Source organism: Streptomyces sp. ME02-8801-2C (assembly GCF_033793965.1).
Lineage (GTDB): Bacteria > Actinomycetota > Actinomycetes > Streptomycetales > Streptomycetaceae > Streptomyces.
The window spans coordinates 688552-791645 of record NZ_JARAXP010000002.1 but is presented as its reverse complement, the minus strand read 5'-3'; the positions used below and the strand labels follow the sequence as shown (position 1 = coordinate 791645).

Here is a 103094-nt window from a genome sequence, read left to right as displayed (position 1 = left end):
GGCCTGGCCGTCGTTACCTTGCCCGTTGTCGGCCTGGCCGTTACCCGCCTGACCGTAGTTGCCCTGCCCGCCGTCGGCCTGACCGTTACCCGCCTGACCGTTACCCGCCTGACCGTTGCCGCCCTGACCATTACCGGCCTGGTCGTCGTTGCCCTGGCCGTTGTCGGCCTGGCCGTCGCCCGCCTGACCGTTGTGGGCCTGGCCATTGCCCGCCTGGCCCTCGCCCCCCTGGCCGTCGTTGCCCTGCCCGTTGTCGTTGGCATTAGCACCAGCGTCTTTACCGCAGTTGTCGCCGTTGTTTCCATTCGCGTTGCCATTGTCCGCGCCGGCATTGTTGACAGCGCACGTGGCCAGGGCGTCGACTTGCAGATTCGCCGCGCTGTCGCCGGCGGCCTGGACTATGCGGTTGATGGTCGCGACGCGCTTGTCCTTCAGCGGGCCGAGGACGGCATTCTGAACGAAGTTGTCCCCGCCCTGACCAGCCGAATTGGCGAGGCGGTTGTTGGCGTCCTCGATCTGGGTGTTCAGGAGGCCAAGGTTGCGGTTGACCTCGGTCTGCGCGTCGGCGGGGACGGCAGGGAGCTGGGACGCAATGTCCGGACAGTTCACGGTGGACGCAGCAGAATTCTGCGCGGCATTGGAATCGTCGTTCTTCTTGGTCGTCTGCCCGGCCAGAGCGGAGCCGGTAATCACTGCCCCGGACAACACCACTGCGGCAGCGCTGCCGATCAACGCTACGCGGCGCTTATGGTACTTCGGAAGAGCCCTAGACATACTGATGCCTCACTCTGAATCAGGGGGGTGAAATCGGCCCTTGGGTCGACCGATGCTTTCCTCGACGCGGCGCCTGCGTTCACCGAAAAGTACGCGAACCCGCAGCCTCATGTTCAGCACATCGTGAGATTCTTGTGAATTTTCTTCCGAATGGCTCTCTAACAGCGTGTCCTATGTGGTAATAGCTTCTGACTGTAAAGTCAGCTCACACCCGGCCCTGCATGGAGGGCATCGGACGGTCACTCTCGCTGATAGGTCCATGTCCGTTGCGGGTGTCGCGAAAGTCCGCCTGCGCCTGGTATGCCCGTTGGAAAAGAAACGCCTACATCTGCACGTCATCCGAGGAATCCGGCACCATCCCAGCCCGACTGGCTATGAGGGCCGCCTCTACCCGGGTGCGGGCGTCGAGCTTGGTGAGCAGGTTCTGGACGTGATATTTGACGGTGCTCTCCTCTATGTGGAGGCGGTGCGCAATCTGCGTATTGCTCAGAGCGCGGCCGAGCAGCGCGAGGACATCCCGCTCCCGTCGTGTCACCTCGGCCGGCAGCTCGTAGGGAGTGTCTTCCGGAGCGGACACTCGCTCGATCAGCCTTCTGGTCGGGCCGGGCGAAACGAATCCCTCCCCCCGGGCCACTGCTCGGATGCCCTCGAGCAGGGTGGTGGCACTGTCGTGCTTGAGCACGAAGCCCGCGGCTCCCGCTCGTAGCGTGCCGAACAGGTACTCGTCGAGATCGAAGGTGGTGAGCGCGAGAACAGCCGGCGGGCTGCTCGCGCTCCTTATGCTTCGCGTTGCCGCCACTCCGTCCATCTTGGGCATGCGGATATCCATGACCACGACGTCCGGACAGAGCCGGGCAGCCATACCGATGGCCGCCTCTCCGTCGGCGGCTTCCCCGACCACTTTGAGGTCTTCCTCGACGTCGATCATGATGCGCATGCTGGAGCGCACCATGTCCTGGTCGTCAACCAGCAGTACGGAAACCGTCATGAGACTTCCTTCCTCAGGGGCAGAGACACGTTGACCGTTCGGCAGCCATCCGACAGAGGGCAGCGGCACAGATGGCGGGCTCACCGCCAGTCGTTGACCCACCTTCGCGTAGCCCGATGACCCCTATGACCCCATGGCCCGGAGAAGGGGCACGCAACAAGGCGTCCCGCACTCCGTAGTTGCTTACGCGCACGTGCAGACGATCGCCTCAACGTCCGGGCAAGTGGTTGCGCGCCCGGCGAGCGGGGGGCGTGCGCGAGACGGAACCTAGTCCTTCGGAGGGGGACGGCCGTACGCCTCCCGTGATGCGATGGATCGTCAAGTAGCCCACTCCACAACGACGTTCGCCACCGGCGTTCCGTCGTGGCAGGGGGACTCGACCGCAGACTCCGCAGTCATGGAGGACCATTCGTGCACCTCAACGCCTCACAAAGGCCTCGGCCGAGGCAGCGCCGACTACCGGGCACATCGCCTGGAAACCCTGTGTCTCTCCCGACGGCACGTCCGGCGTCGAGTGCGCCACCCTCGAGGTGCCCGTGGACTGGAGGAAGCCGCACGCCGCGACCATCGACCTGGCGCTCAACCGGCTCCCGGCCACCGACCGCGCCCACCGAATCGGCTCCCTGCTGATCAAATCCGGGGCCGGGCGCGTCCGGCGTCGACTTCGCACGAAAACACCCAACTGAAAGGTGGCACAAGGTGCGTTCACGCGTACGTAGGCGTATACACCCTGCCGGGCCGGTGGTCCTGGCTCTCGCCGCAGCGGGATCTGTGCTGGCGGGCCCCGCGCTCCCCGCCTCCGCCTCCGCCTCAGGTCCAGTCACCCACGCCGATCTGCGCGCGGACGTGAACCGCGACGGGCGGATCGACGTCACCGGCGACACCGACACGACGGGCGAGGACCGCTGGTCCGTCAGCCGCGGAGCAGTCCAACTGCCCAACCTCGACGACGACACCAAGCGATGCCCCGTCACCGGCCCCGGCGGCCGGCCACTGTCCAACGCCAAGCTGGCCGCGTGCAACGACGCCTCGGACACGAAGGTCAACGGCACCGCAGACGCCGCCGACCTCGCCAGGATCCGGTCCGTACCCATGCCCGGCCTTCCCGCCGACGCCGAAGGCAGCCTGAGGGTCACCACAGGGACCAAGTACACGCACGTCTTCCTCAAGCGCTCCGGGTCGTGGACCCTGGTGACCTCCAGGACCCGGCTGACCAGCGCCGAGCTGCGCTCCGGCGTGGAGTTCGGCGTCGAGGCCACCGACGTCATCCGCGACAGCGCCCGCTGGGACGGCAGGGCGGTGATCCACCTGACCGTGAAGTCGAGCGACGGGACGTCATCCGACTCCGTCACCCTGCGCACCGCACCCCTTCTGACTCAGCATCACCTCCAGAACACCCAGCAGGTGATGGTCACCAAGGTCCGCGGCGAGGGCCAGTACGGGCTCCGGCAGCGGAAGTTCGTCAAGGAACTGGCGAGGGAGGTCCAGGCGGCCGGCATCACCAAGCCACTGGTCACCTTCGAAAGGTACGGGGATGTCTGGGCCCAGGACTTCGTCGAACCGGCCTACGTCAGCATGACCGGGGCAGGTGGCCGCCCGCAGGCCATGCGCGTGATGCTGCGCTCCGCCCAGCTGGACCGGGTGGCGGGCCGGGAGCTCTTCGAGAAGATCCGCGGTCGGGACATCGGCGTCGTACAGGTCACCGACCCGGCCCCGCCGGCCGACTGGTCGCTCAACTCGATGGGAAACCTGGAGACCGTACCTCCCTACACTCACCACGGGCGCTCGTATCCGGCCGGGCGGATCATCATGGGCGAACGCAAGGGCAGCGGGGAACGCCCCTCCCAGGTGATGCGCACGATGCTGAAGTCCCAGGGACTCCAGAACCCCCTTCTGCTGGACACCTCCTGGCTTGGTGTCGGACACGTCGACGAGTTCGTGCAGTTCCTGCCCGCCGACACCCCGCGCGGCTGGCGGATCGGCCTCGCCGACCCGGGGGCCGGACTGAAGCTGCTGCGCGACGCCCGGCGTGACGGCCACGGCCGGACGAAGATGTTCTCCGTCCCCCGCATGGACGGCATGCCGGCCCCCACGGAGACCATCGACCAGGCGCTTCGCTCGCGGTACCTCGTGGCGGACAACGAGATGGCGGCCAAGCGCATCGCGGCCAACCTGGAGATCCTCCAGCGGGAGACAGGCGTCACCGACGACGAGATCGTACGGGTACCCGCTCTGTACACCCGAGATGTGATGGAGCGGACCGACAGCGGGCAGAGCATCCCCCTGCCTCGTCTGACGCGCATGGGTGGCGGTTCCGCCCTCGTGAACAGCCTCGAGGAGCACGGCCAGCAGAAGTGGCTCGCCGGGAAACCGTCAGCCTCGCGGGCGACGGCCGCGGCGACGGTCACGACCAGCGCGTACGTCCCAGGAGCTGTCAACGGCATACTCCTGGGCCGCGACCGTTATCTGGCCCCCCGCCAGTGGGGCCCCGTCATCGACGGCAAGGACATCTTCACGAAGGCGGTCACCGCGGTCTACACGCACGCCGGTCTGAAGGTGTCGTACATCGACGACTGGTCCACGTACCACCTCGGCCAGGGCGAGGTTCACTGCGGCACCAACACCCTGCGCGACGTGTCGGCCGCATGGTGGGCAGACCCGGCTCGATGAGCAGCAGTCACGACCTTGCCGTACGGCTCGGTACGCGGCGTGTCGGTCTCCGGCTCCCACTCCGCCGACGGCACCACCTGGACCACCGTCGACACCGCCACACCGACCGGGGCGAACAGCACCCTGGACGCGCGGCACGCTTCCTGACCAGGCCGTCCTTGAACGCCTCAGCCGCGAGGCGGGGCTGAGGGCACTTCGTACCGTACGAGTGACTTCGCGAAGGGCTCGCCGCTGCGGCGGGCGTACCTCATCCGCTGGTGTACCTCCCTCAGCGTGCGAGGGCGGTAACCGGGCCCGCCGCAGCAGCTTTTGTGGAAGCGGACGCCGGCATGCAGGAGCACGGACAGCGTCCGCCAGGCCGCGGTGTCCCGGCGACGCGGAGCGGCGAAGGCGGAACCCACGTGGATCAGCGGCTGCGCGCAGCGGGGACAGCTTCGCTGCCTGTCCGTGTCGTAGGGCTGCTTGTACGAGGCCCGACAGGGCAGGCAGACGAACGAGGTCTTCGCGTGGGACATGCCAGCAGGTTAGGCGGCGTCCAGGCGGAACTCGACGGGATTTCCGCACCGAGAGAGTCAGCAGGCCCGACTCGCCCTGTGAGGCGTGGTCCGCGCCGGGACGGTCGCATGCACCACCCCGGTCGAGCGGACCGGCGGTCATGCCTCCGAGTGCAGCAGGGCCGCCAGCTTTTCCGGCCACTCCAGTGCGATGAAGTGGTCCACTCCCGGCAGCTGGGTGAACTGGGCGTCGGGCAGCAGTCGCTTGTTGGCCGCCCGGTCGGAGGGGCGGGACCAGTCCTTCTCCCCGTAGACCAGGTGGATGGGGGCCTTGACCTCGGGGTAGCGCGAGCGGGCCGCGATCAGGCTGGGCATGTTGCGGTAGAGGCCCCGGGCGACGTTCGGGTAACCGGGTCGCCTGCCCACCTGGATGAGCTCGTCCACGTAGTCGTCCCGCAGCGCGGCCTTGTCGCCCACACCGCCCTGCAGGATTCTGCGAAGGACGGGCTTGGGCTCCTGCTGGGCGATCACCGCGCCCAGCCCCGGAGCCTGGATTCCGCCGATCACCGCCCGGGCAAGGAGGCTGGACCGGGCGATTCCGTCACGGTAGTCGTACGGGTTCACGGCCACGACGCGCCGTACCCGCTCCGGCAGATCGGCCGCGGTGGTCAGGGCGAGCACCGCACCCAGGGACTCCCCCACCAACGTCACGTCGTGGAGGTCGAGTTCGGTGAGGAGCCGTTCGACACCCGCGCGCAGCGCCGGTTCCTCGTACGACGCGCCGGGCACGATCTCGGAGTAGCCCATCCCCGGCAGGTCCAGGGCGTACACGGTGTACTGGTCGGAGATCAACGGGATGAGGAAGCGGAAGTGCTCGGCCTGCGTGCGCACCGTGTGCAGCAGGACCAGCGGAGCGCCCGTGCCCGCTTTCAGGTAGCGCAGGGTTCCCTCGCGGCTGTCACGGCCTCCACGCGGGGCAATGGTGTGACTGGTGGTCCCGGGGATGTGAATCGTCGGACGCGCCTCTTGGCTGGGCATGTCGTCGTCTCCTTGTGCGGTTGCGTGGATTGCGGACGGGTGTTGGGTGACGTACGACCCGACGACCGTGAAACCGATCGGTTTCGAGTACTGTAAACCGATCGGTTTCACACCCGCAAGTCCCAGGGAAGGTCGCCCCAGGCGCCGCAAGACCTTGATTCACGCAGGAACACGGCATACGCCCGAGGGGCTCGTCAGGTCGACGAGCCCCTCGGGCGGTAAGGAGCGACAGCTCAGCTCAGGTGTGCCACATCGAGCAGGGCGGTGACAGTCGGCGCGACAAGCCCCGTCAGTTTGTCGGCTTCGATTCCCGCACGGGCGCTGGCGCCGTCGAAGACCAGGATCAACTGCCGGGCCAGCAGGTCGGGGTCGCTCGCCCCACCCTGTTCGGCCTCGCCACGGAAGAAAGCCGTCAGCTTCGCCTTGATCCGGTGTGCCTCCTGGCTCGCAGGATGGCTCTGGTCCTTCAGTTCGATCTGAACAGCCAGGTACGGGCAGCCCCGGAAGTCGGGCGCGGCCGCCTGCGACTCCAGTCGCTCGAAGACGTGCATGATGCGCTCGCGGGGTGGGCGGCCGTCGTCCGCCGGGGGCACGAGTCCGGCCACGAACGCGGCGGCGCGCTCCTTCACGCTTGCCGCCAGCAGATCGTCCTTGCTCTCGAACAACTGGTACATGGAGCGCTTCGACACTCCCGCTGCCTTGCACAGCGCCTCGATGCCGATACCGACACCCTGCTGGTAGGTCAGCTTGCCCGCCGCCTCCAGTAGCCGCTCTCGGGAACTTGGCTTCACATCCGTGGTCATGCCATGAGAGTAACTCGATCCCGACGAAATGGACACCGATCGGTGTATGTGGGGGTGCACCTGGGCGGTCTTCCGCGCCGCCCTGTTCCGGGTGAGCAGTCGAGCCCGCTGCCCGCTACGCCGGGGCGGCGGTCTTCTCGGGCTCCGTCTCGGCGGGGATGCGGTGCAGCCCCTTGCGGTCGTACCAGCCCGTCACGCCGAAGCCGAACAGTGCGGCGGCCACCAGGGCGGCGGCCATCATGAGCCAGGCCCGGGTCAGACCGGCGTCGCCCTGGGCGTCGTAGTAGAGGATCGAGCGGATACCGCCGGTGAGCTGTCGCAACGGCTCGAACTCGGCGAGGAAGCGGTAGAAGGCGGGCAGCGCCTCGAGGGGGGTGGTGGCACCGGCCGTCGGTACCGCCATGCCGATGAAGACCAGCGTGACCACCAGCATGCCGGGAGTGCCGAACACGGCGAGGAGCGTGAGCGCGCCGATGCCGGAGACCGCGACGGCGCACACCGAGAACAGCCACAGCAGCGGCAGGTGTGAGGCGTCCATGCCCATGACGCCGACCGCGCCCGCCATGATCAGGCTCCCCATCAGCAGGGACAGTCCGGCCATGAGGGTGCTGCTCACGGCGAGGGTCTGCACGCGGGTGGCCCGGATCAGAGGGCGGTGGAGGCGCAGCGGGCCCATGTCGTTGTGGGTGTAGCCGAGGGCGTGGTCGACCTGGCCGCTGATGACGTTGGCGGAGAGCATGCCGACGACCACGAGGGCGAGCGAGTAGTAGAACGCCGTCAGGCCCAAGCCGCTGTGCGAGTCGAGCGGGTGGCCGTCCTTCACGGTGACGGCGGCGGGGTCGGCGAGCAGGAGCCGCGCCGCGGTGGGCAGTTTCGCCTGCTCGGCTCCGGCCCCCGCGATCAGTTCCTTGCCCACCTGGAGCGAGGCGCTCTCGGCTGCCTGTGTCGTGGCCGCGCGCGCCAGGCTGGAACCCACACTGCCGGCGGACTGGTTGGTCAGCACCGTCAGCGTCGGACGTACCGGGCTCTTGGCGCCTTCGGTCGTGGTGAGCGCGGTGATGGAGGAGGTGAAATCGGCGGGGACGACGAGCGCGCCGAACAGCTTGCCCTTTCCGATCTCCTCCTTCATCTCCTTCTCGTCCATCACCTTCCAGTCGATCTTGTCCCCGCCCGCGGTTGACTTCGCGATCGAGCCGGTGATCTGGCTGCCGAGGTTCACCTGGCTGCCGCCCGCCTCGGCCCCCTTGTCGGCGTTGACGACGGCGACCGGGAGGTTCTTCATGTGGTCGACCGGATCGATGTTGGCGCCGACGTAGAACACCGTGAACAGCACCGCGAGTACGCCCGTGATGACACCGTTGGCGATCCACAGGGGTTTCGCGCGCAGGACGCGGAAGGGGTGAATGTTCATCGGTTACTCCGGTTTCGGCGACGCGGCCATGTCGGGGACGTGAGCACTCGCGGCCAGAGGGGCGTGGACGCTTGGATCAGCTCTTGAACGTCACCCCCGTGGAAACCGGTCGGCTCCGGAGTATCGTAAACCGATCGGTTTCCAAATTCAAACCGTCGCGGCTGCGGATCAGGTGTGTGCGGCGACGTTGCCGACCGCGATGTGCAGATCGCCCTCTTCAGGCAGCAGCGGGGGCAGGGGCGTCGCGTTGGCCGGGTTGAGCGAGTCGAAGAGCAGGGCGATGAAGCGGGCCCGCAGGGAGGGCGCGGTGCCGGGGAGCCCCAGGCCGACGACGGCCATGACGAGGAAGCGGGGAATGTCCTCCGCCGTGAGGTCGGGGCGGATCTCGCCCTGCTGCTGCGCGCGCAGCAGTACGGGGTGGAGGGAGTCACTGAGACGCTGGAGCGCGTTCACGGCGACATCGGCGAAGTTGCTGGCGAAGGTGACCAGTCCCTGCTCCTGGACGACCAGGTCGAGCAGGTGCGTGGCGATGCTCTGGAGGGCCTGACGCGGGTGGGGCGCTTCGGCGGCATCGTCGATGAGGGGGAACAGGTCCGTTTCGAGGATGTCGTCCAGGACGGCCCGGACGATGGCTTCCCGGTTGGGGAAGTGGCGGTAGAGGGTGGCGATGCCCACGCCGGCCTCGGCCGCGATCTGTTCCAGAGAGGCCTCACCCGTACCGAGGACGATTCGTCCGGCTGCGGTGATGCGCTCCACGCTGGAGCGTGCGTCGACCCTGCGTTTGGGGGCGCGGTCCTTCGTGGTCGCCATCTGCGGCTCCTCCCTGCTCTGCGCTGAAGGCTATCGCCGCTGCGGTCCCCTCGATCGCCCACTCGATTGATAGTGTCCTATCGTTTTGATAGTAGCCTCTCACTTCGCATGTGGTGGCGCCCGTCCGAGGGCGCCCGGAGATGGGAGAGAACTGTGTCCGTCCTGCTCTACCGGCTGGGAAGGTTCGCCTACGGCAAACCCTGGTTCGTCATCGGGGGCTGGCTGGCCGTGGTGGTGGCCGTCGTGGCGCTTTTGGCGGTCAACCCCGTCAAGCTCAGCAACGAGGTGCGTATCGACGGCACCCCGGCCCAGGAGGTCATCGACGAACTGGCCGTCGACCTGCCGGGAGCCTCCGGAGGTCAGGGCATGCTGGTCTTCCAGGCCCCCTCGGGTGTCCGTATCGACGAGGAGAAGGTCCGGACCCCGCTGCTCACGGCAGTGGACGCCGTCTACCGCCACGACCACGTCATCGACGCGAGGAAGGTTCTGGCCCAGGAAGCCGCCAAGGGGCAGAGCAGCCCGCTGATGCGAGCCCAGGCAGCGGTGGCCGAGGCTGCCGGGGCGCCGTCCTCCGGGCGGACACCCGTCTCGTTCCAGGTGGATGGACGGCCGGTGCCGGGAGTCATCGTCTCAGCCGACGGGTCGTCCGCCCTGATGCAGTTCCAGTTCGACGAGCAGACCTACGAGCTTCCTTCCGGAACCATCGACGACATCGTCCGGGACGCTGAACGGCAGGCCGCGCACGGCCGTCTGAAGGTCCTGCCCTCCGCGTCGATGATGGAGATACCGGAGATCGCCGGGGTCGGGGAGATCGTCGGCGTCGTCGTCGCGGCCCTCGTCCTGCTGATCACTTTGGGCTCGGTCGTGGCAGCGGGCCTGCCCCTGGTCATCGCCCTGGTCGGTGTCACAGTGGGCGTGGGTGGAGCCTTCACCCTCTCCACCGTCTTCGAGATCCACTCCCTCACCGCGGTACTCGCGCTGATGCTGGGACTGGCCGTCGGCATCGACTACGCCCTGTTCATCGTCAACCGGGAACGCCGGCTGATCATGGACGACGGGCTGGACGCCCATGAAGCGACCGGTCGTGCCATCGGCACCGCCGGAAGCGCCGTCTTCTTCGCCGGCAGCACCGTCATCATCGCCCTGGCGGGTCTCCTGGTCATCGGGATCACCCTGCTCAGCGCCATGGCCGTCGTCGCCGCCGCCACGATCGCCATCGCCGTCGCGCTCGCCCTGACCCTGTTGCCGGCGCTGCTGGGCCTGGTCAAGGAACGCGTCTGCCCGAGTCGGACCCGGATCAGGGCGCAGCGGCAGGAAGGCGCCGCCGCGCCCACGCGGGCCACCCGTTGGGGAGCACGCCTGGTCCGCCACCGGTACCCCGCGCTCGCCGCCGCGTTCCTGGTTCCGCTGATCCTGGCAGTGCCCGCCGCCGACATGAAGATGGGCCTGCCCTCCGGGGCCAGCTACAACCCCGACACCGCGCAGCGCCAGAGCTACGAGCTGGTCAGCGACGCCTACGGGCCCGGCTACAACGGCCCGCTCATGGTCGCCGTCCGTTCCACCACCAAGGACCGGCCCATCAGTCCCGCGGCCCTCGCCGCGGTCACCTCCGACCTCCAGGGCATCAAGGGCGCGACCTCGGTCTCACTGGCCGGCATCAACAGCACCGGCACCACCGCCGTCCTCACCCTCGTTCCCGGCAGCGGCCCGAACGACGACGCCACCAAGGACCTCGTCACCGCCGTACGGGACGAGAGCGCGCAGATCAGCGAGACCCACGGTGCCGTCATCGGCATCACCGGCTTCACCGCGCTGGCGATCGACGTCTCCGACCGGCTCGCCGACGTCCTGCCCCTCTATGTGGCAACGGTGCTCGGGCTCTCCCTGCTCGTCCTGCTCCTGGTCTTCCGCTCCCTCATGGTCCCGGCGATGGCCACCCTCGGCTTCCTGCTGAGCATCGCCGCCACCTTCGGTCTCACCACGGCCGTGTTCCAGTGGGGCTGGCTGCAGGACCTGATCGGCCTCGACGCCACCGCCCCCGTGGTGAGTCTGCTCCCGATCATCATCACCGGCGTCCTCTACGGGCTCGCCATGGACTACCAGATGTTCCTGGTCACCTCCATGCGTGAGGCGCATGTGCACGGCGCCACCGCACGGGACGCCACCACGACCGGTTTCGCCCGTGCCAGTTCCGTCGTCGTCGCGGCCGCGACCATCATGGTCTCCGTCTTCGCCGGCTTCGTCTTCAACCCCCAGCCCATGATCAAGCAGGCCGGCTTCGCGCTGGCGGCGGGCATCCTCATCGACGCCTTCGTCATCCGCATGACACTCATCCCGGCCACCATGGCAATCGCGCGGGAGAAGGCCTGGTGGATCCCCGCCTGGCTGGACCGTCTGCTTCCCGATCTCGACGTCGAGGGCGACAAGCTGACGCAGAGGATCCCGCTGTCCCACCCTGCGGCTCCCCGGGCGGGCGCCGACCGGGAGGCGGAGACCAACGCCTGATCGTCGTCGCGGTCTCTTCCCGCCTCGCCCACAGGTACCCGAGCGGGACCGCGCGGGACGAGGCCGCGACGGCAGAGCCGGCCAACGGCAGCAACGAGCAGTACCTGAGCAGCAATTGGGCACGCGGTGAGCGGTTCCTCGATCCACTATGGTCTGGTGTGGTCTGTCCCCGGCGGCCACCGAGCGGCGCGAACCGTATCGCGTCGTGTGTCGGTCAAGAACCTCCTGTCATGCGGTTGCGAATCTCCTTCGAGAGGCTTCCCGCAGGTGAACGGGATCCCTTCAGAAAGAGGTAACCAGCTTGCGCGCGCCCCGACTTGCCATGGCCGCAGCCAGTTCCGCCGTTCTGGCCCTGGCTCTCACCGCCTGTGGTGGAAGTGACGCCGAGTCGGAGTCCGGCGCGTCGGCGACCCCGGAGCCAACCGACGTGACCGCTACGGCGCCCTCCACCACCGCGTCGCCATCGGCCTCGGCATCGGCCACCGTCACGGAGGAAGCCACGCCGGACGCGGGCTCCGAAGGGTCCGGCGAGGGTGACGGCGCCGGCGCGGAGGCCACCGAGTCCTCGTCCACCGGCAAGGGCATCAGCACCGTCAAGCCGGTGGACTGCACCACCGGTTCACTGAAGTTCGCGGTCAAGGCGGTGAAAAAGCCCGTCAACCACGTGCTCATCACGGCGACCAACAGCGGCTCGAAGGCCTGCCACCTCTACAGCTACCCGGCGCTGCGGATCAGCGAGAACTCGCAGTCCGTCACCGCCGTGATCGGCGAGAGCAAGCCGCAGGCGGTCGTCACCCTCGATCGTGGCGCCACCGCCTACGCGGGCCTGATCACCGCGTCCTCCGACCGCAACAGTGAGACCAAGGTCACCACCGCCTCGATCGGCCTGAGCCTGTTCGGCCCCGACGAGGGACCCACCGACGCCGGAGTGGAGGTCCCCGTCCCGGGCGGCTCCCTGTATGTCGAGGAGGACAACGCCCAGGTCACGTACTGGCAGGACAACCCGAACGACGCACTCACCTGGTGACCTGCGGCCGAGGTCCAACCGGCTTGCGCGGCAACGGCCTTGGCCTAAGCTGAGCCGCTGATCCACGTACGAAGAGGGTGTGACCGTCCATGCCGTTGCGAGATGGTGATCCTGAGTCCGTCGGGGGCTATGCCCTGCTCGACAGGATCGGCGCCGGCGGTATGGGCACCGTGTTCCTGGGCCGCTCGGCCGCCGGACGCAGGGTCGCGGTGAAGCTGGTGCACCCCCAGCTCTGCGAGGACGAGGAGTTCCGGGCCCGTTTCCGGCAGGAGATCGCGGCGGTCCGCCGGGTCAGCGGCGCGTTCACCGCACCCGTCGTGGACGCCGACCCGGACGCCGAGCAGCCGTGGATGGCCACGCTGTACGTACCGGGCCGGAGTCTGGCGGAGTGGGTGAACCGCGACGGCCCGCTGCCGGGGCCGGAGTTGCGGATCCTGGCCCTGGGGCTCATCGAGGCGCTGCGCGAGATCCACCGGGTCGGGGTGGTGCACCGCGACCTGAAGCCGGGCAACGTACTGATGGCCGAAGACGGCCCACGCGTCATCGACTTCGGCATCTCCCGCGCCGCCGACAACCAGCAACTGACCGTCACGGGGCGGGTGATCGGCACACCGCCGTTCATGTCGCCGGAGCAGCTGCGCTCGCCGCGCGATGTCACCTCGGCCTCGGACGTGTTCTCGCTGGGCTCGTTGCTGGCCTACGCGGCGACGGGGAACGGCCCGTTCGACGCGGACACGCCCTACATGGCCGGCTATCAGGTGATGTACGAGCCACCGGCGTTGGACGGGGTTCCGCGACCACTGCGGGACATCGCCGCCCGCTGTCTGGACAAGGACCCGGCGGCGCGCCCCGGGCTGACCGAACTGCACGACTGGTTCCGTGCGTTGCCCGAGACGGGGCCCGTCGGCGTCGGCACCGATCTCATCACCGCTGCCGAAGAACCCGGTCGCCCCCGCGATCCCGGACCCGCCGCCCCTGCCCCGCAAGGATTCCCCGACGTCACCACCGACGCCGACGCGGTTCTCACCGCCGGGAGCACAGCCCCTGGGGACGTCACCACTCCCGTTCGCGTCCCCGTCGCCGACCGGCGCCCGCGTGGGAAGGGTCGTGCCCGACGGCTCCGACTGCTTATTGCCGTCGCCACGGCGATCGCCGTCAGCGGGGTGGGTCTCGCGGCGGTCAACGCCTTCGACGGTGACGGACGAAGCGCCGGGCACACGGCTTCGTTGCCCGCGGGCTGGCGGCCCTGGCAGACGCCCCTGCGCTTCGGTTCCGCGTCCGACGCCACCATGGACTCCGGTCCGCCGGGATGCGTGCCCGCGGGCAACGTCCTCTACTGCGGGGGCAAGGGCTTCACCGTCGCCAAGGTCGACGCCGCCACCGGCCACGTCATCTGGCGCTCGGGTGACTCCGTACAGAACGCGACACCGTACGGCGTACGGGACGGGATCGTGTACGTGGCCGAGCAGAGCCAGGGTGAGTTCCGGACCGCTGCTGTGGACACCGCGACCGGGAAGCGGCGGTGGGCGCGGGAGACCCCGAACGACGACTCGGTGGTCTTCAGCGGCGGGCTGCTGACGTCGACGGGCGACATCCAGGGCTTCAGGGCGTACGACAGGTCGGGCAGGAAGCTGTGGCAGTCGCCGAAGGCGGCGTTCTGCGAACCCCTCGCCCTGGCCGGTGTTCCGTACGGCGAGTGCACGATCGCCGGCGAGCCCGGTCACGTCCCGGTGACCCTGTTGCGGCTCGACCCCGCCGACGGCACGGCACGCAGACTCGCGACCCTGCCGATCGGGGCGAAGAACCTCGGACTGTCCAGAGGTGAGCCGGTCTACGCGCAGCCCGCGGCGGCCGCGAACCAGGACGGGGAGATCGACAGCGAGCGTCAGTACACCACGCTGCTGCGGGTCGACCCGCGCACCGGCGCAGTCCGCCCTCTGCCGCTGCCCCGGACCCTGCGCGGCGCGCCTGCCCTGCTCGGCGACGACATCGTGGTCTTCGCCCAGACCAACGGGACGGTCACCGCGGTGTCCGCGACCGACGGCAAGCAGTTGTGGCAACGGGCCACGGGCATGGAGGGCCTCTCGCAGCCGGTCCTGTCGGCGGCGTACGGGCGGATCTACTTCACCAACCGGATCGGCCGCGTGCTGGCCCTGGAGCTGAGCACCGGCACAGAACTCTGGCGCACCTCCGCCGTCGACATCCTCGGGGACGCGTCCCAGGACTGGGTCCCGAGCCTGACCCTCGTCCGGGACGAGATCGTGGCGATGGCGGGCAACACCCTCTTCTCCGTCGGCCCACAGGGTCCCGAGAAGCGGACCGCCGAGAACTGACTGACGGCCAGGGGCCTACCCGTTCGGTTCATGACTCCACAGGATGTCCCTGACGTGCTGCACCGCGCCCGCCAGATGCCGGCGGTAGGTGCTGAAGGACATCCCCAGGCGCCGGGCCACCGCTTCCTGCGTGGGGGCCGCCTTGCTGTACGTGGCCGTGAGGACCTGGTGACGTGTCTGACCGCCCCGCTCCTCCAGCAGGGTGTCGACTGCGTGGAGCAGGACCTCGTGGAGGCCTGGGCCGTTCTCCGCGACCAGGTGGCTGCGGTTGAGGGGGTTGGCCGCGAGCTCGCCCGGCCACCACAGCACACGCAGGGCGTCCCGGACCGCGTCGTCGAACTCCGGCCGGGGCAGGGCGGGATGCGCCGCCGCCCGCGGCCGGGGAGCCGTTGTCGCGGAGGGAAGGACTCCCCCGGCCTCCCGCATCGCTTCGTGGCGTCTCACCAGCCACGCCGTGGCGGAGTGGGCGCGCCAGTCGTGGGCGAACAGACGGTACGCGTGGCCGCCGATGACGGGACGGACATCGGTCGGCGGCATGTCGCTGTCCGCGAGGTAGCCGTCCCAGAACCCGTCGTCGCGCATCACGACGAACTGCCAGGCGAGACGATCGGCGCGGATGATCTCGGCCATCGCCCGCCACATGACCAGGTTCATGGAGGCCGAAGGGCGCTGGTACGCCTGGGGGTCCACGTGGAACCGGGCGATGGCCAGGTGCTCGCCCGCTCCCAGCGGTCTGTTGGCTTCCGCGTGGGCCCAGGCGCCGGCCACCACCGGGTCGACGTCCTCCCCCTCGCGCCCGCTGAGCCGCAACCACGCGGAACAGGCGACTATGTCATCGGTGAGGCTGGAGCGCTGGACTCTGAACGCCTCCGGTTGCCGGTCCAGCCAGAAGCGGGCGATCGCCGCGGACTCGGCGCCCTCGGTCTCGAGGACCAGCTCCACGACACGGCTCGCGTCGTCGGGCGTGCAGGGCGTGTCCCGCGTCGTGCCGTCGGGGGACCACACGAGGGCGTCGGTGATGGAACCAGCCGCCCTTTCCACGTACACCAGGGACTTGATCGCCTGCAGCACCTGTGCGGCCGGCACCTCCCGGATCCGGCCGAGCAGATACCCGTGGATCCGCCGGCGCAGGTCGGCGAATCCCTCCGGGTCACGCCAGCGGAGGTCGGCAGCCAGCACCTCGCGCACCACATCGTGCGGAAAGAGCCCGCTCGCGGTGGACTCGACGAAGGGCTGGGTGCGCAGCCAGCCGAACAGTGCGGCCGCGTCGTCGCCCATCGTCGCCCGCAGCAGCGCCTCGGAGGTGACATCGGCCTGGGCGCACACCTCCAGAGCCGTGCGGTGCGCCGGACTCGGTGGGTCACCCACGAGTTCGGGCAGCAGCGTCGCGATCACGTCCCGTCCCGGCGACCAGTCCGCTTCGCGAGGGGTCCGATCCGCGTCCTGCCGGACGGCGACCGCGGCCGCCAGGGAAAGGGCCAGCGGATTGCCGCTGGTGAACGACAGCAGCGCGCCGTGCGCCGGCGCCGGCACGCCCCGTCCCCGCAGAAACGCGGCGGCGTCGTCCCGGGCCAGGTCCCGCAACGGCATCACGTGCAGCAGGTCCGCCCATCCCGGGTCGGCGACCCAGAGCGGATCGGGGGCGGAGCGTCCGGCGACCACCGCGACCGTGCCCAGCGGTAACCGTGGCAGGAACTGCTCCCACAGCCAGTGCTCCAGGCCCTGACACTGCTCGAAGGTGTCGACCAGAAGCACGGTTCCCGGCTCGCCGATCGCCTTCCCGGCGGCCGACTCGAAATCCTCCGGCGTCGCGGCGACCGTACGGCCGTCCACCTCGACCACCGGCCGTCCCGCCTGCCGTGCCTCGAGGGCGAACCGCCTGAGCAGTGCGGACTTGCCGACGCCACCGGGCCCGTGCAGAAAGAGCACGGGTGCGCCCCCGGGTCCCCCCGCCAGCGCGGACCGGAAGACCTCCCGCTCCGCCGCCCTCCCGACGAACGCCCGGTCCCGCGCGGCGACCACGAGGTCACCCAGGGAGCCACCGTTTCCCGTATCCATAACCCCTCGCCCATTGAACCCCGTATGGCCGAAGACCTTACGTCGCGGTTCTCGCCGGAGGGGCGGCGGGACGGTTCAGGCGCGCTGTGACGCCTCAGCGGAGAGTCGTCTCCAGAATGGAAAGGGGTGAAGAGGTCGTCACCACGCGGTCGAGGGTGAATCCGGCGTCGGAGAGAAGCCGCTCGTACTCCCGCCGCGTACGCTCCTTGCCGCTGAGCATGCCCAGCATGGTCAGGTCGACGCGCCATGTGCGGTGCGTCGCCCTCCGGCACGACGGCCTCGATCACCAGCAGGCGAGCGCCGGGCATGGCCGCCTTCTTGATGGCCGCGAGGATGCGGCCGCTCTCCTCGTCGCTCCAGTCGTGGAGGATGTAGGCCAGCACGTAGACGTCCGCGGTCGGCACCTCGTCGAAGAAGCTGCCCCCGACGACCTCGACGCGATCGGTCAGGCCGCGCGCCGCGAGCACGCCGTGCGCCGCCTGCACGACCTCCGGGAGGTCGAAGACGATCCCGGAGTGATCCGGGTTGCGGGTGAGCAGCTCGGCCAGGATGCTGCCGTCGGCGCCGCCGAGGTCCGCGACGGTCCTGCCGCCCGGTAGGACATAGTCGTCGAGCATGCCGGCCCGGACGCTGGCGACCACGCCCGCCATCGCGCTGTTCGTCAGTGCGACGCGTTCCGGGTCCTCGACCACCCAGTTGAAGAAGGGCTGTCCGTAATACGTCTCGGCGGCCGGCACTCCCGTTCTGACCGTGTCGAGCAGCCCCGAGAACGGGAGGTAGTGCGTCTCCATCCAGAACAGGGCCGCCGGCCGGAGCGACATCGGGTGCGTGGCGGACAGGAATTCACCGAGCGGTGTCACCGCTATCTTGTCCGTGCCCGAGACTTGGACGTGCTGGAACAGTCCGAGGGGAGCCAGTGTGCGGATGAGACGTCCCAGGGCTTCCTCGTGCGCACCTGTTTCACGTGCCAGGCTCCGCAGATCCCTGGGACCGTCGGCGAGTTCGGTCGCCACGTCCAGTTTCGCGATGACGTAAAGGGCCTGGCTGATCTGGAAGCCGGCCAGCATTTGGGTCATCTGCATCAGAGGCGGGACGGACGGCGGCACGGCGTGCATGGAATCGGTGTTCTCGGTGCGGTTCAACTCGTATTCACTTTCTGGGTTTTACGGATTGCGCTGTTCACGCCGCGCATACGGCGGGCACGTTCGCAATTGTTCTTCATTGTTGCGGTGAATACGCGTCAGGAACTGTTCAGGCGCTGCTCGGGCACTGCTCGCCACTGCTCACAGACTGGTCGTCCGCTGTCCGAGTGCTCAGCGGTGCGTGCTCTCGTCCGTGGACATGTCCTGGGTGCCGATGACCGAGAGCAGTTCCAGCTGGGCGGCGCCTTCCGTGCCGGGTGGGGCGCTGAACCACAGCAGGCGCTGGCGTCCGTCCTCGCTGAACAGGGTGTGGCAGTCGAGTTCGACGACGCCCAGCGTGGGATGGACGATGCGCTTGTGGTCTGTCCGCCGCAGGGCGACATCGCGCGTGTCCCACAGGGCGGCGAACTCCTCGCTGCGGCGCCGTAGTTCGGCCACCATCCCGGCCACCTCGGTGTCACGGCCGCGGCGGGCGGCGACGGCCTGGAGGTCGGCGACGAAGGCCCGGGAGTGCTGCGGATGGTCGTCGGCGGGATAGATCTCCCGGGCGGCGGGGTCGGTGAACCACCGGTACACGAAGCTCGCCGCGACACCGCGCCGCTCGGGGGCGCGGCCCACGAGTGCGGCGGCGAGTTCGTTCTGTACGAGGGTCTCGTGCAGGTCGGTGATGATCTGCGCGGGGGTCCTGGTGAGCCGGTCGAGCAGGCCGAGGAGGGCCGGCTGGGCGTGGGCGTTCGGGCTGTGTGCCGCCGAGGGAACCGGCCGGTCGGCCAGGTGGAACAGGTGGTCGCGTTCGTCGCCGCCCAGCCGTAGCGCCCGTGCCAGCGCGGCCAGCACCTGTGCCGAGGGCTGGACGTCACCTCCGCGTTCGAGCTCGGTGTAGTAGTCCGCCGACAGTCCGGCCAGCTGGGCGACCTCCTCGCGGCGCAGGCCCGGGACCCGGCGGCGGGGTCCGGTGGGCAGTCCGACGTCGGAGGGCCGCACACGGTCGCGCCGGGACCTCAGGAACGCGGCGAGCTCAGGAAGGTTCACCTTCCCATCATCACTCGCGCCGAGGAGGCGCAGCCAGGGGACGCCGACCCCAGGGTGGACGGAGCCCTGGCTGCGCCTCGCCCACCGGGCGACTGTGGTGTGCAGGGCGGCCCGAACCGACGGTTTCGGGTCCGCAGCCCCGCTCCACCCTCTCTTCGTACACCGGAGTTCTCCATGCCAAGTTCCCATGCCCTGGCCAGTGACACCGCGTCCGGCCTCGCCCCCGACCCCGACCGTCCGCGTGTCGCCGTCGTCACCGGCGGCTCGCGGGGAATCGGGCGCCGGACCGTGCACCGGCTGGCCGCCGACGGATTCGCGGTGGTGGTCGGCTACGCGGGCAGCAAGGACCTCGCCGAGTCCGCCGTCGAGGAGGTCATCGCCTCGGGCGGCCGGGCCGTCGCCGTACGCGCCGATGTCGCCGACGAGCAGGCGGTGGCCGCCCTGTTCGCCACCGCCGCGTCCGAGTACGGCGGTGTCGACGTCGTCGTCCACGCGGCCGGCCGCGCCCATACGGCGCTCATCGCCGATCTGGACCTGACGGAACTGGACGCGCTGCACCGCACCAACATCCGCGGCACCTTCGTCGTCGCCCAGCAGGCCGCCCGTACGGTGCGCCGGGGCGGGGCGATCGTCACGTTCTCCACGTCCGTGGTGGGCCTGGCCTTCCCCGGTTACGGCGCCTACAGCGCGAGCAAGGGCGCGGTGGAGGCCGTGACGCTGATCCTGGCGCGCGAACTGCGGGGCCGGGACGTGACCGTCAACGCCGTCGCGCCCGGTCCCACGGCCACCGACCTGTTCCTCGACGGCAAGGACGAGGAGACGGTGGCCCGGCTGGCCGCCCAGCCGCCGCTGGAACGGCTCGGCACCCCGGACGACATCGCCGGGACCGTCGCGTTCCTGGTGTCCCCGGCCGGTCACTGGATCAACGGCCAGGTCGTCCGCGCCAACGGCGGCATCGTCTGACCCGTCGGCCCCGTCCCTTCGGCAATCGCATCAGCAATCCCTTCGGCACCACACACAGAGAGAGAACCGAAATGCCGTTCGCGAATTTCAAGGTCCCCGCAGGCACCCTCACCGAGGAGCAGAAGGAACAGATCATCACCCGCGCCACCGAGCTCTACGTCGACGTCTACGGCGAACGCGCCCGCGCCACCACCCTCGTCCTGGTCGAGGAGGTCACGGACGGCGGCTGGGGCATCGGCGGCAACGTACTGACCCTCGCCAAACTCCAGCAGACGCCGGAAAGCTGACCGCGCCGCCGGTTCCGGGGGGCGCCGGCGAAAACCGGCCATGGTCACCCTGTTGACCATTGGACCGTATGGTCCAGTGGGCAACACCGGCCGCCATTGCCGGTGATGTCGCCCGGCCTACGGGATCCCCCCACCGAACGGAGACGAACATGTCCTTCGACCTCGCACGCCGCCGCGCCGCCGTGGTCGAACTGGGCGCCCGCGCCCGGCTGTTCACCCAGGGACTGGCAGGTCCGTACGCGGACCGGTTCGAGCCGGCCGGGTTCTGCGATGTCACTCGCACCGGATGGCGGTCCACAACACCTGGCTCGCGGACGCCGACCCGGCCGGGCACCCGTACCGGCGTATGCCGCAGAGGACTTCGACGAGATGCTGGGCCGCAAGCGGAGCGGCCTCGTCGTGGTCTGCTCGGTGGACCGTACCCACGACGACTACATCGTGCGTGCCCTGGAGGCGGGCTGCGACGTGGTCACCGAGAAGCCGATGACGACCGTACCCGGAGCCTGGTCAACGCGCTGCGTTGGCCAGGGCGTTCGGGTGCGCGCGTGTCGTGTTCAACGACGCGGTACGCGCTCGCCAGGACGCCCACGCCGCCGAGTTGCCCTACCCGAAGGCTGCCGTCCTGTCCCAGCAGTTGATCACCCGTGCCAAGAACACTCCCGAGCGTTCCTGGCTGGGTGAGGTCTCGGCGGTGGTTCAACAGCAGGCGTTGCGGGATGTGGAGGCCGCGTACCGGAACTTCTTCGCCTCGCTGAAGGGGGAGCACAAGGGCCGAAAGGTGGGTGCGCCGCGTTTCAGGTCGCGCAAGGACCGTCGGCAGGCGATCCGGTTCACCGCCAACGCCCGCTGGAAGATCACCGACGGCGGGCGGCTGGCGTTGCCGAAGATCGGTGAGGTGAAGGTGAGTGGTCGCGGGTCCTGCCGGTTGTGCCGTCGAGTGTGACGGTGATCGTGGATGCGGCGGGCCGTTACTTCGCGAGCTTCGTCATCGACACCGATGCTGAGGTGGAGCGGGCCCGCTGGACGGAGCCGGACGCCGGGGCCGCGATCGGAATCGACCTGGGCCTCACGCACTTTGCCGTCCTCTCCGACGGCACGAAGATCGACAGCCCACGTTTTCCGCGCCGGGCGGAAAAGAAGCTGAAGAGGCGCAGCGGGAGCTGTCCCGCAAGCGGAAGGGATCGAATAACCGGGAGAAGGCCCGCTCGAAGGTCGCCCGCGCGCACGCCGCTGTGGTGGACGCACGCAAAGAGTTCCACCACCAGCTCTCCACCCAGTTGATCCGCGAGAATCAAGCGGTCGCGGTGGAGGACCTGGCGGTATCCGGACTCGCACGCACGAGGCTGGCCAAGAGCGTGCACGACGCGGGCTGGGCCCAGTTCGTCGGCATGCTGCAGTACAAGGCGCAGCGGTACGGCCGGACGTTCGTCAAGATCGGCCGGTTCGAGCCCACCAGCCAGGTGTGCTCCACCTGCGGGCACCGGGACGGGTCCAAACCCTTGCACGTACGGGAATGGACCTGCCCCGCCTGCAACACCCTCCACGACCGCGACCACAATGCCGCAATCAACGTCGAACAGGCCGCCGGACTGGCGGCAGCAGCCTGCGGAGCGCCGGTAGGACCGGGACTTGCCCCGGCACAGCGCGAAGAAACAGGAAGCCACGGAATCCCCACCCGAACCTGTGCCGCGTAGCAGCACAGCAACCGGCAGGGACGGCCAGAATCCTCGGGCTTCACTTCAGCCCGAGGAGCATGTCAAAACCCGGTGCATTCGGCCGTACGAGAGTTCCCCCGCCGCCCGCGACGACCTCTTCGCCGTGCATCTCGAGGACTCGTCCGTGCTCGGCGCGCTGTACCTGGACGCGGAGTCGGAGGACGGCTATCACCGTGACCAGAACGTCTTCGGGCCCGGCGTGAGCATCGAGGACGACATGGCGGTCCTGGTGCGGTACGCGACCGGCGCGACACTGACGTATCACCTGACGGCTTACTCGCCCTGGGAGGGATACCGGATCGCCTTCAACGGCAGCGAAGGGCGGCTGGAGCTGCTGGTCGAGGAGTCGACGTGGACCCGCCCCCTGGTCCCGGGGGCCACCTCCGGTCCCGTGCCGCACGGCACGGAGGTGGCCGACACCGCCGGCCGTACCGAGCTGACGCTGCGCCGCTTCTGGGAGAAGCCGCGCGAGATCGAGGTCGCCACCGGCGAGGGCGGACACGGGGGCGGCGACGCACGCATGCTCGAGGACATCTTCGGCACCCGGGTGCCCGACCCGCTGCACCGCGCGGCGGGCGCCGTCGACGGCGCCAGCTCCCTGGTCACGGGCCTGGCCGCGAACCGCTCCTTCGAGACGGGCCTGCCGGTGCGGACGCGGGATCTGCTGGAGGTCTGAGAGGGCGATGTCGATGCCGGCCGCGAGGCTCGGCATCAACACGAGGGTGCCGGTGTTCGTGTACCACCTGCCGAAACGGCGGTACACAAGAGGCCGAGCACCGGCCTACCGCACCGGCAGTACGGCGCTCTCCGCCGCCTCCGTCTCCGACGCCTCTGCCTCCGCCGACTGGTCGCCGGACCGCTGGGCGAACTGGGTCCGGTACAGCTGTGCGTACCGCCCGTCCAGGGCCAGCAGTTCGTCGTGCGTGCCGCGTTCCAGGATCCGGCCCGCTTCCACCACGAGGATCAGGTCGGCCGCGCGGACCGTGGACAGCCGGTGGGCGATCACGACGGCGGTGCGGTCCGCCAGGGCTTCCGCCAGAGCTTCCTGGACCGCCGCCTCCGAGGTGTTGTCCAGGTGGGCCGTCGCCTCGTCGAGGACGACGACACGCTGGCGGGCCAGCAGCAGCCGGGCGATGGTCATGCGCTGGCGTTCGCCGCCGGAGAGCCGGTAGCCGCGCTCGCCGACCACCGTGTCGAGGCCGTCGGGCAGGTCGCGGACCAGTTCGTCGAGGCGGGCGCGGGTGAGGGCGGCCCACAGTTCGTCGTCCGTCGCCGTGGGGCGGGCCAGCAGCAGGTTGGCGCGCACGGTGTCGTGGAAGAGGTGGCCGTCCTGGGTGACCATGCCGAGGGTGGCGCGCAGGGAGGCGGCGCTCAGGTCGCGGACGTCGACGCCGCCGATGCGTACGGCGCCCTCGTCGGTGTCGTACAGGCGGGGCAGGAGTTGTCCGATGGTCGACTTTCCGGCGCCGGAGGAGCCGACCAGGGCGATCGTCTGACCGGGTTCGGCGCGGAAGCTGACTCCGTGCAGGACTTCCGTGCCGCCTCGGGTGTCCAGGGCGGCCACCTCCTCCAGGGAGGCGAGGGAGACGCGGTCGGCGGCGGGGTAGGCGAAGCGGACGTTGTCGAACTCCACGGCGACCGGGCCCTCGGGGGCCTCGCGGGCGTCCGGCTTCTCCTCGATGAGGGGCTTCAGGTCGAGCACCTCGAAGACGCGCTCGAAGCTCACGAGGGCGCTCATGACTTCGACGCGCGCCCCTGCGAGCGACGTGAGCGGCGCGTACAGGCGGGTCAGGAGCAGGGCGAGCGCGACGACCGCGCCCGGTTCCAGGCTGCCGCGCAGCGCGAACCAGCCGCCGAGCCCGTACACGAGGGCGAGCGCGAGGGCCGACACCAGGGTGAGGGCGGTGATGAAGACCGACTGCGCGAGTGCCGTCCGTACGCCGATGTCCCGGACCCGGCGGGCGCGGGCCGCGAACTGGACGGACTCCTCGTCGGGCCGCCCGAAGAGCTTGACGAGGGTGGCGCCGGGGGCCGAGAAACGCTCGGTCATCCGGGTGCCCATCGACGCGTTGAGGTCGGCGGCCTCGCGCTGGAGTCTGGCCATGCGGCTGCCCATCCGCCGCGCCGGGAGGACGAACACCGGCAGCAGCACCAGGGCGAGCAGGGTGATCTGCCAGGACAGAGAGAGCATCACGACGAGGGTGAGCACCAGAGTGACCAGGTTGCTCACCACGCCGGACAGGGTGTTGCTGAACGCGCGCTGTGCGCCGATGACGTCGTTGTTGAGGCGGGAGACCAGGGCTCCCGTACGGGTACGGGTGAAGAAGGCGACGGGCATGCGCTGCACATGGTCGAAGACAGCCGTCCGCAGATCGAGGATGAGTCCTTCCCCGAGTGTCGACGAGAGCCAGCGGCCGGCGATCCCGAGGCCTGCCTCGGCGACCGCGATGACCGCGATGAGCAGGGCGAGCCGGACGACCGTGCTCTCGTCGCCGCCCGAGACGATCGCGTCGACGACGCGGCCCGCGAGGACGGGCGTCGCGACGGCGAGCAGTGCGGTGAGCACGCTCAGCACGACGAATCGGATGATGCGGCGGCGGTGCGGGCGCGCGAACTCCGCGATACGGCGCAGGGTGGCCCGATCGAAGGGGCGCCGCTCCTGCTGTGCGTTCATGACGCTGTGCAGCTGCATCCAGGCTGTGGTCTCCATACTCATGACACCGACCGTACGACCTCAAGCGACCTTGAGGTCAAGGACGGGAATCACGGGTGGCTCCACAGCCCCCTCGTGCCGTTGCCCGGCCCGTCGGCCATTGCCCGGCTCGTCGGCCGGTGGCCGTGCGCCCGCAACCCGGTGTTGGTGTGGCGTGGAGAACCTCTCCGGTTGTGACAGCGCTTCTCCTTTCCCCGGCCCGGCGCCGACGTGTCCCGGTGCGGCAGGTCCTGTGCCTGCTCCCGCTCCTCCTGGTCGCCGTGGTCGCGGTGCGCCACCGGCAGGTGCTCGCCGAGGGTTTCGGCCATCTCGCGTCGGCCAGGTGGCCCTGGTTGCTGGCCGCGGCCGGGGCGACCTGTCTGACCTGGGTGGCCGCCGCCGTCAGCAGGCAGGGGGCGGTCGTCGAGCGGTTGCCCGGGCTGCGGCTGCTCGCCACCCAGTTCGCGGCGGGCTCGGCCAACCATCTGCTGCCGACGGGGCTCGGCGCGGGCGCGGTCAATCTGCGCTTTCTGACGGTGTGCGGTCTGCCGCCGGTCCGCTCCTCGGCCGCTCTCATCCTGTACATGCTCGCGGAGGCCGTCGGCAGGCTGGGTCTGCTGGCGGCGCTGCTGATCGCGTTCCCGCATGCCCTGCGGCTGGGAAGCGTTGTTCCCGCCACGGCGCTCGGCCCGCTGGTCATCGGCGTGTGCGCGGTGCTGTCGGCGGCGACGGTCGCTCTGGTATGCGTACGGCGGCTGCGTACGGCCGTTCTCTCCTTCCTGCGCACGGCGCTCGGGGAGGCCCGGTCGGTGCACACGCGGCCGGCCCGGGCGCTGGCGTTGTGGGGCGGTTCGCTGGCGTTCCCGGCGCTGCAGGCCGCGGGGCTGGTCGCGGTGGGAACGGCGCTGGGTCTGCCGGTGCCGCCCTGGCACATGGCGCTCGCGTATCTCGCGGCGACGGTCGCCGTCGCGCTGATCCCGACGCCCGGCGGTATCGGTTCCGTGGAGGCGGCGCTGATCGTGGCCCTGGTGGCGGTGGGCGGGCCGGTGGCGGTCGCCACGGCGGTGGTGCTCGCGTTCCGGATCATCACCGTGTGGGTGCCGCTGCTGCCGGGGGCGTTGACGCTGGGGGCGCTGGTGCGGCTCAAGGTGATCTGAGGGCCGCCCCGAGGTGGCACCCCCTCGACCGTTTGTGAAAATCGTTTCCAATAAGCTAGCGTGCGGACGCATGTCCACCACTTCCAGTGACCCCCGCCTGCCCGTGACCGTGCTCTCCGGTTTTCTCGGCGCCGGAAAGACGACGCTGCTCAACCACGTCCTCGGCAACCGTCAGGGCCTCAGGGTCGCGGTCATCGTGAACGACATGAGCGAGATCAACATCGACGCGTCCCTCGTCCGGGACGGCGACGCCCTCTCCCGTACCGAGGAGCGGCTGGTGGAGATGACCAACGGCTGCATCTGCTGCACGCTCCGCGACGACCTCCTCGAGGAGGTCGAGAAGCTGGCCCGCGCGGGCCGCTTCGACTATCTGCTCATCGAGTCGTCCGGCATCTCGGAACCCATGCCGGTCGCGGCCACCTTCGCCTTCGCCCGCGACGACGGCGCGAGCCTGCTCGACATCTCCCGCCTCGACACCATGGTGACCGTCGTGGACGCTGTGAACTTCCTGCCCGAGCTGGACCGGGGCGACGATCTGCTGGAGCGCGGCATCACCCCGGTCGAGGGCGACGAACGCACGGTGAGCGATCTCCTCATCGACCAGATCGAGTTCGCCGACGTCATCCTCCTCAACAAGACGGACCTGGTCCCCGAGGAGGCCGCCGACCGCCTGGAGGCGACCCTGCGGCGCCTCAACCCGGCCGCCCGGGTGCGCCGTACGGTCCGGGGCGTGATCGACCCCGCCGAACTCCTCGGTACAGGCCTGTTCGATCTGGAGAAGGCCGAGCAAGCCCCCGGCTGGGTGGCCGAGTTGAACGGCGACCATGTGCCGGAGACGGAGGAGTACGGAATCTCCTCGCTCGTGCTGCGCGACCCGCGCCCCTTCCACCCCGGGCGCCTCTGGGACCTGCTCACCGGCCCGCTCGACGCCGGTGATTACGGCCAAGTGCTGCGCTCCAAGGGCTTCTTCACCCTCGCCTCGCGCCCCGGCACGACGGGCCTGTGGTCCCAGGCGGGCTCCGTGGCACGCTTCGAGCCGATCGCCACAGGAGATACGGGCGATGCCGCTGACGTCCAATCCCCCCTACAGGGACAGGAGTTGGTGTTCATCGGTATCGGTCTGCGCCGTCAGTCGCTGCGCCTCGCACTGTCCCGCTGCCTGTTGACGGAAGAGGAACTGGCCGCGTACGCAGCCGACTTGGCGCACACGGCGTACGAGGACCCCTTCCCCGCATGGGAGGTGCACCCGGCGGACGTCTGTGACGCGCTCCCCGTCTGAGCTGCTCAATGGCGGGTTTGCCACTGCTCGGTGCCGAGCGGCCGGCCGGATACGGCAGGATGAGTGGTCGCCGGACTCCGTACAGACGTCCGGACATTGATCGCGCATTTCAAGGCTTGACGAACATTCGAACAGGTGGCAAGTGACGAGACTTCACATCCGGCCGTCGGTGGCGCGGGGCGCCGCGGAACCACTCCTCGGAGGTGACCGGTGAAGCGAGAACTCACCGTGGACGATCTGGTCGTGGCGGGCATCGCCCTGGCCGTGGGCCTGCTGGCGGCCGTCCTGCTGCGCATGCTGATGCGCTGGCTGGGCAGGCACGCGGACCGCACCCGCTGGAGCGGGGACGACGTCATCGTGGACGCGCTGCGTACGGTGGTGCCGTGGTCGGCGTTCACCGCGGGCGCGGCGGCCGCCGCGGCCGCGCTGCCGCTGACCAGGACGGTCGGGCACAACGTCAACCAGACGCTGACCGTGCTGCTGATCGCGGTCACGACGCTGACGACCGCGAGAGTGGTCAGCACGCTGGTGCGTACGGTCACCCAGTCCCGGTCGGCGGTCGCCGGATCGGCGACGATCTTCGTCAACATCATCAGGGTCGTCATCGTGGCCCTGGGCTTCCTGGTCGTCCTGCAGACCCTGGGCGTCTCCATAGCGCCGATGCTCACCGCCCTGGGAGTCGGCGGTCTGGCCGTCGCGCTCGCCCTCCAGGACACCCTCGCCAACCTCTTCGCGGGCATCCACATCCTCGCCTCGAAGACCGTCCAGCCCGGCGACTACATCAGGCTGAGCAGCGGTGAGGAGGGGTATGTCGAGGACATCAACTGGCGGCAGACGACGGTCCGCGCCCTGTCCAACAACCTGGTCGTCATCCCCAACGGGGAGCTCGCCAAGTCGAACATGACCAACTTCATGCGCCCCGAGCAGCAGTTGACGATCCTGGTCCAGGTCGGGGTGGCGTACGACAGCGACCTGGAGCACGTCGAGCGGGTGACCATCGAGGTCGTCGCCGAGGTGATGACCGAGATCACCGGCGCGGTTCCGGACCACGAGCCGCTCGTCCGGTTCCACACCTTCGGTGACTCCCGGATCGGGTTCACCGTCATCCTCGGCGTCGGCGAGTTCAGCGACCAGTTCCGGATCAAGCACGAGTTCATCAAGCGCCTGCACAGGCGCTACCGCGCGGAGGGCATCCGGATCCCGGCGCCCACCCGCACGGTGGCGCTGCAGCAGGGCGCGGTGGTGATCCCGCAGCAGCGCGGCGCCGAGGTCGAGCCGGGCGAGATGACCTCGGCCCGGCTCGACTGAGGGTGTGTCAGAGGGTCGCCGAGTTGTCGTGGTGGCCGGCGGCCGTGCGGTTCTTCGGCGCGACCAGTGACGTGGGCACCGGGGTGACGGTCCAGTCCGGGTGACCCGGCATCCGCGGTGTCGTCGTCCCGTACAGCCAGTCCCGCAGGAAGCCGGAGAGGTCCTGGCCGGCGATCTCGGAGGCGACCGAGATGTAGTTCTCGGTCGTCGCCGAGGCGTTGCGGTAGCGGTCGAGGAAGGTGCGCTCGATCGCGTTGAACGTGGTCTCGCCGACCAGCTCGCGCAGCGCGTAGAGGACGAGGACGCCGCCCAGATAGCGCTGGCTGTCGAAGAGGTTGGCCTCGTTGGGCGCCGCCACCGGCCCCGAGGTGCGGCGCCACTGGTCGCCGCGCGCGTACGTGTTCTTCATACGCGCTTCCATCGTGGTCAGGCCGAGGGAGTCGGTCCAGCCGCGCTCGTAGCGGTAGAGCAGCCCGTAGAAGTCGGCGTGGCCCTCGTTGAGCCACAGGTCGGCCCAGGTGCCGGGGCTGACGCTGTTGCCGAAGTAGGAGTGGACCAGCTCGTGCATCATGTGCGAGCCGATGAACTTCTCCTCCTGGAGAAGGTAGTTCGGCTTGTACAGGGTGAGGGTCTGCGTCTCCAGGCCCGTGAAGTCGAAGGCGGCCGGGTCGTCGGAGTTGCACGGCAGCAGGCCGTACGTCTCGAACGGGAAGGCGCCGAGCCGCTGCTCGAGCCATGTCACCAGGCCCGGGGTGAGCGCCAGCGCCGGTTCGAGAGCCGCGGCGCGCGCGACCGGGACGACGTCCCGCAGCGGCAGCCCGTGCGGGCCCTGCCGGTCCTTGATCACGTAGTCGCCGACGGTGATCTGGACGAGCTCGGTGGCGATCGGCGAGCGCGAGCGGTAGCTGTACGCGGTCCGGTCGCCGGACAGGCTCTCCGTGCGGACGAGCGTGCCGCCGGCGACACCGCGCAGGGTGTTCGGCACGGTGATCCGGAACGTGAAGTCGGCCTTGTCGACCGGGTGGTCGTTGCACGGGAAGACGGTGTGCGCGGAGTTGGGCTGCGGGCACACCGCGAAGCCGTCGGGGGTGGGCACCCAGGCGGTGTGGGTGAGGGCGCGGCGCGGGTCGGCGCCGTACTCGACACAGATCGTCGTCCAGATGTCCGCCCGCAGCGTACGGGCGGGCGTGATCCGCAGCTTCTCGTCGACCAGCTCGAACGTGGCCGCGCGGTTGGCGACGCGGACGGCGCGGATGTCCAGCCCGAGCGAGTCGAGGGAGAGCCGGCTGAGGTCCTGGGTGGTGCGGATGCGCAGGGTCGCCTCGCCGTCGACCAGCTTCGTCGTGGCGTCGTAGGCGAGGTCGAGGTGGTAGGAGGCGACGCGGTAGCCGTCGTTGCCCAGGCTCGGGTAGACGGGGTCTCCGAGGGTCTCGGCACCCGGCTCGGCGGCGTCCTTCCCCGTGGCGGTGGCAGTGCCGGCCGTCCCCCCGGACGCCGCGTGGGCCGAGGGGGCCAGGGTGGTGGCCGCGGCCGTGCCGAGGAGGGCTGCCGCAGGGGCCGTCAGTCGGGTGCGATATCTCATGGTTCGCTTTCGCAGGGGCGCCGGGGGGTCAGGTCCGCCGCCGATCCGGTGTTGGTCTACCCCCTAGACCGCGAGATCGGCGCGATCGGTTGCATCGGTCCGGACAGAATTCGATCGAGTTCCGTACGGGTGTGTGTCGAGTTCCGTACGGACCCCTGTCGAGTGAGACCCGATCACGAGATATCTTGATGTCGAGCAATGTTGCAGACGTGGAGCGGAGCACCCGGTGACTGACTCGACCATCATTTACACGCACACTGACGAGGCGCCCGCCCTGGCGACCCACTCGTTCCTGCCCGTCATCCAGGCGTACGCCTCGCAGGCCGGGGTGAACGTCGAGACCCGGGACATCTCGCTGGCCGGCCGCATCATCGCCGTCTTCCCCGAGTTCCTGGAGGAGGGCCAGCGCATCGCGGACGCCCTGTCCGAGCTGGGCGAGCTGGCGAAGACGCCCGAGGCGAACATCATCAAGCTGCCCAACGTGTCGGCCTCGATCCCGCAGCTCAAGGCCGCGATCGCCGAGCTGCAGGGCCAGGGCTACGCGCTGCCGGACTACCCGGACGACCCGAAGTCGGACGAGGAGCGCGACATCCGCGCCCGCTACGACAAGATCAAGGGTTCCGCCGTGAACCCGGTGCTGCGCGAGGGCAACTCCGACCGCCGCGCCCCCGCCTCGGTGAAGAACTACGCCAAGACCCACCCGCACCGCATGGGCGCCTGGACCCCCGAGTCCAAGACCAACGTGGCGACGATGGGCGAGAACGACTTCCGCTCCACCGAGAAGTCCGCGGTGATCTCCGAGGCCGGTTCGCTGCGCATCGAGCTGGTGGGCGAGGACGGTTCGACCACCGTCCTGCGCGAGTCCGTACCCGTCCTCGCGGACGAGGTCGTCGACGCCTCCGTCCTGCACGTCGCCGCGCTGCGCGAGTTCCTCACCGCGCAGATCGCCCGCGCCAAGGCGGAGGGCGTGCTGTTCTCCGTGCACCTCAAGGCCACGATGATGAAGGTCTCCGACCCGATCATCTTCGGCCACGTCGTGCGCGCGTTCTTCCCGAAGACGTTCGCCCAGTACGGCGAGACGCTCGCCGCGGCCGGTCTGTCCCCGAACGACGGTCTCGGCGGCATCTACAAGGGCCTCGAGTCGCTGCCCGAGGGCGCCGCGATCAAGGCGTCCTTCGACGCCGAGCTGGCCGAGGGCCCGGCGCTGGCCATGGTCGACTCCGACAAGGGCATCACCAACCTGCACGTGCCGTCCGACGTCATCGTCGACGCCTCGATGCCGGCCATGATCCGCACCTCCGGCCACATGTGGGGCCCGGACGGCCAGGAGGCCGACACCCTCGCGGTCCTGCCGGACTCCTCCTACGCCGGCGTCTACCAGGTCGCGATCGACGACTGCCGCGCCAACGGCGCCTACGACCCGTCGACCATGGGCTCGGTCCCGAACGTCGGTCTGATGGCGCAGAAGGCCGAGGAGTACGGCAGCCACGACAAGACCTTCGAGATCCCGGCCGCCGGTACGGTCCGCCTCGTCGACCAGGCCGGCAACGTGGTCATCGAGCAGCCCGTCGCCGCCGGTGACATCTTCCGCGCCTGCCAGACCAAGGACGCCCCGATCAAGGACTGGGTGAAGCTGGCCATCACCCGCGCCCGCGCCACCGGCGACCCGGCGGTGTTCTGGCTGGACGAGACCCGCGCCCACGACGCCAACCTGATCGCCAAGGTCAACGCGTACCTGCCGGAGCACGACACCGAGGGTCTGGACATCCGCGTCCTGACGCCGGTCGAGGCCACCAAGCTGTCGGTGGAGCGCATCCGGCGCGGCGAGAACACGATCTCCGTCACCGGCAACGTGCTGCGCGACTACCTGACCGACCTGTTCCCGATCCTGGAACTGGGCACCAGTGCCAAGATGCTGTCAGTCGTCCCGCTGATGGCGGGCGGCGGCCTGTTCGAGACGGGCGCCGGCGGTTCCGCGCCGAAGCACGTCCAGCAGCTCGTCAAGGAGAACTACCTGCGCTGGGACAGCCTGGGTGAGTTCTTCGCGCTGGCGGCCAGTTTCGAGCACCTCGCCACGACCACGGGCAACGCGCGTGCGCAGGTCCTCGCGGACACGCTGGACCGTGCGACGGCGACCTTCCTCAACGAGGACAAGTCGCCGACCCGCCGTGTCGGCGGCATCGACAACCGGGGCAGCCACTTCTTCCTGTCCCTGTACTGGGCGCAGGAGCTGGCGGCGCAGAGCGATGACGCGGAGCTTGCGAAGTCGTTCGCCTCGTTCGCGTCGGCGCTCACCGCCAACGCGGACGCGATTGTCGCTGAGCTGATCGCCGTTCAGGGCGAGGCGGCCGACATCGGTGGGTACTACCAGCCGGACGTGGAGAAGGCGAAGACGGTCATGCGTCCGTCGGCTACCTGGAACTCGACGTTGGCAACCCTGGGCTAGGACTGTTGGTCGGCTGCCGGCCGGTGGGGGCTTGTCGCGCAGTTCCCCGCGCCCTTTAAGGGGCGCGCCGATCGGCCCCCGGGACCCTTGTCCCGGGGGCCGATCGTCATGAGCGGCCGACGTCCCTGACCCTTGCCAGTACCTCGCGGATCATGTCCGCGCTGATCGTGAAGTGGTCCCGGGCGATCTTCTCGGCTTGGTCCGGGTCGCCGGAGGCGATTGCCTCGTAGAGGGCCTTGTGGTCCTCGCCGCCGCGATGGAAGTGGGTGCGTTCGCCCTTGCCCCAGGGTTCGACCGGGAAGCCCAGGCTGGCGCGGGCCAGCAGGTCGCGGCTGAGCATGGCGATCTGCGGGTTGTGCGTGGCGTCGCAGACCGCGCGGTGGAAGGCGCTGTCGGCGGCGTGTTCCTGGCGTGGGTCGCTCGCGGACAGGTAGGCCGTCAGGGCCTCGCGCATGGGTACGAGGTCCTCGGGGCGCCGGCGACGGGCCGCCGTCGCCGCCACCATCCCCTCCACCAGGCCGCGCAGGTCGAAGAGTTGCTCGTACTCGGCCCAGCGCGGCACCAGGGTGCGCCGGACAGCGGCGCCCGAGGACTCGGTCCAGCTGTCGCGCACAAAGGCACCGCCGTTGCGGCCCCGGCGGATCTCGATGACACCCACGGCCTGGAGCCGGCCGATCGCCTCGCGCACCGTGGGCCTGCTCACCCCCAGCAGGGTGATCAGTTCGCGTTCGACCGGCAGCCGCTCCCCCGGCAGGAAGTCGCCCACGGCGATCGCGGTGAGCAGCCGGTCGGAGACCTCGTCGACCGCCGAGGCCACGCGCACCGGGCGCAGCTCGGGCGAGGGTGCGCCGCCTCCGGACAGGGCACGGTCGAGCACCCGCGTGAACTCGTCCCCGGCGCCCGGTCTCTCCGGCGGCTCGGGTGGTTGTGGTGACTCCGGTGCGACGGTCAGCGGTCCTCCCCGGTCGGTCGCGGATTCCGGGCGCGTGAACGCGCAGTTACTTCTGCCGGGCCACCGCTAAAAGGTCTTAAAAGGTCTTGTGGACTGAGCATTTACCCAAACAGTATGTCAGCCATCCACAGACACCCAAGCGATTCGAGACATGGACTGGCTTGAATCCGCCTGCCCCCGGAGGCTCTCCAGTGGCGATTCCCGAACCGAACCACACCGGGACCATCGACTTCAACGGCTGGTCCACCTGGTACCGGATCACCGGCGAACCCGGCAGGACACCGCTGGTGGTCCTGCACGGCGGCCCCGGCGCCGGGCACGACTACACACTGCGCATCGCCGGCATCGCCCGGCAGGGCCGCCCGGTCGTGCACTACGACCAGCTCGGCATCGGACGGTCCACCCATCTGCCCGACAAGGGCGCCGACTTCTGGACCGTCCAGCTCTTCCTCGACGAACTCGACAACCTGCTGCGGAAGTTGAACCTCGCCGACGGCTACCACCTGCTCGGCCAGTCGTGGGGCGGCATGCTCGCCGCCGAGCACGCGGTGCGCCGCCCGTCCGGACTTCGCGGTCTGGTCATCGCCAACTCCCCCGCCTCCATGGAACTCTGGCTCGCGGGCGCCGCCGAACTCCGCTCCGCGCTGCCACCCGAGGTGCAGAAGACCCTGGCCGCCCACGAGGCGGCCGGGACCACCGACCACCCGGACTACCACGCCGCCGAGCAGGTCTTCTACGAGCGCCATGTGTGCCGTACGGTCCCCGTGCCCCCCGAGGTCCAGGCGACCTGGGACAACATCGCGGCCGACCCGACCGTGTACCACACGATGAACGGGCCGAACGAGTTCCATGTCGTCGGCACCATGAAGGACTGGTCGGTCGTCGACCGGCTGCATCTGATCGACGTGCCGACCCTGCTGGTGTCAGGCCGCCACGACGAGGCGACGCCCGACACACTCCGGCCCTTCGCCGACCTCGTCCCCGATGTGCGCTGGCACATGTTCGAGCACTCCAGCCATATGCCGCACGTCGAGGAGGAGGAGCTCTACCTCCAGGTCGTCGGCGACTTCCTCGACTCCACCGACTGAGTCCCCGCTCCCCCCCTCTGATCACCGGTAACACCCGCTGCACCGACGGGAGTTACCCGATGTCCCGGATCACCAGACGCACCACGTTCGCCGCCGTGACCGCCACCCTCGCCCTCACCGCGACCGCCTGTTCGTCGTCCGACGGCGGCGGCACGTCGAACCCGACCTCCACCACCACCGGTGGCGCCCAGTCGACCGCGTTCCAGCCCGCGCACAAGGGCGGCACGCTGAAGCTGGTCGCCCACGCCGCCGCCGGAAGCTTCGACCCGCAGGTCAACTACACGCTCCAGTACTGGCAGTTGTACCAGTCGATGTACGACGGCCTGCTCGCGTTCAAGAAGACCGGCGGGCAGGAGTCGTTCACCGTCGTCCCGGATCTGGCGGCGGCCATGCCGGTCGTCAGCAACGGCGGGAAGACCTACACCTTCACCCTCCGCAAGGGCATCAGGTTCTCCACCGGGAAACCGGTGACCACCGACGACGTGGTGGCGTCCTTCCAGCGGATCTTCAAGGTGTCCAGCCCGACCGCCGGCACCTTCTACAACGGGGTCGTCGGCGCGGATGCCTGTCTCAAGACCCCGGCGTCCTGCACCCTCGCCAAGGGCGTCGTCGGCGACACGGCGGCCGGCACGGTCACCGTCAACCTGACCGCGCCGGACCCGGAGTTCCCGTACAAGCTGGCCGTTCCGCACGCGAGCATCCTGCCGAAGGACTCGCCGGCCAAGGACGCGGGCACCAAGCCCCTGCCGACGACCGGCCCGTACATGGCGGCCTCCTACGACCCGAACCGGGCGCTGAAGCTGGTGCGCAACCCGTACTTCAAGGAGTGGTCCCGCGAGGCCCAGCCGCAGGCCTACGCCGACGACGTCGACTACACCTTCGGGCAGACCGTCGAGTCCGAGGTGACCGCCGTGCAGAACGGGCAGGCGGACTGGATGTTCGACCCGCCGCCCGCCGACCGGCTGGGCGAGATCGGCACGACGTACGCCTCCCAGGCACACGTCAATCCGCTGACCGCGTTCTGGTACGTCACGCTGAACGTCAACTCGGCCCCGTTCAACAACAAGTTGGCGCGCCAGGCCATCAACTGGGCGGTCGACCGGAACGCGGTGGTCGGGCTGTACGGCGGCAAGAACCTCGCCTCACCCGCGTGCACGATCCTGCCGCCCGGCTTCCCGGGGCACGTCGACAGGTGCCAGTACACCAAGGGCGGCGGGAACAGCTGGTCGGCGCGTTGCCCGGCGCGGCACGACCGGTGCGACGAACGCCCGGTCCTCACCGGCGAGTCGGGGCACCGGGACGCCTGCTGGCTGCCGCCCGGGGAGCGGGCATCGGCCCGTACGGCGCACTCGACACCGGACAGAAAGGCGGCACCGTGACCACGGCCCCCCAGAACACAACCGGCGGCGCCGAGGTGCTGTTGCGCGCGACGGACGTCACCAAGCACTACCCCCTGCGCGCCAACTCCCTCACCCGGCACCGCAAAGTGCTGCGGGCCGTGGACGGGGTCTCGCTGGAGGTGCGCGCGGGTGAAACCCTCGGCATCGTCGGCGAGTCCGGCTGCGGCAAGTCCACTCTGGGCCGCTGTCTGGTCCGGCTCACCGACATCACCGGCGGGCGGGTCGAGTTCGACCCTGTCCGCGCGCCGGCTGCGTCCCGTACGACCCGGGATGCAGCTGGTCTTCCAGGATCCGCAGGCCTCCCTGAACCCGCGTCGCCGGGCCGGGGAGATCGTCGCCGAGCCTCTGCTCATCCACCGGTACGGAGATGCCGCCGCCGTCCGGCGCAGGGTGGCCGAGCTGTTCGACGTGGTCGGCCTCGCGGCGGCCCATCTGGACCGGTACCCGCACGAGTTCTCGGGCGGCCAGCGTCAACGCATCGGTATCGCGCGGGCGTTGGCGACCAACCCGAAGCTGGTCGTCGCCGACGAACCGGTGTCCGCGCTCGACGTGTCGATCCAGGCGCAGGTGCTGAACCTGTTCGCCGATCTCCAGGACGAGTTCGGGCTCACGTACGTCTTCATCGCGCACGACCTGGGCGTGGTCCGACATGTCTCGGACCGGATCGCGGTCATGTATCTCGGCGAGATCGTGGAACTCGCCGACGCGGAGACGCTGTACGGGGCTCCGGCGCACCCGTACACCGAGGCGCTGATGTCGGCCGTCCCGGAGATCGACGACGGGACCGGCGCCCCGGACGCGCCGCGCCGGGAGCGGATTGTGCTCAGCGGGGACGTGCCCGACCCGGTGGCCAGACCGGCCGGCTGTGCCTTCCACACTCGGTGTCCGTACGCGCGGGAGCTGTGCGCGGTGGAGCGGCCCCGGCTGGTCGACGTGGCGCCCGGTCGTGCGGTCGCCTGCCACCATCCGCTGGTGGCGGCGGGTTGACTGCGTTCGGGGGCGGGTCCGCGGTGGATCCGCCCCCGAACGCCGTCGGTCGCGTCAGGCGCGCAGCCACTCCGTCATGACGACCTCCGCGTCCGTCCGCAGCCGGAGCGCGAACGGGCCGGTGACGTGCAGGTCGCCGGCGAAGCGGCCCATGCCGTCCGCGGTGAGGGCGGGCGGGGAGGCGAGCTGCGGGCCGCTCAGCACCTCGATCCTGGCTCCCTGCGGCGGCAGCAACTGGCCCATCAGACCGTGCGCGGTCACCTCGATGTCGACCGTCAGCTCGTCCGTGCGGAAGGTCAGCATGCGGGGTGAGTCGACGGCACCTCTGACCGGGATGCCGTGGACGAGCGAGTCGAAGGTCAGCTCGGCCAGTTGGGTGTCGAGCGAGTACAGGGCGTAGGCCTCGACGGCCGTCTGCTGGAGCTGCGCCGGTACCGGATCCATGATCGCGGCGGCCTGGCGGAGCGTCTCCTCCAGGAGGTCGTTGTCCAGCGAGTCGTCGCCCTCGAACCCGGTCAGGTCGTCGGTCTCGCCGTCCAGTTCGTCGTCGGCGTCGCCGAAGGCACCCGTGTCGTCAGCGCTGTTCATGTCGGCCGTGCCGTCCAAGTCGTCGGAGTCGTGGGGTGATCCGTCGTGATCGTGCGCGTTGTTCACAGCACCCCCCGGGCGGCGAGCCGTACCCGCAGCCGGCGCAGGCAGCGCTGGCGGAGGGGGCCGATACTGCCGACGGCGATGCCGAGTGCGGCGGAGATCTCCTGGTAGCTCGGTGGCGGCGCGGACATCAGGATGCGCAGCAACTGCCTGCACCGGGAGCCCAGTTCCTCGAACTCCTGCCATAACCTCCGGATGCGCTCGGCCTCGGTGGAGGCCTCCTCGGACTCGATCACCCACTGTTCTGGCGTACGGTCGTCGCTGATCCGGTCGAGCAGTTGGGCGTCGTCCGTCGGTGTCATCCGGTGTGCGCTCTTGATGACCTTGAGGCACTCGTGCCGTGCGGTGCTGGCGAGCCACGAGCCGGCCTTCTCCGGTTCACGGATCCGGCCCAGGTGCTGGGCGAAACGGAACCAGACGGTCGAGTAGACCTCATGCGCGTCCGCGTCGGACAGCCGGTGGGCGCGCGCCACCGACCACACCAGCGGGCTCAGCCCCTCCACCAGCGCCTTCCAGCCCGCGGCGTCACCGTCGACGGCGGACTGGACCAACGCGCCGACCGCAGCTCGCTCCACGTCCCCACCCCTCGTGTACGGCCAGTCATCGTACGCCGTGGAAGGGGGTGCTCCACTCGTCCTGCGCATGGTCTGCACTCGATTTGTCCTTTTGTGGAGGCCTGTCGGCCTCATGGGGCGGGCGGGATGTTCACGACCGGAACCGGGGTCCAGGTGGGCGGGATCAGCGCCGGTACGACCGCGCCCCGGACCTCCGCGAACTCGGTGTTCGCCGCGAGGAGTTGCTGCCTGGCGGCGCGCGGGTCGGTCTCCTTGTGGGCGGTCATGTGGGCGGCGATCAGTGCCGCGACCACCGGGGTGGCGAAGGAGGTGCCGCTCCACTGCGCGAACCCCTCGAACATCACCTGGTCCGGAGTGCCCGAGGTGGTTTCGTGGTCCCCCGAGAGCACACCGAGGTGCTGGGGGGTCTGGCAGGTGCAGGCGTAGGTGAAGTGATGGCGGCAGGTGGCGTACGTGCTGTGCTGGTAGATGTACGGCACCGGGGCGTCGAAGCCGGTGAGGGCGCCGGTGAGACGCTCGCCGGGGGCGTAGACCTTCACCCACGCGCCGTGGTTGGTGAAGCAGGCGCCGAACTCGCCGTCGCTGCGCAGGGCGCCGACGGAGATCACGGACTGGGCGTACTCGGGCTTGTCGGCGTAGGCGGCGGGCCAGAAGGGGGTGGCGCTGGCGTTGTTGCCCGCGGCGGCGACCAGCAGGGTGCCCGGCTGTTCGCGGAGGGCCTCCATGAAGGCGGCGAGGCCGAGCAGACCCTCCGTACTGCCGTTGGAGGTGCCGGCGGAGAGACTGATGATGGCCGGCCAGCCGTCGCGCTCGACGGCCTCGAAGAGCTTGTCGCCGAACTCGGACTCCAGGATCGCGCCGGCGTCGTTGAGCGTGTTGCGGGAGACGATGTTCGTGTTGGGGGCGACGGCCGCGACGAGCCCCGAGATGAACGTGCCGTGTCCCGCGTACTGCTGGAGCACGCCGTCCGCGTCGCATTCGTCGATCTGGGTGTCGCCCTGGACGTGGGCCATCACCGGGTAGGACGCGAAGTCGTGCATGAGGCCGGTGTCGACGACCAGGACTCCGACGGCGCTGTCCGCGTCATAACCGCCCTCGGCCACCGCCGGGTTGGGTCCCGCGCCGAACGGGACGGGGACCGGCTCGTCGCCGGGGCAGGCGTTGACGGGGGCGATGTGCACCACGTGGTTGCGGCTGACCAGGCGCCGTCCCGCGTTGCCCTCGGTCTGCCGGAGCGCGCGCAGGGCGCCCGCCACCGCGCGGTCGCCGCGCCGGTCGCCCTCGCCCGGGTCGCCGACCCGGATGCGGGTGATGCCCGACCGGTTGGTCTCCGGGCTGGCCCGGCGCACGTCGTCGGCGGTCAGGCCGGCGAACGTGGTGAAGTGCGCGCGTACGGTGTCCTCGACGATCCGCGCCTCCTCGCCGTCGCGGGCCAGGACGACGCCCTTCTCGTAGATGAACTCGGCCGCGTCGTCCGGACCCATCGCCAGTTCGACGTCGGGCATGGAGCGCTGGATCTGGTCGAACTGCTCCTGGAAACGCTGAGGTGCCATGGAATGTCCTCCCCCTTGAGCCGATCCCCTGTTGCTTCTATTGAGAGCCGCCGGACCGTCGCGTGATACAGGTGCCTCGGCACGTTTGTTGATACAGGGATCGATCAGCGATGGACAGCGAGTTATCCATGGCCAAACCTGTGTGACGGGGGTCGCGGAGCACTACCATCCGTTGGGTGACAGCGGGAAGTGACACGGTTCTCGAACTGCTTCCGATGGTGTTCGCCCGCCCGAAGGACGCCCTCGCGCGCGCGGAGAACGTCCTCGACGACGATCCGACGCCGTTGCACGCCTCCGTCGCCCATCAGGTGATCGGTATGTGGCAGCGGGACTTCGGCGACATGCGCGTCGCCCTGCGTCATCTGCGGCGCGCACGCGATCTCGCGGCGGACGCCGGGTCCGCGGAGCGCGAGGCGGACGTGCTCGGCACGCTGGGCGTGGCGCTGGTCCACGCGGGCCGTACCCGGCAGGGCCTGGCCGCCTTCGAACAGGGCGTCGACCGGGGTACGGGCCATACACGCGCGCGTGTGCTGTACCGGCGGGCGTACGCGTGGTGGGTGCTCGGGCATCACCGCGAGGCGCTGGACGACGTACGGCGGGCCATCCCCGTGCTGCGGCAGGCGGACGACACCATCTGGACGGCGCGGGCGCTGACCCTGCGGGCCACCGTGCATCTGGCGCTCGGACGCCCCGAGCGGGCCGACGCCGACTTCACCGCCGCCGAGCAGATGTGGGACACCACCGGCCAGGAGCACGACAAGGCCGACGTCGTGGAGAGCAGGGCGCTGGCCGCGTACCGGGCGGGCGACATCCCGGCGGCGCTGCGGCTGTTCGACGAGGCGGCGGAGCGGTACGACCGGCTGGGCACGCCGATCTTCATGTTCTACATCCGGCGCTGCGAGGTGCTGATGGCCGCCGGGCTGGCGCCCGAAGCGGTCGCGGAGGCCGACGCGGCGCTCGGTGTGCTCGACGGCATCGGCGGACAGAGCACCCGCAAGGCGGAGTTGCTGCTGACCGCCGCGAAGGCCGCCCGGCTCGCGGACGATCCGCAGACCGCGATCGCCCGCGCGGCCGTCGCCGTACGCCTGTTCGCCGGGCAGCGGCGCAGCTGGTGGGAGGCGCACGCCCGGCTGGTGCTGCTCGAGGCGCGGGTGGCGACCGGGCGGAAGTCGGGGCGGCTCGTCGCGGACGCGGCGGCGGTGGCCGACCGGCTCGCCGCCTTCGGTTCGCCCGCCGCGCCCGAGGCATCGCTGCTCGCGGGGCGGATCGCGCTCAAGCTGGGCTGGCGGGAGGACGCGGAGAAACATCTGCGGGTCGCCGCCCGTAGCCGGCGCGTCGGTCCACCGCTGGCGCGTATGACGGGGTGGGCGGCGCAGGCGCTGCGTGCGGAGGCGGCGGGGTCGGGGCGGGGCGTGCTGGAGGCCTGCCGGCGGGGGCTGGCCGTCCTGGACGACCACCGGATGACGCTCGGCGCCTCGGAGCTGCGGGCCCGGGCGACCGCGCAGGGCGCCGAACTGGCCGCCCTGGCACAGCGGGCGACCCTGGTCTCCGGTGGGTCGCGGCGGCTGCTGGTGTGGAGCGAGCGGTGGCGGGCCACCGTCCTCACCGCGCCGCCGGCCCGGCCGCCGGACGATCCGGCGCTTGTCCAGAGCCTGACCGCTTTCCGGGAGATCGCCGCGCGGGCGGAGGAGGCCCGGATCGACGGCCGCCCGGTGCCCGCGCTGGAACGGGAACAGCGGCGCCTGGAACGGGAGGTGCGCTCCCGCACCCTCCACATCCGCGGAGAGTCCCCGGGCGCCGAACGGCGCTTCGACCCCGCCCGGCTGCTGGAACGCCTGGGCAGCGGTGGGCGGTTGATCGAGATCGCGGTCGTCGACGGCCGGGTGCAGGTGCTGTTGTGCGGCGAGGGGCGGGTGCGCCGTTTCGAGGCGGGGCTGCTCGCGGACGCGGTGTTCGAGGCCGAGCACGTACAGGCCGGGCTGCGGCGGCTGGCGCATCCGGGGGCGGAGGGCAGACTGCCGGTCCTGGAGGCTTCGGGGCGCCGGCTCGAGGAACTGCTGCTGGGCGCGGCGGTACCGCATCTGGGGTCCGGCCCGGTGGTCGTGGTCCCGCCTGGGCGGCTGCACCGGGTGCCCTGGGCGCTCCTTCCCTCCCTCCGGGAGCGGGTGCTCAGCGTGTCCCCGTCGGCGAGCAGCTGGCTGCGCGCCCAGGAGACCGGGCCCCCACCGGGCGGGCGGCACGTCCTGGTCCGGGGGCCGGGTCTGGCGAGCGGCGGGGCTGAGGTGCCCGATCTGGTCGACCGGTACGGCAGGCCGACGGTCCTCGAACACGAGGGTGCGCGGGTACCTGCGGTGCTGGACGCGCTGGACGGGGCCGCGCTGGCCCATATCGCGGCCCACGGCACCTTCCGGGCGGACAGTCCGCTCTTCTCGTCACTGCGGATGGCCGACGGTCCGCTGATCGTGCACGACTTCGAACGCCTCGGCCGCAGCCCGTACCGGATCATCCTGTCCAGCTGCGACACCGGCCGCCTGGCCAACGTCGGCGCCGACGAACTCCTCGGCCTGGTCACGGCGTTGCTGCCGCTGGGCACGGCGGGCGTGGTGGCGAGCAGCGCCCCCGTCAACGACGCGGCCGTCGTCCCACTGATGCTGGCCCTCCACAAGGGCCTCACCGTGGGCCTCTCCCTGGCCGAAGCCCTCCGAGACGCCCGAGCGGCCCTGCCGGGCGACGCGACCCACCAGGCAACGGGATGGGCGTTCTCGGCGTTCGGCTCCGCCTGAGGCTGCCTCTGGCTGTCGACCGGACGGCGCGCCGCACGCCGTGCCGCCCGGCTCACCGGGCGGCTCGTGTACCCACACGGGTGGGCGCGTGCGCGGTGGCGGGCTGTCAGGCCTGCCACCGATCAGGGGTACGGCGTGTCCGTCACCTCCTCCGACAGCCACTGCATTCACCGATCGACGACGGAACCCACCCGCGCCGACACCAGCCCTGCCGGCGGCGGGTCAGGGCGGAGGTCGGCGCCCCTCGCCGTGACGAGGGCGCCTGGGCCGGCCCGGCGCTTACTCCGACCCCGTACCGCCGGACACCTCGTGCGGGCCGATCCGGCGGGCGCTCAACGCCGCCGCCACCAGCTGACGACAACGCTGCCGGGCCCGTTCCTCCCGCAGCCACGGCAACGCGCCCCTGGCCGCTTGCCCGAGCCGTACCGGTGGTTGCCGACCACATCGATGGACCACCTCACGATCACGCCGACCGCGTCACCCCCCGCCCCTCCTCCAGCAGCCACGGCAATGCTGTCCTGTCGTTTTCGCCGAGGCGGGTGTAGGCGCTGTAGAGGTGGTTGCCGACCGTGCGGATGGACAGGGTCAGGCGGTCCGCGATCTGGCGGTTGGTCAGGCCTGCGGCCGCCAGGGTGACGATCTGGCGTTGGCGGGCGGTGAGTTCACCCAGGACGAGCCCGGAGAGAGCCGGGGTGCGGGCGCCCTGGCAGCGGCGGGCCAGGGTCATCGCGCGGGAGCGGGATCTGCGGGCGGCGCGGGGGTCGCGGTGGGCCGGAACGGCCTGGGCGTGGGCCTCGGCGGCGAAGAGCAACAGGCCCCGGCGTTCCAGGAGTTCGGCGGCGCGGTCCAGTGCTGGGCCGTCCTGGCGGACGAGCGCGTCGGCGTGCCTGGCCAGGGGTTCGGCCTTCTCGCCGGGCAGTTGGGCGAGCCGGTCCGCGACCAGGTGTGGGGCTCCGAGGCGTACGGCGTCGTAGAGGACGTACGCCTCTCCCTCTCCGTCACCGGGACTGGCGGTGGTGGTCGGTTTCAGGGCCGCGGTGACGTCGCCGTGTGCGGACCGTAGCCAGGTGGTCGCCCGGTCGGGGGACGCATGGCCGGCGAGGGCCTCGTCCGCGGTGGCGACCTCGCTCAACTGGGCCACCGCCAGCGCCAGTTCCGTACGGCAGGACGGGTCGTCCGGGGTGCTGCGGAGGCCTTCCCTGGCCCAGGACAGGGCTTCGCGCAGTTCGCCGCGCAGTCGGGCGAAGCGGGCCCGTACGGTCGCGTAGTCGGCCGGTACGGCGGGGTGGGGGGCCGTGCTCTCGGCCGTCAACCAGTCGCCGATGGGGCCCGCCGGTTCCTGGACGTCGGCGCGTTCGATCCGCTCGGCCAGTTCCACGCGCTCCGTGTCCAGGGCCGCCGCGCAGTCGGCCGGGGGGCGGGACAGCCGCCGGGCCCGCAGCTGCCCGGCGCCCGCGCGCAGGACAGGGCCGTGCAGGGGGTGGGCGAGGCGCACCTCGGACAGGGCGTCGACACGGATCAGGCCGTCCGCTTCGAGGGACTCCAGCGCGTCCAGGTCGAGGCCGGCGAGATCCAGCGGGAGGGGTTCGCTGAACGCCAGGCGTTCCAGGGTGTCCCGCTTCTCGGCGTGGGCGCGGGCCGGGTCCAGGGCCTGTGCGGTTCGCTCGCGGATCGCCGCCGTCACGGGTACGGGGCCGCGCCAGAGCAACTCGTCGGAGTCCAGGGCGAGTTCGCCATGTGCGCGCACCGCGCCGATCAGGTCCCGCAGCAGCCGCAGGTCACCCTGGCAGAGGTGGTGCAGTCGGCGGGCGGTGAGCGTCTCGACCGGGCCACCGGCGCCGGCCGCGATCAGCGGGGCCGTGTCCGCGAGGGGCAGCGGCGCGAGGGCGAGCCGCGGCAGCACCTCGCCGGTCCACAGCCGGGACACCGCACCGGGTGCGGACGCCCCGTCCGTCGCCACCACGAGCAGCCGGGTACGTCCGTGCGCCGCGAGCTGGTGGACGAGGGCGGCCGAGAAGTCGTCGAGCAGATGGGCGTCGTCGACCAGCAGGGTCCGTACGCCGGTGAGGAGTTGGACCGCGCGGTGCAGGGATACCTGCTCCGGGAGGAGGTGGGCGAACGCGGCGAAGGGGATGCCCCGGGTCTCGGGCGCGCCGATCACCTTCGCGCAGTCGGTGCCCCGGACGGCCTCCATGACGAGCCGGGTCTTGCCGTGCCCGGCCGGGCCCGTCACCACGACCCCGTGCCGTTCGCCCGCCAACGACCGGCGGACCAGCTCCAGTTCGTCGTCCCGTCCGGTGAACGGCCAGCTCGGTTCCAGGGTCTCGGCGTCCCGTAGCGAAGTCATCACGTGAACTAGAGCAGGGCTACTCAGCTTTGATACAGGCCGACTTGAGTAGCCCCCGACTCAGGCGCCCGGACGTCCGTGGGCCGCAACCTGTTCCCCATGAACGCACGGTTCTGCTCACTCCCGCAGCAGCCGGCCCCCACGTTCCCACCGGGGTTGCCGGCCGAGCGGCTCGGCGCGCTCCTGGCGGGGCGTCTGAAATGGGTGAACGGCACCGTGCTCCACTACTACTTCTTCGACCGGGACGGCGACGGCTCGGTCATCCCCCTGCCGGGGACCGGGGAGACCCGGTGGGAGTCGTGGGTCGGCGCCGAGGCACAGCGCGACGTCGTCCGCGACTGCTTCAGGGAGTGGCTCGACCTGGGGATCGGGCTCTCCTTCGTGGAGGTGCGCGACCGTTCGGAGGCAGAACTGCGCATCGGTTTCCAGACCGGTGACGGTTCGTACTCCACGGTCGGACGGGACGCACTCTCGGTGGGCCTGGGGCGGCGCACGATGAACTTCGGCTGGGACCTGACCGCGCCCGGGGAGCGCGCGACGGCCCTGCACGAGATCGGGCACGCCCTGGGCCTGCTGCACGAGCACCAGAGCCCGTTCGCCGGCCTCCACTGGGACGACGAGGCGGTGTACGACGATCTGGCGGGGCCGCCGAACTTCTGGGGCCGCGACAGGACGTACGCCAACGTTCTGCGCAAGCTCGACCCTGACGAGGTCAACGGCTCCGTCTGGGACCCGCTGTCGATCATGGAGTTTCCGTTCGCGGCGGGGCTGGTCCTCGAACCGGAGCAGTTCCGGTCCGGGGTACGGCCGCCGGGGACCCTCTCCCCGGCCGACAAGGAGGTCGTGCTCCGCTGGTATCCGCCGACGGGCACGCACCGGCCGGCCGAACTCGTGCCGTTCCGGTCCGCTCCCCTGTGCCTCGGCGCGGGCGAGCAGGCCGACTTCGGGATCGCGCCGCCGGAGACCCGCGACTACACCGTGGGCACCTTCGGGGAGAGCGACACGGTCGTCGCGGTCTTCGAGGAGATCGACGGCGAGCCGCGCTATCTCGCCGCCGGGGACGACGGCGGCACTCCGCACAACGCCCAGGTCAGGGTCCGGCTCGTCAAGGGCCGCAACTACTTCGTCCGGGTGCGCCTCTATTCCACCTGGGGATCGGGGGAAACGGCCGTCATGTGCTGGTGAAGCTGGGGGCAGAGACCAGCACATGACGGCCGCGGACGAATCGAACCAACCGTCGGGCACTCGGGGGAGCGGTCGAGGACGTCACCTTCTGGGGGAGGGTGACGTCCTCGACCACGCCATGCGGGTACGGGAACTGTCAGGACGCCGCCCGCTCCCCCGCCTTCTCGGCGTCGGGGTGGGCGAGGCCGAGGTGGTCGCGCAATGTCGTGCCCTCGTACTCGGTGCGGAAGACGCCGCGTTCCTGGAGGAGCGGGACGACCTTGTCGGCGAAGGGGTCGAGGCCGGTCGGGGTGATGTGCGGGACGAGGATGAAGCCGTCGCTTGCGTCGGCCTGGACGAAGTCGTTGATGGTCGCGGCGACGGTGGCCGGGGAGCCGACGAAGTTCTGCCGGTTGCCCGTCTCGATCACGAGGTCCCGGATGGACCAGTTGTTGGCCTCCGCGCGCTCGCGCCATTCGCGGGCGGTGGCCAGCGGGTCGCGGTACATCCGCACCTGGGCCCGCCCCCGGGCGATGGTGTGCTCGCCGAGGTCGGGGTCGATGTCGGGCAGCGGCCCGTCGGGGTCGTACCCGGAGAGGTCGCGGTTCCACACGAACTCGAGGTGCTTGATGGCGGTGGCGCCGCTGACCTGCTGACGGCGTACCTCGTGGGCGAGTTCCTCCGCCTCGGCGTCGGTGTCGCCCAGGACGAAGCTCGCGGCGGGCAGGATCTTCAGCTCGTCCGCGTGGCGGCCGTACTTGGCGAGGCGGTTCTTGACGTCCGTGTAGAAGGCCTGGCCCTCGGTGAGGCCGGCGTAGCGGCTGAAGATGGCGTCGGCGGTGGAGGCGGCGAACTCACGGCCCTCGTCGGAGTCACCGGCCTGGAAGATCACCGGGCGGCCCTGCGGGGAGCGGGGCACGTTGAACTGTCCCTCGATGTCGAAGTGCTGCCCGTGGTGGACGAAGGCGCCGGCCTTCGCGTCCCGCAGGAAGGTGCCGCTCTGCTGGTCGGCGAGGATCTCCTCGCCCTGCCAGGAGTCGAAGAGCTCGCCCGCGGTCCGGAGGAACTCCTTGGCCCGTGAATAGCGCTGCTCCTGGGGGAGGAAACCGCCGCGGCGGAAGTTCTCGCCGGTGAAGGCGTCCCAGGAGGTGACGACGTTCCAGGCGGCACGCCCGTCGGAGAGGTGGTCGAGGCTGGCGAACTGGCGGGCCACCTCGTAGGGCTCGTTGAAGGTGGAGTTGATGGTGCCGGTGAGCCCGAGGTGCTCGGTGACGGCGGCGAGCGCGGCCAGGACGGTGAAGGTGTCGGGGCGCCCGACAACGTCCAAGTCGTAGATTTTTCCGCCCTGTTCACGCAGTCGCAGGCCCTCGGCGAGGAACAGGAAGTCGAACTTGGCGCGTTCGGCGGTCCGCGCGAAGTGCGCGAAGGAGCTGAACTCGATATGGCTGCCGGCCTGCGGGTCGCTCCACACGGTGGTGTTGTTGACCCCGGGGAAGTGCGCGGCCAGATGGATCTGCTTCAGCGGCTTGCTCATGGTCGTACGGTCCTTCCGGCTCAGGCGCTGACAGAGGCGGTGGCGGTGGCGTAGCGGTTGGCCGGACGGCCCAGGCCGAGCAGCCCGCGCAGGGTTTCCGCCTCGTACGCCTGCCGGAAGACGCCCCGGCGCTGGAGTTCGGGGACCAGCCCCTGGGTGATGGCGGGGAGATCGTGCCCGGCGACAGCCGGCCGCAGCCGGAACCCGGACAGTCCGGCCGACGCCAACTCCTGAAGCAGATCGGCGAGTTGGGCGGGCGTACCGGCGAATATCCGGGCGTCGCTGGTGTATTCGTATCCGGCGAGGGCGTCCAGCCGCTCCCGGCGGGCCGTCGCGGCGTCCTGGGTCTCGTCCAGGAAGACCACCAAGTCACCGAAGACGTGCAGGAGTTCGCCGGAACGGCCGGCCGCCGACTGTTCGGCCCGGATCTCCTCGACGATGGCACGCGCCTGGCCCGCGTCGTGCGGGGTGACATAGCCGACGTCGGCCGAGCGGGCCACCAGCCGGTACGGGACGGTCGCATGTGCCAGCGCGGTGACCACCGGCTGCCCCTGCGGCGGGCGAGGGGTGATCGAGGGGCCCTTGACGCTGAAGTGCGGGCCCTCGAAGTCGATGTAATGCAGCTTCTCCCGGTCGACGAACCGGCCGGTGGCGGTGTCACGGATCTCCGCGTCGTCCTCCCAGCTGTCCCAGAGCCGGCGCACCACCTCGACGTGGTCGGCGGCCTCGTCGAAGAGGGCGGCCGCCGACTCCCAGGCCCGTGGGTCGGTCACCGAGGCGACGTGCGGCACGGAGCGGCGGCCGAAGTGGGCGGCCTCGTTCTGCCGGGCGGTGATCTGGACGCGCAGTCCCGCGCGGCCGGTGCTCACGTAGTCGAGGGTGGCGATCGCCTTGGAGATGTGGAACGGCTCGGTGTGCGTGGCCACCACGGTCGGCACCACACCGATGTGCCGGGTGAGGGGAGCGACGCGGGCCGCGATCAGGACCGCGTCGAGGCGGCCCCGGATCTGGTCGGTGCGGCCGTCCTGGTCGAGCGGGTGCGAGGACTGGAGGCCGAGGCCGTCCTCGATGGTCACGAAGTCGAGCAGTCCGCGCTCGGCCTCGGCGACCAGGTCGGCCCAGTAGCGGGCGGTGAACAACTCCCCGGGCCGGGCGACGGGTTCACGCCAGGCGGCCGGATGCCAGCCGGCGCCGTCCAGGGCGACGGCGAGGTGGAGGGGGGCGGAGGAATGGGGCGAAACTGATGCGGACACGACGAGGTGCCTTCCTGATCGACCGTACGGGAAAAACCGGGACAGCGATCAGGAACGACAGAGCGCACCGGCCACCCGAAGGAGGTCGATGTGCCGCCGCGAGAACAACCTCGGACGGCAAGGAATGGGCTTCAACACAACCAGGTCAACAACCAACCGGGCCCACGTCTTCCACCCTTTTGTGACGGCCAGATGAACACTGACCGCCCGCGAAACGCGCCCCACAGGGGCGCGGGGAACTGCGCGACAAGCCCCCACCGGCCCGCAGCGAACAATCCGCCTAACCAGCGGAGCTTCCCGCGGAGCGCTGCGCATGGGCGGCCCAGTCCAGGATCTGCACCGCCGCCCCCGCGGCCTCCAACCCCTGGCAGTGGGCGTGATGCCGGCGGGCGATGGCGTCGAGGTCGAGGTGGGGGCCGAACGCCGGGTGGGCGGCGAGCCGGCGGGCGTAGGCCCACAGGGCGGGGTGGTCGGCGATGCGGTGCACGGCGGCGGCGTCCAGGTGCCAGCGGTGCACGGTGTCGAGGCGTACCAGGGCGACCCACAGTTCCACGTCGGCGGCGGTCAGCCGGTCGCCCAGCAGATACGGGTCCGCGGCCAGCCGTGCGTCGAGCGAGCCCAGGGTGCGCAGCAGGGAGGCGAGCGCCTCGGCGCGGTCGGTGTCGTCGGCGTCGGCGTCTCCGGCGCGCTGCGCGGTGGACGCGGCCCCGTCGAAGTGCTGGGCGCACAGCCGCTCGACGGCCTCGATCTCCGCTTCCAGACCGCACGGGTACAGCGTGGGACGGCCGCCGCCGAAGTGCTTGGCCAGGTCGCGCAGGATGTCCGGGGTGTGCGTGCTGACGATGCGCCCCGACCAGTCGTCGCTGAGTACGGGGGCGGTGGCGACGCCGGAGTAGCGGTGCGCGCTCGCCTCGTACAGGGGGCGCAGGGCGGAGTGTCCGCCGCCGGGGGCGTCGGGGACGGCGGGCAGTTCAGTCACCGGACAGGCCGCGTCGAGGCCGAGGAGGCTGTGGGTGACGGCGATCCGCAGACAGTCGGGGTCGGCCGGGGACAGGTGGAGGCGGTAGCGGCGCGGCACGGCGTAGTGGCCGCTGCGCGAGTCCCGGCCGAGCCTGCCGCGGAAGGCGGGGCCCGGACGGGCGGAGCCGGCGGCCAGTGGTGTGACGGACATGAGTCTCCCCAGGTGTGGTGCGCAGACGTACGCGCGGCGGAAGGCGTAGTCGGGTGGCCGCCGGTAGGGCGCGGGGTGGGCAGCCGGGCTCAGCGCGGGCGGCTGATGGAGCTGCAGACTCGCTGCAGGTCGATGTGCCGGCGGGAGGTCAGCAGCGGGGTCGGCCGGGGTGGGTGAGCCACCCGAGGGGCCTTCGACTCCACGCGCATCAAGTTTCCCTACCTTTTCACTAGGATTCCCGAATGGAGTGTCGATCCGCTCACGGCCCACGTCAAGGGCGTCTCGTACGGCGGACGCCAGGGGCGCCGGGCACGTCCGCCCCGCCCCTTGGGCGAGGGGTCCACGCGGTTGGCTCGTAAAGCTCGTGACGAGACGAACGACGACGCCGGCGGCATCGCGGACCGAGGAAGCAGGGGACGACATGAGATTCCTGGAGCGCGAACGCGCGGCCCTCACGAAGTTGCTGCCCGGCCTCGACGACGGGCTGCGGGCCCTGCCTCTGATGGTGCTGGAGAGTACGGAGAGCCCGGGCATCGGGCTGTTCAGGGAGTGCGGCGGCCCGGGACTGCTGGCGCCGACTGCCCTCCAGGGGCGGGGCGCGACCGCTCTCGAAGCGGTGCGGGTGCAGCGGGCGCTCGGCAGCCGCTCCCCCTCGCTGGCGGTGGCGACGACCATGCACCACTTCTCGATGGCCACGCTGGTCGGGCTGAGCGAAGCCGGTGGTGGTGAGGGCCTGGAGTGGATGCTCGTCCAGGGCGTCGCGGCCGACAACCGCCTCATGGCGTCCGGCTTCGCGGAGGGCCGCAGCGGCACCGGCATCCTCTCCCCCGCCATGACCGCCACGGTGACCCCGGACGGCGTGCGCGTCACCGGGGTGAAACGGCCGTGCAGTCTGGCCCGTTCGATGGATCTGCTCACGGCCAGCGTGATGGTGCCGTGCGAGGACGGCGAGGGCGAGGAACTGGCCGTGGCCCTGGTGCCCGCCGAGTCCGAGGGGCTGAGTGTCAGCGCCTTCTGGGCGAGCGGCTTCCTCGCGGGTGCCGAGAGCGACCAGGTCACCCTGGACGACGTCCTGGTGCCGCCGGAGCTGCTGGTGCGCACCGCGTCCCCGGCGGGCGCCCGGCTTGACGAGGTGCAGACCGCCGGGCTCGTCTGGTTCGAGCTGCTGATGACCGGCAGTTATCTCGGCGCCGCGAGCGCCCTGGTGGAGCGGGTGCTGCGCAAGGACCGGGTGCCCGACGCTGAACGGGTGCGGCTGCTGGTGGAGACGGAGGGCGCGATGGCCGCCGTGGAGGGCCTGGCCAGGCGGGTGGACGAGGCGACCCCCGACGAGTCCGCGCTCGCCGACTCCCTGTACGTGCGCTACACCGTGCAGGACACGCTCGCCCGGATCGTCCCGCGCGCGGTGGAACTGCTGGGCGGGCTCGCCTTCACGGCCTCGGACGAGATCGGCTACCTCGCCGCCTGCGTCAACGGCCTCGCCCTGCATCCGCCGTCGAGGTCACGGATGACGGGCCCGCTGGCCGCGTATCTGGACGAGGCACCGCTCACGGTCGCCTGAGGGTTCCGGTACGGGACCCACAGCGCCGTACGACCGACGCCGACCGTCGCCCACCCGATCGAGGGGGAACTTCGCCATGCCCGAAACGATGCCCGGTACGCGGCCCGACATCCGACCCGGTACCCGGCCCACCGTCCTGCTCACCGGTGGCACCGGAGTGCTCGGCAGAGCTCTGATCGACGAACTCCTGCCCCACTTCCGCATCATCTGCCCGCGCCATCGCACCCCGGTGGACGATCCCCGGGTACGGGAGTTCCGCGCCGATCTCATGGAGCCCCGACTCGGCCTGTCCACAGCCGAGTTCGCCCGTCTCGCCGCCGAGGTGGACGTCGTGCTCCACTCGGCCGCCGCCACCAACTGGCAGTGGGAACCCGACCTGATCCGGCGCGCCAATCTCGGCGGCACCCGCACGATGCTCGACCTCGCCGCCCTCGCCGACGCGCCCTTCTTCCACATGAGCACCGCGTTCGTGGCCAATCCGCTGGCCCCCGAGGAACAGGAACGCTTTCCCGGGGCCGCCGCGTATCTCGCCTCGAAGACGGAGGCCGAACAGGCGGTCCGGGAAGCGCCGGTGCCCGGGGTGATCATGCGGCCCTCGGTGGTGATGGGCGACTCGGTGACCGGCCGGATCGCCGGGGTGCAGGGGCTGACGCGGGCACTGGGGGCCATCGTCAAGGGCCAGGTTCCGGTCATGCCGGGCGGGCCGGACTCGCGCATCGACATGGTGCCCCAGGATGTCGTGGCCCGTGCGGTGGGCGACCTCGTGCGCGGCGGGGTGACCGGGGGCGAGTACTGGCTGACGGCCGGCTCGGAGGTGCTGCCGCAGACCGAAGTCATCGACATCTGCCTGGAGTTCGCGGACCGGTTCGGGCCCCGGCCGCATCCGCCCCGGCTGATTCCGCTGGAGTCCGTGCACCGGCTGCTGCTGCCGCTGATCGAGGGCCCCACGTTCCCTGAGTCGCTGCGCCGCCGCTTCCACACGTACGCGGAACTGCTGCTGGTCTTCCAGCGGGCGCTGCCCTTCGATTCGTCCCTCGGTACGCCGCACTGCGGCCGGGCGGTGACGAAGGTGGAGCTGCGCCGGGCCCTGGTGCGCAACCTGGTCGCCTGGGCCGCCCGCCCCGGCGGAATGCGCGGCCGGCAGCGCGTCCCGTCGGCCACCACTCCAGCGCCACCCCAACAGGCGGTCCAGGAAACGGAGTTGGCGTCATGACGACGGTACCGATCGACTCCGGACTCCGCCCGGACAGCCGGACGCATGTCGCTCACCTCTACCGCGAGCACCTCTCCTCCGGCCGGGCCGTCATGGGCACCGTGCTCGGCGGCATGCTGGAGACCGCGTCCGACGGGGCGTGGATCTTCACCGACGACGGCCGCCGCTATCTCGACTTCGGCGGGTACGGAGTCTTCATCCTCGGCCACCGCCATCCCGCCGTGACAGCGGCCGTGCACTGTCAGGTGGACGCACATCCGCTGGCCTCCCGGGTCTTCCTGGAGCCGGTCGCGGCCCGCGCCGCCGAGGCCCTAGCCGCCCGCACCCCGGTCGGCCTCGACCGGGTGCACTTCGTCAACTCCGGTGCCGAGGCGACCGAGGCGGCCCTCAAACTGGCACGCGCCCACGGGCACACGGCACTGGTCAGCATGGCCGGCGGCTACCACGGCAAGACCCTGGGCGCGCTGTCCGCGACCGCCAACGCCAAGTACCAGGAGCCCTTCCGCCCGCTGCTGCCGGACAGCAACGTCGTCCCGTACGGCGACGCGGACGCCCTGAAGGAGACCCTCGCCGTGCTCGGCAAACGAGCCTGTGTGATCGTCGAACCGGTGCAGGGCGAGGGCGGGGTACGGATCCCGCCGCCGGGCCATCTGGCGGAGGTCAGCCGGCTGTGCCAGGCGTACGGGGCCTTCCTGATCGTCGACGAGATCCAGACGGGCCTGGGGCGGCTGGGCTCGTGGTGGGGGCTGGACGGGGAGGGGCAGGAGGGTGTCGAGGGTGCCGGGGAGGTCGCGCCGGACGTCCTCCTCGTCGGCAAGGGGCTGAGCGGCGGGGTGGTGCCCGTCGCGGCGATGGTCGCGACGGGGGCGGCGTACAGGCCGTTCTCCCGGGACCCTTACCTGCACACCTCGACGTTCGCCGCCTCGCCGATCGCCTGTGCGGCGGCGCGGGCGGCGGTCGAGGCGCTGGCCCGGGAGGATGTCGTCGCCAGGGCCCGGGCGCTCGGTGAGGGGCTGCTCAGGGGTGTGCGCGCGGTGTGCGCGCCGTACGTCGGCGGGCTCGTGCACGAGGTGCGCGGGCGGGGGCTGTTGATCGGCCTGGAGTTCACGGAGGAGCGGTTCGTCGGTGAACTCGTCCTCGAGCTGGTCGGCCGGGGCATCCTGGTCAACCACTCCCTCAACGCCTCCCGGGTGCTGCGTCTGACACCGCCCGCGATCATCGGCCACGACGAGGTGGGGCTCTTCCTGACGACTCTGGGGCACGCGCTGCGGGACGTGGCACGACGGGTGGGCCGAGACCCCGGTCAGTGATGGGGGCGGCGGCGGTCGAAGAGGAGGGCGGCGGCGCCGAGCGCCATCAGACCCCGCGAGGGGGTCCAGGGCCGCTGCCCGCCCATACCGGCGGGGGTGTGCGGTTCATGGAGCTGGAGGGCGAACTGCCGGTTCGCGGCGTCGGAGAGGAGACCGCGCAGCTGCTCGGGGGCGGACACGGCGAAGGACAGGAAGTCCATCGTGTTGCGGGCCGCCTGGTCGAGGGAGAAGTACTCGCGCAGCAGGGCCATGACGATCCCGCGCGCCTCCGCCTTGAACACGTCCGCGAGGGCGATGTCCGGGGCCAGGCAGCGCACCGAACCCTCCAGGTTGGCGAAGGACTTGCCCAGCAGCGAGATGGCCGGCGCCGAGCCGATGCCCCGCTTCGTCGCCTTCTCCAGCACGGTCGTCAGGGACACCCCGAAGTTGATGTCCTCCAGGGAGGCCGTGGCGACCTTGGGCACCAGCGCGGCCATGTCGGCGGCGAACGCGGGCAGGTTGGACCACGGAGTGACCCGTCCCATGTCCGCCCAGGCCCGGGCGAGGCCGTGGCCGTCGTTCTGGGCAAGCGCCATGAGAAGGGGCAGCAGTTGCAGGCTCGTACGCCGGTCGAGGCGGCCGATCATCCCCCAGTCGATGAGCGTGGCCGGGCCGCCGGGCAGCGCGAAGACGTTGCCGGCGTGCGGGTCGGCGTGAAACATGCGGTCGACGAAGTAGCCCCGGTACATGAAGCGCAGCAGGTCCTTGCCGATGTCCGTGCGCTCCCGGTCGCTGAACGTGCCGCGGTCGAGATGCCGTACGGAGGAGCCGGGCGCGAGCGACTGCACCAGCACTTTCGGGGTGGCGTGGACGACCGTCGGCACGGCGAGGGTCGGATAGCGCCGGACGTGTTCGCGGGCCTCGTCCATGTTGCGGGCCTCGCCGGTGAAGTCGAGTTCCGGTTCCATGGCGTCGAAGATGGAGCCGAGCATCGCCTCCATGTCGATGACCTCGTTGAAGCGGGGCGCGGTGCGGGCGAGGATCCTGGACGCCCTGCGCATCAGGGCCATGTCCGCGCGGACCGCGTCCCGGATTCCGGGGCGCTGCACCTTCACCACCGCCGGGCGCCCGCCGGGCAGGGTGACCCGGTACACCTGGGCGAGGGAGGCCGCGCCCAGCGGTCGTACGGTGTCGACGTCGTCGAAACGGCGCTTCCAGTCCGGTCCGAGCTGCTCCCTGAGGACGGGTTCGAAGACCGCGAAGGGCTGGACGTCGACCTGGTCGTGCAGGTTCTGCAGCTCCGCGATCATCGAGGGCGGCACCATGTCGGGCCGGGTGGAGAGGATCTGGCCGAGCTTCACGTAGAAGGGGCCGAGGCTCTCGAGCGCGTGCCGTACGGCCTTGGCGCGCCGGGTTCCGTCGCCCTCCCCTGTGCCTTCTCCCCCGTCGTCCTCGCCGTCGGCTCCGCGCCGGGAGCGGCGGCGGTCCCGGGCCAGTCGGCCGGCCTCTTCGGCCGCGAGGCTTCCCAGGACCTTCACCACCAGCCGAAGCCGGCTGCCGAGCAGGGCACTGCCCATGTGTCACGACCTTCTGTGTGTGCCGCGTTTCCTTGCAGCGCGTGCGTACGTGTGCGTATGCGGTGCGGGAGTGGGCGAGGGCGGGGGCGGGGGCGGTGGCCGACCCGGCGGGGCGGGACCGGCCCCGCCCCGCCGTCGGCTGCCGTGGTCAGCCGTCTGTCGGCTGCCCTGCGTCAGCCGCTGACCGTCAGCCGCTCTTCCTCGCCGCCGGTGCCCGGCCGCCACCGCCCGTCACCGCTCCGGCGACGCCCTGGACGCTCTCCAGGACGCCGACCAGGTTCGCGACGAGCTCGGAGAGCTGGGCAATCTGACGCGGCAGCGCCGCCAGCCCCTCCGCCATGTCGGCCGCTCCCGACACGGCCGACGACGCGCCGCCCGCCACCTGTCCGAGCACGGCCAGCGGATTGGCGCCCCCGCCCGTGAGCGCGGCGAGGGGGTTCGGGGCCGCCCCGGTCAGAGCGGCCAGCGGGTTGGGGGCCGCTCCGGCGAGAGCGGCCAGGGGATTCGAGGGCGCGCCGGTGAGGGCTGCCAGCGGGTTCGGGGCCGCGCCCGCCAGAGCGGCGAGCGGATTGGCGGCGCCGACTCCGGCGGCGGCCCCTGCCGCATTCGCCAGTGCGGCCACGGGATTTGCCACGCCGCCGAGCGCGGAGAGAGCACTGACGGTTCGCAGTACGTCCCCGGGCAATCCGTTCAGCGCCTGGTACGGATTTCCCGCGGAGATCCAGTCCGTGGCACGGTATTCGTCACCCCTTCGGTCGAGAATGTCGTCGAAGGCTTTCTTCGTACTGTCGGCGATATCGCCGATGAAATCCTTGATCGTGTCCTGTGTATTGTTCCTGCCCACTGCGATGCCTTCCTTGTCGACTGAACTCCCGTAACCCGGAAGTCGTTCACAAGAGGCCGGACGCACACCGAATCGCATTTCGGCCGTCCGTTACCTGTGGTGCGCCGGGGCCCCGTCCAGCGTCTGGGCGCACACGAGCCGCAGCCGTGCCCGCCCCCGGGTGAACGCGCCCTCGGCCGCCTTCAGGGAGATCCGGTGCATACGGGCGAACTCCATCGTGGAGATGCCGTCGGCGCGGGCCAGCATGACCTGGCGCTCACGGCCCCGCAGCTGCTGGACCTGACGCAGCAGCCAGCGTCCGAAGTCCTCGTCGCACACGTCCTCGTCCGGCAGCACGGGCCTGCTGACGTGCGCGGTACGGCCCACCAGCCGTCGTCTGCGCTCCAGTTCGCGGTAGTGGTCGACGCACAGGCGCAGCGCGACCGAGGTCAGAAAGGGCCCGATCCGCTCCCGGTCGAGGTTGTCGTGGGCCGCCGCCCGCAACATCGCCTCCTGGACGCAGTCCTCCGCGTCCTGGGCGGTCGGCAGCCGCCGGCGGACCAGTCTCATCAGTCGTTCCTGGTGGCCGGCGATCTCTCCCCAGGACAACTCCCGAAGAATTTTCCCATCGCCGATTACGAACTCGTTTGCACAGTCTTCCGAATTCATGCAGTACACGGCCCCGAAATGCTCCCTTGGTGCGAATCCAAGATATTCGCACGGCCTATCCCCAAACCCGACGAGAAAGGACTGTCCGGGTCAACCAATGGACAAACCGAGCCGATTGCTTACCACTCATCCGAATGGAAAACCGGGGAACCATATCCGCCGCACAACGCATCGTGCTATAAAACACGCACAGCCATTGGCGCGGTGCATTGCTGCAGAAACGTCACATCAGGATCAGACCGATGGAATCTTTCCGTGGCAGCATACCCATATCGGCCATCGAGGAGATGAACTCGCCAATACCGGCCGACCTGCTTCTGCCTCGCAGGTCAGCCCTCGGTCCTGGCTGCGGCCTGTTTGATGGCTTCGCGGATCCGTGAGTAGGTGCCACAGCGGCAGACGTTCTCGATGGCGTCGATGTCCGCGTCGGTCGGCTCGGACGTGCGCCGGAGCAGCGCCGCCGCGGCCATGATCTGCCCCGGCTGGCAGAAGCCGCACTGCGCGACGTCCCGGTCGAGCCACGCCTGCTGGACGGGGTGCAGGGTGTCGCCGTCGGCCAGCCCCTCGATGGTGGTGACCCTGCGGTCCACGCAGTCGGCGACGGGCACGACACAGGGCTGGATCTCCGCGCCGTCGAGATGACTGGTGCAGGCGCGGCAGACCCCGACCCCGCAGCCGTACTTGGGGCCGGTCACATTCAGCAGGTCGCGCAGCACCCACAGCAGCGGCATGTCTGCCGGGGCCTCGACGGTGACCGGTCTGCCGTTGAGGACGAAGGTGTAGCGGGGCATCGGAACCCTCTCGGAAGCGAGGTCGCAGTGGGGTGGGATCGGGTGGGTGCGGGTGAGGTCGGGAAGAGGGCAGCGGAGAGGCCGGCCGTCAGAAGTTGAGCGGGAAGCGTCGGGGCTTGGTGCCCGTGGCCCGGGCGTACGCGTTGGCGACCGCGCCCGCCGCGGCCGGCACCCCCAGCTCCCCGGCCCCGCCGGGGTCCCCCTTGGACGGCATGATGTGCGCCTCGAAGTGCAGGGGGGCGTGCCGCTGGCGGGCGTAGTGGAAGTCGGCGAAGCTGCCCTCGCGCACCGCGCCCCGGTCGATGTGGAGGCCGGCCCGCAGCACGGTGGAGATGCCGTCGATCGTGGTGCCCATGAGCTGAGCCTCAAGTCCGCGTGGATTCACGGCGGTTCCGACATCGGCCGCCATCACCGCCCTGGTGACCCGCGGGTTCTTCGGGTCGGTGGCGTCGATCTCGATCAGGCAGGCCACGCAGGAGCCGTACTCCTCGTGGACAGCCATGCCCTGCCCGTGTCCGGCCGGCATGGTCCGCCCCCAACTCCCGGCGGACGCCGCCTTGTCGAGTACCGCGCGTACGGCCCTGCTCCGGAGTGTGGTGCGCCGGAAGGCGACCGGGTCCTTGCCGAGGCTGCGGGCGATCTCGTCGACCATGATCTCCTCGACGGTCCGGGTCGTCCCGGAGTCCACCGAGCGCCAGGCGCCGAGCGGTATCGCCGCCAGCTCCACACCGCCCCAATCCCCGGACAGCCGCCCGAAGTTGTACAGCCCGCTGTCGCTGGGCAGCGGGCCTGCCTCCCGGATGCGTCCCGTCTGCGCGACCACGGACGTCACCCCGCCCTGCGCGGAGGTGCCTTCCCGCTCCCATGCCTCGCTCACCGAGGCCGTCGCGTGGGCGAAGGCCACCACCCGGCCGCTCTTGTGGCTGGCTCTGATCCGGTGGTGGGTGGCCGGGCGCATCGCGCCGTGCCGCAGGTCGTCGCCCCGGCTCCACATCAGCTTGACCGGCCGGCGGGCCGCCTTGGCGACCAGCGCGGCCTCGATCGCGAATTCGTAGTTCAGCCGGCGTCCGAACGAGCCGCCGCCCCGCATCACATGGACCTTGACCTTCGACGGCGGCAGTCCGACCGCCGAGGCGACGGCGTCCCGCGCGTCCATCGGCGTCTGGGTGGAGAACCACAGCTCGGCGCGGTCCGCGCGGACGTCCGCCACCACGGTCAGCACCTCCATCGGGGCATGCCCGACGAACGCGAACTCGAACTCCCCCGCCACCTGTGTCGATCCGCTCGGCGCCGCGCCCAGGCGCGGGACGGCGGCGCGCAGCCGGGACCTGATGACCGCGTCGGAGAGCGCGGCCAGCGGGCCGGGCGCCCAGGTGATCCGCAGTGCGTCGCGGGCCTTGAAGGCGTGGTGGAAGGTGTCCGCGACCACGGCGACTCCGCCCGCGACCCGTACGACCGCGCGGACGCCCGGCATGGCGCGGGCCGCGCGGTCGTCGACCGTGCGGATCTTCCCGCCGAGCGTCGGCGGCCGGGCCACCACGGTCGGTTTCGCGCCGGCCACCTTCAGGTCGCCCGCGTACCGCGCCTTGCCGGTGATGATGTCCCGCGCGTCGATCCGGGTCGTCGGCTTCCCGATCACCCGGTACCGGGAGGCGGGTTTGGGCTTGCTGGACACCCTCGGCCGGGTGACCTTCGCGGCGGTCGCGGTCAGCGATCCGAAGGTGGCGGTACGCCCGTCCGGTGCGACCACCATGGTGTTGCGGGTCCGCAGTGTGCGCGCGGGCAGCCGCCAGCGCTGGGCGGCCGCGGTCACCAGCCGGGCGCGCGCGGTGGCGGCCAGCGCCCGGGCCGGTCCGTAGAGCGAGCTGACCGAGTTCGAACCGCCGGTGTACTGGTTTCCCTTGGTGCGGGCGTCGGCGAGGGGGATGTCGACGTCGGCCAGCCGGGCGTCGAGTTCCTCGGCGATCATCATGGCGATCGCGGTGGTGACGCCCTGGCCCACCTCGACGCGTGGCAGCCGGACGACCACCCGGTTCGCCGCGGTGACCTCCAGGACCAGCATCTCGTCGTCGGTGCCCGTCACCACGACACCGGAGCGCGCGCTTACGTCCGCCGCCCGGCGTTCGGCGCCCTCCGCCGAGGACGTGTCGCAGCCGATCGGGGCGGCCACGGTCAGGGTGGTCGCCGCCAGTGAGTAGACCATGAACCTTCGACGGGACCACTGCCGCTCCATCGCCACTCCTGTCGGCCCATCGCTTCGCCCGCTGCGTGCGTCTCCTCTGTATGAGGTGCCGGAGGGCTTCGTGGTTGCGTGCCGGGACCGGTCGGTCCGCGAACCCTCCCACCGAACCGGCTGGATGCCTCCCCTCAGATGACTGGAGTGGCGCGCACGGGGGGCGTTCCACCGGGGCTTTCGCCGTCCAGAGGCCGGGAGACGACGTCGAGGTCGTCGCGATCACCGCGGACGGCGAGACGGTCGACACCGTACGACGGGAACGTCCCGACGCGGTGCCGCTGGACATCCGGATGCCGGACGCGTGGCGGGCACCACCAAAGTGCCGCGCGGCGTCCGCTGCCCGCGGGCTCAGTCCGTCCGGTGGGGCCGCGGCGGCGGACGGTCGGGCACCCTCAGGGCCGTGACCGGGCGCACGCTCTGCCCGGTCGTCCATGGCGGCTGTCGTCGCCGACGCGGCACCTCTGGGTGATGTCTCGCGTACGTCGCTCGGCGTGACCGCCTCCGCGCCCTCTCCGGCGATGTTTTTCCGCCAGCGGCGGGCCTTGACGTCCAGGAACAAGAGGCGCAGAGTCGTATATATACACCGCAAACATACAGTGTCTGGTATCGCGCTCAGGGGCATCGCGCCATGACGCGCAGTGAACCGGCGCCCTCCGGTTCCTGTCGTCGCCGCCAACCGTGACCGTCACACCTTCTGCGCGACATGTGCCACGGCCCGGGGCCGATCAGGTGCGGTGAACACGGACCGACGCCGCGCGCACAAAGGAGCCACGCCCATGAGTGCACCGTCAACGGTCCTCGTCACCGGCGGAGCCGGCTTCATCGGCAGTCACGCCTGTGTCGAACTGCTCGACCACGGCTATGAGTTGATCGTGATCGACAGCTACTCCAACAGCACACCACAGGTCTTCGCCCGCGTGGAGCGGATCGCCGGCCGTTTCGTCGGTGCCGTCTATGAGCTGGACATCCGTGATCGACATGCCCTCTCGGCCGTTTTCGACCGCCACTCCGTGGACGCCGTCGTGCACTTTGCCGCGCGCAAGGCGGTGGGCGAGTCGACACGGATGCCCATCGAGTACTACGACACCAACGTCGGCGGCACGACCGCCCTGTTGCGGACCATGCACGAGCACGGCGTGCACCAGCTCGTGTTCTCCTCCTCCTGCTCGATCTACGGCGACGCCGGACACGGACCGCTCGACGAAGCCACCCCCGCCCGGCCCACCAATCCGTACGCGGCCTCCAAGTGGGCCTGCGAACAGATCCTCGCCGACGTCTGCCGCCGACGTCCCGAGTACACCGTGCTGTGCCTGCGGTACTTCAACCCGGTCGGCGCCCACCCCAGCGGACTGCTCGGCGAGAACCCGCGGGGGACGCCGGAGAACCTGATGCCGTCCCTGGCGCAAGTGGCCGTCGGCCGGCGGGAACAGTTGCGCGTGTACGGGGGCGACTACCCCACGCCCGACGGGACCGCGATCCGCGACTACATCCACGTCCTGGACACCGTCGAGGCACACCGCGTCGCGCTCGACCACCTCGCCGACGCCCCGGGTATGCACGTGTACAACCTCGGCCTCGGCCACGGCAGTTCGGTCCTCGACGTCGTCTCCGCGTTCTCCAAGGCGTGCGGCAGACCCGTTCCGTACGAGGTCGCGCCGCGCCGCCCCGGCGACGTGGCCGAACTCGTCGCCGACGCCTCCGCCGTGGCGCGCGCCTGGGGCTGGCACCCTCTCAGGAACGTCGACGACATGTGCCGGGACGCCTGGCGTTTCCAGCGGCTCAATCCCCACGGCTACGCGGAGTTTCCCCGGCGGCCCGGGTCGAAGGAGTGCTGACCGACCGGTGCCGAGGTGCAGCGAGCGCCTCTCATGCCTACGATCGTGAAGAAGGACCAGGTCGAACGCGTAGTTCGCGCCCGGCCTCCTCCGAGCAGGGGAGGCTCGCTTTGCGATTGCTGCTGGCCCACCGGCTGATGGTTGTCTACGTCACGACGGCCGTGGGCGCCACCACTCTCTACCTGACCATTCCCGGCTTGCAAACGCCCATGTGGGCCCTCATGAGCCTGGGAGGCACCGCGGCCGTTCTCGCCGGTGTCCACATCAATCGGCCGGCGCACCGATGGCCCTGGCTGATGCTCGCCGCCGGGCTGCTGGCCTTCGCGGCAGGCGGCACTTACGGCAACGTGCAGGAACAGTACTTTCAGGCCTCCGATCCGTTCCCGTCGCCGGCGGACGCGTGCCACCTCGCCGTATACCCCCTCCTCGCAGGGGGATTGTTCGGCCTCGTCCGGTTCCGCTGGGTGGATCGTGACCTGCCCAGCCTGCTGGACTCGTTGATCATCACGGCCGGGCTCGCGCTGCCGGTCTGGGTCTACCTGGTGCAGCCGCTCACCGTGCTGGAGGGCCTGACGTGGGAGCAGCGCGCGATCCGCATCGCCTACCCGTTGGGCGACGTCCTGGTGCTGGCGACGCTGGTCCGACTACTCGTCCCCGGCCGCGTCTCCGGCCACGAACGCTCCCTGCGGCTGCTCGCCCTGGGCACCGTCACACTGCTCGGTCTCGACATCGCCTACGGGCTCCTACGGCTCGACGGCTCATGGGAAGCCGGCACGGTGCTGGACTCCGGCTGGCTCGTCTTCTGCACGGCCTGGGGACTGGCCGGGCTGCACCCCTCCATGAGAGACCTGACCGAGCCGGAACGCCGGCCGCTGTCCCCCCTCCCGCTCTGGCACCGGCTCCCGCTGCTCGCCGCGGCCACGCTGGCCGCGCCCGCGATCCTGCTCTTCGAGGAACGATTGGGCACCGTCCACGACGCGACAGCGCTTGCCGCCTTCTCCAGCCTCCTGTTCGTGCTCGTGATCCTCCGGCTCGCGGGCATGATCGTGGCACACCGCAAGGCCACGGCACGTGAACTGACACTGCGCATGGCGACCGCCTCACTCGTCGCGGCAGAAGGAGCGCAGGAGATCGAACAGTCCTGCGAAACGGCGGTCACGGCACTGTTCGGGCCGAGGGTCCGGCACGCGAGCATGCTGCTGTCGGCCCAGCAGGCCCTGCGGCTGTACACCCTTCTGGCGCGGTCGCCCGTCGAACGGCGCAACACCGCCACGGACGGCAGCCCGCAGGCCACCACCGCGCTCCCCGGCACCCTCATCGTCACCGTCCCGGAGCTCGGGCCGGACATCGCCGGCCGGCTCGGCGACCTGTCGGCCGCCCTGGTGTGCCCCATGGTCCAGCCCGACCGCCCGGCCGGCGGAGAGCTCCCTGGTGTACTCCTGGCGGCGGGACCCGAGCAGCAACTCACCGAGATACGCGGCACGCTGGAGATCCTGGCCTCGTACGCGGGGCTGGCGGCGGAACGTGCGGCGCTCCGCCGGGAGATCTCCCGGAAGGAGAGCGAGGCCTACTTCCGCACTCTGGTGCGCAACGCCTCGGACGTCATCCTCATCCTCAACGACGACACAACCGTTCGTTACGCCAGTCCGTCCGCCGAAGCCGTCTTCGGCAACGCCGCACTGACCGGTACGGCCCTGGCGGAGCTGGTGGATCCGCAGGATCGCGGCCGGGTGCACCGGACGCTGGGGGTCCTGCGCAGCAACAAGCAGGAGGAGGCCCATGACTACTGGTGGGTGCTGAATGACGGCAGCCACATCGAAGTGGAGGTGCGGTGCCGTGACCTGCGGCAGGACAGGACCGTCGGCGGACTGGTGATCACCCTCCGGGACGTGACCGAACAGCGTCAGCTGGAGCACGAACTCACCCAGCGGGCCTTCCACGATTCACTGACCGGTCTGCCCAACCGGACACTCCTGCTGGAGCGGACCGAGCGCGCCCTGTTGCGCGGCCGCCGGGAGTCGACTCTCACCTGTCTCCTCTTCATCGACCTGGACGACTTCAAAATCGTCAACGACACGCTGGGCCATTCGGTCGGCGACCAGCTCCTCGCCACAGTGGGAGAGCGCCTGTCGAGGACGCTGCGCCGCACCGACACCGCGGCGCGTCTGGGTGGTGACGAGTTCGCGGTGCTGATGGAGGGCGCGAGGCAGCCCGTCGATGCCGAACTTCTGGCCGCACAGGTGATCCAGAGCCTCAACCGGCCCTTCCAGTTGTCCGGCGATTCGGTGGACGTCTCCGCCAGCGTGGGCGTGGCCACGGCGTGGGACAGCGCGGACCCCGAAGAGCTGCTGGCCCTCGCCGATCTGGCCCTGTACTCGGCCAAGAGCGCGGGCAAGCGCCAGTGGCGCCGCTTCCAGCCGGATCTGCGCGACAACATGGCGGAGCGCCACGACATGCGGGCGCGCCTGGACCGGGCGATCGCCCACGAGGAGTTCAACCTGCTCTACCAACCGGTGGTGGACATCACCGTGGGCAAGGTCGTCGGCTTCGAGGCTCTGGCCCGCTGGCCGCACACCCGGCGCGGGACGGTCCCACCGCTCCAGTTCATCACGCTCGCCGAGAAGACCGGGCAGATCACGCCGTTGGGCGCCTGGGTACTACGGCACGCCACGGCCGACATCGCCCGACTGCGGAACCGGACCCCACTGCCCGCACCGTTGCCGTACGTCAGTGTCAACGTGTCCGCCCGCCAATGGCGGGACACGGGCTTCCTGGACGAGGTGCGCAGGTCCCTCGACATCTCCGGCCTCCACCCGGACTCACTGCAGCTGGAGCTGACCGAGTCGGTGCTCATGAGGCGGGACGACCACATCGACGCACTCCTTCGGACGCTGAAGGACCTCGGGGTTCGCATCGCGGTCGACGACTTCGGCACCGGGTTCTCCTCGCTGCGCTATCTGCGGGAGTTCCCGATCGACGTGCTCAAGATCGACAAAACGTTCATCGACGATGTCCCGGAGGACCCCAAGCAGGTCGCCCTCGTCGAGGGAATCGTCCACCTGGCCGACACCCTCGGCCTGCAGGTGATCGCCGAGGGCATCGAGGAACAGGCACAACGCGAGCTGCTCGCCTCCATCGGCTGCCAGTTCGGACAGGGATATCTGTTCGCCCCGCCGATGAACCTGGAGGAGAGCAGGGCCATCCTGCGCCGGCCCGACGACCCTCTGTCCGGCGCGGCAGCACCACGGCGACCTGCGGACTCGTCGGAGTCCGGCCGCGAGCAGCGCCGGGCGTGATCCCAGTGGCCGGCGTAACCCCGTGGTCGGTTCACGCCACCGAGCGACCGGCCGGCGGTGGCCCGGATCAATGCCGGCCGGACGCTTCCCGGCCACGGGGACTCCGGGAGGGCGCAGCTGACAGAGCGAACGCCGTCTCCGCCAGGGCGATGTGGCTGAACGCCTGCGGTGCGTTGCCCATCTGGCGTCCGGCGTCCGGGTCCCACTGCTCCGACAGCAGTCCGACGTCGTTGCGGACGGCGAGGACCCGCTCGAAGACCTCGCCGGCATGTTCGGTGTGCCCGGTCGCGGCGAGCGCGTCGGCGTACCACAGGGAGCACGCCACGAACGCACCCTCGCGGCCGTGCATGCCGTCCACCCCGTGCGCGCCGTCACCGCCCGGCGCGTACCGCCACAGGAACCCCCCGTGGTCCAGCCGCTGCATCTCGCGGACGGTGCACAGCACCCTCGGGTCCCCGGCGGGAAGGAAGCCGAGCCGGGGCATCAGCAGGGCCGAGGCGTCCAGGTCGGCGGAACCATAGGACTGGACGAAGGACCGCTGCTCCGCGTCCCAGCCCTGGCGGAGGACCTGCCAGTACACCTCGTCCCGCATGGCCCGCCACTCGGCCGAGGATCCGTTGCGGCCCAGCAACTCCCCCATGCGCAGGGCGCGATCGGCGGCCACCCACACCATGACCTTGGAGTGGACGAACTGCCGGCGCGGCCCCCGCACCTGCCACAGGCCCTTGTCGGGTTCCCGCCAGTGCCGCTGCAGGAAGCCCATCATCTCTCCGACCAGGTCCCACACATGGGCGGGCATGGGAATCCTCGCCCGCAGGGACAGGTACAGCGCGTCCAGGACCTCGCCGTACACGTCCAGTTGGAACTGGCCGACGGCGGAGTTCCCGAACCGTACCGGCTGCGAACCCTCGTAGCCGGGCAGCCAGGGCGCCTCGGTCTCCGGCAGCAGCCGCTGTCCGCCGAGGCCGTACACGGTCTGCAGGCCGGCCGGGTCACCGGCAATGGCCCGCACCAGCCAGTCCAGCCAGGCCGCCGCCTCGTCCCGGTAGCCGCTGCGCAGCAGGCAGGACAGGGTGAGCGTGGAGTCGCGCAGCCAGCAGTAACGGTAGTCCCAGTTGCGTTCGCCGCCGATGCACCCGGGCAGCGAGGTGGTCGGCGCGGCGACGATGCCGCCAGTGGGTGCGAAGGTGAGCGCCTTCAGGGTGATCAGCGAGCGCACCACGGCGTCCCGCCACGGCCCCTGGTAGCGGCACTGGCCCGCCCAACGCCGCCAGAAGTCGTCGGTCTCCTTGAGCATCGACTCCGCCGGGACGGACACCGACGCGGGCGGCTCGGGGCGGTGCGAGGGCGACCACACCAGGGTGAGAGCGAGCCGCTGGCCGGGCAGGACGGTGACGTCGAGGACCGTGGAGCCGTCCTTGCCGAGGGCGCGCACGGGGCGGTCCGAGCCCAGCCAGACGGAGTCCGGCCCGGCGACCGCGACGGTGGAGCCGTCGGTGACCCTGACCCAGGGCACCACGCGGCCCTGGTGGAAGCGCAGGCGCAGTTCGCTGCGTACGGGCACGGCACCCGACAGGCCCTCGATCACGCGGACGACGCACGGCAGGCCGACGCGGGGCGGCATGAAGTCGGTGATCCGGACCGCTCCCGCCGCGGTCTCCCACCAGGTGTCCAGGATCAGCGTGTCGGGCCGGTAGGAGCGGCGGGTACAGGTTGCGGGTGCAGCGACCGGAGCGACCCGCCAGAAGCCGTTGTCCTCCGTACCCAGTAGCGCGGCCAGACAGGCCGGTGAGTCGAAACGGGGCAGACACAGCCAGTCGACGGACCCGTTCCTGCCGACCATGGCGGCGGTTTCCAGATCGCTGATGAGGGCGTAATCCTCGATGCGTGCATTCATGATCCCGATTACGCCGTCATGCACTTTGCCACTCTCCAGGATACGGCGATCGCGGCCGGTTGGCACGGGCGGTTTTTCTCCCCTCGTATGTGCAGAGGGCGCACACCGTGGCCCGCGCTCCCGACCGCCATGGCTGCACCACAAGGTGGACGGCCTGACCGGCCGGGAACGAGCCCGGCCGAGTACAGCGTCGTCTGCCTCTGTTCCGAGGGGTGCGCACCACGGCGCGAGCAACGGCATCCATCCGCTGAACGCGACGCCCGGCATCGACCGGGCCCGTGCTGCTCTCCTACACGGCGTGCCGTGCCCGCCGGCCGCGTTCGGCGGCCAACAGAGCGGGAAACGCCTCCACCAGGGGGTAACACCAGTGGCGGAGCGTCGGCAGCCCGGCATCCGACCAGCGGCCGTGGCCGAGGACGCTGTACGCGGGGCGAGGCGCGGGACGCGGCAGGGCGGCGCTGGACGCCGGGTGTATCCGCGCCAGGTCCGCGCCCAGCAGCCGGAACACCTCACACGCCAGACGGTTCCAGGTCGCCTGACCGCTGTTGGTCGCGTGGTACACACCGGGCGGCGCGGTGCCCTCCCGCGCGCAGTTCCCCAGCAGGATCAGCCGGTCGGCGACATCCCCGGTCCAGGTGGGTTGCCCCCACTGGTCGTCGACGACGTGGAGGATGTCCTGGACCGCCTCCAGTCTGATCACGGTACGGACGAAGTTGCTGCCTCCCGCCCCGTACAGCCAAGCCGTACGGACCACGTGACCGGTCCCCGGAAGTGTCGCCAGGACGGCCCGTTCCCCGGCGAGCCTGGTCCGCCCGTAGGCGGTGCGCGGCGCCGGGTCGTCCGTCTCCCGGTACGGCCTGTCGCTGTCACCGGGGAACACATGGTCGGTGGAGACGTGGAGCAGGATCGTGCCGTGGACACCGCAGGCCTCGGCGAGACGGGCCGGACCGTGACCGTTCACGGCGAGTGCCTCCGCCTCGTGGGACTCCGCCGCGTCCACGTCCGTCCACGCGGCGCAGTTCGCCACGACCGCGGGGCGGTACCGGTCCAGGGTCTCGCGCACCGCGTCACCGTCGGTGATGTCCAGGCAACGGTGGTCCGCGGCGACAGTCTTCACCTTGCCGGCCTTCAGCCGGGAGACGAGTTCCCGGCCAAGCATGCCGTCCGCTCCGGTGACGAGCCACTCGCAGGTCATGCCGCCCGCCTCTCAGCCGGTCGGAGCAGCGGCTCCCACCAGGAGTGGTGGGTCCGGTACCAGTCGACGGTCTCCGCGAGGCCCGTGGCCAGTTCCTTCCGCGGTGCGTAGCCGAGTTCCGTACGGATCTTCGTGAAGTCGACCGAGTAGCGGCGGTCGTGACCCTTGCGGTCCTCGACGAACCTCACCGACTTCCAGTCGGCGCCGCACTCGCGCAGCAGCAACTCGGTCAGTTCCCGGTTGGCCAGCTCGTTGCCGCCGCCGATGTTGTAGACCTCGCCGGGGCGGCCGCCGGTACGGACGAGTTCGATGCCCCGCACATGGTCGTCGATGTGGATCCAGTCACGGATGTTGCGGCCGTCGCCGTACAGCGGCACCGGCCTGCCTTCCAGCAGACGGGTGATGAAGAGGGGGACGGCCTTCTCGGGGAACTGGTGGTGCCCGTAGTTGTTGGAGCACCGGGTCACGCGTATGTCCAGGCCGTGGGTGCGGTGGTGGGCCAGCGCGAGCAGGTCCGATGCCGCTTTGGACGCGGCGTAGGGCGAGTTGGGTTGCAAGGGGTCGGTCTCGGGCCAGGAGCCCTCGGCGATGGATCCGTAGACCTCGTCGGTGGAGATGTGGACGAACGTGCCGAGGCCGTGGCGCAGGGCCGCTTCCAGCAGGTTCTGGGTACCCAGCACGTTCGTACGGATGAACGCGGCGGCGTCCAGGATGGACCGGTCGACGTGGGACTCCGCGGCGAAGTGCACCACCTGGTCGTGTTCGGAGACCAGCTTACCGACGAGCTCCGGATCGCAGATGTCGCCCCGCACGAAGGCGAAGCCGTCCGCGTCGCGTACCTCGTCCAGGTTGGCGGGATTGCCGGCGTAGGTGAGTTTGTCGAGCACCGTGACCGCCACGCCGGGCGGACCGTCCGGGCCCAACAGCGTGCGGACGTAGTGGGAGCCGATGAACCCGGCGCCGCCGGTGACCAGGATGCGGGTCGTGGTCATGAGGGGATCTGCACCTTGCTGTGATCGCCGAGCACCAGGCGGTGCACGGAGGGGGTACGGGGGGCGGGAGTCACCTCGACGTGGTGACCGATCAGTGAGACCTCGATCCTGCGCATGCCGACGATGGACGCCCGGCTCAGCACGATCGAATACTCGATCTCGCTCTCCTCGATACGGCAGTCCTCGGCGATCGAGGTGAACGGTCCGACGTAGGAGTCGGCGATCACGGTTCCGGCGCCGATGACTGCCGGGCCGACGACTCGGCTGGTGAACACCTTGGCGCCGTCCTCGATCCTGACCCGGCCGATGATCTCGCTCGCCTCGTCCACGCTGCCGTCGATCCGTGGTTCGAGCGTTTCCAGGACGGAGCGGTTGACCTCCAGCATGTCGGTGACGTTCCCGGTGTCCTTCCAGTACCCCGAGATCGTCGTGGAGCGTACGTCCCGGCCTTGCTCGATCAGCCACTGCAAGGCGTCCGTGATCTCCAGCTCGCCGCGCCGGGAAGGCTCGATGGCGCGTACGGCCTCGTGCACGGCGGGAGTGAAGAGGTAGACGCCGACCAGCGCCAGATCGCTCTTGGGCTCCTGCGGCTTCTCGTCGAGACCCACCACCCGGCCGGCCGTGTCGAGTTCGGCGATGCCGAAGGCGCTGGGCTCGGACACATGGGTCAGCAGGATCGCCGCTTCGGGCCGCTCGCGTCGGAACTCGTCGACCACGCCGGAGATGCCGCCGACGATGAAGTTGTCGCCGAGGTACATCACGAAGTCGTCGTCGCCCAGGTAGTCCCGGGCGATCAGGACGGCGTGGGCGAGCCCCAGGGGGACCTCCTGCGGAAGGTAGGTCACGTCCAGGCCGAACCGGGACCCGTCGCCGACCGCCTCGCGGATCTCGCGCTCGGTGTCCCCGACCACGATGCCGGTCTGCGTGACACCTGCGGCGGCGATGGCCTCCAGGCCGTAGAACAGGACCGGTTTGTTGGCAACCGGCACCAGCTGCTTCGCCGAGGTGTGCGTGATGGGACGAAGCCGGGTGCCCGCTCCGCCACACAGTACGAGTGCTTTCATGATTGCCGTCCCACTGCGGATTGCTGCCGCGGTCGTACGCGCGTGTCCGGCTGCGACACGAACCAGTCGACGGTGTGCCGCAGCCCTTCTCCCAGGGGCACCCGCGGGTGCCAGCCGAGCCCTTCACGCGCACGGGTGATGACAGGGCGTCGGCGGACCGGGTCGTCGACGGGCAGCGGAAGGAACCGCAGCTCGCTGTCCGATCCGGTGACCTGCAACACCAGCTCCGCCAGCTCCCGCACTGTTCGCTCCCTCGGATTGCCGAGGTTGATCGGGCCCGGCTGAGGCGAATCGATCATGGCCACCAAGCCGCGGACCATGTCGTCGACGTAGCAGAAACTGCGTGTCTGACTGCCGTCTCCGAAGATGGTCAGCGCTTCCCCTTCAAGGGCCTGCCTGATGAAGCTGGAGACCACCCGGCCGTCGTGCGCTCGCATGCGAGGGCCGTACGTGTTGAAGATCCGGACGATTCCGGCATCGGTGCCCTGGTTGCGGCGGTACGCCATGGTGAGGGCCTCGGCGAAACGCTTGGCCTCGTCGTAGACGCTGCGGGGGCCGATGGGATTGACGTGTCCCCAGTACTCCTCGTCCTGCGGGTGCACCACGGGGTCGCCGTAGACCTCGCTGGTGGACGCCAGGACGAAGCGTGCTCCGTGCCGGACTGCCAGCCGCAGCATGTTCTCCGTTCCCCGGCTGCCGGCGGCCAGCGTCTCCAGCGGATGACTGTTGTAGTCGAACGGCGAAGCGGGGCTGGCGAGGTGCACCACCGCGTGGGCGTCCCCGGAGATCCTGAACCGGCTCGCGACATCGCACGACGTGCAGGTGAACCCGGGCTCGCGGACGAGGTGGGCGATGTTGACCGCTCTGCCCGAGGAGAAGTTGTCCAGGCAGCAGACGCTGTCACCTCTGCGGAGCAGCGCTTCGCACAGATGCGATCCCAGGAAGCCGCTTCCTCCGGACACCACGACACGCATGGGCTCCTCCTTCCGGTCAGCCGAGCCGCGGACGGCCCAGCGCGCGCAGCGTCCATCCCGCGGAACACCAGGCCGCCGGGTCGAGGGTGTTGCGCGCGTCGACCATGGCCGGGGTGCGCACCACCGCGGCGAGGGCGACGGGGTCGAGTTCTTGGTACTGGGGCCATTCCGTGAGATGCAGGACGACATCGGCCTGCTCGCACGCCTTGGCCACGTCCAGGGCGAACTGGAGCGCAGGGTATGCCGCCCGGGCGTTGTCGACCGCCTCGGGGTCGTGTACGCGGACCTGGGCTCCCCGGCGCCGGACCGCGTCCGCGACCGCGAGCGCCGGCGAGTCCCGTACGTCGTCGCTGCGGGGTTTGAAGGCAGCCCCCAGGACCGCGATGTTGCGATCCGCGAAGCTCCCGCCGACGAGCTGCCGAGCGAGGTCGACAGTGCGGCTGCGCTGCCGTGTGTTGATCTCGTCGACCTGCCGGAGGAAGGCCACCGACTCGCCCCGGCCGAGTTCCTCGGCGCGGGCGGTGAAGGCCCGGATGTCCTTGGGCAGACAGCTGCCGCCGAAACCGAGGCCGGGAGCCAGGAAACGGGGGCCGATACGGGAGTCCTGGCCCATCGCCTCGGCCAGCGTTAGCACGTCGGCGCCCGTGACGTCGCAGATCTCGGCCATGGCGTTGATGAAGGAGATCTTGGTGGCGAGGAAGGAGTTCGACGCCAGCTTGACGAGTTCGGCGGTGGCCGGGTCGGTGCCGATGAACGGGGTGCCGCCATCCAGCAGGGGCGCGTAGATCTCCCTCAGTCGCGCCTCGGCCTGCTCTGAGCGGGCGCCCACCACGAGGCGTTCCGGCCGCAGGGTGTCCTGGACCGCGCAGCCCTCACGAAGGAATTCCGGGTTCCAGGCGAGTTCGGCGCGCGGAGCGGCCGCGTGCAGCCGCCCTGCCAGCCGGTCCGCCGTACCGACCGGCACGGTGGACTTGCCGACCACCAGGATCCGCTCGTACCCGCTGTCGTGCAGGTAGGGCGCCAGGCCGTTGACGGCGGCCTCGACGTGGCTCAGATCGGCAGCGCCCGTGGTGGGGTGCTGCGGGGTGCCGACGCAGATGAAGTGTGTGTCGGCGAACGAGGCGGCCTCGGCGAGCGAGGTGCTGAAGCTCAGCCTGCCCGTGGTCACCGCCTTCACGAGCATCTCGGAGAGGCCTGGCTCGTAGAAGGGCGGCCTCCCGCTGGTGAGCGCGGCGATCCTCTCCGCGTCGATGTCGACGCCGAGGACCTCGTGGCCGATGTCCGCCATGCAGGCGGCGTGGACCGCTCCGACATAACCGGTACCGATGACTGTCAAACGCATATCAATCTCCGAGGCCGTTGGGATGGCGCGGATGTCACGCTGTGTACGCCCGCGCCGGATCGGCGGGCGCGGTGGGGTGATGGCTGGGGGCGGCTGTCCGGGCCGGCCACGTCCTCGGCAGGCCCAGCAGGTCGCGGTAACAGGCGTCGAGGGAGGCGCACATGGTCTCCGGCGCGAAGGACCCCCGTACACGTTCTCGTCCCTGCCGCCCCAACCGGGCGGCGTCTTCGGGGTTTTCGAGCAGCCAGCCGACCGCCGTCGCGAGGCCCTCCGGGTCGGCCGGTTCCGCGAGCAGACCCGTGGCGCCGTGCTCCACCAGATCGGGAACTCCGTTGACGGCCGTCGCGACCACCGGGCGAGCGGCAGCCAGGGCCTCGGTGAGCGCGCGGCCCAGTCCTTCGTAGAGGGATGTGATCACGAAGATGTCCAGGGCGGCCACCAGCTCGGCGGCGTCCGGGCGATGACCTGCGAGCATTATCTCGACGCCCAGTTCCGCGGCGAGTCGCCGGACACCCTCCTCCAGGGGTCCGTCGCCGATCATGACGAAGGCCGTGTCCGGGAACTTCGCATGGACGGTGGCGGCCATCCGGACGAAGTCCAGGGGGGCCTTCTGAGCGTCGATCCGTCCGACGGTTCCGATGAGAGTCGCTCCGGGCGGCGCGCCGAGGGCGTGCGGTGCGACCGGATCGAACCCGTCGGGGACGCGTTCCAGCTCCACCGCCGACGGCACGACCAGGACACTGCCGGGGAGGGCCAGATGCTCCTCGACGACCTGTCGCGCCACACGCGGCGCCACAGCGACAAAGCGGTGGGCGCAACGCCTCGTCACCCGTTCCAGGCAGCGGTACACGATGCGTCGGGTACGGGGCATGCGGTCGTGGAAGCTGAGGCCGTGGAAGGTGTGCACCACCACTGGTGTGCGGCACAGCCATGCGGCCAGGCGCCCGAGGAAGCCGCCCTTCGCGGAGTGGGTGTGCACGATCGTGAAGCGCTCCCGACGGACGAGGCTTACCAGCCGCCACAGCACGAGGATGTCCTTGGGGGTGAGGACGTGGCGGAACTCCCGTATCTCGACCGTGCGCACCCCCGCTGCCCGCGCCCGGTCCCACAGCTCACCACCCTGCCCGCCCGCGATCCACACCTCGTACCGGCCGGGGTCCATGCCCACGGCCGACAGCAGGGTGTTGCCGCCGGCACCCCCCTGCAAGCGGGTGATCACATGGAGCACCTTGATCCGTGGCAGAACCGGCTCGGACGGCAACCGGTCCCCTGGTGCCACGCGCGGCGGCGGTGCGGGCCAGGCGGGCGCACCGCTCGGCCGACTGGTCGCGGCCGCGAGAGCTCGGTTCGACATCGTCCCATCACCACTTCCCAAACCGTTCAAATGCGTATATTTACGACGTATACATACATGCTCTCTCTCACCTGGAGGCAGGTCAAGCCAGGGCAATCAAGTACGAAGCAGCACAGCCGCCGCTCCGGATGCCGCCGCGGGACGGGGCGTCGATACTGGCCCGAGGAGGGGCCCGCCCATCGGAGGAGCGCGTATGGCCCTGATCGAACTGGAACGCGTCAGGCATCTGCTGGTGTGTCCGCGGTGCCGGTCCACTTTGGCGGATGCGCGCGGCGGGTTGCACTGCACGTCGCCCGACTGCCCGTACCAGGCGTCAGCGGGCTTCCCCGTGAGCGGGAGGTGGCCGGTCCTCGTCGACTTCGAGCGCAGCGTTCTGAGCCGCGAGGAAGTCGCGACCGGGGCAGGTACCGACCTCACGCGTCCGATTCCCGCCGGCCGCGCCGATCGTCTGCCGGCCGCGCTGGCCCGCGTCTGGAAGCCGCCCAACCGTGTCGCGCCCCAGAACGTCGATCTGCTGCTGCGGGCTCTTCCCGGCCCCGCGCCGACGCTGCTCGTAGTCGGCGGAGCCACGGCCGGCAACGGTGTGGACGCCGTCTACCGCGATCCCCGTGTCCAGGTGATCGGATTCGACATCGTCGCCAGTCCGATGACCCAGTTCGTCGCGGACGCCCACCAGGTTCCGCTGCCCTCGGCCAGTGTCGACGCGGTGCTGGTGCAGGCCGTACTGGAACACGTACTCGACCCGGCGCTGGTCGTCGCCGAGATCCACCGCGTCCTGAGGGACGGCGGACTCGTCTACGCGGAGACTCCCTTCCTGCAACAGGTGCACGCCGGTGCGTACGACTTCACGCGGTTCACCGCGAGCGGCCACCGCTATCTCTTCCGGCGGTTCGAGGAACTCGCCGCCGGGCCCGTCGCAGGCCCCGGCACCCAACTGCTGTGGAGCACCGACCACTTGGTCCGCGGGCTGACCCGCTCCGACCTCGCGGGCCGCGTGGCGCGGGGTCTGATGTGCTGGCTGCGGATCCTCGACCGCCTCGTCCCGGCGAGCTACGCGATGGACGATGCCCCCGCCTACTACTTCCTGGGCCGCAAACGGGACGCCGAGATGTCGGCCGCGGAGATCGTGGCTTACTACCGCGGCGCGCAGACGACCGCCTGAGGCCGTCCAGGAGGTCATGCGGCGGGCACCGGCCGGCCCGTGCGCGCAGCCTCCACCATCGCCGCGAGTCCGTGCCGTACGTCCGTCGCGGGCAGGTACCCGAAGGCTTCGCGTGCGAGCGTGATGTCCGCAGCGGTACGGCGGGCGTCGCCGGGTCGGCGGGGCATACGGACCACACGGACGGACGCGCCCAACAGCCGGAGCAGGCCGATGACCTGATTCATCGTCACTTCTGAGCCGCCGCCGACATTGGCCACACCGCTCCAAGAGGAGAGCGCGGCGCCTCGCATGGCGGTCACCACGTCCGCGACATAGGTGAAGTCGCGGCTCTGCTCACCGTCTCCGTACAGCGGGAACGGCCGCTGGGTGAGGGCGGCGGTGACCAGCCGGGAGAACGCCATGTCGGGTCGCTGCCGGGGGCCGTAGACGCTGAACAGGCGCAGGGAGACGGCAGGAACGCCGAAAGCGGTGCGATAGGTCTCGCACAGGTGCTCCGCGGCCAGTTTGGTCACGCCGTACGGGGACACGGGGCTGGGTCGCAGGGTCTCGCCGGTCGGGTACGACTCGGCGTCCCCGTAGACCGACGAACTGGAGGCGAAGACCAGCCGGCGCAGTCCGGTGGCGCGGGCCACCTCCAGCACGCGCTGGGTGACCAGGACGTTGCGTTCCACGTAGGAGGTGAACTCCGGGCCCCAGGAACCACGTACGCCGGGCTGGCCCGCGAGGTGGTAGACGGCATCGGCGTGAGCGAACACCGGTTCCAGTGGCGCCACCAGCAGATCCTCCTGCCGGAAGGTGAACCGGTCGCGGCCGAGTAGCGGGCCGAGGTTCTCCCGCTTGCGCACGGGATCGTAGAAGTCCGTCATCGCGTCGACGCCCGTCACCTCGTCGCCGCAGGACAACAGGTGCTCGCACAGGTGGGAGCCGATGAATCCGGCAGCCCCGGTCACGACGGCACGCATAAGGATCGGTCCTCCTCGGTACGCCCTGCCGCATTCCTGCCCGGTCGGTCCGAGGAGCCTCCCGCACGGTCCCAGGCGGCGGACAGGAGGTACCACAGTGTTCGGGCGATGTAGTGCAGGACAGTGGTCAGGGTGATGTCCGCCAGAAGCTCCGCGTTCATCGCGGCACGGCGCGGAACCATCACGGTGAGGTAGTACTCCTCCGGATCCGGCATGCCGTTGAGCAGCGCCGCGTGTGAGCGCGAACGGAGCTGGCACGGCCCGGTGAGCCCGGGGCGATGGCGGAACATCCACTGGTACTCGGGCGGGAAGCGGCGGGCCAGGTCGGCGGGCTCCGGACGTGGGCCCACCAGGGTCATGTCGCCGCGCAGGACGTTGAACAGTTGCGGCAGTTCGTCCAGGGCGAAACGCCTGAGCAGCCGCCCCGGGCCGGTCACGCGCGGGTCGGAGCCGCTGGTGAGCGAGGGACCGGTGGAGTCAGGTCGCATGGTGCGGAACTTGTAGAGCGTGAACTCGTGTCCGCCTTCCCCCATTCGCTGCTGGCAGAAGATCGTCGGCCTGCCGCTCGTGATGTACACCAGCACGGTCAGGAACAGCAGCAGTGGCGACAGAAGGAGAAGCAGCGCCACGGCGACGATGACATCCAGGGCTCGCCGCGGGACCGTGAGCCGCACTGGAGTCATGGGCGGCAGAACCTGTCGGTGAAAGTGACTCCTGGTGTCCATGGAGGGTGTTCCTTCGTCGGGGCCGGCCGGTCCGTCGCGCCTGTGGGGTCTTCGGCCTGTTGGGACCTGGAGGTCGGCCGGGAGAGAACCACGAGCTGCCGCGGTCATGGCGTCCCCCCTACGAGTTCCAGAGCCGCCATCCATCGGGGGCGCCAGGCGTCGAAGGAGTACCGTCGGCCGACGACGGCCCGGGCGGTCCGTCCCAGCCGCTCTCGGGCGGCATCCGAGCTGTCCAGCAGGCTCTGGATCACCTCGGTCCACTCACCGTCGCCCCTGGCGGCCGGCATCTGGAACTGGCGCAGGATGTCGGCGTTCACCCCGATCGGCGTGGCCACCGCGGGCAGGCCCGCGGCGCCGTACTGGAGCAGCTTGTAGCCGCACTTGCCCAGGCTGTAAGCGGTCGTCGGGAGTGGCATCAGGCCGATGTCGATGTCGGCCAGCGCGGCTCCCTGGCTGTCCGGGCTCCAGGCGACACGGTCGATGAAGGCTTCCATACGGCCCAGAGAGCGCTTCGTCGTCCCCACGAGCGTCAGTCGAGCGCCACTCCGGCTGTGAATCTCTTCGAGGGCTCCCGCCACCAGCAGCAGGTACGCCTCGTTGTGGGGCGAACCGAGCCAGCCGAGCCGCGGTGGGTCGTGCAGCGCGTACGAGGTCTTCGGTATGTAGTCCTCCGGCGCCACGCAGCTGGGGATCACCACGACATCGCCGTGGCGCTGTGCGGCCCAGTCCGCGAGGACGTCGTTGCCCGCGATGACCCGGTCCGCATGCCGAACGGCGGTCCGCGCCTTGTCCGCCTTCGGCGCCAGCCGACGGGCCAGACCACCGGCGCCCAGGTCCCACTGCAGGGCGTCGTCGAAGTCGTACACGGCGAATTCCGCGCACGTGAGCAGCCGCCGTTCCCACCAACCGCGGCTGATCGGCGACGCCTCCCGGTGCAGCAGCAGACGGCGGGGACGCGCGGACGCGAGGCGCTGCAGCCGCAGTTCCGCCCGCGCCACGGACACGGGGTGCCGGGCCAGGCGGGTCGGGGCCGCATCGGCGAGTGAGGCATAGCTGTTGACGGTGAAGTCCATGTCGACGCGGTCCAGCCACTCGAAGACGCGGACACGTGAGCTGCCGGCTCTCCGGCTGTAGGGAGTGATCGCGCAGTGGTCCAGGTGACGATCCATGGGTTCACATCCCGGGCTTGACGCTGATACTGTACATTTACGTCGTAAACACCAATATCCCCCCATAACAGCACAGGGTCAAGTGGCCGCACGGATACACAGAGGAACTCCCATGGATCTCCGCGAATACATCAATGTGCTGCGCCGGCGGTGGCGGTTCGTCGTGGCGTGCGCGCTGCTGGGACTGGCCGCGGCCGTTGTCGTGACGACCCTGACGCCGCGCACCTATACGGCGAAAGCACAGCTGTTCATCGCCACCATCGACAAGGACAGCACCAACGCGTACGCGGGCGGTCTGTTCACGCAGCAGCGGGTCAAGTCCTATACACAGATCGCGAACAGCCCCCCGGTGCTCACGAAGGTCATCTCACGGCTGGATCTCGACACCACGCCCGAGCACCTCGCGAAGAAGATCAGCGCGCGTGCGCCGCTCGACACGACCCTGATCGACATCCGGGTGCAGGATCGGTCCGCCACACGTGCGCAGGCGATCGCCGACGAGACCGCCGCCGAGTTCACGAAGTACATCGACACCATTGAGAAGTCCTCCCCGGACGCCCCACCGCTGGTCAAGGCCAGCGTTGTCGGTGACCCTGAGGCGCCGTCGGCACCGACGAGTCCCCGTCCACCACTGAATCTGGCGATCGGTCTGCTCGCCGGTGTCGTCGTCGGTGTGGCGGGCGCCGTGCTGCGTCATTCGCTCGACACCACTCTCCGCTCGGCGGGCGACGTCCGTCGCTGTCTGGGCCTCACGACAGTGGGTGCCCTCCCGAAGCCCCACCGGGGTCACGCGCGTGCGGGACACCCTGTCGGCACCACGAGGCGTGACGAGGCGTTGAGCCAGCTTCGGACCCGGCTTCTCTTCTCGACCGATGGCCGCATGCCGAGCTCGGTGCTCGTCACGAGCACCGTGTCCGGTGAGGGCAGGACCGAGACGGCCCTCGATCTGGCGTCGAACGTCGCGCGAGCTGGTCGGCGCGTCGTTCTCATCGAGGCGGACCTGCGCCGACCACGCCTGGCCGAAACACTCGGCCTTCATGACAGAGCCGGCCTGACCGACGTCGTCACCGGTGGAGTGGCTCTCGACGATGCCCTCCAATGGTGCGGGGACGGCCCGATCCGGGTCCTGACAAGCGGCGCGCCGCCGCCGGACCCGAGCGCGCTGCTCTCGTCCCCGCATATGACGCAGCTGTTGCGCACCCTGAAGGCGGATGCGGATCTTGTGGTGGTGGACAGCCCGCCGCTGCTGGCCTTCGCCGACGGGGCGATCCTCGCCTCTGAGGCGGAGGGCGTGCTCCTCGTCACCCGGATCGGCAAGACCCGCTACGACCTGGTCCGCCGAGCGCTCGACAACCTGACCGCCGTCCGTGCGCAGGTCCTCGGTGCCGTTCTCACCGGTACACCGCCGGAGAGGCGCGTCGGCCGGCACCCAGACAGGGCAGCGAAGCAGCGGAGCGGTGCTCCGCTGCCGAGGCACCAGCCGTCGTCGGCGCCCGCCGGCATCCGCGACCCGGCCGGACACCGCTGGTAGGAGCAGGGGAGACCTCGGATGACGCACGAGCAGTCCACCTCGGTACTGATCATCGGGATCCTGACTCTGCTGTCCCTGATCCCCTGGATGGCGGCCTTCCGCAGGGCCCGCGCCTTCGGTGACTGGGACCTCACCACGACATGGGTCCTCCTGGTAGGCGTGCTGGCCAACCTGCCCGCCACCGTGTACGTGATCGTCGCAGGCCGACAGGAGCGCCTGGACCCCCTGGGCGATTCCGTGATCGGATTGCCGGAGTGGGCGAACCGGATCGGAACGCTGTCCAACAGCGTCCTGCTGATCGTGTGCGTGATCTTTTTCGGCTACCGGCTATTGATCGCCCGTGCCCGCATCAATGCCCCGCCGCTGGTCGCCCTGGTGCTTGTCCTGGCACTCGCCGCCTCGGACGGCCTTCACGGACAGCAGCTCTGGACGCCCAGGCAACTCACCCTGTTGGCGGTTCTGCTCGCGGCGTCGGTCGCGCGTCCAGGACGCTCCGCGTTGCTCGGCGGTGCCTCGGTCGCGATGCTGTACACCGTACTGGGCGGGGTCGAGGCGCTCATCGAACCGGCCACCGTCATACGGCCCTGCCGCAGTGACAACGCGTGTGGCGTCCTCGGAGTGCTGTACTCGGGCGTCTTCACCAACGAGAACATCTTCAGCCTGCTGTTGATCGTGTGCATACCCTTCGTCTGGCTCGGTCTACGCGGCCGCATACGCATCGTTCTGGCGTGTTACGTCGCCCTGATTGCGGTTGCCACCAGCAGCGTACTGGCAGGCATGACGGCGATCACCGCGGTGGTCCTGCTGATGCTGCTGCGCCCGAGGCTCCCGGACGAGGAGGCCGGTGGGGCCGAAGGCGCGACACCCGGACGCAGCCTCCTGGCCGTGTCGGTCCTCGCCGCGGTGACCGCCGTCGGTTTCGTCGTGCCGCTGCGCCATGCGAGCTTCGGCGACCTCGGGCTGCGGGCGGCCATCTGGGACCTGGCGAAGGAGGAGTGGACCGGCTCACAGCTCCTCGGGTACGGAGGCAAGGCGTGGTCGGGCAAATACAACCAGGGCGAGATTCCCGCGGCTGTCTCGCCCTCACTGCACAATCAATGGATCGATGTCCTGTACGCGGGCGGAATCATCGGGCTCGTTCTCTACGCCGCCCTGCTGGCCTATCTCCTGCTCCGGGGCGGTGCCAGAGGATTTCCCGCAGTGGCCTGTGTCCTGCTGCCCGTCCTGCTCGCCTCGGTCCTGGAACGTCCCTGGTCCTTCAGCATCAGTAATTCGACGACTTTCGCACTCGTTGCGGCCACCCTCATGCCGGTCGGGGTGCGGTTCCGGGGCGGAACGGTGGAGGTGTCCGAGGGGTACGGGGCTCACCACGTCCCGGTGGCAGGCCTGCGGCAGAAGGCGTAGATTCTCAACGCCCGATACCGCAGCCGACGATGAGGGTAAGCGATGTTCGAGCCGTACTATTTCTCGGATGGGTCCCTGTCGGAGCTGGCCGACATGAATCGCGACCGCTTTCGCACCGCCGATCCATTTTCCCACGTCGTTCTTGATGATTTCCTTCCCGAGTGGGTCCTGGAAAATGTCGTGGCGGAGTTCCCCCAGCCTGACGAGGTCCCCTGGAAGCGGTTCGACAAGACGACCTCGAAGAAGCTGGCAAGTGAAGGAGACGAATTCTTCGGAGAGTTCACCCGGCACCTGCTCGCACAGTTCAACTCGTCTGTGTTTCTTCGATTTCTCGAGCGGCTCACCGGAATCGACGGCCTCGTGGGGGACCCGTATTTCGAGGGCGGAGGCCTGCATCAGATCGAGCGGGGCGGGTTCCTCAAGGTGCACGCGGACTTCAACCGGCACGCCAAACTGCGCCTTGACCGCCGCCTGAATGCCATCGCCTATCTGAACAGGGACTGGCAGGAGTCCTACGGGGGAGCCCTGGAGCTGTGGGATCGGAAGATGACACATCCTGTGGCGGAAGTCCTTCCCGTGTTCAACCGCTTCGTCGTCTTCGCCACCACCGACTTCGCCTACCACGGCCACCCGGAACCGCTGAACTGCCCGCCTGACCGGACCCGGCGCTCGCTTGCGCTCTACTACTACACGAACGGCCGTCCGCCCGAAGAGCACAGCTCTGAGCACAACACCCTCTACCAGAGGCGGCCGGGCGAACGTCAGGGGCGCGCGCGCAGAGCTGTGGAGCGTGTGACCCCGCCGGTTCTGCTGGACGCCGCGAGGCACGTACAGCGACGGGTGCACTCCCGCTAGCTACAGCAGTTCGGCGCCCGATCGGGTGCAGCCCCGTGCGTCCAGGGTGAGCGGCGCGGCGGCCACGATGGCGTCCAGGTCGTAGCTCGTGTGGGCCTGGAGCAGGATGGTGAGGTCGGCCGCCGCCGCTGCCCGCACGATGCTCGTTGTCCGGCCCACCGGCTCACCGTCCACGGTGAACCGATCCACGTACGGGTCGTGGTAGACGAGGTCCGCCGACTCGGCCCGCAGCCCCCGCACGATCGGGCGTGCCGGCGTCTCCCGCAGATCGGAGACGTCCGCCTTGTACGTCACTCCGGCCAGCAGAACGGTTGCCCCCTTGAGCGGTTTACCGATGCCGCTCAGCACCTCGGCGGCGCGCCGGACCACGTAGTCGGGCATGGCCCGGTTGATCTCCTGTGCCAGTTCGACCAGTCGCACCGCGGTGCTGGCTGCGTGCGCCTGGTGGATCAGGTAGTTCGGGTCGACAGGGATGCAGTGCCCCCCGACGCCCGGCCCGGGGCGGAAGGACTCGAAGCCGAACGGCTTCGTGGCCGCGCACGCGATCGCGTCCCACAGGTCGACGTCCATATCATGGGCGACCATGGCGAGTTCGTTCACCAGCGCGATGTTGACATTCCGGTAGGTGTTCTCGAGCAGCTTGGCCATCTCCGCCTCACGGGTGCCCTTGGCCAGCACCACTCTGTCGCAGACCTTGCCGTAGAAGGTCGCGGCGGCCTGGGAGCAGCCGGGTGTGAGACCTCCCACCACCTTGGGTGTGTTGCGCAGCCCGAAGCCCTTGTTGCCCGGGTCGATCCGCTCGGGGGAGAAGGCCAGGTTGAAGTCGCCACCGGCGGTCAGCCCCGTGGCCTGCTCCAGGATCGGGCGCACCACCTCGTCGGTCGTGCCCGGGTACGTTGTCGACTCCAGCACCACGAGCATGCCCCGGCCGACGTGCGGGGCAAGCGTCCCGGTGGCCAGACGGACCGGCGCGAGGTCAGGGGTACCGTCGGCGTGCAGTGGCGTCGGTACGCAGATCACCACCACCTGTGCGGTGCCCAGCACGGACGCTTCGGCGGTGGCAGTGAAACCGGCGGCGAGCATGGCCCGCACATCGGCGTCGGACACGTCGTCCACGTGCGACTGGCCGGCGTTGAGTCCCGCCACCACACGCTGGTTCACGTCGTACCCGGCCACGCGCAGTCCGACCGCGGCCGACTCCCGGGCCAGCGGCAGCCCGACGTAGCCGAGCCCAATCACAGCGAGGTCTATCATCTGGACTCCTTGTGCCCGGCGCCCACGGCATCGCGGACGCTTCCGTGTCGGTCGGCCGCCACTGCCGCGATCATTTGGTCGAGGCTCGTCCGCGGCCGGAATCCGATCAGTTCGCGAGCCCTGGTCGTGTCGGGCATCCGGCGCGCCATGTCCTCGAAGCCGGGCCCGTACGCCCGCTCGTACGGGATGTGCACTACCGGGCTGTCCGACCCGGTGATACGCAGTACACGGTCTGCGAGTTCTCGGACGGACACCTCCTCGGTGCCGCCCAGGTTGAACACCTGGCCGTACGCGCGTTCGTCCATCACCAGCGCCGCCAGTGCAGGGACGATGTCACCGACCGAGCAGAAGCACCGCCGCTGGGTGCCGTCGCCGTAGACGGTGAGTGGCCGACCAGCCAGTGCCTGCCCGACGAGCGTCGGTACGACCATGCCGTAGCGACCGGTCTGCCGGGGCCCGACGACATTGAACGGCCGCACCATGACGGCCCTTAGGGCGTGCTCGCGCCAGAAGCAGTACGCCATCAGCTCGTCCAGCCCCTTGGCAGCGGCGTACGACCAGCGGCTCTTGAGCGGCGAGCCGAGGACCCGGTCGTCGTCCTCGTTGAGGCTGTCCTTGGCGTTCTTGCCGTACACCTCGGACGATGAGGCGAGCAGCAGCCGCGCCCCATGGCGCCGGGCGGCCTCCAGTACGGTCTCGGTGCCCAGCAGGTTCATGCGCAGTGACTCCAACGGCTGGTTCACGATGGTTTGCACGCCGACCGCGGCGGCCAGGTGGAAGACGATGTCGCAGTGGTTCGTCGCCCGCTCCACCGTGGCCTCGTCGAGGATCGAGCCCCGCACAGTGGTCACGGCGTCGGCCACCCGCGCGAGGTTCGCCGCCGAACCGGTGCTGAAGTCGTCGAGCACCACCACGTCATGGCCCAGGGCGAGCAAGTGATCGACCAGGTGCGAGCCGATGAATCCGGCGCCGCCGGTGACGAGTGTCCTCATGCCGACCGCCTCTTTCCACACGCCACACGCACACGTCCTTGGTCTGCGCCCTGCCGTACCGGGGTGGTTCCGGGCAGGGGCCGGAACTGTCGTCGGCCGGCACGAAGCCAGCGCAGGAACGCCCACTGGACGGCGAGCGCGGCCCGCAGTTCCACGCGTTGTCCCCGCAGCGCCGCCCCCACCAGCCGTGCGACCGGTTCCACGGACAGGCTCAAACCCGTCAGCAGCCATGCCTGGGGCTTCGTCCAGTGCTGGAACATGTAACAGGTGCGGCTGCACAGCAGTAGGTACTGTCGCCACGGCCCGAGTTGGACCGAACTCACCTGCCCGGCGTGATAGACCCGCGCTTCGCCGATGTGGAACGAGGGCCAGTTCAGCCGACTTGCCCGCAAGGCGAAGTCGACCTCTTCCAGATACAGGAAGTAGCGCTCGTCGAAGCCGTTCAGTTCCGTGAAAAGGGGCCGACGCACAAGGAAGTACGCGCCGATCACCTGGTCGACAGGGCCCGAACGAGGCAATTCCTCGGGTCGCAGGTGGTGGGGCGGAAAAAGTGCGGGCACCAGCCGGTCGAGCCCGGTCATCCTGCCGACGTAGATGCGCGGGCTGGGGAACCTCGAGCAGGAGATCTGCGGGCGCCCGTCCTCGTCCACCATGCGTGCCCCGAAGATCCCGAAGCTCTCCGCGCCCGGTGTCCGCAGATACTCACCAGTGACCCGCAAGGCGTCGGGATACAGCTCGGTGTCCGGGTTCAGGAAGAGCAGGAAGTCGGAGTCGCAGAGCGCCGCTCCCTGGTTGCAGGCGGCAGCGAAGCCCCGGTTGTCCGTGTTCCGCACCACCTGGAGCGGGAGTCCGGGGACATGAAGGCAGCGGTCCGAGCCGTCACTCGACGCGTTGTCGACGACCACCACCTCGCCGACGCGGAGCACCGACTGGTCGGCTCGGGCGATGGAGTGCAGACAGTTACGGAGAGAGCGTCCGGCGTTCCAGTTGACGATCACGACATCGACGGTCAGGGGGCGCTCGTCTGTCATGGCGCACTCCCCGTCCGACCGGACGACTCGTACGGGACCGCCAAGGAGGTTTCGGGCTCAGGCCGCCGGAGCGATCCGTCCAGCAACCGCCGAAGCGGCTCCAGGGTCCGGTTCCAGTCCAGCTGCCGCGCCTGTTCGTAAGCCTCGTCACCGACCGCACGCCAGCGTGTCTCGTGGCTCAACGTGTCGATGACGGTGGTGAAGTCCTCCTCGGTGTAGGGCACCGATCCGCGCAGCAGATCGAGGTGGCGCCGCCATGCCGGGACCAGGACGGGGAGCCCGTACGCCAGATAGTGCAGATGCTTGGCGGAGAAGCCCTCTTCACGGATCGGGTCCCGCGTGCAGGTGATCAGCCCGAACTGGTACTCGCGCAGGACGTCGGGAGAGGCGTAGCCACGGTAGCGGAGCCCGAGGGACGGGTCCGGCGGAGGTCCGCCGTAGACGTCGATGTGCGGGTACAGCCGGCACAGCCGTGCGAGCAGAGGGACATTGATGAATTGCCCACTGAGCGAACCGAGGTAGACCACACGCGGCGGACGGGCGAAATGCGCCCGGTCGGCCGAGGGCGTACAACCCCAGTTGAGCTGAAGGAAGTTGTCCCCGCTGATCCCGTACTGGGCCTTGGCATACCGGCCGTAGGTCTCCCAGGAGAACGACAGGTGCTCCATGCCGTCGAGGAAGTCCTTCTCCCAGCGGCGGAACCTCCTGTGCTGCCGTACGGTGAGCCGGCCCTCGTGGAGTACCTCGTCGGCCCACGGGTTGGGGCAGTCGTAGAGAGTCTCGGCCGACGTCCCTGTCGTCAGCACACCCGCGTCGTAGGGGGTCGCGCAGAGGACGAGGTCGAAGTCGTCAAGTGGGAGATCGGCTTCGAGAATGCGCCGACGCAGGCGGTGGTCCGTCAGCAGGACGTAGTAGGAGAGGTGACGTCGCCCGAAAGCCCACCGTCGGGTGAGCACCTTGGACGCGACGTCGTTCGCGTACAGCGCCAGCTTGCTGGGACGCGGGGACCCCGGGAGCATCCGCCCGAGGGAGCCGCGGGTGCTGGATGCGCGCGCCAGGCAGTGGGTGTCCACCAGGTGTACGTCGTGCCCCTGCTCCCGCAGGAACCGTTCGATGGCCAGCGGCCTGACGCTGTTCGCGTAGCCGTCGAGCTGAGCGACGATCAGGACGCGTTTGGGGCGTCGGCCACCGGGCCTTTCCGAGGTCGTTCCGGTCATGATGTCTCCTCCTTCACAGGCACGTTCGCCGGCGTACGGGGACCTTGTGTGAGTTGGCGGGCGACGAGTGGCCACGCGACGCCCAGGCCGACGAGGACGGGGAGGCCCGCCAGCAGCAGTGGCAACGCGCCGTGCCACCCCAGCCGCAGTACCAGAAGCTCCCCGAGACCGGCCGTGATCACCGCCAGCCCGGTCGCCGGCACCCATCGCTTCGGCAGACGCTGCTCGTGCAGATCCGCCAGCCGTCGGCACAGGACGACGAAGTACAGGGAGCCGGTCATGAGGCCGATCGAGGTGGCGAGGACGACGCCGACGACGCCGAACAGCATGGTCAGCGGCACCGTGAGGGCAAGGTTCACCACCGTCGCGCACCAGGAGTAGCGGGTCTCGAGCCCGGGCCGGCCGACCGCTCGGACAAAGCAGGTCCGCATGCCGGTGAACGCCACCTGCACGGCGTATCCGGCCAGCAGTACGGCAGCCACGGCGCCGCCGAGGGCGAGCCCGGTGCCCAGCCACACCTGGACCGCCAAGCCCACCGCCATGGTCGTCACCGCGCCGTAGGTGAGGACCGCGGGCAGCCAGCAGGACTGCAGGACGTGGAACTCCCGCGCGGCTCCGGCGAGCCCTCGGGCGACGTAGACGTGCGTCATTCGGGTGAGAATCGGGGGGAAGGCATACAGCGGCAGACTGCGCAGGGCGGTCGCCGCCTGGTACCCGGCGGCGTAGATGCCCACGTACCGCACCGGCAGCAGCGCGGCGATCACCAGAGCATCGATCTCTCCGTTGAGGAAGACGGTGAATCCCGACAACTGCATGCGGGAGGCGTAACCGACGAATTCGCGTCGCTCGATCGGCAGTGGCAGCATCGGTCGCCGGATGCGAAAGTGCCGTGCCGCCGCGCAGAAGCCGCCGGCCGTCACCAGCACGTACCTGATCGTGGTCAGCGCAGCGAGCAGCAGCAGGTCCTGCCCACCGTCGACGACCACCACCACGGCGACGGCATAGGTCAGACACGATCCTGCGCTGACGGCCGCCAGGCTGCGGAAGCGGGCGTTCGCCTGGAGCAGCGCGATGGCGGAGTTGGAGAGCAACGCCAGGGTGAGGAGTGGGCCGAGGGCCAGCAGCAGTTGCTCGGCCTCCTCCGTCAGTCGTGGTGGAACGTCCAGGGCAGCCACGACGGCGGGGCCGGTCAGCGCGCTGAGCCCGGTGACGAGCGCGCCCAGCCCGAGGAAGACCGCCACCGACCCGACGACCAGTCGCCCCGTGCCGTCTCGGTCGCAGCGAGCACCGTGGCGGGCGTAGAAGCGCGCGAGTGACGCGCCGACTCCACCGTCCAGCACGGTGAGGGTGGCCAGGAAGACCAGGATCAGTGCCCAGACGCCGAACCGGTCGAGCCCCAGCCGACCGAGCAGGTAAGGCGTCAGCGCCAGGTTGGTGAGCAGCGGCGCGATCTGCGCCAGTGCGCTGAAGCCCATGCCGGAGAAGAGAGCCCGGGCCGGAGCGCCGGACACGGTTCCGCACGTGCCGGCCTGTTCCGCGTCCCCGGCCGTGTTCGGCGTGGTCGGCAGGCCCAGGAATCGCTTCGCGTAGTGACGGCGGCGCACGGGATCGCCTCATTTTCCGATGCCGAGCGGGTGTCCAGTCACGACCGCGAGGCACAGCCTCCGCAAACTCTCCCGGTCGAGAATCAGGACGTACTGGCCGTTGATCAGGTCCGACCGGACGATCGGCGCGGTGGTGAAGTATGCGTCCGCGGACTCCAGGCGACGCAGGCCGAACACGAGGTCGCGCAGGTCGCTGTTGGACAGCCGGTCGTCCACGCTCACAGTTCCGGTGATCGCTTCGAGCATCCGGTCGACCTTCAGCGGGTTGGTGATGCTCACGTCGCCGCGGATCTCGCCGACGAGAGCCCGCAGGAACTGCTGCTGCCGTTTGATCCGGTCCAGCTCTCCGCCGGGCAGGCCGTGCCGCTGTCGAACGTAGGAGAGCGCCTCCTCGCCGTTCATGGTGCGGGTCCCCGCCTTGAAGTGCCGTCCCTGCTGTGGGTCATAGGAGTTCTCGCGCACGGTGATCGGCACGCCGCCGACAGCATCGGTGAGCGACCTGAAGCCGTGCCAGTCGATGACGGCGAAGTGGTCGATCCTCACTCCGGTGAGCTGCTCGACCGTCTGGATGAGGAGGGGCGGGCCGCCCCAGGAGAACGCGGCGTTGATCTTCGCGGATCCGCGTCCGGGGATGGGCACCCAGCTGTCGCGTGGTATCGACACCGTGTACGACGCATGCTTGCCGGTGTCGAGATGCACCAGCATCAGGGTGTCGCTGCGCTGGGCGCCGACCTTCCACAGGTCGGCTGTGGCGTCGTCCCCGGTGGTCGGCCTGGCGGAGCGGCTGTCGACACCGGCCAGCAGGAAAGTGTTGCCGTCGCTGCTCTCGGGCCGCGGGCCGTCCGGGAAGGCGTGGGGTATCCGAGTGACCTGGTCACCGTAGTGGTCGGTGGCCCACCATATGCCGCCTACACCGAGCCCCAGCAGTCCGATCACAGCAACCACCAGGCATATCAGCAGGCGGCGCAGCAGCCGACGGCGTGGTCGGCCGGCTGTCCCGAGGGCCTGCCTCGGTGTCCACTGGTGCCACTGGCGGCGCGCGGACATCAGAGTCCCTCCGAGTATGGGCGGGCCATGGCGGTGCGTGGCCGCGACGTCCGGTTCCCGACTCCTGGCAGACCACCGGGCGGTGTGAGAGCGGTGCGCTGGAAGTACGGCATGCAGTGCATGGGGACGAAGTGGACGGAGGTACCGATGCCGTGCCCCACCGGCCGGTCGATCTGTTCGTCACGGCCGGGCCCGTACTCCTGCAGCACTCGCACCACGTCAGTGCTGGGCACACCCTTCAGGGCGGGCCGGGGACGACCGACGGATTCCCGCCCGGGTCGCAGACGGTGGAATGTCATTTCTCGCTCCCGGTCTGGGCTCGCTCGGGGCCATGTCCCCATATCTACAGATAACGTATATTTACGTCGTATACGTACACTCTGGCCCGGTCGGCCTATAGAGTCAACACAGGGACGTGGCGCGGGCCGACCACAGGAGGCTGGGCATGACCAAGGAGCAGGCCAAAGGGCGGGGGAAGGGTGCCGGAGCCAGTCCGGCACGCCGCGCAAGCGACCGCGGCCGCTACGGCCGGCTGAGCCGGGAACGCGTGCTGGCGAGCGCCCTGGAGCTGGTGGACCGGGAGGGCCTCTCGGCGCTGAGCATGCGGCGGCTGGGCGCCGAGCTGGGCGTGGAGGCGATGGCGCTCTACCGGTACGCGGACAGCAAGGACGCCCTCCTGGACGGCCTGGTGGAGGCCCTGTATCTCGAGCTGGAGGAGCGGCTGGCCGCCGAGCCGGGGCCGAGCGCCGAGGCGCCACCCTGGCGCAGTGAGCTCCATCGCATCGCCAGGGCGACATACGACGTCTGCCTCGCGCACCCCCACGCGGTTCCGCTGCTCACCACGCGCATGCTGGCGGTCCCGCTCGCCCAGCGCCCCCTCGTCGTCCTCAGGGACCACGAGAGAGTGCTCGCCCTGCTCCGTGAAGCGGGCCTGGACGAGACCCGTGTCGCCGCCGCGTTCCGCGCCTTCACCGCGTGGCTCCTCGGCTATGTGCCGGCGGAGCTGCGGCCCATGGTGGACAACGCCGACGAGTCGGATCCCGCCTTCCGTCTCGGACTGCACCGTATGCCGCCCCAGGAGCTGCCCACGCTCAGGGAAACCGCCCCCGCGCTCGTCGACCGGGGCGGAGTGGAGGGCCTGGCGGCCGGATTGGACGCACTGCTCGACAGCTTCGCGGAAAACGGGTGAGGGTCGACGCGCAACCGCTCGGCAGGGAATCGACGCGCTGCACGCGGGGGCATTGGCCCGACGCCGCCAGGGCCCCCCGACCGAACGCGCTGTGATTTCAGGCACGCGCGCGTCATGAGATCGCCGGGCCGGCAAGGAACCAAAACCCTTCCACGCCCGGCCGATTCGGCCACCCGGCCATGAGAACGCCCTGCCCCGCGACCACCCCCACACAGGTAAATGATCAAGTTGGGGACAGCTCGACCTTTATGCGAGGCCTGGCGCTTTGGTAACTTCCCGGCAGAGCGCGCCGATTTGGTGCTGATCACTGAAATCGATCCCTACACCCGGAGTACCTGGTTTGTTCCGATCCCGGAGGTCACCGGTGGAGATATTCACCGGCTCCCGCCCTCGCTCCCGCCGGTCGATGTTTGCGCTGGCGTCAATCCCTCTCCTGGCCGCAGCGCGACGCCCTTCCGGCGATATTGTTCGCGTGGCGGACTACGCCACACCTCAGTCTGCGGCCAATGCCGCGGCCAACAAGCGTCTCGTCTTCCCGACAGGGCAGACGTACACGGTCACTTCGCTGTCGATTCCGGCGAACTGCTACGTCGAGGGCAACGGCTCGATCCTGCGATTCCCGGACAACTCCACCACATCAGCCACTCACAGCGACGAAATCCTGCGGGTGAGTGGATCGGGCGTCACGATCGACAACCTCACATTCGACGGGCGTGCGGCATACCAGGGAACCACCTGGTCCCAGTTCCGCCACTGCGTGAAGATCCATGGAAACTTCAGCAACGTGGTGGTCAAGAACTGCCAGTTCAGGAACATCATAGGTGACGGCGCCTATGTGAATATCGGCAGTTCGGCCAGGAACTGCACCATCGGACCGAACAACACGTTCACGTCCGACTACTTCAACCGGAACGGTGTCTCCGTCATCACCGGTACGCAGATCGAGGTGCACAACAACACCTTTGTCAGGTGTTCGCGTGCCGGGATGCCCGGACCCATCGACCTCGAACCCAACTCGCCCACTGAGACCCTGGCCGACGTATTCGTTCACCACAACACGATCGTCGGCGGTTCCACGACCGGTACGGGTACGTTGCCGGGTGTCGCGTACAGCGGGTTCCAGAACGCGGCGGCAAACAACATCAACATCCACGACAACGACATCAGCGGAACCAGATTCACGGATGGCGTCATGATCATCGGAATCAGTGGCGGTCCATTCAACGCTGCGAGGAACCTGAACGTCTTCAGCAACCATATTCACGACATCGGGAATTCGGGCAGGTTCGGCGTCGGCATCAACCACTGCATCGCCGCGAATGTTTACGACAACACGTTCAACGGCATGCAATGGGGAATCTACAACTACAAGGCTGTTCTGGGGGCTTCGACCGGCAACACGTTCACCGGAGTGACAACGCAGATCACCAATGACCAACCGTACCTGGCATGATAACCAGCGGTAGACGCTGAAGAGAGCGTGTCATCGCCGACTTCGTCGCCGCCGATCTACGTGACCGCTACGGGGATTCGAAAAACGCGGCCCGGTTCTTGCCCGCGGTTTTGGCTCGGTACAGGGCGGTGTCGGCGTCCCGCAGCGCTTCTGCCGACGTGGTCGGTCTGGTGATGCTCCGTACTCCGATGCTTGTGGTCACGTGGACCGGATGGGCATGCGCCAGGATGAAGGAGTCTGTGAAGGAGTCGAGGATCCGCAGGGTGTAGTCGTGCAGTGTGCTCGCGTCCACGCCTTCCACCAGGAGCGCGAATTCGTCCCCGCCGAGCCTGGCCACGATGTCCTGCTCGCGGACCCTGCTCGTCAGCCGCCGTGCGACGTCGACGAGCAGTTCGTCGCCGGCCGGGTGCCCCAGCGTGTCGTTGACGTCCTTGAAGCCGTCGAGATCGAGCATCAGCAGTCCGGCGGAGAAAGAGGCGGAGCACCGGCCGAGCGCGGGCTCCAGGCGCTCGTTCAACAGCGCTCGATTGGCCAGACCCGTCAACGGGTCGTGGGTCGCCTGATGGCTCAGCTGCTTCTGGAGCTCTGCCTGCTCCCGCAGTGATGCCGCGAGGTCGTGGGCCTGCGTCCGCGCTTCGGTCGCTCTGCTCTGGGCGTACTGGGCCAGGAACGCCACGCGCAGCACCAGCAGCAGCGACAGACTCGCCATCAGGCCGACGATCACCGTGACCTGCACAGGCTCGTCCCGTATGCCACCGACATCGGCCAGCACGATCGACGGCCCCATCAGAATGAGCGCGATCAGGATCGACAGCCGCCGCCGGGGCATCCTCTCCTGGTCCACCGCCATCTGCGCCGACCGGGCGGCGGACGAGTGCAGCGCCGCCGCCCCCAGCAGGAGGGACGAGACCATCCACCCCACCTCGGACACGTCCTCAGCGATCGCGCTCCCGGTCGTGGCCGACGTCCCGTAGTAGAGGCCGTCGGCAGCAAGCAGGACCACCAGCCATCCGATGCACAGGAGAAACGACGGTGTGCGCGTGCCGGTGGTGAACATCAGCCGCGCGGCCACGGACAACAGCACCAGATCGGTAACGGGATAGACGATGGACACCGCGAGAGGCCAGGCGGACAGCTCGCTGCGCAGGTAGGGCGCAATGATGAACGCCCACGACAGAATGCCGAACCCCAGCGTGACTATTCCCGCGTCCAGCAGCCCCGCCCAGTGCAGGCGGCCTTCCTGCTGCCGGGCCAGCGTCACCAGGCCTGCGGCGAACAACAGATAGCTGCCCAGATAGAGCATGTCGGCCACACCCGGGAAGGGAACCTCGGCGTCGCGGACCTGGTACAGGCCCCAGATCGTGTCCGCCGCCGCGTACGGTGCCATGGCCGCCGCGAACAGGCACCACGGAAGGAATGATGGCGGCCTGTTCCTCATCACTCCCACTGCGATCGCGAAGACAACCGAGGCGGATACCAGTACCGGCAGCATGTAACGCGCGGTGGAGGAGGCGACAAGATAGGTGAGGACCACTGCGGTCCCGGCTGCCATATAGGTCCAGGCCGCCGTATCACGCATATCACGGCGGGAAGGCAACCGGACGTGCACCTTGTTCACAGGCTCTCCTTCCCTCCTCCGGCCCGCACGCGCCCGAGCAGCGGTATGCGGCGGCGGCTCATCCAGGTTCGTGGCCGGGAGGGTGGGAGCGGAGCGTCTCCAGGGTGCGACAGGTACGGTCGAGTTCGACTTGGAGGCGAGGAGCGATATCGGCCAGTGAGGCCGGGGCACCGGCCCGCGCGTGCTCTTCCAGCTCCTGGCAGGAGACGGCGAGGCCCTCGGCTCCCACGTTGCCGGCGGCGCCTTTGAGGCTGTGTGCCAGATCTGCGATCTCCGCGGCGTCGTGGCGGTCCAGTGCGTGGAAGAGTGCGCTGGTCATCTCGGGGGCACGGGCGAGGAAGTGGTCCACCAGCCGGTCCACCAGTTCGTGCTCGGCCGGGGTGCCGGCGCCGCGTAGTTCGTTCAGCCGCTGCTCGATGGAGGCGCGCCGGTCCTCGTTGTCCGTCTGTGCGGGGGTGGGGTGGACCCAGTGGTTGAGGGCTTGTTCCAGCTCGTCGGCGGTTACGGGTTCGCAGACGTAGTCGTCCATGCCCGCGGCCAGGCACAGTTCCCGGTCCTCGGCAAGGGCGCGGGCAGTCATGGCGATCACCGGCAGGTGACCGCCGTTGTCCCGTTCCCGGCGGCGCAGTTCCCGGGTGGCGCTGTAGCCGTCCATCCGGGGCATCCGACAGTCCATGAGCACGGCCTGATAGCTGTGTTCCTCAATCATGCGCAGGGCCTGGATGCCGTCGGCGGCGGTGTCCGCGCTGTAGCCGAGCCGGGTGAGCATGCCCTGGGCGACCATCTGGTTGATCTCGTTGTCATCGACCAGCAGGAGATGGCCTCGGTGGGCGGTCGGGTAAGTAGTGGGCACGGGTGCTGCCGTGGCCACCGGCCATGTCCGGGTGGTGAGTTCGACCAGGGAGTCCAGGAGCTGGGACTGGTGGACGGGCTTGAGCAGGCTGCGGGCGATCCCGGCCGCCTGCAGCTCGGCTATGGGCGGCGGGGTGCCGGAGGTGAGCAGCAACAGCCGTACGCGGGCGAAGTTCTGGTCGGTGGTGATCCGGCGGGCGAGTTCCAGTCCGTCCATGTCAGGCATATACATGTCCAACAGGGCCAGCGCGAAGGGACGGCCCGCGGCCTCCGCCTCGTGCAGGGCCACCAGGGCCTGGGGGCCGTCGGCGACCATGGTCGGCTGGATGTGCCATCTGCGCAGCTGCGTGTCGAGGATCAGCCGGTTGGTGTCGTTGTCGTCGACGACCAGGGCCCGCAGCCCGCGAAGGATGTCGGGGTGCGGTGGGGCCGGGGGTTGCTCGGGGGTGTCGGGTGCGCGTACCGGCACGGAGAAGAAGAAGGTGCTGCCCTGGCCGGGCCGGCTGGTGACGTCGAGGGAGCCGCCCATGGCCTCGATGAGTCTGCGGCAGATGGCCAGGCCCATACCGGTGCCCCCGAAGCGGCGGGTGGTGGAGGCGTCAGCCTGGGAGAAGGCGTCGAACATCCGCTCCTGGTCTGCCGCGGCGATGCCGATGCCGGTGTCGGCCACCTCGAATCGCAGCCACGGCGCCTGCTCTGCGGGTGGCCGGGACGGGGCCGGGCGGGCACGGAGCAGGACCTCTCCGGACGGGGTGAACTTCACCGCGTTGGACGTCAGATTGAGCAGGATCTGCCGCAGCCGACCGGCGTCCCCGAGCACCAGCGCGGGCAGGTCGGGACGGCAGTCGCAGAGCAGTTCCAGACCCTCTGCCTGGGCGGTCTGCGCCACCAGCGAGACGACTTCCTCCATCAGCACCTGCGGACTGAAGGCGACCTCCTGCAGTTCGAGCTTGCCCGCCTCCAGCTTGGAGAAGTCCAGGATGCCGTCGATCAGCGACAGCAGCGCCGTGCCGGCGGCCCGGACGCCCTCCGTGTAGCGGCTCTGCTCGGCATCCAGTTCGGTGCCCAGCAGCAGGTCGCTCAGCCCGATGACGCCGTTGATGGGAGTGCGGATCTCGTGGCTCATGGAGGCGACGAACTGCGACTTCGCCCGGGATGCGGCGATCGCGTGGTCGCGGGCCTCCGCCAGGGCGGCCTCGGTCTGCTTGCGCTCGCTGATGTCCCGGATGAAGGCGTTGAAGCAGCGCGCCTTCGCCGACTTCAGCCGCCACACCGCCACTTCGACCGGGATCTCGTGGCCGTCGTGATGCAGGGCGGTGAACTCGATCTGACGACCCAGCACATGAGCCTCCCCGCCGGCCAGCACCCTCTGCAGACCGGCCAGGTGCGCGGCGTGGTACCGCTCAGGAATGATCGTCTCCGTCAGCGGACGGCCGATCGTCTCGCGGTGGCTGAATCCGAACAGCCTCTCGGCGCTCAGGTTCCAGTCGATGACCAGGCCGTCCTCGTCGATGGAGACGAAGGCGTCCCGGGCGGTCTCGATGACCGAACGTGCCTGATCCTGCAACAGCCGCAGTGCTTCCTCCCTGCGCCGCTGGCCCTCCGCCTCACGGACGAACCCGCGTACTTCGAACGGTTCGCCTGCGGGGTCCCGCACCACCCAGGACGTCAACTCCGTCCACACCCAGTGCCTGTCTGCATGCCGCACACGCAGACACACCGCCACCCGGCCGTCGCGGAGCAGATCCCGCTCCGCCCACTCGAATTCCTCCGCATCGCCCGGATGGACCCAGGACTCCACCGGCGTCCCCACGATCTCCTCGGCCGGCCGACCGAGCATTGCCTGCGCCCCGGCGGACACCTCCCGGTAGACGCCCTCCACCGTCCGGCGGAAGACCATGTCCGGAGAGTTCTTCAGCAGCAGCCGAAACCGCTCCTCGTCGTCGTCCGCATATTGCCTGGGCGTGGCCGTGGGCTCCGGTTCCATCGTCCGCCTCCACATGTCAGGGCCGACCACAATGCGCGGCGCGGCCGGGACCATCGCCAGACCGGTCGCGACGGTTTCCGTGCGGCGTGCGATGACAGAGATCAAGCGATCCGTTCGTCGGACATTTCCAGCAAAGAATGAACCACTGAAGATCGCAAATCGAGGGAGCGGACGCCCAAAGTCGCGGTCGGGCTGCGGCATTGGGGTGGCCCGGTTGCCGGGCGCCGTCGTGCTCATGGCTTTCCGTGCCAGCCTTCTGACGGCCATTCAGTTTCCCGGTGCAACGCCAAGCCGTCGCCCCGGGCCGTCACGGCGTACCTGTGCGCGTCCACCTTCAGCCTGCGGCAACGCCGTTCAGGCCGAGCCCGCCGCACCGTCCGTACCGGTGAGCGGCAGCCAGGCGGTGATCGTGGTGCCCCGGCCCTCTTCGGAGCGCACCGCCGTGCGGCCGCCGTGGTTCGCCACGATCGTGTGCACGATCGTCAGCCCCAGACCGGTTCCCGGGATGGCCTGCTCGGTGGCGTTCGAGGCGCGGAAGAACCGCTGGAAGAGCTTTTCCTGCTCGGCAGCGGGGATGCCGATGCCGGTGTCGCTCACGCGCAGGACCGCCTCCCCGTCCTGCGCGTCGGCTCGCACACTGACCTTCCCGCCGCCGCGGGTGAATTTCACCGCGTTGGAAAGCAGGTTCATCAGGACCCGGTCGAGTTGTTCGCCGTCCGCCTCCAGGACCAGCGGCTGCTCGGGGCACCGCGTCTCCAGTGAGACCGAGGCGGCCTCGGCGGCCGGTCTGATCGCGTCGACCGCCGAGGCCACCAGCCGTCGCAGGTCGACCGGCGCCTTCCGGGAGGTGAACGCTCCCGACTCGATCCTGGAGAGCGTGAGCAGGTCCTCGATCAGCGCCCGCAGCCGGTTGGCGTTGCGGTCGACGACGTCCAGCATGTGCAGATGGGACGGGGAGAGCGAACCGGCGTCGTCGTCCTTCAGCAGCTCGATGTATCCCACGATGCTGGTCAGCGGTGTGCGCAGCTCATGGGAGACGGTGGACAGGAAGTCGCTCTTGGCCTTGTCCAGGGCGCGCAGCTTGTCCACCAGACCCGACTCCTTCTCGTAGAGAAGGGCGGTGTGCAGCGCCCGGCCGACGCCGCTGGCCATGGACTCGGCGATCTCGATGTCCACCGGACGCCAGGGGCGGTCGGCGCTGGTACGGGCCACGGACACGGCACCGATCGGTTCCTCCCCCACCCCTATGGGGGTGATCACCGCCGAGTCCAGGCCCAGCGCCGCCGCGGCGGCACGGTTCCCGGACGGCATACCCGTCTTCCCGAAGGAACCGGGGGCACCCGGTATGGGCCTGGTGCGGGACAAGTACTGGGGCAGGTCGGTCGCCAGCCAGACCGTTCCCCGCCGGTAGTGATCGCTGACCACGTCGGCCGGGAGCGTCGGGATGCGTCTGCGCTCCTCGTCGGGCAGCAGGCCCCGCTCTGCGGACCATACCCGGGCCACGGGAAACTCGGAGCCGCCGTTCTCGGCGAGCAGGATGAAGACGTAGTCGGCGGCCAGGACCTCGCCGATGCCGCTGCACGCCGCGTCGAGGACATAGTCGACATCGAGGCGGCCCCTGATCCGGATCCCGGTCTTCCTCGCGGCCTTCGACAGTCGTTGCCGTTCCTCCTCGACCGCGCGCAGCCGCTCACGCTCGTCCGCGAACAGGTTGACCGACCGCGCCACGGCTCTGATCTCCTCCGGCCCGTCCTCCTCGGCCCGCGCCGAGTGCTCCCCCGCGGTGAGCCGGTCGAGCGTCCGCTCGGTGCTCCGCAGCGGCCCGGTCAGGGCGCGCACGGTGTGCACCGACGTGTACACAGCCACGGCGAGGGCGGCGACCAGCGCGGCGCCGAGCCCGGCGACGCCCGCCCGGACCACCGTGTCGGCGTGCCCCTCCTGACGCTGCTCCTCTTCGTTCAGCTGGTCGTTCAGGCTGGAGTTGGTCACCTCGAAGGCGTCGAAACGCCGGGTGGCCTCACGGGTGAGCGAGACGGCCTGCGCGCTTCCCGGAGTGGCGTACTCCTGTTCGTCGGCTATACGCAGATATGCCTCGAGCTGCCGCTGCTGCGTCGCGAGATCGTCTTCGTCCGCGACCTCGTGCCCACGGAGGTCGTCGATGACCGACGGAATGCCGTCCCGGGCCGCGCGGAAGGCGGCCAGCTCGCTCTGGTCACCGGTGACCAGATAGCCCCGCATCGAACGCTGCGCGCTGACACCCGCGTTGAACAGGCGCAGATTGTCGTCCTCGGCGTGGCGGAGGCGTTCGCTGACCCCGTCGCGCCGGCTCTCCAGCGCCAGCGCGCCGATCAGTGTGCCCGCTCCGCACAGGGCGATCAGAAGGGTCAGCAGTCCGAACGTGAGGCCGAGCCGGTGCGCCACCCGGCCGCCGCGCCGTCCCGAAGCACCGCTCATGCACGATCACCTCCGCTCTGCCTCACCTGGTCGGGAGAGTCGAATCCCGCACGGGTCATGGCACCCCACACCTGGGGAGCCCCGCGCAACGCGTCCCACATGCCGCGCAGCCGCCACCACGCCGTCAGCTGGCGGTATCCGATGTTCTCGGCGACCACCCCGACGAGGCCTCCCCAGACGTCCCGCCACCGCGTGAACCGGTGGAAGGCGTACTCCTCCACCGCGACCGACACCATGCCGACGACGACGGCGTAGACGTAGGCGGCGAGCAGGAAGCGCCAGAGGAAGTCCGCGTTCACCGCGCCGATCAGTACGCCCACCGGCACGAGAACCAGTCCCGCGAGCTCCACCAGCGGTGCCAGCAGTTCGAAGACCACGTAGAAGGGCAGTGCCAGCAGGCCGATGCGGCCGTAGCGGGGGTTACCGATCATGCGGCGATGCTTGAGCAGGATCTCCGTCAGGCCGCGGTGCCAGCGCCGTCGCTGGCGGCCCAGGACCTTCAGTTTCGAGGGCGCCTCGCTCCAGGAGATCGGCTCGGCGACGAAGACGATGCGGTAGTCGCGGCCCTGCTCGCGCAAGTGCTTGTGGAGGCGGATGACCAGCTCGGCGTCCTCGCCGATGCAGTCCGGGTCCATCCCGCCGACCGCCACGACCGCGTCCTTGCGGAAGAGACCGAAGGCCCCGGCGATGATCAGCAGGCTGCCGAGCTTGGACCATCCGGTGCGGCCGAGGAGGAAGGCGCGCAGATACTCGACGACCTGAACGCGTCCGAGCAGGTCCGGGGGTACACGCGCCTCGACCACCCGGCCCGCCACTACCGTGCAGCCGTTGGCGAGGCCGACCACTCCCCCGGAGGCGACCACCCGCAGCGGGTCGTCGCAGAACGGTTTGACCACCGAGAGCAGCGCCTGGGAGTCGAGGATCGAGTCGGCGTCCACCATGCACAGCAGCGGATAGCGCGCCACATTGATTCCTACGTTGAGCGCGTCGGCCTTGCCGCCGTTGGCCTTGCGGGCCACCACCAGGCGCACCGGGCCGCCCCTGGGCAGATGGACGGAGATGACCCTGCCACGTACGGGGACGTCGTCGGGCACCACGTACTCCACCTCGGCGAGGTCGAAGGCGTCCCGCAGGGCGTCCAGTGTGCCGTCGGTGGAGCCGTCGTCGACGACGACGACCTCGAACTCCGGGTACTGCAGCAGCAGCATGGCCCGTACCGCTTCGACGATGCCGACCGCTTCGTTGTGCGCGGGCATGATCACCGAGACAGGTGGGGTGAAGGGGCTGGTGGCGGCCTCTTCATGGCCCGCGAAGGGGGCCCTGCGCAGAGTTCTGACGAACTCCCCGAGCGCGAGGAGGATCAGCACCAGATAACTGGTGTTGATGGCCAGGAAGTACACGATCACCACGCTGTCGCACACGGTGATCAGCGTGTGCGCCGCGCCCAGCAGCGATGCCCACGGTTCGCCTGCTGCCATGCTCACAACACCACCTCCGCGCGCACGTCGTGGCGAGCGGCCCCGACCGCCGATTCGGCGAGCACGGCTCTGGCCTGGGCGGCTGCCGGCTGACCTGAGCGACCGTCCGCCGCCGTGCGCAGCGCGGCTCGTCCTTCCGGGCCGAGCTGCAACAGCGCACGAGCCGCGGTGGCCGCCACATGCGGGTCGGGATCGCCGAGCAGCTCCGCCAGCGGGCCCGTCGCGGCGACGGCTCCCAGGCTGCCGAGGGCCCCGGCGCCGACCATGCGCAGGGCGACCGACCGACCCGGCCGGACAGCAGCCAGCAGCGGCTGCAGCCCGTCGGGCATGCCCAGTCTGCCCAGCGCGCGTGCCGCTTTGATGCGTACCTCGATCTGAGGGTCCTCACGCAGCGCACGGATGATCTCGGACGTACGGGATACCACGCCGTTCACTCCGAGGACCTCGATGGTCACGGCTCTGGCCAGAGGCTCCCGGTGCTCCAGTCCCGAGGCGACACTCCGCTGTGCCTCCGGTCCCAGGGAGACCAGCGCCCTGGTGACCGCGCCGGGCGGCACTGCCCTGGGTCCGTGGAGGGACTCCAGGAGGTACGGCACGGCCTCCGGTCCCCCGCACCGGCCCAGCGCGCGTGCGGCGGCCAGGCGTACCTCGGGATCGTGATCGGCCAGCAGACGGCACAGCGACGGGGCGGCGGGACGGTGGCGGAGCTGACCGAGTACGTGCGCGGCGCGCCCCCGCCGGGCCGCGCTGCGGCTCGACAGGTCCGCGACGGCGTCCACGGCGGCCCCGCGCAGCTCGTACAGGCGGACCAGCGCCGTACGGGCTCCGCCGGCGACCTTGCTCAGCAGCCCCGTCACGGTCGGCTCCAGGGCGGCCCAGGTCCGCCTGTCGATCTCCGCCAGCCGGTGCAGCAGCTCGGTCTGCTCGTCCTCCTCCGCGCACAGGAGCTCCAGCAGGGGACCGCGCACCGGTGCCGCGATCCGCTCGCGTCTGTGCTGTCTGTGCTCGCGGACGAAACGGTTGCCGGCGATCAGCAGGCCCAGCGTCAGGACGACGGCAAGCAGGCCCAGCAGCGCGCCGCTGACGAGGCCGGTGGGAATCACCGTTCCACCCGGTTGAGCACCGCGGTGACCCTGCTGGCCAGCTCCCGCGGGCTGAACGGCTTGATGATGTAGTCGTCTGCGCCGGCCGCGAATCCGACCTCTACGTCCCCTTCCTGGGACCGGGCGGTGATCATGATGACGGGGAGCGTCGCGGTCTCGGCCGCCGCGCGCAGCTCCCGGCATACGTCCAGGCCCGACATGCCCGGCATCCGTATGTCGAGCAGTGCCAGGTCCACCGTGTTCTCACGCGCCGCCCGGAGCGCCGCTATACCGTCCTCCACGGCCATGACCTGGTGACCGCTCTGAGTCAGCTTGAACGCCACCAGATCCCGAATGTCCGCGTCATCGTCGGCTATCAGGACATGAGCCATTACTCCTCCTGGGACTCCTGGGCCACGGAGCTCCGGTAGGAGTCCACGAGCCGCGCCACCGCCGACTGCCGGAACGGCTTGGCCAGCACCTCGTCCGCGAGGCCGATCAGATCTTCCGGGTCGAGCACCGAGGAGATGACCAGACGGCATCTCCTCGTCCGCTCGTCCGCCCGCAGCCTGCGGACGACCTCCCGTCCGTCGATACCGGGCAACATCACGTCGACGACAGCGATGTCCGGAGGGTCGGCGAAGGCGAGGCCGAGCCCCACTTCCCCCGAATACGCGACGGCCACGGAGCATCCCCGCTCGCGGAAGTGCCGCTCCAGCAGGGCGCTCACATCCTGGTCGTCCTCGATCACGAGCACGCTCGGTGGGAACATCACCGTCCTGTCCACGATGTCAGACCGTCAGTCATAAATTAGAACCAATAGCGCACTTTCACCACATATGATCCACCGATCGCGGCCGGGGCGCCGCGCGGCAGGGGTCACGCATCGCCGACGTGAGGCAGTGGTCGCCCTGGGCCCGAACCCCCGGCACCCCAGCGGCCGTCATGAGGTCGGTGACGACGACCGCCTCGAAGAGGTGCTCCAGCACCGGGTGTTGGAGGACCCTGCGACGACCGTGCCTCACCCGTGCGGAATCTCAGGTCGCCACCTGTCCTGGTGACGGCTCGCCCACCTCGCACGGTACGAGGGCGAGCAGCGCGACGAACGCGGTCAGCGCGATCCCGTCGGCGGGGCGAGGCGGCGGGCGGGCAGGGTGGCGGTGGTCATCGGGAGGCCGTCGCGCACGGTGCTGTGGAGGCGCTGCACGTACTGCGCTCGCGGTACGAGAACGCAGCCCAGGTCACGGACGTGCGGACTGTCCCGCTGCGCGTCGAGCAGCACGCCGCCGGCTTGTGCGAAGCGCGCCGCGAGGTCGGTCACCGCCACCTTCGCGGCACCGGGACGATGGAAGAACATCGAGTCCATGCTGAAGACCGTTCCGACCCGCAGGCCGAAGACACCGCCGATCAGATCGCCGTCCTCCCACACCTCGACGCTGTGAGCATGACCCAGATCGTGCAGGCTGACCAGGCTTGCGATCAGCTCGTCGGTGAGCCACAAGGGGACGCGCCCGGCGCGGCATTCGCGGACGACCCCCTCGAACCGCCGGTCCAGGCTGGTCGACCACGGCAGCCGGTTGCGCAGCCGCCGGGCGAGGCTCCGGCTGAGGTGCGTGGCCGAGACGGGGAGCACCGGCCTGGGGTCGGGCGACCACCAGGAGACTGCGTAGGGATCAGCCGACTCCTCGCCGATGAGCCGGATGCGGCCCTCCTGGACCTGATCGGCGAAGACCACCTCGTTGAGGGCGCGGGTGTACTCGTCGGGTGCCGGGAACGGATAGACCCCGGCGCGGTACGCCGCCAGGAGCCCGGCGGGACTGAGGTCGGCGCCGAACGCCACCGGACCGTCGGGCGCCGCTTCCAGTACGTCCAGCGCGTCCCAGGAAGGGCATCGGCTCACCACTGTTCCGCTCCCTGCCCTTGGCTCTTCACCGGCCGGAAGTCGTCG

General features: G+C 69.9%; 79 protein-coding genes and 5 pseudogenes (1 of these 84 running past the window's edge). 31 read left to right on the top strand and 53 right to left on the bottom strand.

Features of this window, described 5'->3' with window-relative positions; genetic code table 11:
- Both PV396_RS07945 and PV396_RS07940 read right to left on the bottom strand, forming a co-directional pair.
- Positions 1-732: pseudogene (locus PV396_RS07945) on the bottom strand (hypothetical protein); the annotation flags it as partial.
- A gap of 364 nt (positions 733-1096) precedes the next feature.
- A complete protein-coding gene (locus PV396_RS07940; RefSeq protein WP_319201814.1) occupies positions 1097-1762 on the bottom strand; it encodes a response regulator transcription factor in 666 nt (221 codons plus the stop codon).
- A 536-nt stretch (positions 1763-2298) separates the two neighbouring features.
- On the opposite strand from PV396_RS07940, the gene PV396_RS07935 reads away from it, so the two are divergent.
- From PV396_RS07935 to PV396_RS07925, 3 genes are read left to right on the top strand one after another with little or no spacing between them, the layout of a single operon-like run.
- A complete protein-coding gene (locus PV396_RS07935; protein WP_319201812.1) occupies positions 2299-2448 on the top strand; it encodes a hypothetical protein in 150 nt (49 codons plus the stop codon).
- A 55-nt stretch (positions 2449-2503) separates the two neighbouring features.
- Positions 2504-4432, top strand: coding sequence for a protein-arginine deiminase domain-containing protein (locus PV396_RS07930; RefSeq protein WP_319201809.1), 1929 nt, complete (start codon positions 2504-2506; stop codon positions 4430-4432).
- A 15-nt stretch (positions 4433-4447) separates the two neighbouring features.
- Positions 4448-4579 (top strand): hypothetical protein, encoded by a 132-nt coding sequence (locus tag PV396_RS07925; RefSeq protein WP_319201807.1) that lies wholly within the window; start codon positions 4448-4450, stop codon positions 4577-4579.
- Between the two features lie 20 nt (positions 4580-4599).
- Here PV396_RS07925 and PV396_RS07920 read toward each other — a convergent pair whose 3' ends face one another.
- The 5 genes from PV396_RS07920 to PV396_RS07900 all read right to left on the bottom strand — a co-directional run bounded on the left by PV396_RS07920 (position 4600) and on the right by PV396_RS07900 (position 8988).
- Positions 4600-4947 (bottom strand): deoxyxylulose-5-phosphate synthase, encoded by a 348-nt coding sequence (locus PV396_RS07920; RefSeq protein WP_319201804.1) that lies wholly within the window; start codon positions 4945-4947, stop codon positions 4600-4602.
- 138 nt (positions 4948-5085) lie between these two features.
- Positions 5086-5964, bottom strand: coding sequence for an alpha/beta fold hydrolase (locus PV396_RS07915; RefSeq protein ID WP_319201802.1), 879 nt, complete (start codon positions 5962-5964; stop codon positions 5086-5088).
- A gap of 233 nt (positions 5965-6197) precedes the next feature.
- Positions 6198-6767: a TetR/AcrR family transcriptional regulator gene (locus tag PV396_RS07910; RefSeq protein WP_319201800.1), complete on the bottom strand. Its 570-nt coding sequence runs from the start codon at positions 6765-6767 to the stop codon at positions 6198-6200.
- A 115-nt stretch (positions 6768-6882) separates the two neighbouring features.
- On the bottom strand, positions 6883-8178 hold the full coding sequence (locus tag PV396_RS07905; RefSeq protein ID WP_319201798.1) for an SNG1 family protein: 1296 nt from the start codon (positions 8176-8178) through the stop codon (positions 6883-6885).
- 168 nt (positions 8179-8346) lie between these two features.
- A complete protein-coding gene (locus PV396_RS07900; protein ID WP_319201796.1) occupies positions 8347-8988 on the bottom strand; it encodes a TetR/AcrR family transcriptional regulator in 642 nt (213 codons plus the stop codon).
- A gap of 153 nt (positions 8989-9141) precedes the next feature.
- On the opposite strand from PV396_RS07900, the gene PV396_RS07895 reads away from it, so the two are divergent.
- From PV396_RS07895 to PV396_RS07885, 3 genes are all read left to right on the top strand, one after another.
- Positions 9142-11493: an MMPL family transporter gene (locus tag PV396_RS07895; protein ID WP_319201794.1), complete on the top strand. Its 2352-nt coding sequence runs from the start codon at positions 9142-9144 to the stop codon at positions 11491-11493.
- 322 nt (positions 11494-11815) lie between these two features.
- Positions 11816-12520, top strand: coding sequence for a DUF4232 domain-containing protein (locus PV396_RS07890; protein WP_319201792.1), 705 nt, complete (start codon positions 11816-11818; stop codon positions 12518-12520).
- 89 nt (positions 12521-12609) lie between these two features.
- On the top strand, positions 12610-14853 hold the full coding sequence (locus tag PV396_RS07885) for a protein kinase domain-containing protein (protein ID WP_319201791.1): 2244 nt from the start codon (positions 12610-12612) through the stop codon (positions 14851-14853).
- A gap of 15 nt (positions 14854-14868) precedes the next feature.
- Here PV396_RS07885 and PV396_RS07880 read toward each other — a convergent pair whose 3' ends face one another.
- From PV396_RS07880 to PV396_RS07870, 3 genes and pseudogenes are all read right to left on the bottom strand, one after another.
- A complete protein-coding gene (locus PV396_RS07880; protein WP_319201790.1) occupies positions 14869-16911 on the bottom strand; it encodes an ATP-binding protein in 2043 nt (680 codons plus the stop codon).
- A 94-nt stretch (positions 16912-17005) separates the two neighbouring features.
- Positions 17006-17702 (bottom strand): annotated as a pseudogene (locus PV396_RS07875) (methyltransferase).
- 522 nt (positions 17703-18224) lie between these two features.
- Positions 18225-19085: a helix-turn-helix transcriptional regulator gene (locus PV396_RS07870; protein WP_319201789.1), complete on the bottom strand. Its 861-nt coding sequence runs from the start codon at positions 19083-19085 to the stop codon at positions 18225-18227.
- 174 nt (positions 19086-19259) lie between these two features.
- Between PV396_RS07870 and PV396_RS07865 the strand changes: the two genes are divergently transcribed.
- The 5 genes and pseudogenes from PV396_RS07865 (at position 19260) to PV396_RS07845 (ending at position 22726) form a co-directional block, all read left to right on the top strand.
- The gene (locus tag PV396_RS07865) at positions 19260-20048 is read left to right on the top strand and encodes an SDR family oxidoreductase (protein WP_319201788.1); all 789 of its coding nucleotides are present in this window, start codon (positions 19260-19262) and stop codon (positions 20046-20048) included.
- A 71-nt stretch (positions 20049-20119) separates the two neighbouring features.
- Positions 20120-20335, top strand: a complete 216-nt coding sequence (locus PV396_RS07860) for a 4-oxalocrotonate tautomerase family protein (protein WP_319201787.1) — start codon at positions 20120-20122, stop codon at positions 20333-20335.
- Positions 20336-20440: 105 nt separating this feature from the next.
- A pseudogene (locus PV396_RS45045) lies at positions 20441-20776 on the top strand (hypothetical protein); the annotation flags it as partial.
- 79 nt (positions 20777-20855) lie between these two features.
- Positions 20856-22029: pseudogene (locus tag PV396_RS07850) on the top strand (RNA-guided endonuclease InsQ/TnpB family protein).
- A gap of 124 nt (positions 22030-22153) precedes the next feature.
- Positions 22154-22726, top strand: a complete 573-nt coding sequence (locus tag PV396_RS07845; protein ID WP_416071354.1) for a Gfo/Idh/MocA family oxidoreductase — start codon at positions 22154-22156, stop codon at positions 22724-22726.
- A 105-nt stretch (positions 22727-22831) separates the two neighbouring features.
- Here PV396_RS07845 and PV396_RS07840 read toward each other — a convergent pair whose 3' ends face one another.
- Positions 22832-24760, bottom strand: coding sequence for an ABC transporter ATP-binding protein (locus PV396_RS07840; RefSeq protein WP_319202308.1), 1929 nt, complete (start codon positions 24758-24760; stop codon positions 22832-22834).
- 176 nt (positions 24761-24936) lie between these two features.
- On the opposite strand from PV396_RS07840, the gene PV396_RS07835 reads away from it, so the two are divergent.
- The 3 genes from PV396_RS07835 (at position 24937) to PV396_RS07825 (ending at position 28486) form a co-directional block, all read left to right on the top strand.
- Positions 24937-25899 (top strand): lysylphosphatidylglycerol synthase transmembrane domain-containing protein, encoded by a 963-nt coding sequence (locus PV396_RS07835; RefSeq protein ID WP_319201784.1) that lies wholly within the window; start codon positions 24937-24939, stop codon positions 25897-25899.
- Positions 25900-25969: 70 nt separating this feature from the next.
- Entirely contained in the window at positions 25970-27178 is a 1209-nt protein-coding gene (locus PV396_RS07830; protein WP_319201782.1) for a GTP-binding protein, read from the top strand.
- 210 nt (positions 27179-27388) lie between these two features.
- Positions 27389-28486 carry a mechanosensitive ion channel family protein gene (locus tag PV396_RS07825; RefSeq protein ID WP_319201780.1) on the top strand — a complete coding sequence of 366 codons (1098 nt, stop codon included), beginning with the start codon at positions 27389-27391 and terminating at the stop codon, positions 28484-28486.
- A gap of 7 nt (positions 28487-28493) precedes the next feature.
- Here PV396_RS07825 and PV396_RS07820 read toward each other — a convergent pair whose 3' ends face one another.
- Positions 28494-30068, bottom strand: a complete 1575-nt coding sequence (locus PV396_RS07820) for a M1 family metallopeptidase (RefSeq protein ID WP_319201778.1) — start codon at positions 30066-30068, stop codon at positions 28494-28496.
- A 226-nt stretch (positions 30069-30294) separates the two neighbouring features.
- Here PV396_RS07820 and PV396_RS07815 point away from each other — a divergent pair, with 226 nt between their 5' ends.
- Positions 30295-32514 carry an NADP-dependent isocitrate dehydrogenase gene (locus tag PV396_RS07815; RefSeq protein ID WP_319201776.1) on the top strand — a complete coding sequence of 740 codons (2220 nt, stop codon included), beginning with the start codon at positions 30295-30297 and terminating at the stop codon, positions 32512-32514.
- Positions 32515-32620: 106 nt separating this feature from the next.
- Here PV396_RS07815 and PV396_RS07810 read toward each other — a convergent pair whose 3' ends face one another.
- Complete coding sequence (locus tag PV396_RS07810; RefSeq protein WP_319201774.1) at positions 32621-33391, bottom strand: FadR/GntR family transcriptional regulator; 771 nt, start codon at positions 33389-33391, stop codon at positions 32621-32623.
- A gap of 266 nt (positions 33392-33657) precedes the next feature.
- Between PV396_RS07810 and PV396_RS07805 the strand changes: the two genes are divergently transcribed.
- The 3 genes and pseudogenes from PV396_RS07805 to PV396_RS07795 all read left to right on the top strand — a co-directional run bounded on the left by PV396_RS07805 (position 33658) and on the right by PV396_RS07795 (position 36941).
- Positions 33658-34554 (top strand): proline iminopeptidase-family hydrolase, encoded by an 897-nt coding sequence (locus PV396_RS07805; protein WP_319201772.1) that lies wholly within the window; start codon positions 33658-33660, stop codon positions 34552-34554.
- Positions 34555-34613: 59 nt separating this feature from the next.
- On the top strand, positions 34614-35933 hold the full coding sequence (locus PV396_RS07800) for an ABC transporter substrate-binding protein (RefSeq protein ID WP_319201770.1): 1320 nt from the start codon (positions 34614-34616) through the stop codon (positions 35931-35933).
- 35 nt (positions 35934-35968) lie between these two features.
- Positions 35969-36941: pseudogene (locus tag PV396_RS07795) on the top strand (ABC transporter ATP-binding protein).
- Positions 36942-36995: 54 nt separating this feature from the next.
- Here the strand turns inward: PV396_RS07795 and PV396_RS07790 are convergent.
- The 3 genes from PV396_RS07790 to PV396_RS07780 all read right to left on the bottom strand — a co-directional run bounded on the left by PV396_RS07790 (position 36996) and on the right by PV396_RS07780 (position 39720).
- The gene (locus PV396_RS07790; RefSeq protein WP_319202306.1) at positions 36996-37529 is read right to left on the bottom strand and encodes a hypothetical protein; all 534 of its coding nucleotides are present in this window, start codon (positions 37527-37529) and stop codon (positions 36996-36998) included.
- A gap of 62 nt (positions 37530-37591) precedes the next feature.
- The gene (locus PV396_RS07785) at positions 37592-38236 is read right to left on the bottom strand and encodes a sigma-70 family RNA polymerase sigma factor (protein ID WP_319201768.1); all 645 of its coding nucleotides are present in this window, start codon (positions 38234-38236) and stop codon (positions 37592-37594) included.
- 41 nt (positions 38237-38277) lie between these two features.
- Positions 38278-39720 carry a S8/S53 family peptidase gene (locus tag PV396_RS07780; protein ID WP_319201766.1) on the bottom strand — a complete coding sequence of 481 codons (1443 nt, stop codon included), beginning with the start codon at positions 39718-39720 and terminating at the stop codon, positions 38278-38280.
- Positions 39721-39935: 215 nt separating this feature from the next.
- Between PV396_RS07780 and PV396_RS07775 the strand changes: the two genes are divergently transcribed.
- Positions 39936-42503: a CHAT domain-containing protein gene (locus PV396_RS07775; RefSeq protein ID WP_319202304.1), complete on the top strand. Its 2568-nt coding sequence runs from the start codon at positions 39936-39938 to the stop codon at positions 42501-42503.
- 463 nt (positions 42504-42966) lie between these two features.
- On the opposite strand, the gene PV396_RS07770 is transcribed toward PV396_RS07775, so the two are convergent.
- Complete coding sequence (locus tag PV396_RS07770) at positions 42967-44850, bottom strand: helix-turn-helix transcriptional regulator (protein ID WP_319201764.1); 1884 nt, start codon at positions 44848-44850, stop codon at positions 42967-42969.
- Between the two features lie 99 nt (positions 44851-44949).
- On the opposite strand from PV396_RS07770, the gene PV396_RS07765 reads away from it, so the two are divergent.
- The gene (locus PV396_RS07765) at positions 44950-46035 is read left to right on the top strand and encodes a M12 family metallopeptidase (RefSeq protein WP_319201762.1); all 1086 of its coding nucleotides are present in this window, start codon (positions 44950-44952) and stop codon (positions 46033-46035) included.
- A 136-nt stretch (positions 46036-46171) separates the two neighbouring features.
- On the opposite strand, the gene PV396_RS07760 is transcribed toward PV396_RS07765, so the two are convergent.
- The 5 genes from PV396_RS07760 to PV396_RS07745 form a co-directional block, all read right to left on the bottom strand.
- A complete protein-coding gene (locus PV396_RS07760) occupies positions 46172-47548 on the bottom strand; it encodes an NtaA/DmoA family FMN-dependent monooxygenase (protein WP_319201760.1) in 1377 nt (458 codons plus the stop codon).
- 20 nt (positions 47549-47568) lie between these two features.
- Complete coding sequence (locus PV396_RS07755; protein ID WP_319201758.1) at positions 47569-48801, bottom strand: LLM class flavin-dependent oxidoreductase; 1233 nt, start codon at positions 48799-48801, stop codon at positions 47569-47571.
- A gap of 48 nt (positions 48802-48849) precedes the next feature.
- Entirely contained in the window at positions 48850-49116 is a 267-nt protein-coding gene (locus PV396_RS45040; RefSeq protein WP_416071353.1) for a putative leader peptide, read from the bottom strand.
- Positions 49082-49972, bottom strand: a complete 891-nt coding sequence (locus tag PV396_RS07750; RefSeq protein WP_319201756.1) for a glutathione S-transferase C-terminal domain-containing protein — start codon at positions 49970-49972, stop codon at positions 49082-49084. Before PV396_RS07750 ends, PV396_RS45040 begins: the two co-directional genes overlap by 35 nt.
- An 89-nt stretch (positions 49973-50061) precedes the next feature.
- On the bottom strand, positions 50062-50181 hold the full coding sequence (locus PV396_RS07745; RefSeq protein WP_319201754.1) for a putative leader peptide: 120 nt from the start codon (positions 50179-50181) through the stop codon (positions 50062-50064).
- A gap of 212 nt (positions 50182-50393) precedes the next feature.
- On the opposite strand from PV396_RS07745, the gene PV396_RS07740 reads away from it, so the two are divergent.
- The 3 genes from PV396_RS07740 to PV396_RS07730 all read left to right on the top strand — a co-directional run bounded on the left by PV396_RS07740 (position 50394) and on the right by PV396_RS07730 (position 54056).
- On the top strand, positions 50394-51533 hold the full coding sequence (locus PV396_RS07740; RefSeq protein ID WP_319201752.1) for an acyl-CoA dehydrogenase family protein: 1140 nt from the start codon (positions 50394-50396) through the stop codon (positions 51531-51533).
- 76 nt (positions 51534-51609) lie between these two features.
- Entirely contained in the window at positions 51610-52746 is a 1137-nt protein-coding gene (locus tag PV396_RS07735) for an SDR family oxidoreductase (RefSeq protein ID WP_319201750.1), read from the top strand.
- Positions 52743-54056 carry an aspartate aminotransferase family protein gene (locus tag PV396_RS07730; protein WP_319201748.1) on the top strand — a complete coding sequence of 438 codons (1314 nt, stop codon included), beginning with the start codon at positions 52743-52745 and terminating at the stop codon, positions 54054-54056. Before PV396_RS07735 ends, PV396_RS07730 begins: the two co-directional genes overlap by 4 nt.
- On the opposite strand, the gene PV396_RS07725 is transcribed toward PV396_RS07730, so the two are convergent.
- The 5 genes from PV396_RS07725 to PV396_RS07705 form a co-directional block, all read right to left on the bottom strand.
- A complete protein-coding gene (locus tag PV396_RS07725) occupies positions 54050-55612 on the bottom strand; it encodes an ABC1 kinase family protein (protein ID WP_319201746.1) in 1563 nt (520 codons plus the stop codon). The two genes, PV396_RS07730 and PV396_RS07725, sit on opposite strands and share 7 nt — an antisense overlap.
- Before the next feature lie 187 nt (positions 55613-55799).
- On the bottom strand, positions 55800-56456 hold the full coding sequence (locus PV396_RS07720) for a hypothetical protein (RefSeq protein ID WP_319201744.1): 657 nt from the start codon (positions 56454-56456) through the stop codon (positions 55800-55802).
- Positions 56457-56546: 90 nt separating this feature from the next.
- Positions 56547-57104: a sigma-70 family RNA polymerase sigma factor gene (locus tag PV396_RS07715; protein WP_319201742.1), complete on the bottom strand. Its 558-nt coding sequence runs from the start codon at positions 57102-57104 to the stop codon at positions 56547-56549.
- Positions 57105-57433: 329 nt separating this feature from the next.
- Positions 57434-57895 (bottom strand): (2Fe-2S)-binding protein, encoded by a 462-nt coding sequence (locus PV396_RS07710; RefSeq protein WP_319201740.1) that lies wholly within the window; start codon positions 57893-57895, stop codon positions 57434-57436.
- Positions 57896-57983: 88 nt separating this feature from the next.
- Positions 57984-60098: a xanthine dehydrogenase family protein molybdopterin-binding subunit gene (locus tag PV396_RS07705; protein WP_319202302.1), complete on the bottom strand. Its 2115-nt coding sequence runs from the start codon at positions 60096-60098 to the stop codon at positions 57984-57986.
- Between the two features lie 809 nt (positions 60099-60907).
- Here PV396_RS07705 and galE point away from each other — a divergent pair.
- Together galE and PV396_RS07690 are read left to right on the top strand one after the other, a co-directional pair.
- Positions 60908-61966, top strand: coding sequence for a UDP-glucose 4-epimerase GalE (gene galE, locus PV396_RS07695; protein WP_319201738.1), 1059 nt, complete (start codon positions 60908-60910; stop codon positions 61964-61966).
- 110 nt (positions 61967-62076) lie between these two features.
- Positions 62077-65262 carry a putative bifunctional diguanylate cyclase/phosphodiesterase gene (locus PV396_RS07690; protein ID WP_416071352.1) on the top strand — a complete coding sequence of 1062 codons (3186 nt, stop codon included), beginning with the start codon at positions 62077-62079 and terminating at the stop codon, positions 65260-65262.
- A 67-nt stretch (positions 65263-65329) separates the two neighbouring features.
- On the opposite strand, the gene PV396_RS07685 is transcribed toward PV396_RS07690, so the two are convergent.
- The 7 genes from PV396_RS07685 to PV396_RS07655 all read right to left on the bottom strand — a co-directional run bounded on the left by PV396_RS07685 (position 65330) and on the right by PV396_RS07655 (position 73945).
- Entirely contained in the window at positions 65330-67159 is a 1830-nt protein-coding gene (locus PV396_RS07685; protein ID WP_319201735.1) for a glycoside hydrolase family 15 protein, read from the bottom strand.
- 289 nt (positions 67160-67448) lie between these two features.
- Positions 67449-68354, bottom strand: a complete 906-nt coding sequence (gene rfbD, locus PV396_RS07680) for a dTDP-4-dehydrorhamnose reductase (protein ID WP_319201733.1) — start codon at positions 68352-68354, stop codon at positions 67449-67451.
- Positions 68351-69346 (bottom strand): dTDP-glucose 4,6-dehydratase, encoded by a 996-nt coding sequence (gene rfbB, locus PV396_RS07675; protein ID WP_319201731.1) that lies wholly within the window; start codon positions 69344-69346, stop codon positions 68351-68353. The genes rfbD and rfbB overlap by 4 nt, the downstream gene beginning before the upstream one ends.
- Positions 69343-70410, bottom strand: a complete 1068-nt coding sequence (locus tag PV396_RS07670) for a glucose-1-phosphate thymidylyltransferase (RefSeq protein ID WP_319201729.1) — start codon at positions 70408-70410, stop codon at positions 69343-69345. The genes rfbB and PV396_RS07670 overlap by 4 nt, the downstream gene beginning before the upstream one ends.
- Positions 70407-71384, bottom strand: a complete 978-nt coding sequence (locus PV396_RS07665; protein WP_319201727.1) for a UDP-glucuronic acid decarboxylase family protein — start codon at positions 71382-71384, stop codon at positions 70407-70409. Before PV396_RS07665 ends, PV396_RS07670 begins: the two co-directional genes overlap by 4 nt.
- A gap of 16 nt (positions 71385-71400) precedes the next feature.
- Positions 71401-72726 carry a UDP-glucose/GDP-mannose dehydrogenase family protein gene (locus tag PV396_RS07660; protein ID WP_319201725.1) on the bottom strand — a complete coding sequence of 442 codons (1326 nt, stop codon included), beginning with the start codon at positions 72724-72726 and terminating at the stop codon, positions 71401-71403.
- 34 nt (positions 72727-72760) lie between these two features.
- Positions 72761-73945: a glycosyltransferase family 4 protein gene (locus PV396_RS07655; RefSeq protein ID WP_319201722.1), complete on the bottom strand. Its 1185-nt coding sequence runs from the start codon at positions 73943-73945 to the stop codon at positions 72761-72763.
- Between the two features lie 328 nt (positions 73946-74273).
- Between PV396_RS07655 and PV396_RS07650 the strand changes: the two genes are divergently transcribed.
- Positions 74274-75242, top strand: coding sequence for a class I SAM-dependent methyltransferase (locus tag PV396_RS07650; protein WP_319201720.1), 969 nt, complete (start codon positions 74274-74276; stop codon positions 75240-75242).
- Between the two features lie 14 nt (positions 75243-75256).
- Here PV396_RS07650 and PV396_RS07645 read toward each other — a convergent pair whose 3' ends face one another.
- The 3 genes from PV396_RS07645 to PV396_RS07635 form a co-directional block, all read right to left on the bottom strand.
- Entirely contained in the window at positions 75257-76204 is a 948-nt protein-coding gene (locus PV396_RS07645) for an NAD-dependent epimerase/dehydratase family protein (RefSeq protein ID WP_319201718.1), read from the bottom strand.
- Entirely contained in the window at positions 76189-76887 is a 699-nt protein-coding gene (locus tag PV396_RS07640) for a sugar transferase (protein ID WP_319201716.1), read from the bottom strand. The genes PV396_RS07645 and PV396_RS07640 overlap by 16 nt, the downstream gene beginning before the upstream one ends.
- Before the next feature lie 146 nt (positions 76888-77033).
- Entirely contained in the window at positions 77034-78098 is a 1065-nt protein-coding gene (locus PV396_RS07635) for a glycosyltransferase (RefSeq protein ID WP_319201715.1), read from the bottom strand.
- A 112-nt stretch (positions 78099-78210) separates the two neighbouring features.
- On the opposite strand from PV396_RS07635, the gene PV396_RS07630 reads away from it, so the two are divergent.
- The 3 genes from PV396_RS07630 to PV396_RS07620 are packed head-to-tail and all read left to right on the top strand — an operon-like array spanning position 78211 to position 81888.
- Entirely contained in the window at positions 78211-79629 is a 1419-nt protein-coding gene (locus PV396_RS07630) for a polysaccharide biosynthesis tyrosine autokinase (protein WP_319201713.1), read from the top strand.
- An 18-nt stretch (positions 79630-79647) separates the two neighbouring features.
- The gene (locus tag PV396_RS07625; protein ID WP_319201712.1) at positions 79648-81033 is read left to right on the top strand and encodes an O-antigen ligase family protein; all 1386 of its coding nucleotides are present in this window, start codon (positions 79648-79650) and stop codon (positions 81031-81033) included.
- Between the two features lie 42 nt (positions 81034-81075).
- Entirely contained in the window at positions 81076-81888 is an 813-nt protein-coding gene (locus PV396_RS07620) for a 2OG-Fe(II) oxygenase (protein WP_319201710.1), read from the top strand.
- On the opposite strand, the gene PV396_RS07615 is transcribed toward PV396_RS07620, so the two are convergent.
- From PV396_RS07615 to PV396_RS07585, 7 genes are read right to left on the bottom strand one after another with little or no spacing between them, the layout of a single operon-like run.
- The gene (locus PV396_RS07615; RefSeq protein ID WP_319201708.1) at positions 81889-83142 is read right to left on the bottom strand and encodes a nucleotide sugar dehydrogenase; all 1254 of its coding nucleotides are present in this window, start codon (positions 83140-83142) and stop codon (positions 81889-81891) included.
- On the bottom strand, positions 83139-84134 hold the full coding sequence (locus PV396_RS07610; RefSeq protein WP_319201706.1) for an NAD-dependent epimerase/dehydratase family protein: 996 nt from the start codon (positions 84132-84134) through the stop codon (positions 83139-83141). Before PV396_RS07610 ends, PV396_RS07615 begins: the two co-directional genes overlap by 4 nt.
- Positions 84131-85165 (bottom strand): glycosyltransferase family 2 protein, encoded by a 1035-nt coding sequence (locus PV396_RS07605; RefSeq protein ID WP_319201704.1) that lies wholly within the window; start codon positions 85163-85165, stop codon positions 84131-84133. The genes PV396_RS07610 and PV396_RS07605 overlap by 4 nt, the downstream gene beginning before the upstream one ends.
- Positions 85162-86382 (bottom strand): hypothetical protein, encoded by a 1221-nt coding sequence (locus PV396_RS07600; protein ID WP_319201702.1) that lies wholly within the window; start codon positions 86380-86382, stop codon positions 85162-85164. The genes PV396_RS07605 and PV396_RS07600 overlap by 4 nt, the downstream gene beginning before the upstream one ends.
- Positions 86379-87986 (bottom strand): lipopolysaccharide biosynthesis protein, encoded by a 1608-nt coding sequence (locus PV396_RS07595; RefSeq protein ID WP_319201700.1) that lies wholly within the window; start codon positions 87984-87986, stop codon positions 86379-86381. The genes PV396_RS07600 and PV396_RS07595 overlap by 4 nt, the downstream gene beginning before the upstream one ends.
- Before the next feature lie 9 nt (positions 87987-87995).
- Positions 87996-89033: an LCP family protein gene (locus PV396_RS07590; protein ID WP_319201697.1), complete on the bottom strand. Its 1038-nt coding sequence runs from the start codon at positions 89031-89033 to the stop codon at positions 87996-87998.
- Positions 89033-89266: a hypothetical protein gene (locus PV396_RS07585; RefSeq protein WP_319201696.1), complete on the bottom strand. Its 234-nt coding sequence runs from the start codon at positions 89264-89266 to the stop codon at positions 89033-89035. Before PV396_RS07585 ends, PV396_RS07590 begins: the two co-directional genes overlap by 1 nt.
- Before the next feature lie 212 nt (positions 89267-89478).
- Here PV396_RS07585 and PV396_RS07580 point away from each other — a divergent pair, with 212 nt between their 5' ends.
- Positions 89479-90222, top strand: a complete 744-nt coding sequence (locus PV396_RS07580) for a TetR/AcrR family transcriptional regulator (protein ID WP_319201694.1) — start codon at positions 89479-89481, stop codon at positions 90220-90222.
- Between the two features lie 472 nt (positions 90223-90694).
- Complete coding sequence (locus tag PV396_RS07575) at positions 90695-91675, top strand: hypothetical protein (protein WP_319201692.1); 981 nt, start codon at positions 90695-90697, stop codon at positions 91673-91675.
- A 67-nt stretch (positions 91676-91742) separates the two neighbouring features.
- Here PV396_RS07575 and PV396_RS07570 read toward each other — a convergent pair whose 3' ends face one another.
- The 9 genes from PV396_RS07570 to PV396_RS07530 all read right to left on the bottom strand — a co-directional run.
- Entirely contained in the window at positions 91743-93062 is a 1320-nt protein-coding gene (locus PV396_RS07570; RefSeq protein ID WP_319201690.1) for a GGDEF domain-containing protein, read from the bottom strand.
- A 289-nt stretch (positions 93063-93351) separates the two neighbouring features.
- Entirely contained in the window at positions 93352-96132 is a 2781-nt protein-coding gene (locus PV396_RS07565; protein ID WP_319201688.1) for a response regulator, read from the bottom strand.
- A gap of 354 nt (positions 96133-96486) precedes the next feature.
- Positions 96487-98586, bottom strand: a complete 2100-nt coding sequence (locus PV396_RS07560; RefSeq protein ID WP_319201686.1) for an ATP-binding protein — start codon at positions 98584-98586, stop codon at positions 96487-96489.
- A complete protein-coding gene (locus PV396_RS07555) occupies positions 98583-100064 on the bottom strand; it encodes a glycosyltransferase family 2 protein (protein ID WP_319202298.1) in 1482 nt (493 codons plus the stop codon). Before PV396_RS07555 ends, PV396_RS07560 begins: the two co-directional genes overlap by 4 nt.
- Before the next feature lie 2 nt (positions 100065-100066).
- Positions 100067-101167, bottom strand: coding sequence for a HEAT repeat domain-containing protein (locus PV396_RS07550; RefSeq protein WP_319201684.1), 1101 nt, complete (start codon positions 101165-101167; stop codon positions 100067-100069).
- Positions 101164-101538, bottom strand: coding sequence for a response regulator transcription factor (locus PV396_RS07545; protein ID WP_319201683.1), 375 nt, complete (start codon positions 101536-101538; stop codon positions 101164-101166). Before PV396_RS07545 ends, PV396_RS07550 begins: the two co-directional genes overlap by 4 nt.
- Entirely contained in the window at positions 101538-101933 is a 396-nt protein-coding gene (locus tag PV396_RS07540; RefSeq protein WP_319201681.1) for a two-component system response regulator, read from the bottom strand. The genes PV396_RS07545 and PV396_RS07540 overlap by 1 nt, the downstream gene beginning before the upstream one ends.
- Positions 101934-102257: 324 nt before the next feature.
- Positions 102258-103046, bottom strand: a complete 789-nt coding sequence (locus PV396_RS07535; RefSeq protein ID WP_319201680.1) for a leucyl/phenylalanyl-tRNA--protein transferase — start codon at positions 103044-103046, stop codon at positions 102258-102260.
- Positions 103043-103094: the final stretch of an amino acid adenylation domain-containing protein gene (locus PV396_RS07530; protein ID WP_319201678.1), read on the bottom strand. Its footprint extends 3233 nt past the window's final position; only the last 52 of its 3285 coding nucleotides appear in the window; the start codon falls outside the window, past its right edge; its stop codon occupies positions 103043-103045. The genes PV396_RS07535 and PV396_RS07530 overlap by 4 nt, the downstream gene beginning before the upstream one ends.

What these genes read in the sequence shown, in the direction of transcription:
- PV396_RS07940 (WP_319201814.1), bottom strand. Translation starts at nt 1,762, where the DNA reads ATGACGGTTTCCGTACTGCTGGTTGACGACCAGGACATGGTGCGCTCC.
- PV396_RS07920 (WP_319201804.1), bottom strand. Translation starts at nt 4,947, where the DNA reads ATGTCCCACGCGAAGACCTCGTTCGTCTGCCTGCCCTGTCGGGCCTCG.
- PV396_RS07915 (WP_319201802.1), bottom strand. Translation starts at nt 5,964, where the DNA reads ATGCCCAGCCAAGAGGCGCGTCCGACGATTCACATCCCCGGGACCACC.
- PV396_RS07910 (WP_319201800.1), bottom strand. Translation starts at nt 6,767, where the DNA reads ATGACCACGGATGTGAAGCCAAGTTCCCGAGAGCGGCTACTGGAGGCG.
- PV396_RS07905 (WP_319201798.1), bottom strand. Translation starts at nt 8,178, where the DNA reads ATGAACATTCACCCCTTCCGCGTCCTGCGCGCGAAACCCCTGTGGATC.
- PV396_RS07900 (WP_319201796.1), bottom strand. Translation starts at nt 8,988, where the DNA reads ATGGCGACCACGAAGGACCGCGCCCCCAAACGCAGGGTCGACGCACGC.
- PV396_RS07890 (WP_319201792.1), top strand. Translation starts at nt 11,816, where the DNA reads ATGGCCGCAGCCAGTTCCGCCGTTCTGGCCCTGGCTCTCACCGCCTGT.
- PV396_RS07885 (WP_319201791.1), top strand. Translation starts at nt 12,610, where the DNA reads ATGCCGTTGCGAGATGGTGATCCTGAGTCCGTCGGGGGCTATGCCCTG.
- PV396_RS07880 (WP_319201790.1), bottom strand. Translation starts at nt 16,911, where the DNA reads ATGGATACGGGAAACGGTGGCTCCCTGGGTGACCTCGTGGTCGCCGCG.
- PV396_RS07865 (WP_319201788.1), top strand. Translation starts at nt 19,260, where the DNA reads ATGCCAAGTTCCCATGCCCTGGCCAGTGACACCGCGTCCGGCCTCGCC.
- PV396_RS07860 (WP_319201787.1), top strand. Translation starts at nt 20,120, where the DNA reads ATGCCGTTCGCGAATTTCAAGGTCCCCGCAGGCACCCTCACCGAGGAG.
- PV396_RS07840 (WP_319202308.1), bottom strand. Translation starts at nt 24,760, where the DNA reads ATGGAGACCACAGCCTGGATGCAGCTGCACAGCGTCATGAACGCACAG.
- PV396_RS07830 (WP_319201782.1), top strand. Translation starts at nt 25,970, where the DNA reads ATGTCCACCACTTCCAGTGACCCCCGCCTGCCCGTGACCGTGCTCTCC.
- PV396_RS07820 (WP_319201778.1), bottom strand. Translation starts at nt 30,068, where the DNA reads ATGAGATATCGCACCCGACTGACGGCCCCTGCGGCAGCCCTCCTCGGC.
- PV396_RS07800 (WP_319201770.1), top strand. Translation starts at nt 34,614, where the DNA reads ATGTCCCGGATCACCAGACGCACCACGTTCGCCGCCGTGACCGCCACC.
- PV396_RS07790 (WP_319202306.1), bottom strand. Translation starts at nt 37,529, where the DNA reads ATGAACAGCGCTGACGACACGGGTGCCTTCGGCGACGCCGACGACGAA.
- PV396_RS07785 (WP_319201768.1), bottom strand. Translation starts at nt 38,236, where the DNA reads ATGCGCAGGACGAGTGGAGCACCCCCTTCCACGGCGTACGATGACTGG.
- PV396_RS07780 (WP_319201766.1), bottom strand. Translation starts at nt 39,720, where the DNA reads ATGGCACCTCAGCGTTTCCAGGAGCAGTTCGACCAGATCCAGCGCTCC.
- PV396_RS07775 (WP_319202304.1), top strand. Translation starts at nt 39,936, where the DNA reads ATGGTGTTCGCCCGCCCGAAGGACGCCCTCGCGCGCGCGGAGAACGTC.
- PV396_RS07770 (WP_319201764.1), bottom strand. Translation starts at nt 44,850, where the DNA reads ATGACTTCGCTACGGGACGCCGAGACCCTGGAACCGAGCTGGCCGTTC.
- PV396_RS07765 (WP_319201762.1), top strand. Translation starts at nt 44,950, where the DNA reads ATGAACGCACGGTTCTGCTCACTCCCGCAGCAGCCGGCCCCCACGTTC.
- PV396_RS07760 (WP_319201760.1), bottom strand. Translation starts at nt 47,548, where the DNA reads ATGAGCAAGCCGCTGAAGCAGATCCATCTGGCCGCGCACTTCCCCGGG.
- PV396_RS45040 (WP_416071353.1), bottom strand. Translation starts at nt 49,116, where the DNA reads ATGCGCAGCGCTCCGCGGGAAGCTCCGCTGGTTAGGCGGATTGTTCGC.
- PV396_RS07750 (WP_319201756.1), bottom strand. Translation starts at nt 49,972, where the DNA reads ATGTCCGTCACACCACTGGCCGCCGGCTCCGCCCGTCCGGGCCCCGCC.
- PV396_RS07745 (WP_319201754.1), bottom strand. Translation starts at nt 50,181, where the DNA reads ATGCGCGTGGAGTCGAAGGCCCCTCGGGTGGCTCACCCACCCCGGCCG.
- PV396_RS07740 (WP_319201752.1), top strand. Translation starts at nt 50,394, where the DNA reads ATGAGATTCCTGGAGCGCGAACGCGCGGCCCTCACGAAGTTGCTGCCC.
- PV396_RS07735 (WP_319201750.1), top strand. Translation starts at nt 51,610, where the DNA reads ATGCCCGAAACGATGCCCGGTACGCGGCCCGACATCCGACCCGGTACC.
- PV396_RS07730 (WP_319201748.1), top strand. Translation starts at nt 52,743, where the DNA reads ATGACGACGGTACCGATCGACTCCGGACTCCGCCCGGACAGCCGGACG.
- PV396_RS07725 (WP_319201746.1), bottom strand. Translation starts at nt 55,612, where the DNA reads ATGGGCAGTGCCCTGCTCGGCAGCCGGCTTCGGCTGGTGGTGAAGGTC.
- PV396_RS07715 (WP_319201742.1), bottom strand. Translation starts at nt 57,104, where the DNA reads ATGAATTCGGAAGACTGTGCAAACGAGTTCGTAATCGGCGATGGGAAA.
- PV396_RS07710 (WP_319201740.1), bottom strand. Translation starts at nt 57,895, where the DNA reads ATGCCCCGCTACACCTTCGTCCTCAACGGCAGACCGGTCACCGTCGAG.
- PV396_RS07705 (WP_319202302.1), bottom strand. Translation starts at nt 60,098, where the DNA reads ATGGTCTACTCACTGGCGGCGACCACCCTGACCGTGGCCGCCCCGATC.
- galE (WP_319201738.1), top strand. Translation starts at nt 60,908, where the DNA reads ATGAGTGCACCGTCAACGGTCCTCGTCACCGGCGGAGCCGGCTTCATC.
- PV396_RS07685 (WP_319201735.1), bottom strand. Translation starts at nt 67,159, where the DNA reads ATGAATGCACGCATCGAGGATTACGCCCTCATCAGCGATCTGGAAACC.
- rfbD (WP_319201733.1), bottom strand. Translation starts at nt 68,354, where the DNA reads ATGACCTGCGAGTGGCTCGTCACCGGAGCGGACGGCATGCTTGGCCGG.
- rfbB (WP_319201731.1), bottom strand. Translation starts at nt 69,346, where the DNA reads ATGACCACGACCCGCATCCTGGTCACCGGCGGCGCCGGGTTCATCGGC.
- PV396_RS07670 (WP_319201729.1), bottom strand. Translation starts at nt 70,410, where the DNA reads ATGAAAGCACTCGTACTGTGTGGCGGAGCGGGCACCCGGCTTCGTCCC.
- PV396_RS07665 (WP_319201727.1), bottom strand. Translation starts at nt 71,384, where the DNA reads ATGCGTGTCGTGGTGTCCGGAGGAAGCGGCTTCCTGGGATCGCATCTG.
- PV396_RS07660 (WP_319201725.1), bottom strand. Translation starts at nt 72,726, where the DNA reads ATGCGTTTGACAGTCATCGGTACCGGTTATGTCGGAGCGGTCCACGCC.
- PV396_RS07650 (WP_319201720.1), top strand. Translation starts at nt 74,274, where the DNA reads ATGGCCCTGATCGAACTGGAACGCGTCAGGCATCTGCTGGTGTGTCCG.
- PV396_RS07645 (WP_319201718.1), bottom strand. Translation starts at nt 76,204, where the DNA reads ATGCGTGCCGTCGTGACCGGGGCTGCCGGATTCATCGGCTCCCACCTG.
- PV396_RS07640 (WP_319201716.1), bottom strand. Translation starts at nt 76,887, where the DNA reads ATGACTCCAGTGCGGCTCACGGTCCCGCGGCGAGCCCTGGATGTCATC.
- PV396_RS07635 (WP_319201715.1), bottom strand. Translation starts at nt 78,098, where the DNA reads ATGGATCGTCACCTGGACCACTGCGCGATCACTCCCTACAGCCGGAGA.
- PV396_RS07630 (WP_319201713.1), top strand. Translation starts at nt 78,211, where the DNA reads ATGGATCTCCGCGAATACATCAATGTGCTGCGCCGGCGGTGGCGGTTC.
- PV396_RS07625 (WP_319201712.1), top strand. Translation starts at nt 79,648, where the DNA reads ATGACGCACGAGCAGTCCACCTCGGTACTGATCATCGGGATCCTGACT.
- PV396_RS07620 (WP_319201710.1), top strand. Translation starts at nt 81,076, where the DNA reads ATGTTCGAGCCGTACTATTTCTCGGATGGGTCCCTGTCGGAGCTGGCC.
- PV396_RS07615 (WP_319201708.1), bottom strand. Translation starts at nt 83,142, where the DNA reads ATGATAGACCTCGCTGTGATTGGGCTCGGCTACGTCGGGCTGCCGCTG.
- PV396_RS07610 (WP_319201706.1), bottom strand. Translation starts at nt 84,134, where the DNA reads ATGAGGACACTCGTCACCGGCGGCGCCGGATTCATCGGCTCGCACCTG.
- PV396_RS07605 (WP_319201704.1), bottom strand. Translation starts at nt 85,165, where the DNA reads ATGACAGACGAGCGCCCCCTGACCGTCGATGTCGTGATCGTCAACTGG.
- PV396_RS07600 (WP_319201702.1), bottom strand. Translation starts at nt 86,382, where the DNA reads ATGACCGGAACGACCTCGGAAAGGCCCGGTGGCCGACGCCCCAAACGC.
- PV396_RS07590 (WP_319201697.1), bottom strand. Translation starts at nt 89,033, where the DNA reads ATGTCCGCGCGCCGCCAGTGGCACCAGTGGACACCGAGGCAGGCCCTC.
- PV396_RS07580 (WP_319201694.1), top strand. Translation starts at nt 89,479, where the DNA reads ATGACCAAGGAGCAGGCCAAAGGGCGGGGGAAGGGTGCCGGAGCCAGT.
- PV396_RS07570 (WP_319201690.1), bottom strand. Translation starts at nt 93,062, where the DNA reads ATGGCACCGTACGCGGCGGCGGACACGATCTGGGGCCTGTACCAGGTC.
- PV396_RS07565 (WP_319201688.1), bottom strand. Translation starts at nt 96,132, where the DNA reads ATGGAACCGGAGCCCACGGCCACGCCCAGGCAATATGCGGACGACGAC.
- PV396_RS07560 (WP_319201686.1), bottom strand. Translation starts at nt 98,586, where the DNA reads ATGAGCGGTGCTTCGGGACGGCGCGGCGGCCGGGTGGCGCACCGGCTC.
- PV396_RS07555 (WP_319202298.1), bottom strand. Translation starts at nt 100,064, where the DNA reads ATGGCAGCAGGCGAACCGTGGGCATCGCTGCTGGGCGCGGCGCACACG.
- PV396_RS07545 (WP_319201683.1), bottom strand. Translation starts at nt 101,538, where the DNA reads ATGGCTCATGTCCTGATAGCCGACGATGACGCGGACATTCGGGATCTG.